This is a genomic window from Pandoraea cepalis (genome assembly GCF_902459665.1).
Lineage (GTDB): Bacteria > Pseudomonadota > Gammaproteobacteria > Burkholderiales > Burkholderiaceae > Pandoraea > Pandoraea cepalis.
The window spans coordinates 1-115,343 of sequence record NZ_CABPSL010000017.1; the positions used below are offsets into that span (position 1 = coordinate 1).

The window sequence follows — 115,343 nt, forward strand, 5'->3', positions numbered from 1 at the left end:
GCTGCGGGATCGTCTCCCGCAGCCGATCCGCATGAGGAGGCTGGCCTGCGACGGTGTGGCGTCTTCATGCGAATCGGTCGAACAAAAACATAAAAACATCCCAAGCATCTCGGCATTCGCCGTCATCCGCAGGCAATCGGAATTCGTTGGAGGAACGACATGAGTTATCAGGCCCCGATCAAGGACATGCAGTTCGTGATGAACGAACTGGCGGATCTGACGAGCATCTCGGCGCTGCCGGGCTATGAGGACGCCTCGCCCGAACTCGCGCAGGCGGTGCTCGAGGAGGCGGCGCGCTTCAATCAGGAAGTGCTCGCCCCGCTGAACGTCATTGGCGACCAGCAGCCGAGCACGTGGAAGGATGGCGTCGTCACGACCACGCCGGGCTTCAAGGAGGCGTTTCGTCAGTTCTCCGAGGCGGGCTGGCAGGGGGTCGTGCATCCGCAAGCGTTTGGCGGGCAGGGGCTGCCGAAGCTGGTGGCCACGCCGTGCACGGAAATGCTCAATGCCGCGAACCTGTCGTTCGCGCTGTGTCCGTTGCTGACCGACGGCGCTGTCGAGGCGTTGCTCACCGCGGGCACTGAGGCACAACGCGCGCTCTACGTCCCGAAACTGCTCTCGGGCGAGTGGACCGGCACGATGAACCTGACCGAGCCGCAAGCGGGTTCCGATCTCGCGATGGTGCGCACGCGCGCCGAACGCGAGGCCGACGGGACGTATCGCATCTTCGGCACGAAGATTTTCATTACGTTCGGCGAACACGACATGGCCGAGAACATCGTGCATCTCGTGCTCGCACGCACCCCCGATGCGCCCGCCGGCGTGAAGGGCATTTCGCTGTTCATCGTGCCGAAGTTTAACGTCGACGCCGAGGGCAATCTCGGGGCGCGCAACGATGTGCATTGTGTGTCGATCGAGCACAAGCTCGGCATCAAGGCGAGCCCGACGGCGGTGCTGCAGTTCGGCGACAACGGCGGGGCAACGGGCTACCTCGTCGGCGAGGAGAATCGCGGCCTCGAATACATGTTCATCATGATGAACGCCGCGCGCTTCGCGGTCGGCATGCAAGGTGTGGCTATCGCCGAGCGTGCGTATCAGCATGCCGTGGCGTACGCCCGCGATCGTTTGCAAAGCCGTCCGGTCGATGGCTCGTCGCGTGACGCCGTAGCCATCATTCATCACCCGGACGTCAAGCGCATGCTAATGACGATGCGTGCGCTGACCGAAGGCGCGCGTGCGCTCGCTTACGTGGCGGCAGCGCACGCCGATATCGGTCACCACGCAGCAGACGCGGCCGAACGCAAACGTGCACAGGCCGTCTATGAATTTCTCGTGCCGATCGTCAAGGGCTGGAGCACCGAGATGTCGCTGGAGGTGACGAGCCTCGGCGTGCAGGTGCACGGCGGCATGGGCTTTATCGAGGAAACGGGCGCGGCGCAGTACTACCGCGACGCGCGCATCCTGCCGATCTACGAAGGCACGACGGCGATTCAGGCGAACGATCTGATCGGCCGCAAGACGCTGCGCGACGGCGGTGCCGTGGCCCGCGCCCTGTGCGAGCAGATCAGGGTGACGGAAAACGAACTGCGTGCGCTGGGCGGCGTGGGGCCGGGCGTGGCAGACCGTCTGGCGAAGGGGCGCGAAGCGCTCTCGATCGCCGTCGACTATGTGCTCGCGAACACGCAGGACAATGCGAATGCAGTGTTTGCAGGCAGCGTGCCGTACCTGACGCTTGCCGGTATCGTGCTGGGGGGATGGCAGATGGGCCGCGCGTTGCTGGCCGCACAGTCGTTGCGCGATCAGGACCCGTCGTTCTACGATGCCAAGATCGGTACCGCGCGCTTCTTCGCGGATCACTTTCTCACGCGAGCGCCGGGTCTTGCCCTGGCGATTACCGAGGGCGCGGCGTCGACCCTGTCGTTGGCCGAAGCACAGTTCTGATCGGCCTGTCACGCTGGCGTGACGCGATCGATGGGAAGGCGGCCGACGGGCCGCTTTCTTTTTGTGCGAGTGCGTCGGATGGACGCGACACAACGGACACAACGGACGAAAAAAAAACGGCACTGCATGCGCAGTGCCGTGTATTGGGTCCCCGCCTCAGCCGCTAAGCCGGCATCCTGAACCGTGAGGTTCAAGGTGGTCGCGGTTAGTAACGCTTCGGGTTCATCAGACAGAGTGACGATCACACCAGCACTACAAACTTCCGCAACCTGCAACAGATCATTGGTTCAAGGAATCTATGACTTTCGCGAACCAGGCAGGGAAAACTAACTTTTTGAATCAAACGGCAGCCAGTGAATTTTCAGCTTTGATACTGTTCGATCACAGCACTCAGTCGTTCGTTCATGCGATTCATTCTACTCTGAATTTCTTCCGCGGGGAATGCTTGTCCAGCAGCAATACTTTTTTCCAGCGCAAGCAATTCGGATGCCAGACTCAAGGCTGCCATGACGGCAATCCGGTCGGTGCCGCGCACGTTGCTTTGAGCACGCACCTTGCTCATCTCGGCATCGACGCGCGACACTGCAGACAGCAAGTCGGCCTCGTGTTCCGGCGGACAGGCGAGCCGGTACGACTGTTCCAGAATATTGACTTCGAGCTGCTTGATCGTCATGCGTTTTCTCCACCGGGGGTGCCGAGCAGATCCATTTGACCTTCAGCGGGGTTCTGCGTCGGGAGCTTTTCCAGAATGGCATTCAGGCGAACCTGCGCTTCGTCGATCTTGGCAGCAAGCTGATCGCGCTGCAGACGCAGGGCGTCGCGCTCGACGCGCAACTGCTCGATGGCGGTGCGTGTGTCGTCGCATTCAGCACGCGCGCGATCGAGTTCGGCGAGCAGCGCTTGGTTGTGTTGATGAAAACGTTGGCTGATCACAACCAACTGTTCAATTTTGTCGGTGAGATTGTCGAGATCGGTGAGCATCGGGCTGCGTCCTCTTAATTGCCCTACATTCTAACGGAATCGGCGGCCAATGCCCGACAAACGAGCATTGACGCTCATTCGAATGGCCCCTACACTTGCGGCACTTCGGTGCTCGCGCACGCCCTCCCGGCATGCGCAGTTAAACGGGAAACAGGGAGCCGCGCCCCCACACGGGCTGGTCAACCTGTGCTGCCCCCGCAACGGTAAGTCATTCTTTCGGCCCGAAAGGTTTCCGAAAACGCGCTTCACCTTCATCGCCACTGTGAGCTGTCCGCTCGCGGGAAGGCCGGTCAGGCGCCACAATGACCAGCCCGGATACCGGCCTGAGTGAGTGGGGAAACGCCATGCCATCCGGCGCAGCCGGTGGCGGGCAGTCGTCGTTTTCATGTGTCGGTGCTTCGCATCCGTGACGTGTCACCGGCGCTCCCCTTGCGCCAGCGGCCTGCGGGGGAACGGGCCTAGGCAATAAAAAAACTACGGAAGTCACACCCGATCATGCGCACCCACGTTCGCGCGATGGCGCTGCACGCGCCTGTCTTGCCACGTCCTACCTGCACTACCCGCATTACGTCTTCACCGGCCACGTTGGTTGCCGCCCCGCACCGTCTTGCCATCGCGGCGGCCCTGTTGGCCGCCAGCATCGGCGCCCATGCCCAGTCGGCCCAGTCCGCCGATGCCGCATCGACGGCGTCGTCCATGCCGGCGGTGCTCGCTGCCAATCCGCCCGACAATCCCGCGACCGACAGCGCCACCGCCGTGCAACTCAAGGCGACCGTGGTGACAGCCTCGCGCACCGAGCAGACGCTCACAGACACGCTGGCGGCCACCTCGGTCATCACGCGCGAAGACATTGAACGCAGCCAGACGCAGGATTTGCCGACGCTGCTGCGCGGGCAGGCCGGCGTGGAAATCGTGCAGAACGGCGGTTTCGGCACGTCGGCCAGCGTCTTCATGCGCGGCGCGGCATCGAACGCTGCGCTCGTGCTCATCGACGGGGTGCCCGTCAACGCAGCCACGACCGGTACGACCAACATCGCCCAGATCCCGGTGTCGCAGATCGACCACATCGAGATCGTGCGCGGCAACGTCTCGGCCCTGTATGGTTCGCAGGCCGTCGGTGGCGTGATCCAGATCTTCACGCGCAAGGGCAACGGCGGCCCGCCCCGCGCCTATGCCGAAGTGGGCTACGGCACGAACAACACCACGCAGGCCAACGCCGGCATTGCCGGCGCGTTCGACGACGGCAAGACCCGCTTTTCCCTGGACGTCTCGCGGTTTCACACCAACGGCATCTCGGCGCAGGACCCGCGCTTCGCGCCGAAGGTCAACCCCAACCGCAACGGCGACGACAACACGAGCGTGAGCGCATCGCTGTCGCGCAAGGTCGGCGACACGTGGGAGGTCGGTGCGCGTCTGTTCCAGAGCGACGGCAGCAGCAGCTACGACAATGCCTACGGCAAGCCCAGCGACCTGAACGACAGCGACGCCCGCGTTCGCCAGATCTCTGGTTATGCGAAGGGCAACCTCACGGACAAGTGGAAGACCCGGATCACCGTCACGCAGGGCGACGACTACAGCTATAACTATCTGAACGGCAGCGGTAACGGCAACTTCCATACGTCGAGCAACCAGATCGACTGGGCCAACGAATATGCGTTCATGCCGGATCAGAAGCTGATCGCCGGCTACACGCGTCTGGAGCAAACGGTCGAGAGCAGTACGAACTACGACCGCAACAACCGCCATCTCGATTCGGGCTACGTCGGATATGAGGGACGATTCGGCAAGCATCAGATTCAGGCCAACGTGCGACGCGACGTGTATTCCGATTTCGGCGGCGCGAACAGCTACTGGGCCGGCTACGGCTACTCGCTCACGTCGCAGTGGAAGGTCATGGCCAATGCGTCGGACGGCTTTCGCGCACCGACCTTCAACGAGCTGTTCTATCCGGGCTTCGGCAATCCGAACCTGCAACCGGAACGTTCGATTTCGAAGGAACTCGCCGTGCAGTTCAACGGCGGCGAGCGCCTCGGCCTGGTCAAGTTGACGGGGTTCCGGACCCACTACACCAACCTGATCCAGTCGCTCACGGTGTTTCCGTACACGGCTGCGAACGTCGCAAACGCGCGCGTCGAGGGCCTGGAGTTGACCTACGCGGGCCGTCCGTTCCTCGGCATGGACGTGCGCGCGTCGTTCACGCGGCAGAACCCAACCGATCTGGATGCCGACAGGCAACTGGCGCGTCGCGCCCGGCAGTTCGGGTCGGTCGGTCTGTCGAAGACGTTCGGCAAATTCACCGTCGGCGGCGATGTCTTCTACAGCGGCGAGCGTTACGATACGGGCGGTCAGCATCTCGGTGCCTACACGCTCGTGAACCTTCAGACACGCTACGATATCGACAAATCCTGGTACGTCTCGGCGCACCTCGACAACGTCTTCAACAAGAACTACCAGACGGTCTATGGCTACAACACCCTCGGACGCGCGATTTACGTCTCGCTCGGCTGGAAGCAGTTCTAACGACGTCCCGGCAGGGCGAGACGTCGCATGACGCTGCGTCGCGCCCTCGCCATCTGGACGGGACTGGCCGGTGTGGCACTGGCCGTTCTCGTGGCGTCGCTCATGCTAGGGAGCGTGCCGGTCTCGCTGCGCGAAATCGGCACGTTGCTGCTCGGCCATGACGCCGGTCTTGCCGGCGACGTGGTCTGGCGTCTGCGTCTGCCGCGTGCACTCGCCGCGTTCGCCTGTGGCGGCCTGCTCGCGGTCGCGGGCACGTTGATGCAAACGCTGTTGCGCAACCCGCTCGCTGACCCTTACGTGCTGGGCATTTCCGGCGGTGCGGGGGTTGCCGCGCTGGCGTCGCTGGCACTCATGCTGCCCTTTTTCTGGGTGCAGACGAGCGCCTTCGCCGGCGCGCTTGCGGCCATTGCCCTCGTGATGGCGCTGTCTCGCCGAAGCTTTCTACGCCATGACGATCACGACAGCAGTACCCAATTGTTGCTGACCGGCGTGATGATGGCCGCCGGCTTTGGCGCGCTCGCCACGCTCATTCTCACCCTCGCACCCGACGCCAGCCTGCGCGGCATGCTGTTCTGGCTCACGGGCGATCTGAACGGCGTCGATCGCGCCTGGTTGCCGCTGATCGCGCTCGCGGCGACGCTGCTCATCGTGTGTCCGGTCGCACATCGCCTGAATGTGCTCCTGCGCGGCGAAGCGGTGGCGCATGGCGTGGGCGTGGCCGTCGGCCCCCTGCGCGTCCGCATCTATCTGGCGGCGTCGCTGGCAACCGCCGTGGCCGTGACCACCGCGGGCAGCATCGGCTTCGTCGGTCTCGTCGTGCCGCACATCCTGCGTCTGCGCTTCGGCAACGATCAGCGCATGCTGCTCCCGGCCGCCGCGCTCGGGGGCGGGGCGTTGCTGATGTTCGCCGATCTTGTGGCGCGCACAGTCATTGCGCCGACGCAATTGCCCGTTGGCGTCATCACGGCGATGATCGGCGTGCCCGTTTTCCTGTGGTTGCTTTCCCGACGGGCCATCCAATGAGCGCGCCGCTGCTGCAAACACACGCGCTGACGCTGCGCGCTGCCGAGCGGGTGCTCGTGGACCAGCTCGATCTCGTGATCGCGCCGGGCGAGTGCTGGTGTCTGGCCGGGCCCAACGGCGCGGGCAAGACGACATTGCTTGGCACGCTCGCCGGACTGCGTCAGGTGGACGAGACACCGGCGCGCGGCGCCCCGCTCAGCGCCAGTGGCCGCGTGACGCTTGGCGGCAAGGCGTTGGCGCAGTGGCGTCCGGCGTCGCTCGCCAAGGTGCGCGCGCTGATGCCGCAACAGACGCGCGACGCGTTCGGCGCCACCGCGCTCGAAGTGGTGCTGACGGGCCGTCATCCCTATCTGGCGCGAGGCCGCTGGGGGGCATGGGAGTCGGACGACGACATCGCCGCCGCCATGGCCGCCCTTGCGCAGGTTGGCCTGGAGCGCCTCGCCGCGCGCGACGTCACCACGCTCTCGGGGGGCGAGCGCCAGCGCGTATCGCTGGCCGCCGTGCTGGCGCAGGCCACGCCGCTGCTGTTGCTTGACGAACCGGTCTCGCATCTCGATCTTCATCACCAGATCGACGCGCTTGAGCGACTCGCCCGCCACGCCGGAGGCATTGATGCCGCCGTCATCTTCTCTTGCCACGATTTGAATCTGGCGCGACGTTTCGCCACGCACGCGCTGCTGCTCGACGGCCGTGGCGGATGGCGCGCCGGCCCGGTGCACGACGTGCTCTGCGCCGAGCATTGCAGCCACGCCTTCGGGTATCCGCTGCGTCTCATTCGCAATGGCGACGACGAGGCCCTCGTGCCCGTGCGTCGCGTGTGAATGGCGCACATGGTGCCTCGACGTGCGGGCGTACACTCTCATCCGCGTGCGGCCGTCTCGCGCCGTACGCCTGCTTTTGACAGGTGCTGTTCATGACACAAGAAACCCCGCAATCCCCATCCCAATCGGAAGCCGACGACGGGCGCAACGCGCGCCATCGCACGCGCATGGCACGCAAGAAGGAGGTGATCGACGACAAGATCGCGCAGGCCCAGCGCGACTGCGGCGTGATCGTCGTCACGACCGGCAATGGCAAGGGCAAATCGAGCTCCGGCTTCGGCATGGTCGTGCGCGCGATGGGGCACGGCATGAAGACGGGCGTCGTGCAGTTCATCAAGGGCGCGATCCCGACGGGTGAGGAGACCTTCCTGCGCCGCTTTCCTTCGGAGTGCGAGTTTTTTGTGATGGGCGAGGGCTACACCTGGGAGACGCAGGACCGCACGCGCGACATCGCGAAGGCCGAAGCGGCCTGGGAGCAAGCGCGCCGAATGTTGCGCGACCCGTCCTTCGGTCTGGTGTTGTTCGACGAGTTGAACATTGCCCTCAAGCTCGGCTATCTCGACGTCGACACGGTGATCGCCGATTTGCAGGCACGACCGGAGATGCAGCACGTGGTGATCACCGGACGCGGCGCCCCGCAAGCGCTGATCGATGTGGCGCACACCGTGACCGATATGACGCCGGTCAAGCATGCGTTTGCCCAGGGCATCCGTGCGCAGGCCGGCGTGGAAATGTAACCACCGCCTCATTGTTTCAGGACGTCACCGTATGAATGCTTTCAGCCCCTCGCTCGCCGAACTGTTCGATATCGCCGCGCCTGCCGCGGCGATGGACACCTCGCTCAGGCACGCCATTGACATCAAGACGAAGCCGCCCGGCAGCCTGGGCACGCTCGAGCGCGTGGCCCATCAGGTCGGCCGGATTCAGCAGAGCGCGACGCCCGATCTCGCGCGTCCGACCATGCTGGTGTTCGCGGGCGATCACGGCATCGTCGCTGCGGGCGTGAGTCCATATCCGCAAGCCGTCACCGCGCAGATGGTGCATAACTTCCTGCGCGGCGGTGCGGCCATCAATGTGTTCTGCCGCACTCACGGCATTGGGCTGGAGGTCGTCAACGCGGGCGTTGCCGCTGATTTTCCGTCGCATGCATCGCTCGTCGACATTCCCGTGGCGCGCGGCACGCAGAACTTCCTGGAAGCGCCCGCCATGACCCGCGAGCAACTCGAAACGGCGTTGGCCGGCGGGGCCGCGCGCGTTGTGGCGCACGCCTCGCTCGGCACGCGCATGATTGGCTTTGGCGAGATGGGCATCGGCAACACGTCGTCGGCGGCGTGTCTGATGCAGCGGCTGACCGGCCTGCCGCTCGCGGCATGTGTCGGGCGCGGCACCGGTGTCGACGACGCCGGTCTCGTGCGAAAGACCGCCATACTCGAGCGTGCGCTGGCGGCGCATCCGCACGTGGGGAATGGGATGCCGGATCCGCTGGAGACGCTCGCCACCTTTGGCGGCTTCGAGATCGCAATGATGACCGGTGCATATCTCGCGGCCGCGAAGTTGGGACTCGTCATCGTGGTGGACGGCTTCATCAGCACATCGGCGCTGTTGGTCGCCGCGCGCGTGTCGCCAGCGGTGCTCGACTATTGCGTCTTCGCGCACGCGTCGGACGAAACCGGCCATCGTGCCATGCTCGAGATCCTCACGGCGACGCCGTTACTGCAACTGGGCCTGCGTCTCGGCGAGGGCACGGGCGCTGCGCTCGCGATGCCGCTCATTCAGGCGGCCGCCGCGTTTCTGCGCGAGATGGCAACGTTCGAAGGGGCGGGCGTGAGTGAGCGCGAGGCGTCGGACCAATGACCCCCTCGTCCCCCGATCCCTCGCGCCCCGCGGGCGATGCCGATGCGCCGTCGAGCGCGTTGGCAACGCAGGATCGCCCGGCGCGCGAAGGAGCTTGCGCAGGGGCGTTCGGGGGCATCAGAGGACAGGTGCGGCTTTTCCTGACCGCGCTCGGGTTCTTCACCCGGGTGCCGATTCCGCCATGGGTCGGTCATTCGCCCGAGCAACTGAATGCCGCGACGCGTTATTTCCCGCTCGTCGGCGTGTTCGTCGGCGCCCTCGTCGCGTTGTTGACGGTGGCGATGGGCCGGTTGTGGTCGCCGCACCTCGCGATCGCATTGGGGTTGGGCATCAGTGTGCTGCTCACCGGGGCTTTTCATGAGGACGGGTTGGCCGATTCGGTCGACGCATTTGGCGGCGCGTTCACGCGCGAGCGCGTGCTGGAGATCATGCACGACTCGCGTATCGGCACCTACGGCGCGGTGGCGTTGTGGCTGGCGCTTGCCGTCAAATGGCAGGCCCTCGTCGACATACAGGCGGCGGCGGGGTGGGGCGGCTTTGCCGTCGTGCTGATCGGCGCGCACGCCGCCAGCCGCAGTATGGCGATCAGTCTGTTGCGCTCGCTCGATTACGTGCGCCCGGAAGGCAAGGCCAAGCCGGTCGCGCAACGTTTGCACCTGCGCGAGCTGCTGTTTGGCGTGGCGTGCAGCGTGCCGTGGTGGGGGTGGCCTGACTGGCGCGCCGGCGTGACGGGCGCGGTGGTGCTGATCGCATTGCGCGCGGGCTTCATCCGGTATCTGCGCCGCCGTCTCGGCGGCTACACCGGCGACACGCTCGGCTTTGCCCAACAACTCGGCGAACTCGCGCTGTATCTCACGGTGTGCGCATGGATCTGATTCTGATGCGGCATCCGCCGCCCGATGTCGCGTCTTCCGTCTGTTACGGCCAGACCGACCTGCCGGTCGATGCGGCGCGCTTCGACGCGTGTGTCGCCGCGATGCGGGCCGGACTCGCGGCGCAACTCGATGGCCGCACGCCGACGGCGATTCACAGCAGTCCCTTGCTGCGCGCACGTCGCGCCGCCGACGCCTTGGCGACGTCGTTCGGCGTGCCCGTGACAGAAGATGCGCGTCTTGCGGAGATGGACTTCGGCGCGTGGGAAATGCGGCCGTGGGACACCCTCGACCGGCGCGATCTCGATGCATGGGCACGCGACATCCATGGATTCTCGCCTCCCGGCGGTGAATCCGCGCGCCACGTCGTGTTGCGCATGCACGCGTGGGCGAGGGCGTTGCGTGCCGGCGCGAACGACGTGCATGTGGCCGTCGCCCACGCTGGACCGATTCGTCTGCACACCGCAACGGCGTTGCGCATGCCGACCACGGCATGCCTGTCATGGGCGCTCGACTTCGGCGCGCTCTGTCACCTTCACGTTGCCGACGACGGCCATGCGCGATTGATTCGCTGGAACGCGTGAGCGGCCGGGCGCCGCCCCGCGACGGCATTACTGCACGGCAGGTTGGCGACGTGCGCGAGCGATATCGAGGTCTTCACACATCGCGCGTGCGCCGTCGAGAATGCGCGGGCCGGGCCGGCTGATGAGGTCGCCGTCGATGCCGAACAGGTTGTTGTGGGCCACGGCAGGCAACTGCGGCCACTTGCGCCAGGCGTCGAGCGTGGCGAGCGGCTTGACGGACGCCGTTGCGCCAGACGTCGCCGTGAACATCGCTTCCGGTCGTTTGGCCAGTACCGCTTCGACGGACACGCGCGGCACGAGCGGCGCTTCGTCGGCGAAGGCGTTCACACCGCCGCACAGCCGGATCACGTCGCTCACCATGGCGTTGCCGTTGAGTGTCATGAGAGGTTGCGTCCACACCTGATAGAAGACCTCGACAGGCGAGCGCGATGCGTACTGCTTGCGCAGCGCTTCGTAGCGCGCGCGAAACGCTTGCGCCGACGCTTGCGCTTTGGCAGGTGTTCCCGTCAACGTGCCCAGCGTCTCGATTGCCGCGGGCAGATCCGTCAGATGCTTCGGCTCGGAATAGAAGATCGGTATTTTCAACTGTCTCAATGCTTCGACCTGACGCTGCGAGTTGCCATGCATCCACACGACGAGCAGGTCGGGTTTGAGCGAGAGAATGCGTTCGAGATCAAGCGCGCTGTTGTCGCCAACGCGCGGCAGGCGACGCGCGGCCTCGGGGTAGTCTGAGTAAGCGACCACGCCCACCACCTTGTCGCCCGCGCCGGCCGCAAACAGCAGCTCGGTCGCGTGCGGCGAGAGGCTCACCACGCGTTGGGCCGGCGCCGGGAGGGTGACCGTGGCACCGGAGTCATCTTTGACGGAGATGGCGGCGTGGGCACTGAGCGTGGCGAGCCAGGCAGCGGCCAGGGCAATTCCATAGCGGCGAATTCCGCGGAGACGGCAAAGCAGGGGCATGGCCGGAAGATTGAGCGGCATCTGGGCGGGCTTGGGGTTGAAGGACGTGGGTTGGCACGGTGGAGCGTCGCGAAAACGCACCGGCCCGCCGGCCGACTCGCCATTCTCTGCGGGTTGTGGCGTCGCGACAAGGGGCTGGCGTGCTGATCCCCGCGAACCGATGTCATGCATGAGAGGTCGAACGATGCGTGACGCGATAGGCTGGAGCGCGTCGGGACATTGGCAGACAATACGTACGGCCCGTGCGCGGGATTCTGGGAGTGGAAGTCGTGAAGCGAAATATCGGAATGAGGCGCGCGTTGACGCTCGCTCTGTTGATGATGCTCGGTGCGTGTGCGGCGCCGGACGGACATGGCGGTGCGAGCACCGCGAACGGCACGAGCAAGGTGCAAGCCTACGGCGTGATCGACGGTGGCGTAACGGTGGTCAAATAGTGGAACGTGTCGATAGACGCAGGGTGCGAAGCCTCGTGGGACAACACGCTGGCGATCGCGTTGCAAGTGAAAACGACCGCGCCCCCAGACTCCGGAGAGTTCTGGGGGCGCGATCGCTAACGCGTTGTCAGGGCGTGACTAAAGCATGACTACATCCTGACTACAGCGTTACTGAAGCGAGACTTCGGCGACCGGTGGATGGCGCACCGTGTAACAGAACCGCTTGCGCGGCAGTGTCCGGCCAACCGGTTGGCGACCTTAGTTGGACGCCGGGGCCGGGGCGGCAGCACCTGCGTCCGACGCCGGCGCGCTCATGGCAGCGCCTGCATCGCTGGCCGGCGCGGCCGTGTCTGCCGCCGGTGCCGATGCCGACGTGTCGGCGGCCGGCGCGGCCGTTTGGTCTTCCTTCTTGGTGCAACCGACCGTCACGACAGCGGCGGTCAGGAGGGTCGCGAGCAACAGAGGCAGTTTTTTCATTTGGTCGTCCTTTTATCGGGGAAAGCCCTTGCGAAAGAACCTTCAGTCTAACGGCGCCCTTCGGCGATGACTGTATGCATTTGTTGCAGAAATGCTTCAATTTGTAACGAAAAAGGGCTCGCGTCTCACGTCGTTTGATACGAGGTAAGCGCAAATGAGGCGACCCTTTGGGCGCGTTACGAGGAAATTGGACGGCCCCTCACTTCCGCAGTTCCCTAAAATGTCATTCGGGGCGCGAGCCGTCGAGTGCCAACTGCAATCGCTGCCATTCGCCCTCGGTCGGCGGCAGGCCGAGCCGCAGACTCGGCAAGGTCCGCGTTTCCCCGTTCGCCACGGTGATCGGACGTGCCTCGAAAAGCCGTGTCCAGATGCCCTGCGCCGCCAACTGGGCGTGCCATCGCGGCGCCATCGCATGCGGTGTCCACGCGAAAAGGGGCGTGCCTTGCGCGGGCCAGCCCCGCCCTCGCAACAGCGCGAGCAGGCGCTCGCCGTCCTTCTCCAAACGCACGCGCGTCGCCGCTTGCCAGGCCGTATCGCGCAGGGCGGTTCGCACCGCGAACCTTGCCGGGCCGCTGACCGTCCACGCGCCAAGTCGCTCGGCCAAGCGCGTCGCCACCCCTTGCGGACAAAGCGCAAAGCCCGCGCGAATGCCCGCCAACCCGAAGAACTTGCCGACCGAGCGCAGCAGGACGAGGCCATCCTCGCCCGCGTGGGACGTCATCGACGCGTGGGGCGACACGTCGGCAAAAGCCTCGTCGACAATTAACATGCCACCGCGCTCGACCAGCAAACCTTGCCATCGGGAGAGCGTCTGGCGTGAAACGCACCGTGTCGTCGGATTGTCCGGATTGACCCACACGAGGTAGTCGACGTCGGGCAAGCCGGCCTCGGGCCCCAGCCATGGCACAAGGGTGTGTCCGGCTTGGGCGAAGGCCGGCGCGTACTCGCTGTAGGTGAGCGAGGCGACGGCGACGCGTCCCGGCGGCAGCAGCGCGGGTAACGCGCGAATGACGGCCTGCGATCCGGCGCACGGCACCACGGCCTGGACAGGCGCGCCGTAGTACTGCGCCGCCACGTCGCGCAGATCGTCGAAGGCATCGGGCAAGTCGCGCCAGACGCTCGCGGGCGGCAGCGGCACGGGATAGCCGTTCGGATTGATGCCGGTGGACAGGTCGAGCCAGTCTTCGCGCGGCCGTTGATACCGCACAATGGCTTCGCCGAGATTGCCGCCATGGCGAGGCGCTGGTGACGCGTACAACGCGGGGAATGCCGTCTCGTTCACAACATTCCCGTCGGCACGCTATCGGCCTGTGAGGCCGCGAAAAGCGCCAGCGCGCCGCCGACGATCAGCCACATCCACATCGAGCGAGAGATGAGCCGCCACGCGGCCTCGATGTGCTGCGGCGACGGCGTCATGCCACAACCGAGCGCCGGACGTGCTTCCCACTCGCCGTGATAGCGGGCGGGGCCGCCCAATTGGACACCGAGACTGCCGGCACCAGCGGCCATCACCGGCCCGGCGTTCGGGCTGGACCAGGCGCTCGCCTGCGTGCGCCAGCAGTCGATGGCCCGGGCGACGTCGCCGAAGATGGCGTAGCTCGCAGCGGTCAGCCGCGCGGGAATCCAGTTGAGGGCGTCGTCGATGCGAGCGGCCGGCCGGCCGAAGTACAGAAACTTGTCGGTGCGATAGCCCCACATGGCGTCGAGCGTGTTCGCGAGTCGGAACAGCACGACGCCGGGCGCACCTGCGATGGCGAACCAGAACAGCGCGCCGAAGATGGCATCGTTGCCGTTCTCCAGCGTTGACTCCACCGCTGCGCGCGCGAGATCGGAGGCACTCGCGTCTTCAGTGTCGCGCGAGACGATGCGAGCGGTGAGCGCGCGCGCTTGCGCCAAGTCGCCGTCGCGCAGTGCCTGGGCGATGGGCATCACATGCTCGCGCAGGCTGCGCGCCCCCAGGGCGGCGTACAACGCGAGCGCCTGCCAGACAATGCCGCCCCAACCGGGCAGGAACGTCAGCGCCCAGGCGATCGCGACGGGCAGTACCAGCATGATCGCCCACGCCCAGGCGCCGCGCACCATGGCGCTGAACGGCTTGTCCTGGATGCCGGGCGCGTTGAGCCAGGCTTCGACGCCGTTGGCGATGTAGCCGAACCCGGCCAGCGGATGCCACCGGCGCGGCTCGCCGAGCCAGGCGTCGAGCAGTACGCCGATCAGGGCGGCGAGCCAGAGCGATTCGGGGGCGATGGCAGTGAGCATTGGCGATTATCCTTTGACGGTCATCGGCAATCCGGCGACGACAAAACGCACTTGCGGGGCGCGTGCCGCGACACGCTGGTTCAGACGGCCCAGCTCATCGACGTAGCGGCGCGTCAGCGAGCCCATCGGAATCACGCCGAGTCCGATTTCGTTGCTGACGACAACGATCTTGCCGGGCAGCGATTCCAGCGTCCGGTCGAGCGATTCGACGACACCGTGCCACTGCGTATCGCTGGCGGGCCCGTCGGGATGATCGTCGGGCGGGCAGAGCCAACCGGCCAGCCACAGCGGCAGACAGTCGACCAGTACGCAATGACCGTCACGGGCGACGTCGCGCAGCGTTCCCGTGAGATCGCGTCCGACTTCCACGGTGCGCCAGTGCGCCGGACGGCTGGCGCGATGGTGGGCGATGCGCGCGCGCATCTCGGGCTCGTCGCTTACCGCGGCGGTAGCGACGTAGGTGACCGGCAGGCCGCTTTGTCCGGCGAGACGTTCGGCGAACGCACTCTTGCCGGAGCGCGCGCCACCCAGCACGAAAGTCAGGTCGAGGGCACTCATGGGCAATATTGTACGAGCGGCCGATGCGATAATTCGCGTCATGAGTGAATTCCCTGTCAATTTCGCGGCGCCCGCACGCGCCTATCGGGGCACCCTGATGATTCAGGGCACGTCGTCCGATGCCGGCAAGAGCACTTTGGTCGCCGGTCTGTGCCGTTTGCTCCATCGTGAAGGCGTGCGCGTGGCACCCTTCAAGCCGCAGAACATGGCGCTCAACAGTGCCGTGACGGCCGACGGCGGCGAGATCGGTCGGGCGCAGGCCTTGCAGGCGCAGGCGGCCGGCATCGCGCCGCACACCGACTTCAATCCCGTGCTGCTCAAACCGAGCAGCGACCGCGGCGCGCAGGTCATCATCGGCGGCAAGGTCATGGCCGATCTCGATGCGCGTGCGTATCACGAGTACAAGCCCCGTGCGATGGCCGCCGTGCTGGCCGCTTACCAGCGCTTGCGCACCGGCTACGATGCGGTGCTCGTCGAAGGGGCCGGCAGTCCGGCCGAGGTGAACCTGCGCGCGCGCGACATCGCGAACATGGGCTTCGCCGAGGCGGTCGACGCGCCAGTGTTGCTCGTCGCCGATATCGACCGGGGCGGTGTGTTCGCGCAATTGCTCGGCACGCTCGCGTGTCTGTCCGAGAGCGAGCGTGCACGCATCAAGGGTTTCGTCATCAACCGGTTTCGAGGCGATCCGTCGCTGTTGACCAGTGGCCTCGATTGGTTGGAGGCGTGCACCGGCATCCCGGTGCTGGGCGTGTTGCCCTATCTTCACGGCCTGCACCTGGATGGCGAAGACATGCTGCCCGACGAGCGCCACTCGGCCGCGCGCAGCGAGACGCGCCTGCGCGTCGCGGTACCCGCTTTGCCACGCATCAGCAATCACACCGACTTCGACGCCTTGCGGGCGCACCCGCAGGTCGATTTCCGCTATGTCAGTGCGGGCGATTCGTGGCCCGACAGCGATCTCGTGATTCTGCCCGGCAGCAAGCATGTGCGTGCCGATCTGGCATGGCTGCGGGGGCAGGGTTGGGCGCCGGCCATCGCACGGCATCTGCGCTACGGCGGCAAGGTGCTAGGTATCTGCGGGGGCTTGCAGATGCTCGGGACGTCGATTCACGATCCGCTCGGGCTGGAAGGCGAGGCGGGGACGACCGCCGGCCTCGGATGGCTCGACCTCGAGACCACGATGCAGCCGCAAAAGCAGCTCCGTGTCGTGACGGGACACCTCGCCGTCGGCGATGCCCCCGTGAGCGGCTATGAGATCCACATGGGCGTGACGCACGGGGCGGCGCTCGAGCGGCCGGCTGTCTGGTTGGCGGGCGACGCGAGCCACGCGGCGCAATCGAGTGAAGCGGCCGCCCGCGCCGACGGCGCCCGCTCGGCCGACGATCAGGTGATGGGCACCTACCTGCATGGCCTGTTCGATACGCCACAGTCCCTGCAAGCGCTGCTCACGTGGGCCGGCGCCGGTGATGTCGAAGCGCAGGACTACAACGCGCTACGCGAGGCGTCGCTCGACCGGTTGGCGGATTCGCTGGCGGCGCATCTGGATCTATCGCGGGTCTGGGCATGTCTGTATGAGTGCACAGCGAAGGTGGACTGACGCGAGGCCGCCATCCCGCCGTTGTAAGATGAACGGCAAATCGACCTAGGGGAGTCTGCAATGCCGGTGATTGTGGTGGCGAATCCGAAGGGGGGAGTGGGCAAGAGTACGCTGGCGACGAATCTGGCCGGCTATCTGGCCGCGCAGGGGCATGCGGTGATGCTCGGTGACACGGATCGGCAGCAGTCGTCGCGGGCCTGGTTGGGCTTGCGCCCGCCTGGACTGCGTCCGATCGCCACCTGGGATGTCGATCACAACGATGTCGCCCGTCCACCCAAGGGCACGACCCATGCGGTGCTCGATACCCCCGCGGGTTTGCACGGCAAGCGACTCGAGTCGATCCTCAAACTCGCCGACTACGTGCTGGTGCCGCTGCAGCCGTCGATCTTCGATATTCTCGCCACACGCGATTTCCTGCAAAAGCTGGGCGAGGAGCGGGCGGTGCGTCAGGGCGATGTCCGTATCGGCGTGGTCGGCATGCGGGTCGATGCCCGCACTCGCGCGGCCGATCAGCTCTCGCGCTACTGCGAGGAGGCCGGCTTGCCGGTGCTCGGCATGCTGCGCAACACGCAGAACTATGTGCAGCTCGCCGCGCACGGCCTCACGCTGTGGGACGTGGCGCCGGGACGCGTTGAGCGCGATCTGCCGCAGTGGGAGGGCATTACGGCCTTCGTCGCGAAGTGATCGTCTGCGCGGCGGTCAATGCGCCGGCGCGACGACAATGACCAAGGGGCCCGCAGGCCCCTTGGTCATTCGATACTTGTCGTTGGCGTTGACGCGCGGCCTTACTTGGCCGCTTGCGCCGCCTCGAAGGCGCGTGTCTCTTCCCACGCTTGCAGCGGCACGTGATCGCGTTCGCCCTTCTGCACGTTCTTCTCGTCGACGAACACCAGCTTGGGCTTGAACCCGGCCAGTACTTCCTTTTCCTCGACCTGTGCGTACGACACGATGATGACGACGTCGCCCAGTTGCGCGCGGCGGGCCGCGGCGCCATTGAGCGAGATCATGCCGCTACCGCGCTCGCCGCGAATGGCATAGGTCGTGAAGCGTTCGCCGTTGTTGACGTTGAAGATGTCGATTTGCTCATTTTCGACAAGGCCCGAGGCTTCGAGCAGGTTCTCGTCGATCGCACACGAGCCTTCGTAATGCAATTCGCAATGCGTCACGGTGGCGCGGTGGATCTTCGACTTGAGCATGGTGCGGTACATGGCTTGCCTCTAGTATTGCGGTGTCGCGCGAGCGGCGCGACGAAAGATGCGCGTGCAACCGGCACGCGCGGCTTGCGTCGGGAGCACACGGCAACGGTCGTTCGACCGTATGCGGCGTGCCCGGCGCTCAGATTTCGAGATTGTCGATCAGTCGTGTCGCGCCGAGCTTGGCGGCCGCAAGCACCACCAGGCTCTCGGCCGGTGCGGCGCCAGGGGCCGGCACGCGCAGGTTGGCGCGTTGGCGAATCGCCACGTAATCCGGCTTCCAGCCGCGCTCGGTCAGCGTTTGCATGGCTGCGGCTTCGAGCGCCGCATAGTCGGTTTTGCCCCCGTTGACGTCGTCGCGGACCTGGCCCAGCAGACGATAGAGCTGCGGCGCTTCCGCGCGCTCGGCGTCCGACAGGTAGCGGTTGCGCGAGGACAGCGCCAGGCCGTCGTCGGCACGCACGGTCTCGGCGGCGATGATTTCGATGGGCAGCGCGAACTGACGACACATGCTGCGCACGATCATCAGTTGCTGGTAATCCTTCTTGCCGAACACCGCCACGCGCGGCTGCACGCACGAGAAGAGCTTGGTGACGACCGTACACACGCCCTTGAAGAAGCCCGGGCGGAACTCGCCTTCGAGAATGTCGCCCAGATCGTGCGGCGGCTCGACGCGGTATTCCTGCGGCTCCGGATACATCTCCCTTTCGTCCGGCGAGAACAGCACGTAGACGTTCTCGCGCGTGAGCTTCTCGACGTCGTCCGCCATGGTGCGGGGATACTTGTCGAAGTCTTCGTTCGGTCCGAATTGCAGGCGGTTCACGAAGATGCTGGCAACGACCGGGTCGCCGTGCTGGCGCGCCAGCCGCATGAGCGACAGATGCCCGTCATGCAGATTGCCCATCGTGGGCACGAAGGCGACGCGATTCTGTCCGCGCAGTTGGTCGCGCAGTTCATGAATCGAAGGGATGACTTTCATTGAGGTTCCGTGCGTGGCGTACGTGTGTGTTACGTCCAGGCGTGGCGCGTGCCTTGTCCGGCAAGGGCGTGGCCGCCAAAACGTCCGGGCGATTGTAGAGGAAATCTCAATGGGCGTGCGCAAAACCGCGCTGGCATGGCGGACTCGCGCCGCCCCGAGTTTTCCTGGGCGCTTCGTTGGGCGCTCAGTTGGGCGAGTAGGTCAGGCGGACATAGATCGGCGCAAACGGCTCGGCCTGGGTGATCTCCAGCAACGACTCGCGCGAGAGTTCGAGCATGGCGATGAAGTTGACCACCACGACCGGCACGCCGCGCGTGACGTCGAACAGTTCGGTGAACTCCATGAAGCGTGCGCCTTGCAAGCGTCGCAGAATCTGGCTCATGTGCTCGCGCACGGACAACTCTTCACGCGAGATCTTGTGATGCTGCACGAGCTTGGCCCGGCGCAGCACTTCGGCCCACGCGGCGCGCAGGTCCTCGGCGTCGACATCGGGGAAGCGCGGCTGCAGGCTTTGCTCGATATAGACCTGCGAGCGCAGAAAGTCGCGGCCGAGCACCGGCAGCGTGTCAAGCTTCTGCGCGGCGAGCTTCATCTGTTCATACTCGAGCAGCCTGCGCACGAGTTCCGCGCGCGGGTCCTCGGCGTCTTCACCGGTGTCGGCCTTCTTGACCGGCAGCAGCATGCGCGACTTGATCTCGATGAGCATCGCGGCCATGAGCAGATACTCGGACGCGAGCTCGAGATTGGTCCGGCGGATCTGTTCGACGTAGAGCAGGTACTGCTTCGTGACCTGCGCCATCGGGATGTCGAGCACGTTGAAGTTCTGCTTGCGGATCAGATACAGCAGCAAGTCGAGCGGGCCTTCGAAAGCTTCGAGGAAGATTTCGAGCGCGTCCGGCGGAATGTACAGATCGTTTGGCAGGGCGAAGAGCGGCTCGCCATACAGGCGCGCACGCGCCACGCCGTCGACCGTGTCGGGCGTGGAGTCCTGTCCGCTGTGCGGCGCGGGCAGCTCCGTCGTCGCGCTGTCGGCCGGGCGCGGCTGGGGCGATGCTGGCCCCGGCGCGTCCGGGGCTTCCGGTCGGTCCGAGATCTCCGGTGCGTACGATGCCTCTGACGCCGTCGCATCGACGTGCGCCGACGCCGGCGCGACGTCGGGGATCGGCTCGGGCGTGTACGACGGATCGTCGGGCGGACTCGGATTCAAGACGGGACTCGGCCGGGCAGCGGCGACTTACTCGCCCTGATAGACGTAGGGCTGCTGGGCCACGCGCGACTGCTGGGCCTGGCGGCGCTCATCCAAATCGATCGGCTGCTTGTCCCACAGCAGGGCGCGACCTTGACGTTGTTCGGCTTCCAGCGTCGGCTTCTCGGTCTTCAGTTGCTTGATGAATTGGGTGATGTCGGATTCGTACATGGTCGATTGCTCGAAAAATAGGCAGCAGCGGCGCCATCGGGGCGGCGCCAATCGACGCAGATTCTACCGCAAACCCGTCCCTGGCCCACCGTTTTGGCTGTTTTGGGCCAAGCGGGTGAACGGGCGGAAGGGTTATGGTCAAATACGTCCCATATACGCCTTACACGCGCATCGCCCGCGCCAATGCTGTGCCATGCTTGCACCCAAGGTGCGATTAAGCGCCATTGACCGCATGCCGCACGACCGGCGGCAATATTCAACACGCCAAGGAAGGTTTTGACCGTCTCGCAGATCCCACCCGGTGACGACGTTTGCCGTTGCCCAGTCGTGCCCCCTTTGCGCACGCTACCGGCCATGCTGATCACGCTGGCCGGCTTGATATTGGGCCTGGGAATGCCCGGTGCGGCGCAAGCCGACTATCGCGTTCGTGTCGACGCCCCCAACGGTCTGGCCAAGCTCCTGACGGACAACCTCGATCTCGTGCGCTACGCCGCGCGCGACGACATTGGCGAGGCCCAGTTCGAACATCTGATCGCGACCGTGGGCGAGCAGGTGCAGGAACTCACGTCGACGGAAGGTTATTTCTCGCCCGTCACGCATGTGGACGTGGCCACCATCAACGGCAAGCGCGACGTTCATGTCGCAGTGGCTTCCGGCCCGCGCACGCATATCAAGAACGTCGATCTCACGTTCACCGGCCCGGTGATCGAGCAAGATCCACAGCGTGTCGCGCAGTTGCGCAATGCCTGGGCGTTGCCGGTGGATGCGCCGTTCCGTCAGGCTGACTGGGACAAGGCCAAGGACGACACCCTGTTCCAACTGGGGCAGAAGCGCTATCACGCGGCGAAAATGGCCTTCGCGCGCGCCGTGGTCGACGCCGATAACGACGCCGCCTCGCTCGTCGCGACGTACGAGAGCGGTCCGCCCTTCACCCTCGGTCCGCTCATCATCTCCGGTACGCGGCGCTATCCGGCGCAGATTATCCGCAACGTCAATCCGCTGTCCGAGGGCGAGCCGTTCGACGCCGAGCGCTTGCGGGAACTGCAGCGTCAGATTCAGGCCACGCCATACTTCTCGAACGTCATCATCTCGGTGACGGAGGACCCGGCGCGTGCCGAAAACGCACCGGTCGAAGTCAAGGTGCGCGAATTCCCCACGCAGCGCGTGCGAAGCGGGGTCGGCTATACGACCGATACCGGCGCGAGCGTCAACGGGCGTTATTCGTACTACAACCTGTTTGGCCGCGCGTGGACGTTCGACACGCAGGCGCGTCTGGAACAGTACCGGCAGGGTGGGTATGCTGAAATCGCCATGCCGCCCGACACCAGCGCGTACACCAACAGCCTTCGCGGATCGTTCGAGCGCACTTATCTGAATGGTCTCGATCAACGCTCGACCCAGATCGGCATCAAGCGCGCCCGCTCGCGCGATCGCTACGACTGGGCCTATACGCTCGACTTTTACCGCGCGGACGAACGTCCCGACGGCGGCCAGCCTTTCCTCAACAAGGCGCTCGTGGCGGCGTTTTCGTGGAACCGTCGCGATGTCGACGACTTGATCTTTCCGCGCAAGGGCAACATTGTGAATACGCAGATCGGCGTCGCGGCGAAGCCGGTCCTCACCGATCAGAGTTTTGGGCGTCTCTATGGCCGTATCCGTCAGTATTTTCCGGTGGGCCAACGTGACATCGTGATCGCGCGCCTGGAGCTTGGCGCCGTGCTCACCAATGGCAACAGCAACCGGATTCCGTCGTCGCTGCTGTTCTTCGCGGGCGGCACGTCGTCGATTCGCGGGTACACGTATCAGAGCATTGGCCGTCAGCAGAACGGCACCACGTTCCCCACGAAGTACCTTGGCACGGCAAGTCTCGAATATCAGCGCTGGGTCACGCGTGACTGGGGCGGGGCCGTGTTCTGGGACGTGGGCACGGCTACCGACGACTATCGTCATCCCACGCCGCTGTATCACGGCGTGGGGGTCGGTGTGCGCTGGCGCAGCCCGGTCGGGCCGGTGAACCTCGATCTGGGCTACGGCGTGCGCAACAAGCAGTTCCGTCCGGCCATCTCGTTGGGGGTGGCTTTCTGATGACGATGCCGCTCGATACCTCACTGCCGCCGCGTCCATCCGAGCCGCCTCCAACGCCTCCAACGCCACCATCACCGCCTGCGCATCGCCGGCGATGGGGGCGAGCGCTGGCGGGCGTCGTACTTGCCGTCCTGCTCATTGTCGTGTTGGTCATTGGCGCGCTGCTCTGGGCGATGTCGAGCGAACGCGGCAGCCGCTGGCTGTGGCAGACAGCCGTGTCGACGCTCGGCGGCAAACTCTCGGGGGAATGGCGTAGCGGAAGCCTCGCGCACGGCTTCACCGTGAACGACCTGCGCTATCTCGACGGTGCGACGCGCATCACCGTGAGCCGACTCGAAAGCCGTTGGGACTTGCGCTTGCGCCCGCTGCATTTCACCGTCGGCAAGTTGCAGGCGGGGGATGTGGAGATGGCGTTTGCGCCGTCGCCACCGTCGAGCACGCCCGCGACGATGCCGTCGAGCCTGCGTCTGCCGCTCGGCCTCACGCTGAACGACGTGCGTGTGGCGAAGCTCACACTGCATTCGCCCGCGCTGGTGCTGGAAGATGTTCGCGTCGCCGCGCGCAGCGACGGCACGCAACACACGATTCAGGTCGAACATCTCGGCACGCCCTACGGTGACGTGCGGGCGAATGTGCAGTTGAACGGCCGGCGTCCGTTCGCGCTGGGCGGCAACGTCGGCTTGCAAGCGAAGGCGGGCGATATTCCGGTCGCCCTGCAGGCCGATCTGTCCGGCTCGCTCGACGCGCTCGTCGTCGACTTGACGGCGACCGGAAAGACGCTGAACGGTACGGCGCATATTGCCGCGTCGCCGTTCAGCGCCGTGCCGCTCTCGCGCGCGCAGGTGTCGCTCGATCACCTCAATCCGCGCGACTTCGATCCCACGGCGCCGCAGGCGGATCTCGCGGTGCAGGCCGATTTGCGACCGGCGCCGGGGGCCAAAACATTCCGCGTGCTGGGGCCCGTGTCCGTGACGAACGCCAAGCCAGGGGCCATCGATGCCGGCGGGCTGCCGGTCGAAAGCCTGCGCACGCAGGTGCTGCTCGATGCGACGCATCAGGCGCTGACCGATATCGAGCTGAAGCTTGCGGGCGGTGGCCGGGTCACCGGCCGTGGCGAGCTGCGTCGGGAGAGGGGGGGCGTGTCGGTGGCGGCGACAACGGCGCCTGTCGCGTCGGCGGCAAAGGGGGCAAAGGGGGCAAAGGGGGCGAATGCGGCCAGCGCCGCAAAGGCGGCACCGCCGACGTCGCCGGATGCCGAGGCGACCGTTGGCGGCTTCGCTTTGACGATGCGCGATCTCGATCTGCGCGCGTTGTACCGCAAGCTGCCTGCGACGACGCTCGGCGGGCCGCTCGACATCAAGCTCGACGCCACCGGGCAACGCATCGTCCTCGATTGGCGCGACGCGGCCCGGCGGGTGCTGGCCGACGTCGGTCTCGACGCCAGGGGCACCACCGTCAACGCGCTCTCGCTGGAGGCCGGCAATCGCAAGGTCGCGGCCACCGGCGTTCTCGAAAACGACGACGCGGGCGCCTATCGGGCGCAGATCAAGCTCACGCGCTTCGATCCCGCTGACTGGTACGACCTTTACGGCCCGCAAAAACGGGGTGCCAAGCCACCGGCGGCGAGCGTCACGGGGCAGGTCGATGCGCAGGGGGCGCTGCGTCCGGCGTTCGGACTCGCGCTCAAGTTTGCATTGCAGGACAGCGTCTACGCCGACTTGCCGATGAGCGGGTCGGGCACGGTGAGGCTGGCGGGCACGCGCCTGCTGCCCAGTGACGCCAACCTGCTCGTGGCAGGCAATCAGGTGCAACTGCGCGGCAGCTTCGGCACCGCGGGCGACAAGATGGCGGTGAAGGTCGACGCGCCGTCGCTCGACAAGCTGGGCTTCGGTCTTGCCGGTCGCCTGCAAGTGGACGGGCAGGTGTCGGGCACGATCGAGCGTCCGGTCGTGGTCGCGACGCTCGCGGCCGACAAGCTTGTCTTCGGGGCGCAAAAGCTCCAGCATCTGAGCGGTAAGGTGGACGTCAGCGGCGGCCTGCCGGGCGCGGCGGGCGACCGGCTGAACGTGACGCTCGAGGGCCAGGGCCTGACCAGCGACATCGCGCGGCTCGACCGGCTCTCGCTCGCGCTGGCGGGCACACGCGGCGCACACACATTGCATTTGAAGGCGGCGGGCAAGCTGCGCGAAGCGCCGCTCGACATGAATCTCGATGCCGCCGGCGCCGTGACCGATACGCGCGGCAAGCCAGGCTGGCGCGGCACGATCCAGACGCTAGAGAACCGGGGCGTGCCGAAGCTCACCCTTGCGTCCCCGTGGCAGGTCCAGGTGAGTGCCGATCGCGTACATCTTGGCGCGGCCAAACTCGTGACGGATGCAGGGACGGCGTCGCTGGCAAACCTCGACTACGGCGATGGGCAACTGAAGACGGCGGGCACCCTCGACACGCTCGACGTCGCGCAGGTGCTGCGCGTCATGCACGCGTTCACGGGCGAGTCGCCGTCGGTCGCCAGCGACCTCGTGCTCGACGGCAAATGGGACGTGCACACCGGTCAGCGTGCCGACGGCTTCGTCGAAGTCGTGCGGCGCAGTGGTGACGTCACGTTGCGCCGCGGCGGGTTGAACGAGAGCGTGAACGTGACGGTGACAGGCGTTCCCGGCCTGACGGCGGAGAAGGGCGGCGTGGGGGCGCGCGTGCCGCTCGGGATCTCGGCGCTGCGCGCGCGCGTCGACCTGGCGGGGCAGACAGCGCACGTCACGCTAAAGGCCGTCTCGTCGCTGGTCGGCACGTTGGACGCCGACATGCAGGCGGGCCTGCATGTGCAGGGCGGCATTCCCGAGGTGCAGGACACCGCGCCGCTCGCCGGACGCCTCTCCATTGCCATTCCCGATCTCTCGAATTTCGAGCGTCTGGCCGGGGCGCAATTTGCCTTCAAGGGGCGTGCGAACCTGCAAGTGACGCTCGCGGGCACGGTAGGCAAGCCGCGTCCCACCGGCGAGCTGACCGCCGACGATCTGTCGATGCAGATGTTCGACACGGGCGTGCGCGTCAAGAATGGACGGGTGCGTGTGGTGCTTACGCCGACCGAGATCGTGCTGCGCGACGTGGTCGTGACGGGCGGTGGCGGCGGCACGGCGCGGGCGACGGGCAACATCCGACTCGACACGCCCGAGCCGACGCTTGGCGTTACGCTCGCGGCCGACAAGCTGCAATTGTTCGCCGCGCCGGACCGGCAGCTATCCCTTACCGGCGAGGCGAAGGCGATGGGCAGTGGCGACGCGATGGCCGTGACCGGCAAGTTCACCATCGACCGGGCCCGTTTTGCGCTGCCGCCGACCAGCGCGCCGAAGCTTGGCGACGATGTCGTGGTGGTGCGCGGCGGCACGCAGGCCCGCACCCGGCCGCTCGATGCGAAGGAGGAGGCCGCCCGCATCGGCGCGAAGCCGGCCAGCCGCTTCTCGCCGCACATCAACGTGGACGTGGATCTGGGGCGGGACTTCCGTTTCGTCGGTGCCGGGGCCGACCTGCTGTTGCGCGGCAGCGTGCGCTTGCAGAGTGACCCGCTCACGACGATGCGCGCAACCGGCACGATCACGGTGGCGGAGGGCACGTACGAGGCGTTCGACCGGAAGCTCGCGATCGAGCGCGGTCAGATCAACTTCGTCGGCCCGCTCGACAATCCGGACATCTACATTCAGGCGATGCGCCGCAATCAGGAAGTCGCCGCCGGGGTGCTGGTGACGGGTACGGTGCGCCAGCCGCGAGTGTCGCTCGTCTCCGAGCCGAACGTGTCGGACGAGGAGAAGCTCTCATGGCTGATGTTCGGCCACGGCCCCGATGGCGCGGGGCTCGGCCAGCGTCAGGCGATGGCAGGGGCGGCTACGGCGCTGCTCGGGGCCACGGGCGGCAGACGCATCATCAAGGATCTCGGGATCGACGAGTTCAGCATCGGCACCAGCGATTCGGGCCTGTCAGACGACGAGCAGGTGGTGAAGGTGGGCAAGGCAATCTCGGACAACTTCGCCCTGGGATACGAGCAAAGTCTGACCAGCGCCGCGAGTATCGTGAAGATTACGTGGCAGGTGTCGCGTCGCTGGCAATTGGTGCTGCGCACCGGTTCGCTGTCCGGCTTCGACGTGCTGTTCAACCGTCGCTTCGACTGATCGATGCGGGGACGCCACGGCGCGCCAAATGCGTGGAAAAAATACGGGAAGAGGAGGTGTTGTCGATGACAACGTTGCGCAGTTTCGTTCACCCGGCGCAGGGGCTGCGCCGGGGTCTTCGCTGGGGAGTCGCCATGGGATTGTTCGCGAGTCTGTTGGGCTTGTTCGGCTGCGATCAGCAGCAGATCGACAAGGTGCGTCAAAAAGCGCGCGATACGGTCAATGCGATCAAGCCGGATGACATGCTGTTGCGCAACCTCACCCCGGGCGTCACGACCGAGGCCCAGGTGCGCGAGCAGATGGGCAAGCCGGAAATCGTCTGGGAGAACGACGACGGCTCGCGGCGGCTGGAGTATCCGCGTGCGCCGGGCGGCTTGCGGACCTACATGGTTGACATCGCGCCCGACGGGAAGCTGCGTGGCGTCAGCCAGGCGCTCTCGCCGGAGAACTTCGAACAGGTACGTCCGGGCATGTCACAGGACGACGTGCGGCGTCTGCTCGGCAAGCCGACGAGCGTGGCGGAGTACCGACTGAAGAAGGAAACGGTGTGGAGCTGGCGCTGGCTTGAGGACGGCGTCAACACGGCGGGCATGTTCAACGCGCACTTCGGCCCCGATGGCCGGGTAACGGTCACGTCGCGCTCGGCGGATCCGGCGTCGGAGCGTCCCTGATCGGGGGCGACGCGACGCGACGGCCGGTCGCTAGGCCGCGGCGAATTGGTTTTATGGCGTCGCCCGCGATGGTTGGCCCTCGGCCTGCTCGGGCGGCGTCGCGGGCTTGGCGTGCCGGTCGCGATGCATCACCATGCGGTCGTGCAGGCGAACGATGATCCTGCTGCCCGTCTTCTCGAACAGGAACGGCAGCAGTGCGTGCACGAGACACGCCAGACAGGCGCCGAGCAAGGGCAGCGCGAAGGACAGTGCCGACCCCATGTGTTGGAGGTAATTTTCACCGACAGAGGCCGGATGCTGAGTGAAGATTTTCATGATGCCACCTGTTTCCGGAATGTTTATGAAGTTTACGCGCCAACGAGAGGTAAAGGGTTTCAAATTTCCTGCCGACTAGCGTAGGATTTGGAAAAATTTTCCTCTCAGGTGGCTGTCGTGGACAAAACCGATCTCGCAATTCTCGAAAATCTGCAAGCCGATGCCTCGCGCTCGCTGGGCGAACTGGCCGAAGCCGTGCATCTGTCGCCGACGCCCTGCTGGCGGCGCGTGCAGCGCCTGCGCGAAAACGGCGTCATCACGGGGCAGGTCACGCTGTGCGATCCTCAGCAGCTCGATCTGCGCGTCACCGCGTTCGTGTTCATCAAGGCGGCAGCGCACAGCGAGGACTGGATGGTTCGCTTCGTGGCGGGGGCACGGGAATTGCCTGAAATTGTGGAGATGCACCGGATGGCGGGCGAGATCGACTATCTGCTCAAGGTGTATCTGCCGGACATCGCTGCCTACGACCGTTTCTACAAGAAGCTCATTCGCGTGGCCGATCTGCAAGACATCAGCGCGAGTTTCTCGATGGAAACGGTGAAATTCACCACCGCGTTGCCGGTGGATCATTTGCGTTAGCCTGCGGGCGTGACGTCACCGGACGCTTCGTAGAAGGATTCGACGCCAGGCGCCGCCGGTCCCTGACGCATCGAACGATTCATTCGGAGGCGCCTCATGGCCCAGAACATCTACGATAATCCCGATTTTTTTGCCGGTTACAGCCAATTGCCTCGACAGGTGCGGGGTTTGGACGGCGCGCCCGAATGGCCGGCCGTCAAGTCGATGCTGCCCGACGTGCAAGGCAAACGTGTGGTCGATCTTGGCTGCGGCTTCGGTTGGGCTTCGCGCTGGATGCGCGAGCAGGGTGCCGCCTCGGTGCTTGGATTCGACTTGTCGCGAAACATGATCGATCGTGCGAGAGCCGACACGTCCGACGCTGCGATCGAATTTCGCATCGCCGATCTCGATACGCTCGACCTGCCGGCCGCCGCCTTCGATCTGGCCTATAGCGCGCTGACGTTTCACTACGTGTGCGACTTCGGGCGTCTCGTGCGCGCAATCTACGAGGCACTGTCGCCCGGCGGACATTTCGTTTTCACCATTGAGCATCCGGTGTTCATGGCTGCAGCCCATCCGCAGTGGATCGCAGACGAGGATGGGCGCAAGACGTGGCCAGTCAATGGTTATGCGCTCGAGGGGGCGCGTCGGACCGATTGGTTTGCCAAGGGGGTGCTGAAGTACCACCGCACGCTTGCCACGACGGTGAATACGCTTATCGACGCCGGCTTTCAGATTTTGAAGGTCGACGAGTTCGCACCGACCGCCGCGCAGATTCGCGAGGTGCCGTCGTTGGCCGAAGAACTCGAGCGGCCGATGATGCTCGTGGTGTCGGCGTCGCGATAGATGGATGGGCGGCTACGCCGCCGACGATGGCGTCGCTACACGACAAAACACCCCGCGCCAGACGAGCGGTCTGGCATTCGGGGTGTTTTCGGCGGGAAGCGCGGGCGCTGTCATGCGACGCCGCCGGCGTTTCCGAGCGGGACGTCGGCGCCTTACTTCACCCGCATGCCCGGCTTCGCGCCGTCGTGCGGCTCGAGGATGTAGAGGCCCGGTTCAGCTTTCTCGTCGGCGGCCGAGGCGGCGAGCACCATGCCTTCGGACAGACCAAACTTCATCTTGCGCGGCGCGAGGTTGGCGACCATCACTGTGAGCTTGCCCACCAGCGCTTCGGGCTGCGGATAGGCGGACTTGATCCCGGAGAAGACGTTACGCGTTTGCGCTTCGCCCACGTCGAGCGTGAGTTGCAGCAGCTTGTCCGACCCGTCGACTGCCTTGCAATCGACGATGCGCGCGATGCGCAGATCGATCTTGGCGAAGTCGTCGATGTTGATGATGCCGTCTTCCGCGCCGTTCTCGGCCTTCTCCGACGCCCCGGCGGCTTTGTGCTTGCCCTTCGCCGCTGCCGCCTCGGCCACCGGTGCGGCCGCTTGCAGCGAGTCGCGGTTGGCCGCGAGCAACGCTTCAACCTGCTTGCCTTCGACGCGCGTCATCAAATGCTTGTAGGCGGAGATCGCCGTGTCGGCGGTGAGCGGGCGGCTCACGTCCTGCCACGCTTGCGGCGCTATGTTCAGGAAGCGCTCCACGGCCTCGGCCGTCACGGGCAGCACGGGCTTGAGGTACAGCGTGAGCAAACGGAACGCCTCGAGGCAGACCGAGCAAGCCTCGTGCAGCGCGCCGGCCTGCGCCGGATCCTTCGCCAGATCCCACGGCTTGACCGTGTCGACGTAACCGTTCACGGCGTCGGCCTGTTCCATCACCAGTCGCAGCGCCTTGCCGAACTCGCGCGCTTCGTAGTGCGCAGCGATCTGCGGGGCAACGGCGCGCAACTGGCCCAGCAGCGGCGCCTGCATGGCGTCCGGCGACACGCGACCGTCAAAGCGCTTGAGAAGGAAGCCCGCCGCGCGGCTGGCGATGTTCACGTACTTGCCCACCAGGTCGCTGTTCACGCGGGCGATGAAATCGTCGAGGTTCAGGTCGAGGTCTTCCATCGTGTTGCCCAGCTTGGCGCCGATGTAGTAACGCAGCCATTCCGGATTGAGGCCGGTGTCGATGAAGCTTTGTGCCGTGATGAACGTGCCGCGCGACTTCGACATCTTCTGGCCGTCCACCGTCAGGAAGCCGTGGGCGAACACGTTGGTCGGCGTGCGATGGCCCGAGAACTCGAGCATCGCCGGCCAGAACAACGTGTGGAAGTACAGGATGTCCTTGCCGATAAAGTGGTACTGCTCGGTTGTCGACCCTGGCTTGACCCATTCGTCGAAGTTCAGGCCGCGCTGCGCGCACAGGTTCTTGAAACTGGCGTAGTAGCCGACCGGCGCGTCGAGCCACACGTAGAAATACTTGCCCGGGGCGCCCGGGATCTCAAAGCCGAAGTAGGGCGCGTCGCGCGAGATGTCCCAATCGGCCAGCGTGGACTCGCCGTCTTCGCCGAGCCATTCCTTCATCTTGTTGGCGGCTTCGGGTTGCGCGAGGCCGGCCACCCATTTGCGCAGGAACTGCTCGCAGCGCTTGTCCGAGAGCTTGAAGAAGTAATGCGTGGATGTCTTGCGCACCGGCGTGGCGCCCGAGACCACCGAGTACGGGTTGAGCAGATCGGTCGGTGCATAGGTCGAACCACAGACTTCGCACGAATCGCCGTACTGGTCCTTGGCGCCGCATTTCGGACACTCGCCCTTGATGAAGCGATCCGGCAGGAACATTTCCTTGACCGGGTCATACGCCTGTTCGATATCGCGGGCTTCGATCAGACCCTGTTCCTTGAGGGCGAGATAGACGCCTTCGGACAATTCGCGATTTTCCTCGGAATCCGTCGAATAGTAGTTATCGAACGAGACGCCGAAGCTGTCGAAGTCGCGCTTGTGTTCCTTCCAGACGCGTTCGATCAATTGCTTGGGGGTAAGGCCTTCCTTCTCGGCGCGCAGCATGACGGGCGTGCCGTGCGTGTCGTCCGCGCCGACGTAGTAGACCTCATGGCCCTGCATCCGCATGAACCGTACCCAGATGTCGGTCTGGATGTATTCGACCAAATGGCCGATGTGAATCTGGCCATTGGCGTACGGCAGGGCGGAGGTGACAAGAATGCGGCGGGACATGAGGATCGACTGTGCGTTGAGGGAACCGGGAAAGGTCGATTCTAGCAGGCGAGGCCAGTTGACGCCCAACCGCCCGACTCGGTCAATGAATCCGGCACGGCGAGGGAGGAGCGAGAGCGGGGCCATGGCAGGCCGTTGCCGATGGCGCCGGCGACGTCTGTGGGCGGCAATCCACGATGAACCAAAAAAAAGCCGGAACCAGGTTCCGGCTTAACTAGGCACACGTAACGTCAATAACAAAGAGGAGATGGAAGCGCCCACAGTAAGCACTTCCGAAGGGTCTGAGCGATGTGACGCGGGTTTAGTTCAACCGAGGTGCCGACTTTCGATGGTGCATCGCAGCATGTTGCTCGGGCGCGTCGGCAGAACGCAGGTCCGGCGGACCGGACCCGCGATTGTGCGGCGAAATCCCAATGCCCCGTCAGGCAGAAAGCGGGGGCAGAAAGCGAAGCGTGAGGCGATCAGCCGCGCGGTGCGTGCAGCAGGATTTCGACGCGACGGTTCTGCGCACGGCCGGCGGCGGTGGCATCCGAGGCGACCGGCTGGCTCGACCCGACGCCCGTGCCGCTCATGCGGTTCATCGCGATACCGCGGCTGTTCAGATACTGGATCACGTTGGACGCGCGGTTTTGCGACAGCGGGATGTTGATGCGATCGCCGCCCGTGCTGTCGGTATGGCCCACGATGTTGGCGGTAATCCCCGGATTCTGGTTGAGCGACGCGGCGACGTCGTCGAGCACGGCGCGGAAGTTCGGTTTGATATCGGCGCGGCCGGTGTCGAACGTCACGTCGCTCGGGACGGCGACCTTGAGCGAGCCGTCCGGCTGCTCGGAGATGGTGGTGCCCGTGCCGGCCGTGTGACCGCCCAGGGTGTTCTTGATCGCGCTCCAGTTATACCCCGTCGCGCCGCCAGCGGCGGCACCCACGGCGGCGCCGATCAGCGTGCCTGTCGTGTTGCCCCCGATGAGGTTGCCCAGTCCTGCGCCCACTGCCGCACCCACACCGGTACCGACCGCCGTGTTCGTGCCCTGCGGCGTCTGGCAACCGGCCAGCATGGCGGCGGCGGTCAGGACGAGCGCGCAAGCGCGCAGAGAGTTCTTATTCATGTGAGGCTCCTTATCGATTAGCTAGCAGTCGTGAAACAACGCGTGAGCACTTCGCCGAAGCACGCGTGCGTCGCAGGGGTTTTGAACCTGCCGGCGCGCGGTCTTTTACAATAGCGCTGAGTGTCAACCGCAGGCAAGGACAGATTGCCATGCCGGCGGGTTCCCCATAACACGCGCGCCTCGCATGCTAATCGAGAGCGTGCGCCACGGATGTTACAAGTTGTTAGCGCTTGCCGGGGCTTTTCCGGCGCGCCTCGACAGAGCGAGAGACCCAAATGGAAGTCGCCCAAATCAATGAAGTGCTGCGTGGCATCGTCGATCCCGACACGGGGCTCGACCTGATCGCCGGAAAGTATGTGAAGCAGGTCGTGGCCGAGCACGGTCACGTCGGTATCCAGATCGAATTCGGCTATCCGGCGAAGAGCCAGTTCGAGGCGATGCGCACGCGCATCACCGATGCCGTGGGCAAGCTGCCCGGTGTCGAACGCGTGGCGGTCGACATCAGCCAGAAAATCGTGGCGCATGCGGTGCAGCGCGGGGTGAAGCTCCTGCCGAACGTGAAGAACATCGTGGCGGTGGCGTCGGGCAAGGGCGGCGTGGGCAAGAGCACCACGGCCGTGAACCTGGCGCTGGCGCTGGTGGCCGAGGGGGCCACCGTCGGCATTCTCGACGCCGACATCTACGGCCCGTCCCTACCCACGCTGCTGGGCATTCACGGCAAACCCGAGTCGAAAGACGGCAAGACGCTCGAACCGATGACGGCGCACGGCCTGCAAGCCAGCTCGATCGGCTTCCTGATCGAGCCGGACAATCCGATGGTCTGGCGCGGCCCGATGGTCACGCAGGCGCTCGAACAGCTACTCAACCAGACGAATTGGCACGACCTTGACTACCTGATCGTCGACATGCCGCCGGGCACGGGCGACATCCAGCTCACGCTCGCGCAGAAGGTGCCCGTCACGGGCGCGGTCATCGTCACCACGCCGCAGGACCTGGCGCTGCTCGACGCCCGCAAGGGTCTCAAGATGTTCGAGAAGGTCGGCGTGCCGATCCTCGGTCTCATCGAGAACATGAGTCTGCACATCTGCTCGAACTGTGGACATGAGGAGCCGATTTTCGGCGTGGGCGGCGGCGAACGCATGAGCCACGATTTCGACGTCGAGCTGCTGGGCAAGCTGCCGTTGGAGATGAGTATCCGCGTGCACGCCGACGCCGGCATGCCGAGCGTGGTGGGCGACCCGGACGGCCGGGTCGCGGCGCTCTACAAGGCCATTGCCCGCAAGATGGCGGTGAAGATCGCGGCGCGTCAGAAGGACATGACGAGCAAGTTCCCGTCGATCGTCGTTCAGAACACGTAAGGACGGCGCACAGGGGCCCGGGGAGCCCCGTGCGGCGCGGTGCGCGTGAAAACCTCACCGCACCGCAACAATCGCGTAAAATACGCCCAATTTTTCACGTACCACGCCCATTCAGGCCCACACATGAGCATCAAGTCCGACAAATGGATCCGGCGTATGGCCGAGGCGCACGGCATGATCGAGCCCTTCGAGCCGTCGCAGGTCCGGCAATCCCAGGACGGGCAGAAGATCGTCAGCTATGGCACGTCGAGTTACGGCTACGATATTCGCTGTGCGGCTGAATTCAAGATCTTCACAAACATCAACTCGACGATTGTCGACCCGAAGAACTTCGACGAAAAGTCGTTCGTCGACTTCTCCGGCGATGTCTGCATCATTCCGCCGAACTCGTTCGCGCTCGCGCGCACCGTCGAGTACTTCCGTATTCCGCGCAACGTGCTCACCGTATGTCTCGGCAAATCGACGTATGCCCGTTGCGGCATCATCGTGAACGTGACGCCGTTCGAGCCCGAATGGGAGGGCTATGTGACGCTGGAATTCTCGAACACCACGCCGCTGCCGGCCAAGATCTACGCCAATGAGGGCGTGGCTCAGGTGCTGTTCTTCGAATCCGACGAAGTCTGCGAGACGTCGTACAAGGATCGCGGCGGGAAGTACCAGGGACAGCGTGGCGTCACGCTGCCGAAAACCTAGCCTGCGCAGGCTTGACTCGCCACCGGTGAGCACCCGCAACGTCGCACTGCCCAAGAGCCACGGCCATGTCGGACCGTGGCTCGTTCTTTTGTCGAAGGAACGCCAATGAAATTCCGTTTTCCGATCGTCATCATCGACGAAGACTTCCGCTCCGAAAACATCTCCGGATCCGGGATTCGCTCCTTGGCGGAGGCCATCGAAGCCGAGGGCATGGAGGTCAACGGTCTCACGAGCTACGGTGACCTGACTTCGTTTGCGCAACAGGCGAGCCGCGCATCGAGTTTCATCCTGTCCATCGACGACGACGAGTTCGGCACGTTTTCGAGCGAAGCGGGCGGGGAAGGCGAGGGCGAGCTGGCGCTGGCCATCATCAACCTGCGCGCGTTCGTGCAGGAAGTGCGCCGTCGCAACCCGGACATTCCGATTTTCCTGTACGGCGAGACGCGCACGTCGCGCCACATCCCGAACGACATCCTGCGCGAGCTGCACGGCTTCATTCACATGTTCGAAGACACGCCGGAGTTCGTGGCGCGTCACATCATCCGTGAAGCCAGGTCGTACCTCGACTCGCTGCCGCCGCCGTTCTTCCGCTCGCTCACGCACTATGCGGCCGACGGTTCATATTCGTGGCACTGCCCGGGCCACTCGGGCGGCGTGGCGTTCCTCAAGAGCCCGGTGGGCCAGATGTTCCACCAGTTCTTCGGTGAGAACATGCTGCGCGCGGACGTGTGCAACGCCGTCGAAGAATTGGGTCAGTTGCTTGACCACAACGGCCCGGTGGGTGCGTCGGAGCGCAATGCGGCGCGTATCTTCAACGCCGATCATCTGTTCTTCGTGACGAACGGCACGTCGACCTCGAACAAGATCGTGTGGCATGCCACCGTGGCGCCAGGCGACATCGTCGTAGTCGACCGCAACTGCCACAAGTCGATCCTGCACGCGATCACGATGACGGGCGCCGTGCCGGTGTTTCTTACGCCGACGCGCAACCACCTCGGCATCATCGGCCCGATTCCGAAGTCGGAGTTCGAGCCGGAAGTCATTCGCGCCAAGATCGAAGCGAACCCGTTCGCGCGCGAAGTGCTGGAACGCGATCCGAACGCCAAGCCGCGTATTCTCACGATCACGCAGAGCACCTATGACGGCGTCATCTACAACGTCGAGATGATCAAGGAATTGCTGGGCAACAACATCGACACGCTGCACTTCGATGAAGCCTGGCTGCCGCACGCGGCGTTCCACGAGTTCTATCGCGACATGCACGCGATCGGCGAAGGGCGCCCGCGCTCGGCGGAGGCCACGGTCTACGCCACGCACTCCACGCACAAGTTGCTCGCCGGTATTTCGCAAGCGTCGCAGATCGTGGTGCAGGAATCGGAAGCGCGAACCTTCGACACGTATCGCTTCAACGAGGCGTACCTGATGCACACGTCGACCTCGCCGCAGTACGCGATCATCGCGTCGTGCGACGTGGCGGCCGCGATGATGGAGCCGCCGGGCGGCACGGCGCTGGTCGAAGAGTCGATCGTCGAGGCGCTCGACTTCCGCCGCGCCATGCGCAAGGTGGCGGCCGAGTATGGCGATTCGTGGTGGTTCTCGGTCTGGGGCCCGGAGCATCTGGGCGACGAGGGCACGATTCAGCGCGACGACTGGGTGCTGCGTGCCAACGAGCGTTGGCACGGCTTCGGCGATCTGGCCGACGGCTTCAACATGCTCGATCCGATCAAGGCGACGATCATCACGCCGGGGTTGGACGTGGACGGCGAGTTCGGCGAGAGCGGCATTCCCGCGGCCATCGTTACCAAGTACCTTGCCGAACACGGCATCATCGTCGAGAAGACCGGGCTTTATTCGTTCTTCATCATGTTTACCATCGGCATCACCAAGGGCCGTTGGAATTCGATGGTGACCGAGCTGCAGCAGTTCAAGGACGATTACGATCACAACCGCCCGCTCTGGCGCGTGCTGCCGGAGTTCGTGGCGCAGTTCCCGCGCTACGAGCGCATCGGACTGCGCGATCTGTGCGATCAGATCCACAGCGTGTACAAGGCGAACGACGTGGCGCGCGTGACGACCGAGATGTACCTCTCGGACATGCAGCCCGCGATGAAGCCGACCGACGCGTTCTCGAAACTGGCGCACCGCCAGATCGACCGCGTGCCCATCGACGAACTCGAAGGGCGCGTGACGAGCGTGTTGCTCACGCCGTATCCGCCGGGTATTCCGTTGTTGATTCCCGGCGAACGCTTCAACGCCGCGATCATCGAGTATCTGCGTTTCGCGCGCGACTTCAACGAACGCTTCCCGGGCTTCCATACCGATATCCACGGTCTGGTCGTCGAGGAAGTGGACGGACGCCCCGAGTATTTTGTGGATTGTGTGCGCCAGTAAGCTACGCGAGCGCGCCTGTGGCGACATCCGGCCCCGTGTGAAAGCACGGGGCTTTTTTTGTTTCAACGAAGTCGGCATGCGGATGCCCAGCGCGTGGCGGCGCGCCTTATACGCCCGTTTTTGCTGGACGCATTTCACGTATCGCGCGTTGCGAAGCGTTGTCAGACGAAAATGAGTAGCCGAATTCGAGAAATTGGCCATTAAATGGCGGAAGATGCCTGACGATCGTCGAGATGAGGCGGGGCGTACCCGATTTGTGGTTTGGCTCGAACTGCGCAAATTTGGGTGATTTCCCGTTAATTTGGGCCGATTCGGTTGCTACACTCGACGCACTTTTTTCGAGCGGGAGGATTCATGGAAACCGGACAACTGGAGTTCAGCACCTACGGCACGCTCGTCTGTGCCACGTTGGTGTTGTTGCTTGGGCGCAAGCTGGTCGAATGGATTGGGCCGCTGCGCACCTACAGCATTCCTGAACCCGTGGCGGCTGGCCTGCTGGTGGCCGTGGGCGCGTTGGCGCTGCGCCAGTTCGGGCAGGTTGAGCTGAAGTTCGACACGTCGTTGCAAACGCCGCTCATGCTTGCCTTTTTCGCGACCATCGGGCTGTCGGCCAATCTAGCGAGCCTGAAGGCCGGCGGGCGTCGCCTGGTGTTGTTCCTTGGCGTGGTGGCGGGCATGTTGATCGTACAGAACGCGATCGGCGTGGGACTTGCGTCCATGATGGGGCTGGCGCCGGGCGTCGGCTTGTTGGGCGGGTCGATTACGCTGGCGGGCGGACACGGCACGGGCGCGGCATGGGGTGACACGCTGACCGCGCGCTATGGTGTGCAGTCGGCACTGGAAATCGCGATGGCTTGCGCCACCTTCGGGCTGGTGTTTGGCGGGTTGCTGGGCGGGCCGGTCGCGCGTTACCTGGTGGGGCGTCTGGGCGCCAACGTGCCGGGCGCCGCCGCGGCGCAACAGACCACGCCGGAGGGCTTCGAGCAGCCGCACACGGTGCGGTTGATCACCGCGCAGGCGCTGATCGAAACGGTGGCGATGATTGCCATCTGTTTGCTGGGCGGCGAGGTCATTGCGCGCTGGCTGGCGGGCACGGCCTTCGAATTGCCGACGTTCGTGTGTGTGCTGTTTACCGGTGTCGTTGTGCGCAATTTGCTGTCGCTCGTGGGCTACGAGGTGTTTGAGCGCTCGCTGTCGGTGCTTGGCAATGTGAGTCTCTCGCTCTTTCTGGCGATGGCGCTCATGACCCTGCGTCTGTGGGATCTCTCGACGCTGGCGCTGCCGATGATCGTGATTCTCGTTGTGCAGGCGGTCGCGATGGCGGCTTATGCGATCTTCGTCACGTTCCGCGTCATGGGACGCAACTACGATGCGGCCGTGCTCGCGGCGGGCCACTGCGGATTCGGGCTGGGTGCGACGCCGACGGCGATCGCCAACATGCAGGCGGTGACCGAGCGTTTCGGCCCGTCGCACATCGCATTCCTGATCGTGCCGATGGTGGGGGCGTTCTTCATCGACATCCTCAACGCGATCATCATCAAGGGGTTCCTGTCGCTGCCGCTGTTCTGATGCGAGGGGCGTGACCCCGCGCGTATGTCCGTCTCGCGCGCATGAAAAATGCCACCCATCCGGGTGGCATTTTCGTTGGCGCGCGCCAGGTCGAATGACCTGGCCAGGCCGACTTACTTGGCGAGCTTCGCGCGTGCGGCGGCGATGGCGCGTTGCACTTGGGCGGGCGCGGTGCCGCCGATGTGGTTGCGGCTGGCGACCGAGCCTTCGAGCGTGAGGCAATCGAAGACATCCTCACCGACGAGCGGCGAGAACTTCTGCAACTCGGCGAGCGACAGGTCGGCCAGATCGATATCGCGATCCGAGCAGATCTTCACGGCATGCGCCACGATTTCGTGGGCGTCGCGGAACGGCAGACCCTTCTTGACGAGGTAGTCGGCCAGATCGGTGGCGGTCGAGAAGCCTTGCAGCGCGGCGTTGCGCATATTGGCTTCGCGTACCTTGATGCCCGGCACCATGTCCGCGAAGATGCGCAGCGTGTCGATCACGGTGTCGACCGTGTCGAACAGCGGTTCCTTGTCTTCCTGATTGTCCTTGTTGTAGGCGAGCGGCTGGCCCTTCATCAGCGTGAGCAGCGCGATCAGGTGGCCGTTGACGCGACCGGTCTTGCCGCGCGCGAGCTCGGGCACGTCCGGGTTCTTCTTCTGCGGCATGATCGAGCTGCCGGTACAGAAGCGGTCGGCCAGATCGATGAAGCCCACGCGCGGGCTCATCCACAGCACCAACTCTTCCGAGAAGCGCGAGACGTGCGTCATCACGAGCGCGGCGGCGGCCGTGAATTCGATCGCGAAGTCGCGATCCGACACGGCGTCGAGTGAGTTCGCGCAGACTTCTTCGAAGCCAAGCGTCGCCGCGACCCGTTCCCGATCGATCGGATAGCTCGTGCCGGCGAGCGCCGCAGCGCCCAGCGGCAGCCGGTTCACGCGGCGGCGCACGTCGAGCATGCGTTCCGCGTCGCGGCTGAACATCTCGAAGTAAGCCAGCAGGTGATGACCAAACGTCACCGGTTGTGCGACTTGCAGGTGAGTGAAGCCCGGCAGAATCGTGGCGCTGTGCTGATCGGCCAAATCCAGCAATGCCCGGCGCAGGTCGCCGAGGTGATGGCCGATGCGATCGATTTCGCTGCGCAGCCACAGTCGGATGTCGGTCGCCACCTGATCGTTACGCGAGCGGCCGGTGTGCAGGCGCTTGCCCGCATCGCCGATGAGGGCGGTCAGGCGCGCTTCGATGTTCAGGTGAACGTCTTCGAGATCCAGTTGCCACTCGAGCTCGCCACGTTCGATCTCGCCGCGAATCTGCGTCATGCCGCGCTGGATGTCGGCCAGATCCTGGGCGCTGATGATGCCTTGCGCCGACAGCATATCGGCATGGGCGAGCGACCCTTCGATGTCGAACAGCGCCAGGCGCTTGTCGAAGAAGACCGACGCCGTATAGCGCTTGACGAGTTCGGAAACGGGTTCGGAAAAGCGGGCCGACCAGGCTTCGCCTTTCTTGTGGAGTTGGGAGGTCATTGTCGTAGCTTGGCTAATCGAGGCCCATCGGGGGCAGATGGAAGCGGACCGTGGCGGAGCACGGCAAACCGGGATTATACAACCCCGGCGTTGGCCCATCGACTCGGCCGACGGCGGGTCCAGCGCGCCCCAGCCGGCGCAACATCGCCAGCGCTCAGGGCAGGGGGCCTCGGTCGGCGCAGCGTCGAGCGCGGCCGGGCCAGGACGTGCCGGTCAGTGCGTCATCGACAGCGTCCAGACGCGCGGCGGCGCCGACAGGCACAGACCCGACGTTGCCTCGTCGAACGCCGCCCGTTGCAGCGCTTCGAGCTTCGCCGTCTTGGCGATCCGCTCGCGGGCCTGATGGATGCGCGCCATGCGCGATGGATCGTCGGGCAACGCGCACAGGCGGCCGAGATCGCGCATGAGCGAAGTGCCGAGCCGGTCGAGCGCCGGACGCAAACGCGTGGCCAGATCGACAGGCTCCCCGGGCGCGCTGCCTTCGCGCTTCCAGCGGGCCAGCAAGGCCGTTTGCACCAGCTTGCCCGCCTCGATCTGCAGACGGAAGAACGTGCGTGCCTGCGCGGGCGTCAGGCCGTACTGGTTGGCCCGGTCTCCCATGCTGTCAAGCAACGCCTGCTCGCGCGGGGTGTCCTGCACCGGCTTGCCCGACGTGTATTTCGTCCGCGCAACCGCTTCGCTGATCGCCAGTCGCTCCAGAATGCCGTGCATCAGCGGGTCGAGCACGGGATCGACGATCGGCCGCGGCTTGGGTGGACTCGCGGGCGACGACGCGAGCGTTCGCGAGACAAGGCGTACGGCCAAACCGCGCACGCCGTGCGGCGCCGCAGCGAGTGCATGCGAGACGGGCGGGGGCGGGGGCGAGGACGCAGATGAGGAAAGGCCGGTGCTGGGGGTGTGAGGTGACATCTGGACGGCCGAACCCGCCTGCGCACCTGCGCAAATCAGGCCAAGCGCGGTGGCCGTGAAGCGTCTGGAGACCCGTCGTAAGCGGGTACCTCGCGCGGAGACTGTGTTGGAATCGGATTGCATGATGGATGGGCCCCCCGGCAGCCATCGAATCGAATTCCCGAAATATACCGTTCTATCGGCCCACTGTCGTTGGGGAGAATCTCAAGCGGAGTACCGCGCGGCCAACATGGCGTTTTCGGCCCATCGACGTTGTGCGCCGGCCCCGCGGACTGCGGAGCCGGCGCCGGGTCACGCCGCGAGGACGTCAGCCCGTGTTGCGCAGCCCGGCGGCAATGCCGTTGATGGACAGGTGGATGCCGCGACGCGCGCGCTCGTCCGATTCCCCCGCACGATGCCGGCGCAACAACTCGACTTGCAAGTGGTTGAGCGGATCGAGGTAGGGGAAGCGGTTCTTGATCGAGCGGGCGAGCAGCGGGTTGTCCGCCAGTCGCTCCTCGTGACCGGTGATGAGCGCGAGCGCCTGCGAGGTGCTCTGCCATTCGGCAACGATGCGATTGAACACGCGCTTGCGCAGCTTTTCGTCCGGCACCAGTTCGGCATAACGCGACGCCACGGCCAGATCGGTCTTGGCGAGCACCATGTCCATGTTCGAGAGCAGCGTCGCGAAGAACGGCCAGCGCTTGACCATCTGACGCAAGGTATCGAGACGCTTTTCGCGACCTTCGGCGTCGGCCTTCGCGGCTTTACCTTGCCCGCCGTCGAGAAATGCCTGCACGGCGCTGCCGAAGCCGTACCAGCCGGTGATGAGCAGACGGCACTGGCCCCACGAGAAGCCCCACGGAATCGCGCGCAGGTCTTCGATACGACGGTTCTTCGGATCCGAGAACTTGCGCGAGGCGGGACGCGAGCCGATGTTGAGCTCGGCGATTTCCGCGATCGGGGTGGCCGAGAAGAAGTAGTCGGTGAAGCCCGGCGTCTCGTAGACGAGGTCGCGATACGCGGCGAAGGCCGTGTCCGAGAGCGTCTGCATGACCTGCTCGTAGGCGGCCAGACGCGGCGGCTGGTTGCGGCTCGGCAGCAGCGTGGCTTCGAGCGTGGCCGCCACGATGGTCTCCAGGTTGCGCCGCCCGATCTCCGGGTTGGCGAACTTGCTCGCAATGATCTCGCCTTGCTCGGTCAGACGAATCTGCCCCTTCACCGTGCCCGGCGGTTGCGACAGGATGGCCTGATAGGTCGGGCCGCCGCCACGCCCCACGGTGCCGCCGCGGCCGTGGAACAGGCGCAGGCGAATGCCTTTCTCTTCGAACAGATGGACCAGTGCGAGTTCGGCCTTGTACAACTCCCAGTTCGACGTGAGGAAGCCGCCGTCCTTGTTGCTGTCGGAGTAGCCGAGCATGACTTCCTGCTCGCCGCCTTGCTGCGTGACCACCTCGGACATGCCGGGGATGTCGAAGAACGCGCGCATGATGACCGGCGCATTGCGCAAGTCGGCAATCGTTTCGAACAGCGGGATGACCATCGCACCGACCTTGGGCTCGATAGCTTTCGCGCCGTTGCCGCCAAGCGCGCCCTGGAAGAGGCCGGTCTCCTTTTGCAGCAGCATGACTTCCACCAGATCGCTCACGGTTTCCGTATGCGAAATGATGTAGTTGCGCACTGCGCGGGGTCCGAAGCGGGCGCGGATGTCGCGCGCCGCGGCAAACACGGCCAGCTCGTCGCGCGTGCGCTGCGAGTAGTCGAGATAGGGCGAGAACAACGGGCGCGGCTCGCGCAGTTCGCGCAGCAGCAGGGCGAGCTTCTGGTCTTCGTCGAGCTTCGCGTAATTCGCTTCGATGCCCGCCTTGGCGAACAACTCGGCGATGACGGCTTCGTGAATGTCCGAACTCTGGCGCAGGTCGATGCTGGCCAGATGGAAGCCGAACACCTCGGCGGCACGCACGAGCGGCCCGAGACGTTGTGCGACCAGGGCACCGCCATGATGCGCCATGAGCGATGCGACCACCGTATTCAGATCCGAGATGAATTCGCTCGCGTCGAGATACGGGCTGGCGCGACCGACCGCGACGCGATGGGGCACATGGCCGACCCATTCGCGCGCCGTGGCGGCCAGACGCGCGTACACGCCGATGAGCGCGCGTCGATAGGGCTCGTCGGTACGGTGTGGCGAATCGTCGGGCGAGCGGCGCGCAAGCGTGAGCAGCGCGTCGCTGGCGCCGGCGAGCAGTTGCGAGACGGACAACTCCGCGCCCAGCAAGTGCACCTGTTCGAGGTAGTGCGCGAAGATTTCGGTGGCCTGGCTTGTGATCGCCAGTTGCAGCGTTTGCGCCGTGACGTTCGGGTTGCCGTCGCGATCGCCGCCGATCCAGCTACCCATCTGCAGGAAGCGGCCGAGGCCTTCGGCGCGCACGGCGGGCACGGCGTCGTGCAGTTCGGCGCTCACGTCGTCGTACAGGGCGGGAATCTCGGAGAGGAACGTGCTGCGGTAGTACGACAGCGCGTTCTCGATTTCATCGGCCACCGTCAGGCGCGAACTGCGCAGCATGCGCGTCTGCCAGAGCGTGGTGACGTAGGCACGCATGGATTCGGTGTTGCGCGAGGCCTCACGCTCGGTGAGGGCGTCGTCGCGATGCGCGAGTAGACGGGCAATTTCGCGCTCGGCGTCGAGAATGCTCTTGCGCTGGACTTCGGTCGGGTGGGCGGTGAGCACCGGCACGATGAGCGCGCTCGCGAAGAACGCCTGCAGCGTGGCGGGATCGGCAAGGCCGGCGTCTTTCAGGCTTTGCAGCGCGGCGCGCAGGCTGCCCGGCTGGGCCCGGCTGCCGGCGAGCGCGTGCACGCGACGGCGGCGGTTGTGATGGCGGTCCTCGGCGATGTTCGCCAGATGCGAGAAGTAGCTGAACGCGCGCACCACCTCGATGGCTTGCTCATTGGTCAGACCGTTGAGCAATGCGCCCAGCGCGCGGGCGGCGCTGCGGTCGCCCTCGCGGTGAAAGCGCACCGCATTCTGGCGAATGGTCTCGACCAGATCGAACGCGTCGCTGCCTTGTTGCTCGCGCAGCACGTCGCCCAACAGGCGGCCCAGGAAGCGGATGTCCTCGCGCAGCGGGGCGTCCTTGTCTTCACGCGAGCGGCGGGCCTTGCCCTTGGCCGGCCCATCTGCCGCCAGGCGGGAAGTGGATGGGGCCGCGGCTGCTGCCTTCGCGGGGGAAGTCTTGCCGACCGACTTGGCGAGGCCCTCTTGCGGGGCTTTTACCTTTGCGCTGCTCTTCATGTCGCTCCTCTCACGACCCGCCGTTCGGGCCGGTCAAGCGTGTTACCATTTTTTCTTTTGGTCTTCACGCGGTTGCTGAATGAACTTCGCTGCTCCTGAAACCCTGGTGATCGCTTCGCGCGAGAGCCGGCTCGCCATGTGGCAAGCCGAACACGTGCGTGACGCGCTGCACAAATTATATCCGCAGTGTCGCGTGAGTATCCTCGGAATGACCACTCGCGGTGACCAAATTCTCGATCGCTCGCTCGCGAAGGTCGGCGGCAAGGGGCTATTCGTCAAGGAACTCGAACTTGCCCTGGCCGATGGACGGGCCGATCTCGCCGTCCATTCGCTCAAGGACGTGCCGATGCAACTGCCCGAAGGCTTCACGCTGGCCGCGGTGCTAGAGCGCGAGGATCCCTGCGACGCCTTCGTGAGCAACGACTACGACAGTCTCGATGCACTGCCCGCCGGGGCGGTGGTCGGCACGTCGAGCCTGCGCCGTGAAGTGAGTCTGCGTGCCCGGTATCCGCACCTGTTGGTGGCGCCGTTGCGGGGCAACCTCGATACGCGTCTGGGCAAGCTCGACCGGGGCGATTTCGCCGCAATCATTCTTGCGGCGGCCGGTCTCAAACGCCTGGGATTGGGCGAGCGCATTCGCGCCACGCTCGCGCCGGAGGTGAGCCTGCCGGCCGCCGGGCAGGGCGCGCTGGGCATCGAAGTGCGCGCAGGACGTCCCGAAATGCTGCAATGGCTCGCCGCACTTCACCACGGCCACACCACGCTGGCCGTGAGCGCCGAGCGCGCCGTTTCGCGTGCGCTGGGGGGCTCGTGCCAGGTGCCGCTGGGCGCGTTTGCCGAATTTACGCCGAAGGGCGACCTGACACTGCGCGCTTTCATTGCGTCGACGGACGGCGCGACGGTGCTGCGCGCTCAGGGCGCGGCCAATGTCGCCGAAGGCGACGTGGCCGGCGCCGAGGCGCTCGGGAAGCGGGTCGCGCAGGAACTGATCGATGCGGGAGGCTTGGCGCTGGTGCCGCCGCCCGAGCCCAAGGATCCTCCCGCTTGAGCCCGCGCGCGCCGGCCTTGCCGCCCGCCGCTGGCGTTGCGCCAGCGTCCGTCTGCGGGCGCCTTGCCGGTGGGGCAATGCCGCCTCGCTCGCCGTGCGCCATCCTGACGCGCCCCGACGGACAAGCCCATGCGCTTGCCCGCGCGTTGCGCGCAGAAGGCATCGACACGCTGGCATTCCCGCTGCTGCACATTGCCGCGCAGGCCGACCCGGACACGTTGGCGGCGCTTGATCGCGCATTGCGCTCGCTGGCGTCCTACGCGCTGGCGGTGTTCGTCTCGCCCAACGCCGTGACGCATGGCCTGGCTCGGCTGGCGCTTCTGGCATCCCTCGATCATCGAACGAGCGACGACCGCACCGATGTCGGCATCCACGTGGGCGACTTGTGGCCCGCGGCATTGCCGGTGGCCGTGGTCGGCCCAGGGAGTGCGCAGGCGCTGGCCGACGCCGGCATCGCCGCGCCACGACATCGGGTGATCGTGCCGCCGGGCGGTCCGGCGGCACGGTTCGACTCGGAAGCGCTCCTCGCGCAACTCGACCTCGCTTCGCTGGCAGGGCGCCGCGTATTGATCGTGCGGGGCGACGGCGGTCGCGAACTGCTGGCCGACACCTTGCGCGCCCGTGGCGCGCAGGTGGACCTCGTCAGCGCCTACACGCGTCGTGCGCCCGCGCCGGACGCCGCCGCGTGGGCCGCGCTGGAAGCCCGGCTGGCTTCGCCGGAGCGTTGCGCCTGGGTGCTGACCAGCTCCGAGGCAGTGCGTCATCTGGCCACGCAGCTCGCTGCGCGCTACGGCACGCGCGATGGCATCCACACGCCGGGCACCCCGCAGGTGCTGGCCCAAATCCTGGCGGCGCGGTGCTTTACGTCGCATGTACGCATCGCAGATGCCGCGCGGGCTGCGGGGTTTGATAGGATTACGCAATGCGCGCCCGGCGACGAGAACTTGTTGGCGGCACTCAAAACATGGGCGGATCCCATTCAAGTCAAAGCATGACGACAGATAATCGCGTTCCCGAGTCTTCCCAGAACCCGTCGGCGTCGACCGGCCCGGCGGCGTCGAATGCAACCACGGCCGGCGGTGCCCCCTATGGCACGACGGGGAGTCCGCCCGCATGGCAGCCGCCCGAGCCGCCGCCTCGGCGTCGAGGGTCGGGGGCCGCGCTGCCCTGGCTGCTCTTCGTGCTCGTGTCGGCCGGGGCCGGCATCGGCGGCTGGTCGCTGAACCAGAAGCTCGACCGCGTGCAGCAGGAAATGGCGCGCCGTCAGCAGACGGGCGACGCACAGGTCATGCAGGCGCAGGTGCGAACGGCGCAGGCACTCGACAATCAGCGCGATCTGCAAAACCGGCTCACGGCGCTCGAAGGGCGGGTGTCCGATTCGCGCAGCCAGCAGGCCGCACTCGAACAGCTCTATCAGGATCTGGCGCACAACCGAGACGAATGGGTGCTCGCCGAGACCGAACAGATCGTCACGAGTGCGAATCAACAATTGCAGCTCACCGGCAACGTTCGCGGCGCGCTGATTGCGCTGGAGGGTGCCGATGCTCGCCTGGCGCGCTCCGGCGCACCGCAGCTCGCGGGCGTGCGCGACGCGTTGAAGAAAGACATCGACCGGCTCAAGGCCGTGCCGGCGGCCGATTTGCCGCAACTGACCGGCAAGCTCGATCAGGCGATTGCCATGGTCGACACGTTGCCGTTGCAGGCCGAGGAGCGGCGCGTCGACCCGACGTCGACGGCGGGGGGCGCGGCCGGTGCGGGCAGCGTGAGCGAAGCGGGCTGGATCGCGACGTGGCATCGCCTGTCCGCGGAGATGCTGGGCAGCCTCAAGCAACTGGTGCAGGTCCGCCGGTTGGACGACCCGGACGTCATGCTCGTGGCGCCGGAGCAGGGCGCGTTCCTGCGGGCGAATCTCAAGCTGCGCCTGCTCAATGCGCGACTGGCGCTGCTTGCGCGCAACGCGTCTGCTGTGCATAGCGACGTGGTGGTCGCGGAGGCCGCGCTCGATAAGTATTTCGACGCCAAGTCGCGTCGCATCGCCGCCGTGAAAACGTTGCTCGACCAGGTCGACGCGGGTTCGCGCACGATCGAACTGCCGACCCTTGACGCCAGCCTGACCGCCATCGGTCAGGTCAAGGACGTCAAGGACAAGCCGTAAGGAGCCGGGCATGCGAGGACTGATCTGGTTGACGCTCCTGTTCGCCGTCGCCGCCGGCTTTGCCGTGCTGGCGACATTCAATCACGGACAGGTGGTGATGCTCGTGCCACCGTACCGTGTGGACGTATCGCTGAACCTTTTTGTGCTGGCGTTGCTGGCCTTGTTCGTTGCGCTGTACGTCGTCATTCGTATTCTGCGCAACATCTACAAGATGCCGGAGCGCGTGGCCGCTTACCGCAATCGCCAACGCAGCCGTCGCGCGAACATCGCGTTGCGCGATGCCGTGGCGAATCTCTTCGCGGGTCGCTACACGCGGGCGGAGAAAGCGGCGCGCGAAGCTGCCGAGCAGGACGACAATCGCGGCGTGGCGGCGATCATCGGGGCGCGCGCGGCGCATCGTATGCGCGAGTTTGCGCGTCGCGACAGCTGGCTGGCCGAAGCGCAGGGGGCGAACCTCGAAGAGGCGCGTCTGTTGCAGACGGCGGAGTTGCGCGTCGATACCCGTGATGCGGAAGGGGCGCTCGAAGCCCTGACCGAGATGCGGGCGCAGGGCGCGCGCCGCATGCAGGCGCAGTTGGTCGCCCTGCGGGCACATCAACACCTGAAGCATTGGCCCGAGGTCCTGGCGCTGCTCAAGGTGCTGGAAAAGCGCGAAGCGCTGCATCCGGCGCTGGCGGCCAAGCTCAAGCAGACGGCCAGCGAGGGCATTCTGCGCGATCACCGCCACGATGCCGACGCGCTGCTCAAGTGCTGGAATGAATTGCCGGCCGATGCGCGTACGTCGGCGCGCATCGCCGATGTCGCGGCGGAGTTGCTGATTTCGCTCGACCGCCTGCGCGAGGCGCGCGATATCGTCGAGGCCGCGCTGGCCGAGCACTGGGACCCGCGCCTGCTGCGCCGCTATGCCGATTGTGCCGGCGGCGATGCCCTGCCGCTCATCCAGAAGGCCGAGGCGTGGCAGCAGCGACATCCGAACGATCCCGATCTGCTCTTCGCACTGGGCAAGCTATGCCAGCACCAGCGGCTGTGGGGCAAGGCGCAGACGTTCCTCGAAGGGGCACTGCGTCATACCGACGACCGGCATCTGCAACAGCGCGTGCATCTGGCGCTGGCGCAACTCTTCGAGGGGCTCGAACAGATGGAACTGGCCAACCGCCACTATCGGGCCTGCGCGAGCGCGTAAATGGCTGGCGGGCGAGCCGTCAGGCTCGCATCGTCATTCGATGGCCGTTGCTTCGTTCCCCGAACTCTGACGTAACGGCAGTTCCGGCAAGCGGCCGAGCGCGACGATGGCCAGCGCGGCAATGAGGGCGCTACCGCCGAAGAAGGCGCCGAAGGCGAGCCGGACATGATCTTCCATCCCGGGCGGTGCGCCGCCTGGGCGAAGGAAGTCGGTCAGTTCGCGCGGTGCGCCGCCGTCTGCCGAGACCAACAGCCCGACGATGAGCGCGCCGAACATCGCGACGCCGATCATCCCGCCGAGCGCCCGGAAGAACGCGTGTGCGGCCGTCGCAATGCCGATGTCGCGCGGTGCGACGGCATTTTGCGTCGCCACGGTCATCACCGGCATGGCCGAGCCGAAGCCGATCCCCACCAGTCCGAGACACAGCCCCACGACCCAGAGCGGCAGTGACTGCACGCCGAGCGCAATCGTCGTCAGTCCCAGCAACGCCACGGGCAGGCCGATCTGTGGCGGACGCTTGTAATGCCCCGTCGCGCGCATGTAATGTCCCGCGCTGAGCGCCCCCACCACGATGCCCAGCAACGGCAGGATCAGCATCAGCCCCGAACGGCTGGCCGATTCGCCGCGCTGCAACTGAAGATAAAGCGGCACGTAGATCCCGATACTGATGTTGACCATCATCACAAGCACGGCCATCGTCGATGTCATCCGGAACACCGGATTGGCAAGCAACGCCACCGGTAGCAATGGCTCGCGCACCGCCCGCTGGTGACGCAGGAAGATCGCCGCCACGATCACGCTCGCGGCGAGCAGGCCTGCGATGGGCATCGACACCCAGGCGTAGCGATGTCCGCCCCACGTGAGCGCCAGCAGCAGGCAGACGGTCGCGGCGATGAGCAGCGCCGACCCGAGATAGTCGATGCTGGGTTTGCCCTCGCGACGGGGCAGGTGGCGCAGTGCGCGGTCGCTCAGGTAGATGGCGAGCAGGCCGAGCGGGAGATTGATCCAGAAGATGAGCGTCCAGTTCAGGTACTGAGCGAATACCCCGCCGGTGATGGGACCCGCCACGCCGGAGACGGCGAACATGCCGGAGATATATCCCTGATATCGGCCGCGCTCGCGCGGCGAGACAATATCCGCGATCACGGTATTGGACAGCGCGATGAGGCCGCCCCCGCCCAGCCCCTGCACGCCGCGCGCCACGATCAGCGCAAGCATGCTCGGCGCCAGCGCGCACAGCACCGACCCCACGAGGAAAACGGCCACGCTCACGGCGATGACGACGCGTCGTCCGAACAGATCGGACAGCTTGCCGACGATCGGGGTGATGGCCGTGGATGAGAGCAGATAAGCGGTGACGACCCACGACACGGCGTCGAAGCTACCGAGGTCTCGGGCGATGGTCGGCAGGGCGGGCGCGACGATGGTCTGGTCGAGCGAGCCCAAAAACATGATGAGCAGCAGGCCGGAGAGGATCGACTTGACCTCGGTGGGGGTGAGCGAGACGCCGGCCGGCGTCGTCTGAGAGTCGTTGGCGGGCATGCGGATCTTTGGGAGCAAAAAACAGGCCGTCCCGGCAAGGACGGCCTTTTCGATGCGAAATATATTACTCCCAACGGATGGCCACGGTGGCGACCCGGCCAGCGGCCCCATGGCGGGGCGGTCTTGCCCGGCGAGATGCGGTTTCGTCAGCCGATCCCGCCGTACCCGTCATTGGTTGACGAGCCGCGCGGGCACGGCCAGCGTAAGCAGTCCGCCCAAAATCATGAAGATCGTGAGCAGGAACATGCCGCTGTTGGTGCTGTGCGTGGCGTCCTTGAGAAAGCCGATCAGGTACGGGCCCACGAAACCGGCCAGATTGCCCAGCGAGTTGATCATCGCGATACCGGCCGCGGCGGCGGTGCCGCCCAGAAAGGCCGTGGGCAGGCTCCAGAACAGCGGTAGCACGATCATGATGCCCATCGTGGCCAGCGTCAGGGCGACCATGGCGAGCTGGGTGTTGTGGCTCCAGGTCGTCGACAGGAACAGGCCGATAGCGCCAACGAACGCCGGAATTGCAATGTGCCAGCGACGCTCGCCGCGCAGATCGGAGCGACGCCCGACCACGACCATCGCGATCACCGAGAAGAAATACGGAATCGCCGTAAGCAGGCCGATTTGCAGCGGATCGGTCACGCCCGTGCCCTTGATGATCGTCGGCAGCCAGAAACCAACACCGTACAGGCCGATCACGAACGAGAAGTAGATCAGGCTCATCATCCACACGCGGGGGCTGGAGAACACCCGGCGCAGCGGCAGGTCTTCCTTGCTGAGCACATCGCTGGCGATGTTGCGCTCGAGCATCGACTTCTCGGCATCGTTGAGCCATTTGGCGTCGCGAATGCGGTCGTCGAGCACGACCAGCACGATCAGCCCGATCACCACCGACGGGATCGCTTCGATCAGGAACATCCATTGCCAACCGGCAAGGCCATTCACGCCGCTCATATCCTTGAGGATCCAGCCCGAAAGCGGTCCGCCGATCAGGCCGGACAACGCCACGGCCGTCATGAACCAGGCGGTCATGCGTCCGCGCCGCGAGGCCGGATACCAGTAGGTGATGTACAGGATGATGCCGGGGAAGAAACCCGCCTCGGCCACGCCGAGCAGGAATCGCATGATGTAGAACATCTGTGGCGAGGTGACGTACATCGTCGCGCCCGAGATGATGCCCCACGAGATCATGATGCGCGCGATCCACACGCGGGCGCCTACGCGATGCAGGATCACGTTGCTTGGCACTTCGAAGAGGAAGTAGCCGAAGAAGAAGATGCCCGCGCCGAGACCGAACACGGTCTCGGAGAATTGCAGGTCGCCGACCATCTGCAGCTTGGCGAAGCCGACGTTGACCCGGTCGAGATACGCGACCACATAGCACAGCAGTAGAAACGGAATCAGCCGCCAGCCGACCTTGCGGTAGGTGGCCGCTTCAAAGTCGGCCGACGACGCATCGGTCATGGGCGAGGGGGGCGTGGGAACGCTGTTCATACGGAAGCTCCTCCGGTTTGACGTGGTGTTGTCTGTCGTTATGGTGTGAGTGCGACAACTACGGGATTACCGACTGCAAAAACGATGGGTCGATCAAATGCAGCGTCCGCCGTCGACCTCCAGGCACACGCCGGTGATGAATGCGGCGTCGTCGCTGGCGAGGTAGAGACAGGCGTTGGCAATGTCCTGCGGCGTGGAGAAGCGCCCGAGCGGAATCCCGGCGAGGAATTTGGCGCGGTTCTCGGGGGTGTTCGGCACGCCCATGAATTCGGCAGTCAATCCGGTATCGCCGATGACGGGGTTGACGCAGTTCACGCGGATGTTCTTCGGGCCGAACTCGGCGGCCATGGCCTTGCTCGCGGTAATCACGGCCCCTTTGCTGCCGTTGTACCAGACGAGTCCCGGACGTGGTCGCACACCCGCCGTCGACGCGATGTTGATCATCACACCGGCGCCGCGCTGCAGGAAGTACGGCATGACCGCGCGCGCACTCCAGAAAATGCTCTTGACGTTCACGGCATAGACGCGATCGAACTCGGCTTCGGTGACTTCGAGCAGTGGCTTGTTGCGATGCGTGGTGCCCGCATTATTGACCACGATGTCGAGATGGCCGAAGCGCGTGACGGCTTCGCCCAGCAGGGTGACGTGATCGTCCTCTCGGGACACATCGCCGCATACGAACGCCGCGCGCCCACCGGCCTTGGCGATGTCCGCGGCCACGCGCTCTCCGGCCTCGCGGTTCAGATCGTTCACGATGACGGCGGCGCCTTCGCGCGCAAACGTCTTGGCAATGCCCTCGCCGAAGCCGGAACCGGCGCCCGTGACGATGGCCACTTTCTCTTGCAAACGCATGCCTTGTCTCCTGAAGTGCCTGGGGATGGCGAAGCGTCGGACACAGGGCGTGCGCTCGATGCTTCGCCGCGATCTAGATCAGGGGGTGTGCAGCCGGTCCTGCGAATCAACCGTGCCGGATGGCCACGGTCTTGAGTGTCGTGAAGCCATAGAGAGCTTCGAAGCCCTTTTCGCGTCCGTGGCCGGAGTGCTTCCTCCCGCCGAACGGCAGCTCCACGCCGCCGCCCGCGCCGTAGTTGTTGATGAAGACCTGTCCCGCGCGAATGTCGCGTGCCAGGCGCATCTGGCGTGCGCCATCGCGCGTCCAGACTCCGGCGGCCAGACCGTAGGGCGTGCCGTTGGCCAGCCGCACGGCGTCGGCCTCGTCAACAAACGGCATGGCGGCGAGCACCGGACCGAACACTTCCTCGCGGGCGAGGCGATGGGCGGCGGGAACGTCGCGCAGGAGCGTGGGGGCCTGATAGAACCCGGTTTCCGGTGCACTGCCGACGACTTCGCCCTGCGACATCACCGCAATGCCATCGTGCTGCGCTTCGGACAGGAAGTCCCACACGCGTTGCTGCTGGCGCGCACTGATCAGCGGGCCGAGATCGAGATCGTCCTGCGACGGTCCCACGCGCAGATGTGCGAACGCCTCGGCCAGACGCGCGAGCAGGCGCTCGTAGGCGTCGCGCTCGATGAGCAGACGGCTGCCGGCGGAGCACGTTTGTCCGGCGTTCTGCACGATGGCATTGACCACGACGGGCAGCACGGCGTCCATGTCGGCGTCGGCGAAAACGATCTGCGGCGATTTGCCGCCGAGTTCGAGCGTGACGGGCGTATGGTTTTCCGCGGCCATCTGCGAGATCAGCGTGCCGGTCGCTGGCGAGCCGGTAAACGAGATGTGATCGATGCCCGGATGCCGCGCGAGCGACGCACCCGCCTCGGCGCCGTATCCGGTCACGATATTGAGCGCGCCCGGCGGCAGCCCGGCGTCGATCGACAGCTCGGCGACGCGCAGCAATGACAGGCAGGCGTCTTCGGCCGGCTTGACAACGCAGGCGTTGCCTGTCGCGAGGGCCGCCGCCACGCTGCGTCCGAAGATCTGCAGCGGGTAGTTCCACGGAATGATGTGACCGGTCACGCCGTGCGGCTCGCGCACAGTCAACACGGTGAAGCCGGGCTGGTAGGGGATTGTCTCGCCGTGCAGCTTGTCGGCGGCCCCGGCGTAGAACTCGAAATAGCGCACGATGGCGGCGGCATCGGCGCGCGCCTGCTTGAGCGGCTTGCCGGTGTCGCGCGCTTCGAGCTGTGCCAATGCCTCGTGATGTTGGGCCAGCACGTTCGCCATTGCGTAGAGTACGCGGCCCCGCTCGGCGGCGCTGGTGCGGCCCCAGTCGCCGTCGAAGGCCGAGCGCGCCGCTCTCACGGCGCGGTCGATGTCCTCGGCGTCGCCGCGGGCGATCTGGCTAAAGACTTGTCCGTCGGAAGGATCAACAACGGGAATCGTCGGGCTCTTCGCGGGAGCGACCCATTGGTTGCCGATGAAGTGTGTAGCTTCGGGCATGACAACGTCACCTCGTGTGGGGGTGGCCCTCATTATCACTTAACTCGCGAGGGCGTTGACCGTCGCATGCGTCACATCCGCACAAACACCTAAATTGATCGCATAGTAATTAAAGAGATTTTATTGCAATTTTTTATCACCTATCCTTGATCGTAATGAATCGCCAGACGGACATCTGGCGTACCCCCATCGCTCGCCGCCTGCGCTTCTGCGCGCCGTGGCGACAACGTCGAACGGAAGTATTCAGGAGTCCGCAGGCAATGAACGACGCAGTGACGCGTGAAACACTGATCCCTCGGTTGCGAGACGCGCTGGGCGCCCAGGCCGTGCTCAGCGATGCGCCCGATACCGCCGGTTACACGGAGGACTGGCGGGGCCGTTACCGGGGCGAGGCGCTGTGTGTCGTGCTGCCCTCGACCACCGCGCAGGTGAGCGATGTCGTCAGGCTGTGCGCCGCCGCGGGCGTGCCGATCCTGCCGCAGGGCGGCAACACGAGCCTGTGCGGCGGGGCGGTGCCGCCAACCGACGGCCCGGCGCCTGTCATTCTGAACCTGGCGCGCATGCGTCGCGTTCGGCAGGTCGATGCGGCCAACGGGTCGATGGTCGTCGAAGCCGGGTGCATCCTGAAAACTGTGCAGGAGACGGCGGCTGGCGTCGGACGCCTGTATCCGGTGAGCCTCGGCGCCGAAGGGTCGTGTCAGATTGGCGGCACGCTCTCGACCAATGCGGGCGGCACGAGCGTGCTGCGCTATGGCAACACGCGCGAGAACGTGCTGGGGTTGGAAGTCGTGCTGGCGGACGGGTCGGTATGGGAGGGACTGCGCGCGCTTCGCAAGGACAACACCGGTATCGATCTCAAGCATCTGTTCATCGGCGCGGAGGGCACGCTGGGCATCATCACGGCCGCCGCGCTCAAGCTGCATCCGTTGCCCACGCAGCATGCACTCGCGTGGTTTGCGCCGCGCGATCCCGCCGCCGCGCAACAGATTCTCGGTAGGTTCCAGAGCGCTTGCGGCTCACGCCTGTCGGCCTTTGAAATCATGAATCGTCACCAGCTCGATCTGGTGCTGGCCAACGTGCCGAATCGCCGCAATCCGCTCGCGCACGCGCATGCCTGGCATGTGCTGGTCGAGCTGAGCGACACGCGCGACGCCGAAGGGCTCGAAGCCGTGCTGACGCAGACGCTGGGCGAGGCCATCGAGCAAGGGCTGGTCGAAGACGCCGTCATCGCGGCGAACGACACGCAGCGCGCCGATCTCTGGGAAGTACGCCACAGCGTGAGCGAAGCCAACAAAAAGACCACCGTCGGGCTCACGACGGATTGCGCCGTGCCAGTGTCGAGCGTGTCCGAATTCATCGATGCCGCCACGCGCGCCGTGCACGCCGTCGTGCCGGGGCTCGACATCGCCATCGTCGGCCATATGGGCGACGGCAACGTGCACTTCATCCCGATGTTCTCGTTTGCCGCGTGGGCGGCGCTTGCCGACAGTGCGTCGATGGCCGACACCCTGCGCGCCTGTGTGAACGACGTGGCCGCACGGCTGGCCGGTACGTTCAGTGCCGAACATGGCGTCGGGCAGACGGGCTTGCCGCTCATGCAGCGCTACAAGGCGCCGGCCGAACTCGCCCTCATGCGCACCGTGAAGGCGGCGCTCGACCCCCGGCAGTTGTTCAATCCGGGACGTCTCGTTCCCTGAGTCATTTCACGCATTGCTGTTTGTTGTGCCATAACCGCGCGCGCGGCGGCTGTGCCCAAGTCGCACACCGTCGCCGCGCCCACCCTCCCAGTCAAGACCGGAGACCAAGATGAAACGCAAGCCCTTCGCAAGCCCGCTCGATACCGTTGACCTCGCTGACACCCACGCCGACAACGACGCTGCGTCGCTCGCACAGCCGGGCCGCCGCACGGCCATGAAGACGGCGCTCGTAGGTGCCGCCGCCGTGGCGTTCCCGTTCGTGTGGACGTCCTCGCGCGCCGCCACCAAGCGCATCGTCGTGCGCGACGATGGCGGCATCTACAACAAGGCGTACGACGCCGTGTTCTACAAGCCGTTCGCCAAGGCGACGGGCATCGAGGTCGTGGGCGTGCAGGCCAACGCGGAGCCGACCGCGCAGATCAAGAGCATGGTCGAGGCGGGCAGCTACACGTGGGACATGGCCAAGATCAGCCAGCCCGCGATTCTGCTGCTGACCGGGGGCGGCAAGGAGTACCTGGAGCGACACGGTCTCGAGTCGGACCCCGTCATCGCGAAGATTCCCTCGCAGTACATGTCGCCGTTCGGCGTGGGGACCAACATTTACTCGACGGTGCTCGCTTATCGCACCGATGCGTTCAAGGGCCGCAAGGCACCGGCGTCGTGGGCCGATCTGTGGAACGTGAAGGATTTTCCGGGCCGTCGCGCCATCCGCAAGTACCCGTTCGACACGATCGAAGAAGCGCTGCTGGCCGATGGCGTGGCGCCTGCGTCGGTCTATCCGTGCGACTTCGACCGCGCATTCAAGAGCCTGGACAAGATTGCGAAGCATGTGGACGTGTGGTGGACCACTGGCGCACAACTCGAACAGATGCTGGGCTCTGGCGAAGTCGACATGGTGGCCACGTGGGCCTCGCGCGCGCAGTCGGCGCAGGCCAACGGCGCGCCCGTGGAGATCGTGTGGAACCAGAACATCTGGGGGTGTGACAACTGGTCGATCCTCAAGGGCACGCCGAATGCCGGTGCTTGCCGCGAGTTCATCAAGTTCGTGAGCGATCCGAAGCGTCAGGCCGAACTGACCAAGTTCTTCCCGGCCGGGATGACGCAGCCCGAGGCGTTCAACTACGTCAAGCCCGAGATTGCAAAGCACTGCCCGACGTTCCCCGAGAACATGAAGAGTGGCGTGCAGATCAACGCGAAGTTCTGGCAGCAGAACCAGAGCGTGGCGCTCGAGCGTTTCAACCGTTGGATCCTGACCTGATCCTCACCTGCTGTTCCGTTTCATGCATTCTAGGGTGCTGATCTCATGACCGTTGCCAATCTCCAAGTGTCGGGTCTGTCCAAGCGCTACGGCGATTTCGTCGCGCTTGCCCCGACCGACCTCGATGTCGCCCAGGGCGAATTCCTGACCTTGCTCGGCCCAAGCGGCTCGGGCAAGACCACCTTGCTCTCGCTCATCGCGGGTCTGTCGCAGCCCGATGCGGGCGCCATCCGCATCAATGGGGCCGATGTCACGTACGGCGCGCCGTACGAGCGCGACATCGGTATGGTGTTTCAGAACTACGCGCTGTTCCCGCACATGACCGTGGCGGAGAACATCGCATTCCCGTTGCAAATGCGTCGCACCGACGCACAGGCCGCTCGCAAGATGGTCATGAACGCGCTGGAGATGGTGCATCTGCCGCATGTGGCAGAGCGCTATCCGCGCGAACTCTCGGGGGGGCAGCAGCAGCGCATCGCCCTCGCGCGTTGCATGGTCTACCGGCCGTCGATCATTTTGATGGACGAGCCGCTGGGCGCGCTCGACAAGAAATTGCGCGATCACATGCAGCTCGAGATCAAGCGTATTCACCGCGAACTCGGCACCACCATCGTGTACGTGACGCACGATCAGGAAGAAGCGATGACGATGTCCGATCGCATCTGCCTGATGAACGCCGGGGAAATTGCGCAACTGGGCACGCCGGACGACCTGTATTTCCGTCCGTCGAGCGTGTTCGTGGCCGATTTCCTCGGGGAGTCCAACCTGCTCGACGCCACCGTGCTTGAGCGCGCGGGCGATCAGGTGCGCGTGGCGATGCCGGGCGTGGAAGGTGCGCAGGGCGCCAGCGCGATGGTCTATGACCCCATGGTCGAGCCGGGCCGTGCGGTCAAGCTGCTGCTGCGTCCGCAGAACCTGCACATCCACGATGGCGCCGTCGGCGGCGATGGCGCGCACCGCGATGGCGTGGCGACGATCTCGGCGAAGCTCACCGACATCATGGTCACGGGCGGCATGACGAAGCTGTACCTGCAGTCGTCGGTGATGGGCGGGGCGGTGGGCGAGGGGGGCGGCGTAGGCAAGTCGCTTGTGGCGTCGTTCCCGACACATCGTCGTGGCAACCGTTTCGAGATCGGGCAGACGCTCGGCCTCGCATGGCGTGCCGACGACGCCGTGGCGATCGCGGGGTAAGCGATGAGTGCATCCGCCGTGGTTCGTCCTTCGTCGTCCCGTCCCGCTCAGCCGGCGCCGCGCCGGGCCCGCTGGCGTGCGCGCCTGCGCCCGCTGCTCATGGCCGCGCCCATCGTCATTCTGCTGGCGGTCATGCTGATTTATCCGGTCGGTCAACTGTTGCTGCTGAGCATTCGCGGCGAGAGCGGCTTCACGCTCGCCGAATATCAACGCTTGTTCGCCTCGTCGGTGTACGTCGAGGTGTTGCTCATCACACTCAAGGTCTCGCTATACACGACCTTCTTCGCGGTGCTCACGGGCTATCCGATTGCATATCGGCTCTCGACACTGAGCGGCGCGCGCAAGCAGCGGTTGTTGTTCTGGCTCCTGCTGTCGTTCTGGACGAGTTTTCTCGTGCGTACGTTTGCCTGGGTGGTGCTGCTCGGCCGCAACGGCGTGATCAATCGAACGTTGCTCGATCTGGGTCTGATCGATGCGCCGCTCTCGCTGCTCTACAGTTTTCCGGCCGTGTTGCTGGGCATGGTGCATGCACTCATGCCGCTGGCGGTGCTCACCATGCTCTCCGTCATGGAGAACATCGACCGTCGTCTGCCGAGCGCGGCATCGACGCTGGGCGCGCGCCCCGGCACCGTGTTCTGGCGGGTGTATTTCCCTTTGTCGCTGCCGGGCGTGGCCGCCGGCGCGCTGATGGTGTTCGTCACGTCGATCGGCTTCTTCATTACGCCGACGCTGCTCGGCGGTCGTCACGACACGATGATTACGCAGCTCATCATCGATCAGGTGATGCAGGCATTGAACTGGGGCTTCGCGGGCGCGATCTCGGTGCTGCTGCTCGCCGTGGTGCTGGTGGTGTTCTTCGTCTACGACCGCCTGGTCGGGCTGTCGACGATGGCCGGCGGCGCAGGCGACGTCAAGACCGGCAAGCGGCGCGGCGGATGGAGCCGGGCGCTGGGCGAGACGGTGCTCTCGGCGCTGGGCCGTGCCACCGATCTGCTGTTGCGTGCGATGCCGCGTCACAAGGGCGAGCAGGGCGACGGGCGCGTGCTGCGTGCGATTGTGGTCCTGCTGGTGGTGTTTCTTGCCGCACCGGCGCTGCTGATGATTCCGATGTCGTTCGACTCGGCGTCCGGCCTGGCCTGGCCGCCGAAGGGTTTCTCGCTGCAGTGGTATCAGCAGATCTGGGATTCCCCGTTGTGGATGCAGGCGGTCACGCGCTCGATGCTCGTCGGGATCGGTTCGGGGCTGTTGTCGATGCTGATCGGCACGCCGGCCGCGTTCTTGCTGGTGCGAGGCGGCATGCGCGGCAAGTCGGCGATGCTCGCGTTCGTGCTCGCTCCCATCGTGGTGCCGCGCATGATTCTGGCCGTGGGCGTGTTCTATTTCTTCGCCAAGATCGGTCTCGTGGGCTCCAGCGTCGGGCTGACCCTCGCGCATACCGTCGTGGCTGTGCCGTATGTCGTCATCACGATGATGGCGGTGCTGCGCAACTACGACACGCGCCTCGACCTGGCGGCCTACAGCCTGGGGGCGCGTCCGTGGGCGACGCTGCGCCGCGTGACGTTCCCGATTCTCGGCGCGGGCCTGCTTTCGTCGTTCCTGTTCGCGTTCGCCACGTCGTTCGACGAACTCACGATTGCGCTGTTCACGTCGGGCGGCCTGTCGACCACCCTGCCCAAGCAGTTCTGGGACGAGATCACGATGCAGATCTCGCCGGTGATCGCCGCGGTCTCCACGTGCCTGTTCCTTTTTATCGCCGCACTCATCTGGGTGGCCGAGCGCTTGCGCCGGCGCAGCCTCGCGACCTGATGCGGTATCCGATTTCACCGAACTCACGATTCACGGACGTTTAACACATGCTTCGCTCTGCACAACTGAAGGGCATTCTGCCGGCGATTCCCACGCCGGTGAACGCCGACGACACGATTCACACCGATGCGGCGCGCGCGCTGATGCGGTATCTGCTGGGGCAGGGCATCGACGGCGTGGTGCCGCTCGGCGGCACCGGCGAGTATGGGGCGCTCTCGCGCGCCGAGCGCGTGCGCATGGCCGAACTCACGGCACAGGAAGTGAAGGCGCACGGCCGCGACGTGCCGGTGATCGCGGGCGTGCTCGACCCGGGCTATCACGACGCCATCGAAGCCGGTCGCGACTTCGCGGCAGCGGGTGCCGACGGCCTGCTCGTGCTCACGCCGTACTACACCAACCCGACGCAAGCCGGTATCCGCGACTACTTCCTGCGCTATGCCGACGAGTCGCCGGTGCCCATCCTGATCTACGAGATTCCGTATCGCACGCGCATCGCGATTGCCCCGGAAGTGCTGCACGAGCTGTCGCGCCACGAGAACATCATCGGCATGAAGGCCTGCAACACCGACATGTGGCATTTCCTGCGCACGATCGCGGGCGTCGATGCGTCGTTCGCCGTGCTGAGTGGCGAAGACACGTTGTTCCCGTTGCATGTGGCGGCGGGCGCTCGCGGCGGCATCGTGGTGACCGCATCGCTATTGCCGAGCGCATGGCAGCGCATCTTCATGCTCGCGTCGGAAGGCCGGACGGCCGACGCGCTTGAATTGCACCGCTCGCTGATTCCGCTGATGAACCTGGCGTTTGCCGAGACCAACCCGGGGCCGATGAAGTCGGTGATGGACCTGATCGGCGTCGACGCGCCGGCGATGCTCGCCCCGCTGGTGCCGCCCGCACCGGCGCTGTCGGCCCAATTGCGCGAGGAACTGGCCAAGCAACTGGCGATCTTCGAGGGCCGCTGAGGCCGGACGCGGTCTTGACCTTCCGCTGCTGGCGAGATTCAGCGGCGGAAGGTCGAGATTCGCGACTTCGAGATCGAGGTGGCGGCGACCTGCACGTGCGGCGCGAGTTCGGCCTCAACGCGCTCGCGTGTCCAGCGCGAGGTCGGCACCGAGATGTTGATGGCCGCGACGGCGTATCCATCGTGATCGGTGATGGGGGCGGCGACCGAGATGTCCCCCATCACGGTTTCGCTTTCGACGATGGCATAGCCGCGTCGCGCAGCGGTCTGGATGCGTTCGAGGAGCTTCTTCTCGTCCGTCGTGGTGTACGGCGTCATCGGTTCGAGCGACGTGTTCGCGAGGATTTCCCGCACGCGTGCGTCGGGCAGGCGCGACAGCATGGCGATGCCGGAGGCGGTGAACATCGCCGGCAGACGGGCGCCGACGACGATGCCGATATTCACGAGATGCTGACCGGGAAAGCGCGCGATGTACACGATCTCATGGCCGTCCAGCTCCTGCAGGTTGGTCGTCTCGCCAACGCGGCGGAAGATGTCCAGGAGATACGGCGCGGCTTTCTCGACGAGATCGTTCGCGCGAATGTAGTTGTATGAGAACTGAAGCACCTTGGTGGTCAGACCGTAGGTGCGGGTCTCGGGCACGCGAAACAAGTAGCCGAGCACTTCGAGGGTGTGCACGAGCCGCTGTGTGGCGCTGCGATCGAGCCCTGCCGCCTTGGCGATGTCGCCAAGCGTCATATAGCGCGCCGGGCCGTCGAACGCGTGCAGCACCTGAAACGTCTTTTCGGTGGATCCGACGAAGAGCGACGAGCGGGGCGTCGACGGCGCAGCGTCCGACACGCTGGCGGCTTTGGCTGGCATGGCGACCGGCGCGTCTTCAGTACGGCCGGATGACCGGGCGGGCAAGCGCGGCATGGAATGTACCAATATGTTCGGATTGTAACGATTGTGATTGTAATGCAATTGTTTGTGTGCAAGTGACGAATTGCCGGCCCGTCGTGTTGTGGGACACGGATTGAGACCGCGTGGCGGCTGCCACGGGGGCATATGAGGATAGGGGGAGCAATGCACGCGTTTTCCTGCGTGGAGGATTACCGCCGGGCCGCTCGGCGGCGTCTGGCGAAGCTGGCGTTCGATTACCTGGAGGGTGGGGCGGAAGACGGCGACGCGCTGCGCCGCAACCGTGATGCGTTCGCGCAGTGGGGCTTTGCGCCGCGCGTGATGACCGATACGTCGCAATGTTCGAGCGCGACGACGTTCTGGGGACGTGACGCCGCCGCCCCGATGGCCGTGGGGCCGACCGGCTTGAACGGCCTGTTCTGGCCGAAGGCGGATGAGCGGCTCGCCCGCGCGGCCGCCGATGCCGGCCTGCCGTTCGTGCTGTCGACGGCATCGACGTCGCTGCTGGAAGACGTTCGCGCGGCGGTGCCCGACGGCGAGATGTGGCTCCAGCTTTATGTGCAGCAGGACCGGCGCATTGCCGAAAGCATGATGGGCCGCGCGCGTGAGGCGGGTTTCCGCACACTGCTGTTGACGGTCGACACGCCAGTGCATGGCAAGCGTGATCACGACACGCGCAACGGCTTCAAACTGCCGTTGCGCATGACGCCGCGGCTCATTGCCGACTGCATGCGGCATCCGCACTGGAGCTGGCAGATGCTGGCCCATGGCGCGCCGCAGCTGTGCAATATTGCCAGGAGCGTGGGCGAGCGTGCCGATCTGGCACGTCACGCGGCGGTGCTGAGCCGTCAGATGGATCTGTCGCTCGGTTGGGACGACCTGGCCTGGGTGCGACGCCACTGGCCGGGCGAAGTGCTCGTCAAGGGCATCCAGACTGTGGAGGACGCCCGACTGGCGCAGGCGCACGGCGCGGATGGCATCGTCGTGTCCAATCACGGCGGGCGGCAATTGGGCAGCACGCTCGCGCCGCTCGAAGCGCTGCCGCCGATCGTCGAGGCGGTGAGCGCTCGCGGGTCCGCGATGGCAGTGTTTGTCGATGGCGGCGTGCGGCGCGGCGCCGACGTGGCCAAGGCCGTTGCGCTGGGCGCCAAGGGGGTGTTGCTCGGCCGCGCGCCGCTGTATGGCGTGGCGGCGCACGGCGGCGAGGGCGTGGCCGGGGTGCTCGCGCTGCTGCTGGGCGAGTTGCACACGACGATGCAACTGTTGGGCTGTGCAAGCGTGCGCGACCTCACGTCGCAGCGGCTGGTCCGGCTGCCGTCAATCCAGGCGAATCAGGCAAACCCGCTATAATGTTTCGCGCCCGATTGCCGTCGGGCGGCGTGGCATCCGGCAGGCTGGCGGGCGCGAACGCCGTGCGGCGGCGTGCCCTTTTTCATACACAGGAATGCCATCATGAGCTTCAACCACGTGCCTGCCGGCAAGGACATCCCCAACGATTTCAACGTCATCATCGAGATCCCGGCGCAAAGCGACCCGGTGAAGTACGAGGCGGACAAGGAACTGGGCCTGCTGGTCGTCGACCGCTTCATCGGTACGGGCATGCGTTACCCGGCCAACTACGGTTTCATTCCGCAAACGCTGTCCGGTGACGGTGACCCTGTCGACGCGCTGGTCGTCACGCCGTTCCCACTGCTGGCTGGCTCGATCGTGCGCTGCCGCGCCCTGGGCCTGCTCAACATGACCGATGAGTCGGGCGTGGACGCCAAGCTGGTGGTCGTGCCGGTCGACAAGATCTGCCCGATGACGGCGCACATGAAGTCGATCGACGACGTGCCGGGTTACCTGAAGGACCAGATCAAGCACTTCTTCGAGAACTACAAGGCGCTCGAGAAGGGCAAGTGGGTCAAGATCGAGGGATGGGAAGGCGTTGAAGCTGCCCACAAGGAAATCGTCGACGGCGTGGCCAACGCCAAGAAGTAAGCGATTTTCGCCTGCGGCGTCGCTCGTCAACGCTATAGAAGCCCGGCCGTGTGCCGGGCTTTTTTTGTTTCATGGTGCTGATCAGCACCGACTTTGGCTTATCCAAGTTGAGGCCCGCCACGGCGAGTTTTCGCAGGAGCCGCCGCTCTCGACGCACAAAGTGTCGTATTGGAGATGCGCTCATTGAGCTGCGCCAACTTTCATCAGAAGCGGTTGTTTCAGCAAATGCTGAAATTAATGATCTTGGCGAAAAATCTTGACAATTTCACTGAAAATGTTAATTTCAACAAATGCTGAAACTATGATATTTGATGAAAGACATAGAGAATCAAGCTGCGCAGGCGCTTCGTTTGCTGTTGACGCAAGTCCCTGCGATCAAGCTTTTGGCGATTGAGCACGAAGCGTCTGGCCCTGACCAGGGAGTGGACATCGTGGCACATATCGACTTGTCAGGCAGACGCCATACACTGGTCTGCGAAGTGAAGTCCACGGGGCAGCCGCGCCATGTCCGGATGGCATTGCTTCAACTGCGCGACTACATGGCGCATCATGCGCAAGATGCCATGCCCGTCTTCATCGCCCCTTATCTGTCCCCGGACGCTCAAGCGCTATGTCGAGAGCAGGGTGTGGGCTTTGTCGACCTCGAAGGCAATGCTCGCCTGATCTTTGACAGTGTCTTTATCGAACGCCAAGTTGCGAGCAAACCCGTCGCCGATCGACGTGAACTCAGGTCGTTGTTCAAGCCGAAATCCGCGCAGGTGTTGCGTGTGATGCTTCGCAATCCCCGTCAGGCGTGGCGCGTCACGGATCTTGCGCTGGCCGCAGCCGTCAGTCTTGGCCATGTCAGCAACGTTCGTGTTGCCTTGCTTGATCGGGAGTGGGCGCAAGTGTCCGAAGCCGGTCTGTTTTTGTCCGAACCCGACGCATTGCTGGATGCATGGCGCGACGCCTACAAGCCGCCAGTTGGGACGCGTCTGACTTTCTATACAACCCTGCACGGCAGCGCGTTTGAGGAAGCTGCGCGGCGCACACTGCGCTCGGAAGGCGAGGCCGGCCAGATAGCATTTTCATCCTTCTCCGCGTCGCATTGGCTTGCACCGTACGGTCGGACAGGAACACAGACTTTTTATGCTGACGCGGCAGGTCTTGAGCGACTGCAATCAGGCTTGAATCTGTCGACAGTTTCCAAAGGCGAAAACGTTGTGGTAACCGTCCTCAAGGATTCTGGCTTGTTGCGCGACACGGAGGAGCCGGCACCTGGGGCAATCTGCACAAGCCCAGTCCAAACCTATCTCGATCTTGCCAACTCGGGCGAACGCGGGCGAGAAGCTGCAGATCATCTACGAAGAGAAAGGCTGACATGGCCGACATGATTTCAAGCGAGCCACAGTCGGCCGCCGATTACGACGACCGTACGACAACTGCCGTTAAAACGGTGCTGGTCGAAATCGGCCAGATTCTCGGGAGCTTCAAAGGCAAATTCGCTATCGTTGGCGGCGCCGTACCGTGGCTGCTGCTGGGCAACGAGGATATGCCACACGTCGGCACGCTCGACGTGGACCTTGGCCTCGATGCAGAGGCTTTGGGTGATGGCGAATATGCGACGCTGATCGAAGCACTTCAGGGACATGGGTATCACCAGCGCCGGGCGCTTCGCCGCTTTCAGCTCGTTCGCCAAGTCGCCACCGACGATGGCGGCGCGCCGATCGACATCATCGTGGATTTCCTGATGTCCCGCGACGCCGAGATCGTCAAGAACGTGCCGCCGTTGATCAGTGACTTTGCCGTGCAACGAGCGGACGGTGCCGATCTGGCCCTTCGCTTCTACCAACGGGTTGCGATCAGCGGTCCGATGCCCGCTGGCGGCATGAATCGCGTCGAAATCGCAGTTTGTTCGATCCCGGCCCTTTTGGCGATGAAGGGGCATGCGATTGAGGGGCGCTATAAGCAGAAGGATGCGTACGATATCTACTACTGCATCCGGAACTATCCCGGAGGTCCAGAGGTGCTCGCCGAGGAATGCCGGCCACTGCTCGATCACGCTAGCGGTGCTGTGGGCTACAGTTTCATTGCTGGCAAGTTCGATACCGTTGACGGTTTTGGGCCGACATGTGTGCGACGTTTCGTCGAGGAAACGGACGTGCTTGGGGACCGTAGTCCTGAGCAATGGCAACAGGACGCCTTCGGGCAGGTCGACGCTTGGCTGCGGGCGCTTGGATTAAGGGGCTGAGTGCTTAGACTTTCAGCACGATGCCTGCCGCCCAGGAATGCTTGATAGCAGCCATTTTTTTATTGCTAGGTCTGAAAGCCTCGCCAAGTTCGGCGACAATGGCGGCCAGTTGGGGGAGTTCAATGCCGACGGCCGAAACGTCGGCTGGCAGGTTCGCAGACGAGGTGAGCGGTGAGCAGCGACGTAGTCATCCGTGTAGTGGAGTCGATTGAAGACGTGCCGGCCGACGCGTGGAATTCGCTCGCGCGCGGCAACCCGTTCGTGCAGCACGCGTTCCTGCATGCGATGCATACGAGCGGATGCGCGTCGAAGCGCACCGGCTGGCAGCCGGCCTATCTGCTCATGCAAGCCGGCGATAGCCTCGTGGGTGCCATGCCGCTCTACGTCAAATCGCATTCGCGCGGCGAGTACGTGTTCGATCACGCGTGGGCCGAGGCGTTTGCGCGTCATGGGCTGAACTACTACCCGAAGCTGCTTTGCGCGGTGCCGTTCTCGCCCGTGACGGGGCCGCGTCTGTTGGCGCGCACCCACGCCGACCGGGTCGCACTCGCACGCGGCGCGATCGCGTTCGCGAAGCAGCTCGAGTTGTCGTCGATTCATGTGCTGTTCGCGCATGACGACGATCTGGCGGCACTCACCGAGGCGGGCTATGCGCTGCGCGAAGGCGTGCAGTTTCATTGGGAGAACCCGGGCGTCGCCTCGTTCGACGAGTTTCTCGCGCAGATGAATCAGGAAAAGCGCAAGAAGCTCAAACAGGATCGCCGGCGCGTGCGCGATGCCGGGGTAACGTACCGGTGGCTGCGCGGTGCCGACATCGACGAAGCCGCGCTCGATTTCTTTTATCAGTGCTACGACAACACGTATCGCGAACACTGGAATGCGCCGTATCTGACCCGCGCCTTTTTTGATCAGTGGCATTCGGCGATGCCCGACACGCTGTTGCTCGTCATGGCGGAGCGCGACGGCGAGCCTTTGGCATGCGCGCTCAATGTAGTGAGTGGCGACACGATGTATGGACGCTACTGGGGCACGACCGAATTCGTGTCCGGCATGCACTTCGAGACGTGCTATGCGCAGGGCATCGAGTATTGCATCGCGCATGAGCTGCGCAGCTTCGAGGGCGGCGCGCAGGGCGTCCACAAGATGTCGCGCGGTCTGCTGCCCACGCCTACCTGGTCGGCCCACTGGATTGCCGATGCGCGCTTCGCCGACGCCATTGCCGAGTTTCTCGATGCGGAGACCTCGGCGATGGACGAGCATATCGGCGAGCTGGAGGCCCACACGCCGTTCAAACGCCCGGCGTCCTGACGCCGCGGCGCCCTGCGCCGTCGCCCGGCATGGCGGCGTCGCGCGTAATATACTGGCGATTCTCACGTCCGCCGCTCGCGCCGGGCGGGCGACGGCCCATGGTGCCTTCGTCTGCCATCGTATCGGCACAGGGACGATGCCTCGTAGCCGCCGACATGACCAACCGATTTCTCAATCTCTACAATCACGATTTCGCGCGTGTGGCCGTCGGAGTGCCGCAATGCCGTGTCGCCGATCCTGCCTACAACGCCGCGCAGACCATTGCCCTCGCGAAGCAGGCCGATGTCGCGGGCGCCGTGCTCGTCGCCTTCCCTGAACTCGGCATTCCCGCCTATAGCTGCGAAGACCTGTTCCAGCAACGTGCATTGCTCGACGCCTGCAACGTGGCGCTGGCCGACATCGTGGCGGCGAGCCGCGAACTGAGCGCCGCACTGATCGTTGGTATGCCGGTGCGCGTGCAGCAACGCCTGTTCAACTGCGCAGTGGTCGTCGCGCGCGGACGCGTGCATGGCGTGGTTCCCAAGACCTACCTGCCGAACTACAGCGAGTTCTACGAAGCGCGTCAGTTCAACGCGGCCGATGACGCGGGCGTCGACACGGTGACGCTGCTTGGCGACGAGGTGCCGTTCGGTGCGCTCGTCTTCGAGGCGGCCGACCAGCCGTTGCTGCGCTTTCACTGCGAGATTTGCGAGGACGTCTGGGTGCCCGTGCCGCCGTCGTCGTTCGCGGCGCTGGCGGGCGCGACGGTACTCGTGAACCTGTCGGCATCTAACGTGGTCGTCGGCAAGTCGGCCTATCGCCACCAACTGGTCGGGCAACAGTCGGCGCGATGCCTCGCCGCTTATCTGTATACGTCGGCCGGGCAGGGCGAATCGACGACCGATCTCGCGTGGGATGGACAGGCGCTCATCTATGAGAACGGCGACCTGCTGGCCGAGTCGGCGCGCTTCGCCAGCGACTCGCATCTGATTTATGCGGACGTCGATCTGGAGCGGCTCGCGCGCGAGCGCATGCATCAGACAACGTTCGGCGTGTCGGTGCGCCGCCATGCCGACGAGGTAGCGCGCTTTCGCACCATCAAGGTCGATGTCGCGATGCCGCGCAACGCCGAGCTGCCGCTCGCGCGCGCCATCGAACGTTTCCCGTACGTGCCGTCCGACCCGCGTCGTCGCGACGAGCGCTGCCACGAGGTCTACAACATTCAGGTGCAGGCGCTGATGCAGCGTCTGGCCTCGTCGAAGATTCAGAAGGTCGTGATCGGGGTGTCCGGTGGCCTGGATTCGACGCATGCGCTGCTCGTGTGCGCGAAGGTCATGGATCGGCTCGGGCTGCCACGCACGAACATCCTTGCCTACACCATGCCCGGTTTCGCCACGAGCGAGCGAACGCTGCGACAGGCGCGCGAGCTGATGGCGGCGGTAGGCTGCACGGCGCGTGAGATCGACATCCGCCCGAGTTGCATGCAGATGCTGGCAGACCTCGACCATCCGTTTTCGCGGGGGGACGAAGTCTACGACATCACGTTCGAGAACGTGCAGGCCGGTGAACGTACCAATCATCTGTTCCGGCTCGCGAATCACCTGGGTGCGATCGTGATCGGCACCGGCGATCTGAGCGAACTGGCGCTGGGGTGGTGCACGTACGGCGTCGGCGACCATATGTCGCACTACAACGTGAACGCCAGCGTGCCCAAGACGCTCATCATGCACCTCGTGCGATGGGTGGCGGAAACCGGGCAGTTGGGCGGCGCGGCGTCGGCCAAGCCCGCGAGCAAGACAGGCAAGGACGCCGAATTGCGTCGCAACGTGCTCATCGATATCCTGGAGACGGAAATCAGCCCGGAACTCGTACCGGGCAAGGCCAGCGGCGCGCCGGAGCAGCGCACCGAGCATTTCATCGGGCCTTACGCGTTGCAGGACTTCAACCTCTACTACACGCTGCGTTTCGGCTACGCACCGCGCAAGGTGGCGTTTCTCTCGTGGAGCGCGTGGCACGACGCGTCGACGGGACGCTGGCCGGACGAAGGACACGTTGCGCATCACGCGTACGATCTGGTGGCGATCAAGCGTAACCTGCGCATTTTTCTGGACCGGTTCTTCCGCACCAGTCAGTTCAAGCGGTCGTGCATTCCGAACGCGCCAAAGGTCGGCACGGGCGGGTCGCTCTCACCGCGCGGCGACTGGCGGGCACCGAGCGATTCGGAGTCGGTGGTGTGGCTCGCCGACCTGGACACCGTGCCCGATGACCCGCATGCCTGAGCGTATTGTGATCGGCGCACCTTGCGCGGACCGGTACAATAGCCCGGCGAATTCTCAGAACAATCCAACCAAGATATCGAGGCGACAATGAAACGCGTAACTGCCATCATCAAACCCTTCAAGCTCGACGAAGTCCGCGAAGCGCTGGCCGAAGTCGGCGTGACCGGCCTGACCGTCACGGAAGTGAAGGGCTTCGGCCGTCAAAAGGGTCACACGGAACTGTATCGCGGCGCCGAATACGTGGTCGACTTCCTGCCGAAGATCAAGATCGAAGTGGTGGTCGGCTCGGCACAGGCCGATCAGGTCATCGACGCGGTATTGAGCGCGGCGCGCACCGGTAAGATCGGTGACGGCAAGATCTTTGTGACCGACGTCGAGCGCGTGATCCGCATTCGTACGGGCGAAGAGGGCGAGCAAGCGGTCTGACGCCGGCTCGGGCGTCGTCGCGAGGTTGCGGCGGCGAGCGGGGCGAGACGCAAAGGGCTGGACGGAGGAGGGCGACGACTGCGCAGGCGGCGTCGCCCTTTGGCGTTGATGACGCGTAAGTTGAGACGATGGCGTTTGCGGCATTTGCCGCGTCTGCGACGGTGATGGCGCGTGCGACGTGGTGTGTTCGGCGCGCACCGCGGCGCGAGGACTAGCCGCGCGGTGCTCGCGTCTGCGCGCCCTGCAGAAGAACGACCAACGCGCCACTGCCGCCGTCGCGTCCTTGGGCTTGCGCCCAGGCCAGCACTTGGTCCTTTTGCGCCAGCCAGCCTCGCACCTTGTCCTTGAGCACGGGTTCGCGGTTCACGGAGCCGAGTCCCTTGCCGTGGATTACGCGCACGCAGCGCAGGCCGCGCTTCACGGCGTCGTTCAGGAAGGCGGACAGCGCCTCGCGGGCTTCGTCGCGACGCATGCCATGCAGGTCGATCTGCGCCTGCACCACCCATTCGCCGCGCTGCAGCTTTAGCAGGGCGTCGTGACTGATGCCGGGGCGGCGATAGGACAGGCGATCGTCGGTGTCGAGCAGGGCTTCGGGGTCGAACTCGTCCGACAGCGATTCGTGCAGGACGGCCGCTTCGTCTTCCTGTGTCTGACGGGCCACCGGCTCGGGCGGCTGGCGCGGATGCTCCACGCGATCGGTCGCGCCCTTGCGAGCGATCGGGGCGATGTCGCCCACGCTGTCGCGGAACACGTTGGCATCGCGCTTGGCTTGCGCAGCGCGTTTGGCTGCGGCCAGGCGTTCAGCTTCGCGCGCGGCCGAATCCTTGGCGATCGCATCGCGCAGGCCGGCGAGATCGCCGAGGCCGAGTCTGGGAGGCTTCTTGCTCATGGTCGTGCGAACAAGGTCGGTGGGAGATCAAACGACAACGGCGCCCCCAGCGTATGAAATTTCACGTGGCGAGGGCGCCGTCGCAGGTCATTCAGCAGTTACTGGTCGAGGTTTTCGAGGTAACGTTGGGCGTCGAGCGCGGCCATACAGCCCGTGCCGGCGCTGGTAATGGCTTGACGGTAGACGTGATCCTGCACGTCGCCTGCCGCGAACACGCCCGGCACGCTGGTGGCCGTGGCGTTGCCGTTCAGGCCGCTGTGCGTGACGATGTAGCCGTTCTTCATCTCGAGCTGCCCTTCGAAGATGTCGGTGTTCGGCTTGTGGCCGATGGCGATGAACACGCCATGCAGCGCGATGGCTTCGCTGGCGCCGGTCTTCACGTTCTTGATGCGAATGCCGGTCACGCCCGAGTCGTCGCCGGTGACTTCGTCGAGCACAGTGTCGTACTTGAGTTCGACTGCGCCTTGCTTGGCCTTTTCCAGCAGGCGGTCGATCAGGATCGGCTCGGCGCGGAACTTGTCGCGACGATGGATCACGGTGACCTTGCTGGCGATGTTGGACAGGTACAGCGCTTCTTCGACCGCCGTGTTGCCGCCGCCGACCACGCAGACTTCCTTGCCCTTGTAGAAAAAGCCGTCGCACGTGGCGCAGGCGGACACGCCGCGGCCCGAGAAAGCGTCTTCCGACGGCAGGCCGAGATATTGTGCCGAGGCACCCGTGGCGATGATCAGGGCATCGGCGGTGTATTCGCCGGAATCGCCGATCAGACGCAGCGGACGCTCATTCAGATGCACCGTGTGAATGTGATCGAAGATCATCTCGGTGTTGAAGTGCTCGGCGTGGGCCTGCATGCGGGCCATCAGCTCGGGGCCTTGCACGCCGGTCGGGTCGCCGGGCCAGTTCTCGACGTCCGTCGTGGTCATCAACTGGCCGCCCTGGGCGATGCCTGTGATCAGCACGGGCTTGAGGTTGGCGCGCGCGGCATAGACGGCGGCGCTGTAACCGGCGGGGCCGGAACCGAGAATCAGGACTTTGGCGTGCTTGGCAACGGACATGAACGAGAACTCACCGGAAAGGGATGGGGGCTGGCGCCCGATCCGATCCTGCACCGCGATGGCGCGGCGCGGGGATTGGCGCAAACCGCCATTATAAGGGGCCGACGTCGTTTCGTTGATCGACTCTTGCAATCGACGCGATAGCCCGCGCGCCACCAGGGCGGGCAAGTGCTCGGTCGCGGCCGTCTGCCGAAGGCCGCCGGGAGGCCCGGCGTTACGGCTTGTCACGTATTCGTGCGTTAAGTGGGGGAATAGTTGTTTACAATGGAGCCTTGCCGCGCGGCAGGCCGCCCGTCTGCCCACCCAACCGCATGGCTTGATGACGACGAAATCTTCCTACTCTGCTGGTGCCGGATCGTCGTTACCCAACCGGGTGACGCACCTCTTCCATGAAATTCGCTGGATGGCGCAGGTCGCGCTGATGGTGTTCCTGTTGATGGCGTTGCTGTCCTACAGCCGTCTGGATCCCAGCTGGACGCATGCGGCGCACGTGGAGCGCATCGCCAATTGGGCGGGGCGCGTGGGGGCCTGGGTGGCCGACATGCTGCTGCTCATGCTGGGCCTTTCCGCGTATTGGCTGGTGGTGTTCATCGCCCGGCGCGTGATTTCCGGCTATCGCCGGATCTCGGCCAAGCGCGAAGCGCCCCCGCTGCGCGAACGGCTGGCCAGTGGCGGATGGGTCGAGATCCTCTCGTCCCTGATGCTGTTGCTCTCCAGTGCCGGCATCGAATCGCTGCGCCTATATCGCCTCAAAGCCCAATTGCCGCGCGCCTCGGGGGGCGTGATCGGCGAGACCGTCGGGGGCTTCTTCCAGCACGCGCTCGGCTTCACCGGCGGCACGCTGGCATTGCTGCTCATCTTCGTTTTCGGCCTGTCGCTGCTGTTCCATTTCTCGTGGCTGAGCGTTGCCGAGCAGTTCGGCGCATTGATTCTCGATACCGGCACCGTGATCCGCCGGCGCCGCGAGGCGCGTCAGGACCGTCGGCTGGGCGAGGAGGCCGCGATCGCACGCGAAGGGGCCATCGTGCAGAACCGCGTGCGTGCGGAAGTGCATGAGCCGGTGCAGATCGTGCCGCCGGTCAAGGTCGTCGCGAAGAGCGAGCGTGTCGAGAAGGAAAAGCAGGCGCCGCTCTTTGCCGATCTGCCCGACTCCATCCTGCCGCCGCTGGCGTTGCTCGATGCGGCCCCGGCCGCGCAGGAGACCGTCTCCGCGGAGACGCTTGAATTCACGTCGCGCCTCATCGAAAAGAAGCTCAAGGATTTCGGTGTCGATGTGAGCGTTGTGGCCGCGTATCCGGGGCCGGTCATCACACGCTACGAAATCGAACCGGCCACCGGCGTGAAGGGCAGCCAGATCGTCAACCTGGCGAAGGATTTGGCGCGTTCGCTTTCGCTTGTATCCATTCGCGTGGTCGAAACCATTCCCGGCAAGAACTTCATGGGGCTGGAACTGCCGAATCCGCGTCGTCAGACGGTGCGCTTGACGGAGATTCTCGGCTCCGAGATCTACAACGACTCGGCATCGCTGCTCACGCTCGCACTGGGCAAGGACATCAGCGGCAAGCCGGTGGTGGCCGATCTGGCGAAGATGCCGCACTTGCTGGTGGCCGGTACTACGGGCTCGGGCAAGTCGGTGGGGATCAACGCGATGATCCTGTCGCTGCTCTACAAGGCGACCGCCGAGCAGGTGCGGCTCATCCTGATCGATCCGAAGATGCTCGAAATGAGCATGTACGAAGGCATCCAGCATCTGCTGTGTCCGGTGGTCACCGACATGCGTCAGGCGGGCCATGCGCTGAATTGGGTCGTGGCCGAAATGGAGCGTCGCTACAAGCTCATGAGCAAGCTCGGGGTGCGCAACCTCGCCGGTTACAACAACAAGATCGACGACGCCGCCAAGCGCGAAGAGCACATCCCGAACCCGTTCTCGCTCACGCCCGACGCGCCGGAGCCGCTGCAGCGCCTGCCGTATATCGTCGTGGTGATCGACGAGTTGGCCGACCTGATGATGGTCGTCGGCAAGAAGGTCGAAGAGCTGATCGCGCGCATCGCGCAGAAGGCGCGTGCGGCGGGTATCCACCTGATTCTGGCGACGCAGCGTCCGTCGGTCGATGTCATTACGGGGCTGATCAAGGCGAACGTGCCGACGCGCGTGGCGTTCCAGGTGTCGTCGAAGATCGATTCGCGCACCATTCTCGACCAGCAGGGGGCCGAGACGTTGCTGGGGATGGGCGACATGCTTTACATGCCGCCGGGCACGGGATTGCCGTTGCGGGTGCACGGGGCGTTCGTGGCCGATGACGAAGTGCATCGCGTGGTCGAGCGCCTGCGGGAGCAGGGCGAGGCGAACTACGTCGAGGGCATTCTGGACGGCGTTGTCGACGGTGAAGACGGCGGCATCGACGGTGCCGGTGGCGCGGGCGGCGGAACCGGCGAGGGCGGTGGCGAGTCCGACCCGCTGTACGATCAGGCCGTGGCCGTGGTGCTCAAGCAGCGCCGTGCGTCGATTTCGTTGGTACAGCGGCATCTGCGCATCGGCTACAACCGGGCGGCGCGACTGCTTGAACAGATGGAACAGTCCGGCGTTGTGTCGGCGATGGCGAGCAACGGTAACCGGGATATTCTGGTGCCGAATCGCGAAGGAGAGTAAGGAATATGTTGGGATTCAAGCGCGGCTTGCCGCTTATCGCGGGTGCTGTGGGTGTGACGCTGGCGGCGCTGGTCGCCCCCGCCTATGCCAGCGGCACGGCGCAGCTCAAGGCGTTTGTCGCGCAAGTGAAGTCGGCGCGTGGCGAGTTTGAGCAGAAGCAGGTCAAGGGCCAGCAGGACGGAGCCTTGAAGGTGTCGAACGCAGCCTCGGGAACCTTCGAGTTTGCGCGCCCGGGCCGCTTCATCTGGCGCTACGTCAAGCCTTACGACCAACTGCTGCAGGCCGACGGCGAGACGCTCTACATCTACGACAAGGATCTGAACCAGGTGACCGAGCGCAAGCTGGGCGCTTCGTTGGGCGCGAGCCCGGCCGCGATCCTGTTCGGCAGCAACGACATCGAGAAGAATTTCACCCTCAAGGACGCCGGCGTGAAGAACGGCATCGACTGGGTGGAACTGAAGCCGAAGGCGAAAGACACGCAGTTCCAGCGCGTGGGTATCGGGTTTCGCGACGGCAACCTGGCGGCAATGGAGCTCTATGACGCCTTCGGCAACGTCACGTTGTTGACGTTCGACAAGATCCAGAAGAATCCGCCGATGTCGGCGGACAACTTCAAGTTCACGATGCCCAAGGGGGCCGATCTGATCAAGGGTTGAACGCGCTTCGTCCGCATCAGTCCATGTTGTGCCTGTCCTCGGTGGCGTGACTTGCCGGCGGGGCGGTGTCCGGGCTGGCATAATGGGGACATCTGACGATCCGAAAGCGGCCGGGGACTCCCCGGCCGCGCTGCTTGAGAACATGTCCAACGACGCCCCTCTGTCGGCTTCGGTGCCTTTGGCCGAGCGCCTGCGCCCCCGTACCATCGACGACGTGATTGGCCAGCGCCATTTGCTGGGCAAGGGGAAACCTTTGCGCGTGGCGTTCGAAGCGGGGCGTCCGCACTCGATGATTCTGTGGGGCCCGCCGGGCGTGGGCAAGACCACGCTGGCGCGCCTGATGGCGGATGCGTTCAAGGCGTACTTCATCGCGCTGTCAGCGGTGCTCTCGGGCGTCAAGGATATTCGCGACGCCGTCGAGGCCGCGCAGATCCAGCGCGGACAGGGCAAGCAAACCGTCGTGTTCGTCGACGAGGTGCATCGCTTCAACAAGGCGCAGCAGGACGCGTTCCTGCCGCACGTCGAATCGGGGCTCTTCATTTTCGTGGGGGCGACGACAGAGAATCCGTCGTTCGAAGTGAATGGCGCGTTGCTCTCGCGCGCGGCGGTGTACGTGCTCAAGAGCCTGAATGACGACGAACTCGGCGAGATGATTGTGCGCGCGGCGCATGAACTGGGCGACATCGGGTTCACCGACGAAGCGCGCCAGGGCCTGATCGATTCGGCGGACGGCGACGGGCGCAAGCTGCTCAACAACGTTGAGATCGTCGCGCAGGCGGCGGCGATGCAGAACCTCAAGACGATTGACGAAGCGTTGCTCGCCAGCGTGCTCGCCGAGAATCTGCGGCGCTTCGACAAAGGCGGCGATGCGTTCTACGACCAGATCAGCGCGTTGCACAAGTCGGTGCGAGGCAGCTCGCCGGACGGTGCGCTTTACTGGTTTTGCCGCATGCTCGATGGCGGCGCCGATCCGCGCTATCTCGCGCGCCGGATTGTGCGCATGGCGTGGGAGGACATCGGTCTGGCCGATCCGCGCGCGGCGCGCATCGCGCTCGATGCGGCGGAGACTTACGAGCGCCTCGGCACGCCCGAAGGCGAACTCGCCCTCGCGCAGGCCATCTTGTATCTTGCGGCGGCGCCGAAGTCGAACGCGGGCTATAACGCATACAACCAGGCGCGGGCATTCGTCGGCAAGGACAAGTCGCGGGCGGTGCCGATCCATCTGCGCAATGCGCCCACGAAGTTGATGAAGGAACTCGGCTACGGCCACGAGTATCGCTATGCGCATGACGAGCCCGATGCCTACGCGGCGGGCGAGACGTATTTCCCCGACGATTTGCGCGCCCAACATTGGTACCGTCCGGTGCCGCGGGGGTTGGAGGGCAAGATTGGGGAGAAGCTCAACTGGCTGAAGTCGCTCGATGCCGAGTGGCGGCGCGCGAACACCAAGGGGCGTCAAGCCGACGCCGCGGCCAAGCCATCGGGCGCGGGGGCGACGGCTTCCGGCAAGCCCGCGCCGGTCGAGCCTTCCGACGATGAATCGGCCTGACGCGGCTGCAGTTGCCGTCGCAAACGCGCCAAATGGCGAAATCGCCGTGAGCGTTTGGTAAAATCCCTGGCTTGATGCTGCCTCCGGTGCCTTGATGGGCAAGCGGGCAGCCAGAACGAATTTTTTGGCCCACGACGATGGGCCGCTAACGACAGACACCCCACCATGCTCGACATTCAACTACTTCGCAAGGATCTCGACGGCGTTGCGGCGCGACTCAAGGCGCGCGGCTATACGCTGGACGTGGCGACGTTTGCTGCGCTCGAGGCGGAGCGCAAGCAGATTCAGACGCAAACCGAGGAGCTGCAGGCCCGCCGCAATGCGCTCTCGAAGCAGGTCGGCATGAAGAAGGGCAAGGGCGAGGACGCCTCGGCCGAAATCGCTGAAGTCGGCGGCATTGCGGACACGCTCAAGGCGTCGTCGGTGCGTCTGGAGGAGATTCAGACGCGTCTGTCGGACGTGTTGCTGGGGGTGCCGAACTTGCCGCACGAGAGCGTGCCGCTGGGCTCCGACGAGACGCAGAACGTGGAAGTGCGCCGTTGGGGCACGCCGCGCGCGTTCGACTTCACGCCGCGCGACCACGTCGATCTGGGCGCTGCGCTGGGTCTGGACTTCGATGCGGCGGCGAAGCTCGCAGGTGCGCGCTTTTCGGTGATGAAGGGCGGCATTGCCCGTCTGCATCGTGCGTTGGCGCAGTTCATGCTCGACACGCACACGAGCGAGCATGGCTATACGGAAACGTACGTGCCTTACATCGTGAATGCGGCGTCGATGCGTGGCACGGGGCAGCTTCCGAAGTTCGAGGACGACCTGTTCAAGGTGCCGCGCAAGGTGGGCGGTGAGGATGGCGAGCGGATCGAGAACTTCTATTTGATTCCGACGGCGGAAGTGTCGCTGACGAACCTTGTGCGCGACGAATTGCTGGCGGGCGATGCGTTGCCGCTGCGCATGGTGGCGCATACGCCGTGTTTCCGCTCGGAAGCGGGCAGCTATGGCAAGGACACGCGCGGCATGATTCGTCAGCACCAGTTCGACAAGGTCGAGTTGGTGCATGTGGTGCGTCCGGAGGAGTCGTATGACGCGCTGGAGAGCCTGGTGGGGCATGCGGAAGCGATTCTGAAGAAGCTCGAACTGCCGTTCCGCACGATTGTGCTGTGTACGGGCGACATGGGCTTCGGCAGCGCGAAGACGTACGACATGGAAGTCTGGATTCCGGCGCAGAACACGTACCGTGAGATCTCGTCGTGTTCGAACATGGAGAGCTTCCAGGCACGCCGGATGCAGGCACGTTTTCGCAATGCGCAGGGCAAGCCGGAGCTGGTGCATACGCTCAACGGTTCGGGGTTGGCCGTGGGACGCGCACTGGTCGCGGTGCTGGAGAACTATCAGAACGCCGACGGTTCGGTAACCGTGCCCGATGTGCTGCGTCCGTATATGGGCGGCATCGAGCGCCTTGCGCCGGCCGCGTAAAAAATTTTGGAAAGGGGGTTGGCGGCTGACGAAATTCGGCTATAATCTCTTTCTCGCTGCTTGAGGCCACTTAGGCAGCGAACCAAAGCAGAAAGAACGCTTGGAGAGGTGGCAGAGTGGTCGAATGCGCCGGACTCGAAATCCGGTGTACGGTTATACCGTACCGTGGGTTCGAATCCCACCCTCTCCGCCAAGCACACAATGAAGCCCTTGAATTTTCAAGGGCTTTTTTGTTTTGTGCGTCAGCGACTTACAAAATGACTATCAAGGCGCCGACGGCGTTATTGACCTGACGGATATTTTCGTACCACGGGTGTCTAGAGAATCGCGGCCCCGTGATCTGCTCGGCTATTTCGGGGACAGAACATTAGAGAATGCGCTCCGCATTGAGAACTTGCGCGGGGTCAAGCGTCGCCTTCAGTTTCGCCATCAACTCTCGTTCGATGCCGCTTCGACTAATGTGGAGAAAAGGTTTCTTTATGCGACCGATTCCGTGCTCCGCAGAAATGCTGCCGCTCACCTCCTCGACAAGCCGGTACACGATCTCATCCGCCTGCAACTGATCAGATTCGCTCACATGCGGGCCAGTCACGATATGCAGGTTGCCGTCGCCCAGATGACCGAAGAATAGATGGGAAGCTGCGGGAAAGGCCGTCTCTAATAGATTGCGTACACGCTCCACGTACTCACCCGTCACCCGTAGAGGAATACCGACATCGAAGGACACGAATGGAGAGAGCGACTTGAGCAACTCTGCGATTCCGTCACGGATCTCCCACAATGCGTTGGACTGTGCCTGACTCTGTGCCACGATGACATCGGAAACAACGCTTTCCTCGATCATTGCACCAAAGAACCCCTCGAAGAGTTCCTGCATCTGAGGTGCCGTGCTACCTTCCGCCTCGACGAGCACGTAGACGTTGTGATCATCCGCGAACGGCATCGAGCGCCCAAGCGCCCGCGTTGAAGCGCGGAGAAAGTCGTCCCACATGACCTCGAAGGACGACAGCCCCGGCAAGCGTCCTCGCGCAGCCTTCAAAAGCGCCGTGACCTGCGCAAATGACGATAGCGCACATAAGGCGCTGCGCCGTACCTCCGGCTTAGGGAAGAGGCGCAGAACCGCTCTAGTGACAATGCCAAATGTGCCTTCGGTGCCAATGAACAAGTGCTTCAGATCCGGCCCCGTATTGTTCTTGAGCACACGAGTCATCATCGACACAACCCTGCCGTCAGCCAACACAGCCTCGACGCCGAGAACGAGGTCGCGCATCGGGCCGTAGCGGAGCACACGATTGCCCCCCGCATTGGTCGCGATGTTGCCGCCGATCTGGCAGCTTCCCCTCGCGCCAATATCGAGCGGGAAGTACCAGTTCTGCGCCTCCACTGTCTCCGCGAGACGCGAGAGGACAACGCCAGCCTGAACCGTAACCGTACCGCCGATGGCGTCGAACTCCTCGATCTGATCCAAGCGCTCCATGGAGATGACGATATCCCCCTCGTCGGGCACGGCGCCCCCGGCTAGACCAGTAAGCCCGCCCTGAATTGTGATGCGCTGCAAGTCGCCACTGTAGTGTTGCACGATACGCGCGACATCCTGACTGCTGCGCGGCCGGTACACGATTGCAGGGCGGCCGCCGCGCAGACCACTCCAGTCGGTGCAGTACCTTTCAATCTCGGCGACATCGCTCAGCGTTCCCGGCAAATCGACCGGCGCAACACTTCCTGACTGATTTTCCAATTTGTTCAAAATTTCCTCCTAAGTCTTGGCAGGGCTAGCCACGCCCCCAAGTCCAAACCGCCGCCCATGTCGGCTGCGTTGGGTCGCGTTCAAACGGGCTTATGGGCTCAAAGCAGGATAGAAGCCGCGGTTCCCGTGGGTGGAGCGACGGCGAAAAGCAAGACGGGGCCGGGAACTGAAAAGCGCCTGGGCGCCACGTCGACCCGCGCCTCACGAGACCCGGGCCGGCCAAGGCTTCCACTCAGGCGAACTTGAGCGCCCTCCACCAGGCTCGCACGATCACACGAGCCCTGTCGTGTAGAAGATCAGAATCGCCGCGCAAGCTGCCATCGTCTTAATCAGCGTAATTGCAAAGATGTCCCGATACGACTGGCGATGCGAGAGTCCGCACACGGTGAGTAGCGTGATAACGGCACCGTTGTGCGGTAACGTATCCATTCCCCCACTCGCCATGGAAGCGATCCGATGGAACACTTCCAATGGAATCCCCGATGACTGTGCCAACTGCACGAACGTGTCCGCCATCGCGCCAAGCGCGATGCTTAAGCCCGCGATAGCCGACCCGGTTAGCGCTGAGAGTACGGTCACCGAGATGCCCAGGTTAAAAAGCGGGCTAGGAATCGTCTGAAGTGCCTTCGCGGCAACAACGAAACCCGGTAACGCCGCCATGATGGCGCCGAACCCGAACTCCGATGCACTGTTCATCGCGGCGAGCAGCGCCCCGTTGACGGCCTGCTGCGAGCGCACCATGAACTGAGGAACAATCTTGCGCCAGCCAGTCGCTAGGACGGTGAGAATACCCACGACCAGAGCGCCTTCGACGGCCCACAGTGCGGACTCCGCACGCACGTCAATCGGAAGTGCCTGAGGTAGCCCGGCGAGGCTGAGTGAATAGTGTCCATCCGAGTACGCCAACGGAATCAGCTTCGAGAATGCGAAATTGAGGGAGCACACCAGCACAAGCGGCAATAACGCCAACCAGACGTTCGGCAGCTTTTCCCCGGTCTGGGTCGGTTCAGGCTCATTGATATGTCCAACGCCATACCCTTCCCCGGCTTTGGCCGCCGCGCGTCGACGGTACTCGAGATAGAGCATGCCGGTGATGAAGATCAACACGCCGCCAAGCGTTCCCAGGCGCGGAGCAGCCCAAGTGGTGGTATGGAAAAACGAAATGGGAATGATGTTCTGCACCTGCGGACTGCCCGGCAAGGAGTCCATCGTGAACGTAAATGCCCCCAACGCGATCGTGCCCGGAATCAGGCGCTTCGGGATTCCACCTTGGCGGAAAAGCTCGGCGGCGAATGGGTAAACAGCGAACACCACTACGTTCAGGGATACGCCGCCGTAAGTGAGGAGCGCGCAAACAAGAACGATCACGAGCATCGCCCGATGCCCACCCACGAGATGCACAATCGAGGCACTGATGGCACGGGCGTTGCCCGAAAGCTCAATGACTTTGCCAAACAGGGCGCCTAGCAGGAAGACGGGGAAAAACAGCTTGAAGAATGTGGACACTTTCGCCAGAAATATGCCAGAGAAAGCCGGCCCAACGGCCTGGGGTTCTGTCAGCAAAACAGCGATGAGCGCCGCGATCGGTGCAAAAATAATGACGCTATGTCCACGGTAGGCCATGAAAACAAGAAAGGCCAGAACGGCGACAATAACAAGTACTGCCATTTGAATTGACTCCTGATTTTTTTCGTATGAGCGCGCACAGAGCCTCTGAGCCGGGGTCGCCAGAATGCGTGGGCCACATAAGGGGAGACGGCGCGATCAATTAATTCGGATTCCGTAGCGATCGATGCAACCACCGCTACCTCCGATTTCTTTCTATTGTGTACACCCTTGATCGTACGAGTCCGTACCGATGCTCTTGAACTCGACTGCCTAGGCACTGAACAACCTTGTTCCGGAGCGTCTACGCAGTGGGGGATGAGAATCTGCATGTCTGCGCTTGCGGTCACAATTTTTCAGTGGACGCATAATAAAATCGGCAAGGCGAATATGTCAATATATGACTATATATCCCATATAGTGAGATTTATATCGACGGGGGCGCGCAGCGTGAAGCCGCTGAACGATGATCCGGGTCTTTTTCTGAGTTCCTTTGGCTAGCACCCGAATACATAAGGGGGTCATCGCACCACGCCACGCCGCCGCCGGCTCCAGGTATCTCCAGCACTCGTTCCCGTCGTAACCCGCACGCCCAGTCGGCGCTCAGGCAGATATCGGGTAATCCCGAGAATTGCCAATAGCTCGCGTGGCACGCCTATGTCTCATGTGCTACGCTCAATTCGAGCAAATCTGGTACAAGAACACGCAACAATCAGGCCTGCACTGCATAGCGGGCACCGATACCGGTGGAGAAGACGCAGAATGGAAGCGATGTACGACACAGGCCTTGAGCGCCGAGAAGCAAACTACGTCCCCTTGAGTCCTATCGATTTCATCGTCAGAGCCGCTGACGTGTATGGTGACAGGCTCGCCGTGGTGTATGGCGACACTCGTCGCACGTGGGCCGAAACGTATACGCGGACCCGACGCCTCGCCAGCGCGCTGCAGGGCGCCGGGATCGGAACCGGCGATACTGTGGCGGTTCTCCTTCCCAATATTCCCGAGATGGTCGAGGTCCATTTCGGAGTGCCGATGGCAGGAGCGGTGCTCAATACGCTGAACACCCGGCTGGATGTGCCAACGATCCTGTTCATGTTGCGACACGGCGAAGCGAAGGTTCTGATCATCGACACCGAATACTCGCAAGTCGCTCGGGCTGCCGCAGCGGAGTTTCCGGCGCTGCGCATCGTCAGCGTTGCGGATGCAATGCCGGCAGATCCCGCGGCGTTCGCCTCTGCCGTCGACTACCCGACTTTCCTGGACGGCGGCGCCTCGGATTTTGCCTGGTCGCCGCCGGCGGACGAGTGGGACGCGATTGCGCTCAACTACACGTCCGGAACCACCGGAGATCCCAAGGGCGTCGTGTACCACCATCGTGGCGCCTATCTGAATGCCGTTTCGAACATCCTCGAGTGGGATCTCCCGAAACACGCCGTCTATTTGTGGACGCTGCCGATGTTCCACTGCAACGGTTGGTGCTTTCCCTGGACCATCGCCGCACGTGCAGGCGTCAACGTTTGCTTGAGACGGTTCGATGTGAATCAGGTTTTCGAGTTGATACGCCGCGAGAAGGTGACCCACTATTGCGGTGCGCCGATCGTTCAGAGTTCGCTCGCAAACGCTCCGGCGGAACTTAGGCACGGTATCGGCCATCGCGTAGCGACGATGGTTGCCGGTGCGCCGCCGTCACCGGCAGTGATTGGGAAGCTTAATGACATCGGGGTCGATGTGACGCATGTCTACGGACTGACCGAGGTCTATGGTCCGGCGTCGGTATGCGCAAAGCAGGAGTCGTGGTCAGCACTGGATGGCGATGCCCGCGCTGCGCTCAATGCCCGGCAAGGCGTGCGATATCACCTGCAGGCCGCGGTAACGGTACGTGACCCCGCTACGTTGGAGGCAGTCCCTCCAGACGGGGAGACCATTGGCGAAATCATGTTTCGTGGCAACATCTGCATGAAAGGGTATCTGAAGAACCCGAAAGCCACCGACGAAGCATTTTTCGGCGGATGGTTTCATACAGGGGACCTCGGCGTCATGTCTTCGGACGGCTATATACGCATCAAGGACCGAAGCAAAGACATCATCATTTCCGGCGGGGAGAACATCTCCAGCATTGAGGTTGAGGACGTGCTTTACCGCCACCCTGCCGTTTCCGTTGCCGCAGTCGTTGCAATGCCCGATGCCAAGTGGGGCGAAGTTCCTTGCGCATTCGTCGAACTCAAAGCAGGCGCGACGGCGACAGCCGAGGACATCATCAAGCACTGCAGAGAACACCTGGCAGCCTTCAAGGTGCCGAAACGGGTGGAGTTTGGCGAACTGCCAAAAACGTCGACAGGGAAGATCCAGAAGTACGATTTGCGTGCACGGGTTCAATCTGCATCCGCGATCGATCTTGCCGGAGACAGTGCAACCGGAATGCCGCGCACCTCGTCCGACAGCAAGGTTTGACACAGCGGATCTTCACCGCATAAGAACCGGCCTGAGTCCCTGACGACTCAGGCCGGTTTCCTTTGTGCCCGATTCAGGCGAGCGTCGCGCGCACGCTGCCAGGCCCGCCAATGTCGGCAGCGAATGCGGACCCGCCATGGTTTCATGGGCCCTTTCGGGGACTCAGTCCGTTGTTCCGCCACGCCACACCGCGCCGGGGCGTACTTGCGTTGATAATATCCGCCGAGGGACAAGCGGGCTTCCTTTCGTCCGTGCACGCGACATCAACCAGATCACGGCAATGCATTCACTAAGCGCTACCGTACCCATCTCACTCGTTCGGGGCTTCCTCGACGGCGTAGGCGCGCCGCCTGATGTCGTCAGGCAATACCTCGAAGCGGCAGGTATTTCCGACGCCCTGCTGACCGAGCCTGGGGCGCGTGTCACGGAATCGCAATTCTCAACGCTTTACCGCGCACTTGCGATCGAGTTCGACGATGAAATGCCGGGTATCTTCGAGCGTCCTTTGCGTAATGGCACCCTGAAGTATCTGTGCCTCAGCCTGCTCGACGCTCCCAACCTCGAAACGGCAATGCACCGCTTCGGCCAGTTCATGCATCTGATTCTCGACGACTTTCGATTTGAGTCTTCTCGAGTCGGGCCTGTGGCCGAAATTGTGTTGCGGGCGGGGCCCGCCGGCGTCAGCGCCCTGGGCCAGCAGTTGATGCTGAAGCTCGCGCATGGCGTGGGGTCGTGGCTCATCGGTCAAAAGATCCCGCTTCTGCAGGTGGAATTCGCGTTTGAGCGGCCTCCTCACGCCGTCGATTACCTCTATCTCTTCCCGGGACCGGCGCAGTTCGACTGCAAGCTGACACGCATGCGCTTCAGCGCTTCCTATTTCGATATGCGCGTGCGTCAGCGCAAGGCCGACCTGCGCAAGTTTCTCGCGCGAGCGCCAGAGGATTGGATATTCGTGGCCTTCAACGAGCAACTCACGAGCCATCGGGTCAGGGATTGTCTTGCATCGCGACTTCCCGATATGCCGTCCATCGATGACGTTGCTCAAGTCCTCAACTGCTCGGTGCGCACGCTTTGCCGGCGGCTGTCCGCCGAAGGCTCGGCGTTCCAGACGCTCAAGAACGAGTTGCGACGGGATATTGCGATCCGGCGCCTCACCGAAACCCAGGAAGCGATTGCGGCGATCGCCGCCGATGTCGGATTTGATGACCCCACTGCGTTCCATCGCGCGTTCCGTCAATGGACCGGCAGCACGCCGGGCGAGTATCGGCACGCTGCACTTCGGCCCGTTGCGGCCCGCCCGCCCAGGGCCTGATCGACGACGAAAGCCGGCGGGACGGCTGACTACGCCCTGCATTCCGGCCCTGCCGGGGAACCCTCCCTGGTCGACTCGTGGCCGATATTGTCAATAGATGGTCCGGTTTGGTTATCGGGATTCTCGCCTATCGCCGCTACGATCTGGTCGATAGTTGCCGTGCAGGACCTCAGCGTTCCGGTGTCATGGCAGGCCTCTTCACTACCGTCCACTGGAAAAGCACCAGAATGAGCTATATCGCACCCGTCAAGGAAATGCTCTTTGTCATGCAGGAGCTGGCCGATCTCGAGCGCGTGGCGGCGCTTCCCGGCTTCGAGGACGCCGGGCCGGACTGCGCCCAGGCCGTGCTCGACGAGGCGGCCCGCTTCAACGCCAATGTCGTCGCGCCGCTGAATGTCGAGGGTGACGTCAACCCCAGTAGTTTCAAGGACGGCGTTGTCACCGCTACGCCGGGCTTCAAGGAAGCCTTTTCTCAGTTCGCGAACGGTGGCTGGCAGGGCGTTGTCCACCCGGCCGAGTATGGCGGTCAGGGACTGCCCAAACTGATCGCGACCGCCTGCATTGAAATGCTCAATGCCGCGAACCTGTCGCTGGCGTTGTGCCCGGTGCTGACCGACGGGGCCATCGAGGCGTTGCTCATTGCCGGCAGCCAGGCGCAGAAGGAACGCTACGTGCCGAAGCTCATTTCGGGTGAGTGGACCGGCACGATGAACCTGACGGAGCCGCAGGCAGGTTCGGACCTCGCGTTGGTTCGCACGCGTGCCGAACCGGTCGGCGACGGTAGCTACCATCTCTTCGGCACGAAGATCTTCATCTCGTGGGGCGAGCACGATATGGCCAGCAACATCGTGCATCTCGTACTCGCTCGCCTGCCCGGCGCCCCCGAGGGCGTAAAAGGCCTGTCGCTTTTCATCGTGCCGAAATTCGTAGTCAACGAAGATGGCTCTCTGGGTGCCCGTAACGACGTGCATTGCGTGTCCATCGAGCACAAGCTGGGCATTAAGGCGAGTCCGACGGCGGTGCTCCAGTTCGGCGATCACGGCGGGGCCATCGGCTATTTGGTCGGGGAAGCCAACCGCGGCCTCGAATACATGTTCATCATGATGAATGCGGCACGTTTCGGTGTCGGTGTGCAGGGTATTGCCGTGGCCGACCGCGCTTATCAGCGGGCCGTGGCCTATGCGAAAGACCGTGTGCAAGGGCGCGCCGTAGACGGCTCGTCGAAGGCGCCGCTGAGCATCATCAAACACCCCGACGTGCGTCGGATGCTCGCTACCATGCGTGCGCTCACGGAGGGTGCCCGGGGGCTCGCCTACGTCGCGGCAGCGCACAGCGATATCGGTCACCGTCATACCGATGCGTCGGTGCGTGCCGACCATCAGGCCATCTACGAATACCTCGTGCCAGTGGTGAAGGGGTGGAGCACCGAGTTGGCAAACGACGTCGCCAGCCTTGGCGTGCAGGTGCATGGCGGCATGGGCTATATCGAGGAGACGGGGGCAGCGCAGCATCTTCGCGACGCGCGAATCCTTGCCATCTATGAAGGCACAACAGCGATCCAGGCCAACGATCTCGTCGGCCGGAAGACGTTGCGTGACGGCGGTGCTGTCGTCAAGGTGCTGATCGCAAAAATCGACGAAACCCTCGCGGCATTGTGGGAGCACAAGTCGTACGAATCGAACGCCGCGTTCCAGGCGCTCCACAAGCGACTTGGGGCGGGGCGCGAATCGCTGGCGAACGTGGTCGACTACGTGCTCGCGCACGCCAAGGACGATCCCAACGCCGTATTTGCCGGCAGCGTGGCGTATCTGAAGCTGGCTGGCATCGTGCTATCCGGATGGCAGTTTGCCCGTGCGTTGCTCGTCGCCACGGACAAGCGCAACGACGATCCCTCGTTCCATGATGCCAAGATGGCAACCGCCCATTGCTTCGCGACCCAGGTCCTGCCGCTCGCGACTGCGCTGGAAGCCGCCATCGTTGGCGCCCACGACGGCAACGAAGGTGCGTTGGCGTTGACCGACGACCAGTTCTGACGCAGGGGTTGGACATGCTCAGCACAGCAAGCCCGATCGAACAGGCCGGCGCACGCGAGTCGATGGATTATGACGTCGTGATTGTCGGCGGCGGGCCGGCCGGATTGTCCGCGGCGATTCGCCTCAAGCAGTTGTCTGTCGAGAGCGGCGTCGAGTTGTCCGTGTGCGTTCTGGAGAAGGGCTCGGAGATCGGGGCTCACATCCTCTCCGGCGCCGTCATGGACCCACGCGCCATGACCGAACTCATCCCCGACTGGAAAGGGAAAGGGGCTCCGCTATCGGTGGAGGTCACCGAGGACAAGTTCCTGTTTCTCATGCAAGCCGGTTCGAAGCGGGTGCCCGCCTGGGCACTTCCGGACAACTTCAGGAATCACGGCAACTATGTCGTTTCGCTGGCCAACGTGACGCGGTGGCTGGGGCAACAGGCAGAAGGACTCGGCGTCGAGATTTTCGCCGGCTTTGCGGCCGCCGAAGTGCTTTTCGACGACGACGGGGCAGTCAAAGGCGTTGCGACCGGCAACCTGGGCATCGGCAAGGACGGCAAGCCGACGGAGAACTTCCAGCTCGGCATGGAGTTACACGCGAAATACACGCTCTTCTGTGAGGGCGCACGTGGGCACCTGGGCCGTCAACTGAACGAGAAGTTCAAGCTGAGCGACAACGCGGATCCCCAGGTCTATGGCATCGGCATCAAGGAAGTGTGGGAGATCGAACCGTCGAAGCATACGCCGGGCCTGGTCATGCACACGGCCGGCTGGCCACTCGAGAACGACACGTACGGCGGCTCGTTTCTCTACCACATGGACGATCGCCAGCTGGTAGTCGGCTTCGTCGTGGGCCTGGGATATTCGAATCCGTATCTGTCGCCATTCGAGGAGTTCCAGCGATACAAGACGCATCCGGAAATCCGCAAGGTGCTCGAAGGCGGGAGACGCCTGTCCTACGGCGCGCGCGCGATGACGGCGGGCGGCCTGATGTCCTTGCCGAAGCTGGTGTTCTCCGGGGGCGCGCTCGTCGGTGACGACGCGGGCTTCCTGAACGCATCGCGTATCAAGGGATCGCATGCGGCGATCAAGTCGGGCATGTTGGCTGCCGAAGCGGCATTTGAGGCATTGCAGGCAGGGCGTGAAGGCGATGAGCTTACGGCCTATCCCGAGGCGTTCAAGCATTCCTGGCTGTACGCCGAGCTGCACCGCGCCCGAAATTTCAAGCAATGGATGAGCAAAGGTCTGTATCTGGGCACGCTGATGGTCGGCATCGAGCAAAAGGTGCTGCGCGGCAACGTCCCGTGGACGCTGCACCACCAGCATTCGGATCACGAGACGCTGAAACCGGCCTCGCAGAGCACGCCCATCGAATATCCGAAACCCGACGGCAAACTCACGTTCGACAGATTGTCCTCGGTGTTCATCTCCAACACCCATCACGAAGAGAATCAGCCGGCGCATCTGACGCTGAAGGCCCCGGCGGTTGCGCTGAACGTGAATTGGCGGACTTATGCGGGGCCCGAATCACGCTACTGCCCTGCAGGCGTCTACGAGTATGTGAAGCAGGACAGTGGTGGCGAGCAGCTTGTCATCAACGCGCAGAACTGCCTCCATTGCAAAACATGCGACATCAAGGATCCAAGCCAGAACATCGTTTGGGTCGCACCTGAGGGGGGCGGCGGCCCCAACTATTCCAACATGTAATTGAACCCCGGGCGTGCTTCATGGCATGAGGCGCGTCCGGCGTCCATTTGGAGATACGAGAAATGCAAAGAGAAGTCGTTGTCGTCGGTGGCGTTCGTACGGCTATCGGCAAGTTCGGCGGTAGTCTGAAAGACCTCCCGCCGACCGAACTGGGTGCGATCGTGGTGCGAGAGGTACTCGCGCGGTCGAAAGTGGCGGGCGCCGACGTCGGCCACGTGGTGTTTGGCAACGTGATCGCCACAGAGCCGAGAGACCTGTATCTGGCGCGAGTCGCGGCGCTCGACGGTGGCATCTCGGAAGCGACGCCGGCCTTCAATGTCAACCGCCTCTGCGGGTCCGGGCTGCAGGCGGTCGTCTGCGCCGCGCAGTCTATTCTGCTGGGTGACGCCGACATCGCCATCGGTGGCGGCGCCGAGAACATGAGCCGGGCGCCATACATTACGCCCGACACACGCTTCGGCGCTCGCATGGGCAACGCGCAACTGATCGACATGATGTTGGGCGCGTTGCACGATCCGTTCCAACGGGTGCACATGGGAGTAACCGCGGAGAACGTCGCGCGAAAGTACAGCATCACGCGCGAGCAGCAGGATGCCCTTGCGGTCGAATCGCACCGCCGCGCCTCGCGTGCCATCGCCGAGGGCCGCTTCAAGGAGCAGATTGTTCCGGTGACTCGACGCGTGAGAGGCAAGGAGGTCGTATTCGATACCGATGAGCACGTGCGCCAGGACGTCGAACAGCCCGAGCTTGCGGAGCTGCGCCCGATATTCCAGAAGGAAAACGGGACGGTGACGGCTGGCAACGCGTCCGGCATCAATGACGCCGCTGCGGCCGTCCTGTTGATGGAGCGCAAGACGGCGCAGGCGCGAGGTTTGAAGCCGCTGGCGCGCCTGGTGTCCTACGCGCATGCCGGCGTCGACCCGCTCTATATGGGCATCGGCCCCGTACCCGCGACGCGCATCGCGCTCGAGCGTGCGGGACTCACCGTAGGCGATCTCGACGTGATCGAATCCAACGAGGCCTTTGCTGCACAGGCCTGCGCAGTCGCACAGGAGCTTGGATTCGACCCGGTAAAAGTGAATCCGAACGGCTCGGGCATCTCTCTGGGCCATCCCATCGGCGCGACAGGTGCTCTGATTACCGTCAAGGCGCTGCATGAACTCAGGCGCGTGAGCGGACGCTATGCACTCGTCACGATGTGTATTGGCGGCGGCCAGGGTATCGCCGCAATCTTTGAGAATCTTCAATGAGTTGCGCACGATGCAGCAACGCTAGCCACTGAGAGCCATAATGGAAATTGGGACGATAGGAATTATCGGCGCGGGGACGATGGGCAATGGCATCGCGCAGACCGCCGCTACCGCCGGATTGAATGTCATCGTGATCGATGTTGCCGAGTCGGCCCTGACGAACGGGCTCGCACGGCTGGAAAGCAATCTCGATCGGCTTGTTGCGAAAGACAAACTCGACTCGGAAGCACGAGGCGCTGCGCTTGCGCGAGTCAGGTTCTCGACGGATTATCAGCCACTGTCGGATGCCGATCTCGTCATCGAAGCCGCAACGGAAAGTGTCGCCCTCAAGCACCGAATTCTGGGGCAGATCGAATCGGTGGCGCGTCCCGGCGCCATCATTGCGACGAACACCTCGTCTATCTCGGTCACGGCGTTGGCGGCGGGTCTGGGCGACGCTTCGCGTTTCATCGGAATGCATTTCTTCAACCCGGCTCCGCTGATGCCGCTCGTCGAGATCATTCGCGGGTTGCAGACGAGCGACGCCACCGCCGATGCGATTAGCGAGTTGACAAAGCGTCTGGGAAAGACGCCAATTGTCGTCAGGAACTCCCCCGGGTTCGTGGTGAACCGTATCCTTGTGCCGATGATCAACGAGGCCTTCTTCGTCCTTGCCGAAGGCATTGCGAGCGCCGATGAGATCGACGCGGGAATGAAGCTTGGCGCGAATCAGCCGATCGGCCCGCTCGCGCTCGCGGATCTGGTCGGACTCGACGTCTGCCTGTCCGTCATGGAAGTGTTTCTGAACGATTTCGGAGACCCGAAGTATCGGCCGGCCCCGCTGCTGCGCGAGTTCGTGGCGGCGGGACGGCTCGGGCGCAAAACAGGCCAGGGTGTCTATCGTTACGACTGAGTATCGAACGGGCACCGGGAGGATGCCCGTTCGATGGCAGGTCTGACGCCCTTGCCCGATGGGCAGCCAGGCGCGAATCGATCATCGCTGACTGGCCCGGCTGGGACGAGATGGGATAAAACCAACATCAGATTCAGGAGACAATGATGCAGGACGAGTTGACGAACACGACCCCCTCGGCATACGCCTATCCCTTGCTTATCAAGCAGCTTTTGCATACCCCGCTGGCTCACGCCCCGGAGCAGGAGATTGTTTACCGGGGGCAACATCGAATGACGTACCGGACGATGAACGAGCGAATCTCCAGACTCGCCAACGCCCTTGCCAAGCTTGGCGTGCGGCATGGCAGTACCGTCGGCGTCATGGACTGGGACAGCCATCGCTATCTGGAATGTTATTTCGCTATCCCGATGATGGGAGCGGTGTTGCAGACGGTCAATGTACGATTGTCCAACGCGGAAATCGCGTTCACGATCAATCACGCCGGCGCCGAAGTGCTTCTGGTCCATACCGATTTCCTGCCGGTGATCGATGCGATCAAAGATCAATTGAAATCCGTCCACACCTTCGTTCTCATCGACGAAGACGACGACGCCCTCACGACACACACGATTCCGTTCACGACGGAGTACGAGCGCATGCTCGCGGTGAGCGATACGCATTATTCGTTCCCGGATTTCGACGAAAACACGCGCGCCACCACGTTCTACACGACCGGAACCACGGGGCAACCCAAGGGTGTTTTTTTTTCTCATCGGCAACTGGTACTTCACACGATCAGCGTGATGGCCGGGTTGGCGAGTCCGGTCTCGGGGCAACGGCTGCATCGAGGCGATGTGTACATGCCGATCACCCCCATGTTCCATGTTCACGCGTGGGGCATGCCCTACGTCGCAACGGTCATGGGGCTGAAGCAGGTCTACCCGGGGCGCTATGCCCCCGACCGGCTGGTGGGGCTCATCCGTGACGAGGGCGTGACTTTTTCGCACTGTGTCGGCACGATTCTGCACATGCTGTTGAACTGCCCCGAAGCGAAGACGGCCGACTTCAGCCGCTGGAAAGTCATCGTTGGCGGGAGTGCGCTGACACAAGGCCTGGCGAGCGCCGCTTTCGCACGTGGCATCGATGTCTTTACGGGCTACGGCATGTCTGAGACCGGTCCGATCCTCACGCTGGCGCAGATCAAGCCCGACCTTGGCCCACTCGATGCGACCGAGGAGATACGCCTGCGCTGCAAAACCGGTCTTCCCGTTCCTCTGGTCGATCTGCGGATTGTCGATGACGCGATGGCAGACGTTCCACACGATGGCAAAGCCTTCGGCGAAGTGGTTGTGCGCGCGCCATGGCTGACGCAAAGTTACCTTCGCAATCCGGAAGCCTCGGAGCAGCTATGGGAGGGCGGGTATCTGCATACCCAGGATATCGCCAGCATCGACCCGGCGGGCTACCTGCAGATTACCGATCGACTGAAGGACGTGATCAAGTCAGGCGGTGAATGGGTGTCGTCGCTCGAAATCGAGAACCTGATCTCTCGTCACCCTGCGGTCTCCGAAGTGGCGGTGTTCGGCGTCAAGGACGAGAAGTGGGGCGAGCGGCCGGTCGCGCTGGTCGTACTGAAGGCGGACGCGGGCTCCGTCGACGACGAAGAGATCAGGCGCCATCTGCTTGCGATTGCCGCGACTGGGGAAATTTCAAAATACGCGGTGCCACAAATCGTCAGGTTCGTCGACTCGCTGCAAAGGACCAGTGTCGGCAAGTTGAACAAGAAGGCGATGCGCGAACAGTTTGTCTGACCGATTTCCGTGGGGCGAACGCCGGCCGCTCTCTGTACAGCGCTTTTTTATCTCGGATTCAACCAGTGTTTCGGACAAAAATGCGACAACGGTAAAGAACTATCTCCCTGATCTGCCCGACTATTTCGGGCTGGTCTGAATGTTAGTTTTCCTGCGCCTTGATTGAGCCCGGCTTTACCGACACACCGATGCCCCGTACCGTGCCGACCGACCAATACGCTGCCGCCGCGGTGCTGGAACCTTCGGGTGCGGCGGCATCCCTGGCGGATATCGCGCGGGCAATCGTCTTCTTCTGCGACCCCGGAACGCGTTTCATTATGGGGCAGACGTACTTTGCCGATGGCGGCAAATCGCTCGGCTCGGGTCTCCGGCAATCCGTCGCGGCGCTCGGATCCGCTTACCTCGGCATCTCACCCAAGCACGCACGGCGCTGAAGACTGATTCTCACCGATCCGCGAAGCTTCCCTGTCATGCGATGACCCTATGACAGGGAAGCCGATGGGCGATATTCTTCTAGTGCGCCAGAAAGTCGATGACCATGCGATTGAATGCGTCCGCGTGCTCCCACTGCACCCAGTGTCCGCAGCGGTTGAACACGTGCAATTGGGCATTCGGCAAGCCGGCCAGCAGTCGCAGGCCGACGTCCATTGGCACAAACCGGTCGTCACGCCCCCAGACGATCAGCGTCGGCGCCGCGACCTCGCCCAATCGTGCGCCATAGTCCGTGAACTGTTTCGGATTCGCGGCAAGACTCTTCACGAAATTCTCGAGGTGGTCGCGATTCGCGAGCATGTTGTCGAGCCGGGCCTGCATCAGATCCTCGGTGATCGAACTCGCGTCGAAGACGAACACGTTCATCATGCGCTTCAGGTTCTCGATGGTCGGATCCTTGTACAGACCATTGAGCAGTTTGATGCCTTCCGTCGGCATGGCCACGAATTGGCTCGGCCCGCCGGTGCCGCCGCCCATCAGGATCAGCTTGCCGACACGCGCGGGATTCGACAGGGCGAACGCCACGGTACTGTGTCCCCCCATCGAATTGCCGATGATGTGCACGCGCTCGATGTCGAGCGCATCGAGCACGGCCTTGAGCACGCGTGCGTTCAATTCGGAACGCGATCCGGTGTTGACGACCGGATCGCTTTTTCCCCAACCGGGGCAATCGACCAGCAGCACGCGGTAGCCGGCGTCGACCATCGGCTCGACGTTGCGGTTGAAATTGGCCCAGCCGGTCGCGCCCGGTCCGGACCCATGCAGCATCACCACCGTTTCGGCGCCACTGCCGGTATCGTTGTAGTGAATGCGATATTCTGTGTCCGCGTCGCGGATCGTCACGAAACGGCTCGTGGACGCTTCCGTGAGCGCCATGTCGGCCGATTGCATTGTCGTCATAATGACTCCCTCTACGAATAGTGAATCGTTGAGGACGGCGCGCCTCGTCATGAAACACGCCACCCTCCCAAAGACTTTCTCAAGCACTCGACGACGCTCGGCGCCGGCCGGTCATCGCCCCGGCTGAGTGACGCTGGCGACCATGCGCGGTGCGAACGTGCTCACCACGCTCAGCGCGGCAACGGCTGCAATCACGATCAACGGAATGCTCGAGGACACCAGCATCGACGCACTCTGCCCCAGCGCGAACAACTGACCGGCGATCAGCGGCCCCAGGATCGAACCGAGACGCCCGACGGCCACCGCCGCCCCCACGCCCGTGCCCCGCACTTCTGTGGCATACGCCTGCCCGGCCATCGAATACAGCACCGACTGCCCCCCGACCAGGAACAGTCCGCAGAAGAAGGCGCCGCAGGCCATCGTCACCGCACCGTTGGCCCCCGACAACCCGGCCAGTGACAACGCAATGCCGACGTACATGCCGATCACGGTCAGGCGCGGCGAGTAACGATCCATCACGTTCGCAATGCCGATCGCCCCGATGCCGCCACCGATGTTGAACATCATGATGGCCATGCCTGCCTGCGCGCGCGACAGCCCGTTGGCCACGACCATCGACGGCAGCCAGTTCATCAGGAAGTACAGGACGATGAGCGTGCCGAGGTAGCTCGTCCACAGTGCGATCGTCGTGCGCGTGCGGCCCTCCTTCCACAGCGCGTGCGTGATGCTCGGTGTCGCGCCGGGCGCGTCGTGCTGCGCCGTGGTGCCGCCGACGCCGGAGTCACGCGTCACACGCGTGGCGACAAACTGTGCCGACTCACGCAGATAAAGCCCCAGCAGTGGCACCATCAACATCGGACCGAAGCCGCCGACGTAAAACACGTGTCGCCAGCCCTCGTCGCCAGGACTCATGATGCCGATCACGGCAGCGAATGCTGCGCCGAACGGCATGCCGCAATACATGGCGCCAACAGCCGTGCTTCGCTGGCCTTCCGGTGCAGCTTCGGCGCACAGCGCGATCAGATTTGGCATGGCGGCACCGAGACCGAGACCGGTCAGAAAGCGCGCCGTCAGCAGCGATTCGAAATTCCAGGTGTGTGCCGTGGCGAGCGAGAAAATGCCGAACAGCGCGACGGACAACATCAGCACCCGTTTGCGCCCCCAACGGTCGGCCAAACGCCCGCCAAGTGCCGCGCCCGGCAACAAGCCGATGGCACCGGCGCTGAACGCCCATCCCATCTGCGCCACGGAAAGCGCGAACTCCTTTGCGATGCGTGGGGCCGCCACGCCGGCCGACTGCAGATCGAGCCCTTCGAGCAGGGCGATGGCCAAACACAGTGCGATCGTTGCGAGGCTACCCTTTGCGGGCGCCGCGCCTTGCGGTGATGATGCTTGCATTGCTTTGTCTCCAGTTCCAGGAAAATCCGCTCTTCTTGGCGGTCGTGTTGAGTCTTGGGAGTTGCGCGCTTTACCTCTCGATGTTCGACGGCGAAAAGTCTGGTTCACAAGCGACCTAAGTCGCATTAGTTCGTCGCATCGGTTCACCCCATGGCGTTGCCGCATTGCATCGTCTTGACTCGCATAGCACCGCCACCAGTCGTCTTGCGCTGCTGCCCGATGCGTCCCGATGCGTCCCGATGCGCCCGCGTGTCCTTGAGTGCGATGGCGCGTGCGTGGGCTGCCTTACGCAAACGTCGCGCGTACGCTGCCCAGACCTTCGATTTCCGTGACGAACGTACCTGCCTCGGTAACGGGGACCATCGGGCCGAGCGCGCCGGTGAGCACCACATCCCCAGCGCGCAGCGGCGTGCCGAGTTGCGCCATACGGTCGGCGAGCCAGACTGCGGCATTCAGCGGGTTGCCCAGACAGGCCGCGCCGTTGCCGCGCGAGCGCACTTCGCCGTTGTGCGAAAGCGTCATTGCGCAGGCTGTCAGGTCAATGTCGGCGAGCGCGACCGGTCGGCTGCCCAGCACGAACAGCGCGCTCGACGCGTTGTCGGCCACGGTGTCGACGAAGCGGATATTCCACTGCTCGATGCGGCTGTCGACGACTTCCACGGCCGCGACCGCATAGGCGGTGGCGCGCAGAATGTCGGCGAACGTGTGTTTCTCGCACGTGAGGTCACGCTCGATCACAAGCGCGATCTCGGCTTCAACCTTGGGCTGGATGAGGCTCGCAAGCGGCATCGGCTGCGCGTCGCCGTAAGCCATGCCGGCAAACAGCGCGCCGAAGTCGGGCTGATCCACACCGAGTTGCCGCTGTACCGCGAGCGATGTCAGGCCGATCTTCCGGCCGACGATGCGCTCGCCCGTGGCGGCGCGCGCGGCGACGTTGCACTGCTGCACGGCATAGGCGCTCGCCATGTCGTCGGGTGCGATCTCGCCGCGAATCGGTGCAATGGGCTGGCGCGTGGCCTCGGCCCGGCGAAGACGCTCGGCGAGGGTCTGAATCAACGGGGAATTCGACATTGGGGACTCCTTCTATCAGGCGGCCGCGGCCAGCGCCGTTTGCGGCGTGGCGTGCATCGCGGCAAAGCCGGCGATCCATTCGGGAATCGCACGGTAGTAATCGATGGACGCGCTGTACTCGCCATAAGCGGCGAGCGCCGCGAACGCTGCGACCCACGTACGGATTTCGTGGGCCGATTTGCCGCCGTCGCGCGTGATCGCGTCGTTGCTGATGTCATCGACGGCGCGCAGATGCCCGTCGCAGAGCAACGAGAGAAACGCGTGGTCCCACTGCGGATTGAGCGGATGCAGATGACTCGTTCCCGCCGTGAACGCTTCGGCGGCGGCCACCGTGCGTGCCTGACGCGCCGCGCGCGACTCTGCGGACGGGTTACGGCCGGCGATCAGACGCTCGGCGACCTCCTCGGTCGCACCGATCAACTCGGGCACGGGCGGCTCGTGCGAGATGCCGCCCGATCCCACCACCAGCACGCGCTTGTCCGTGCGCGCCAGGTGCCGGCCGATGGCATCTCCCAGCAGGCGAGACCGGCGCAGCGTCGCCATCGGCGGCGCGACCGAGTTGATGAACACCGGCACGACCGGGTGGGCATCGAGCCCGCCTGTGAGCACCTCCAACGCATAGGCGCAGCCGTGATCGACCTGCATGCGGTACGACAGCGCGACATCGACCTCTGACGCCAGCACATGCTCGGCGAGCGCATGCGCGATATCTGACGGGACCGGCAGCTTGCCGGCCAGGCTGTTGAAGTCGCCGATCGCCGTGGCCGCCGCGCCGATGCAGAACGGCGGCATGACGTCATAGAAGAAGCCGTTGAAGTGATCCGGCGCGAATACGACGACCAGTTCGGGATCGAACGCGCGCACGCGCTCGCGTGCCTGCGCCTGCACCCGCTTCACTTCGGACACGATGTCGTCGGGCGGATCGAAATAGCCGTGCAACGGCGTGTGCGAAATGCATTCGAGATGAATCGGCATCACTTAGGCTCCGGCAACTTGCTGCATGACAAGGGCGGGGGCGTGATGCTTTGGCGCGTGCAGCGGCGTCGCCTGCCGCACCGGATCATCGGAGAGCGCTACCTTGCCGGCTAGCGCGATCAGCGCGTCCGACACTTCCTGCGGGGCGCAGACACCCGCGACGAATCGATCGGGGCGCAACAAGACCACGGATTGCGAACGCGCACCGAACCAGTCCTTCAGTCGATTGAGTGGATCGCCGATCGCGATCACGCTCTCCGGTACGTCGTCGGTGTGCGCCATCTGCACGTCGGGCTTGGCCAGCACGAAGCGCACGCCCAGTGTCTCGGCAACGGCGCGCGCACGCGCTGTCAGGCCGAACGTCGGGTCGGCCCCCCATCCGAGCACGGCAAAGTGATTGCCGATGACGTCGTCGAGACGTTGAAGCTCGCCGGTCCCGGTGCGGACACTCGGCTGAATGAACAGACGCCCGACCGGCGAGCTGGCAAACGGGTCACGGCCATACACCCGGCGGCCGAGCCACGAATCGCGCTTCTCGCTCATCAGGCCCAGCAGGCGGCCCGGCGCCGAATTGCCCGAGCGCTTCAACAGGCGCGCCAGCCAGCCGCCGGTGGACGTCGAGGGGGGAAGCAACACCACTCCCGCTTCGTAGCGTGGCATCGGCTTGAAACGCATTTCCACGAAGTAGCGCCTGACCGACGGAAACAGGTTGAAGCTGCGCACGAAGGCGTCACGGAAGCGCACGCCGAAGCGCGTGGTCGGTGCAAAGATGTCGCCCGCGACTTCGGAGAGGTGGATCATCGAGCGCGCATGTGGCCGACGCTCGGCGGTGTACGTGTCGAGCAGGCTCGGGAGACTCTGCCCCTTGATCACCATCGCAAGCTTCCAGCCCAGGTTGTTGGCGTCGCGAATGCCGCTGTTGTAGCCCTGCCCCTGCCATACGGGCATGATGTGCGCCGCGTCGCCCGCCAGCAGCACGCGATCCACGCGGAACGTTTCCGCAAGTCGCGCGTTGTGCGTGTAGACCCGCTTGCGGATGTAGTCGACCCGGTCCGGATGCGCGACCACCTTGCGAATCAGCGCCGCCATGTTCTCGGGCCTGGAGAGTTCTTCTTCCGTCTCGCCCGGCATGACCATGAATTCGAAGCGGCGAATGCCGTGGGGCAGGGCGGCGGTAACGTATGGGCGCTCGTGATCGCAGTGCAGATAAACGTGAGGCGAGCCCACCGGGTCGTTACGCACGTCGACCACGATCCACTGGTTGGGCTTCGTGCGGCCTTCGAACGGCACCTGAAGCAGGCGACGAATCATGCTGTTGCCGCCGTCGGCGCCGACAACGTAACGTGCGCGAATCGTACGGACTTCGCCATCGCTCGTTCGCGTGCTCAGCGTCACCCCCCGAGCGTCCTGCGCGAGCGCCTCGACGCCGTGCCCGAAACGCACGTCCACATGCGCGAAGCGCTCGAGCCCCTCGAACAGCACCCGATCGGCGAGCGGTTGAATGAACGCGTTGCGGCGCGACCAGCCGAATTCGTCGGTACGCGGCTCGATCGACGCGAAGCAGTGACCATCGCTCGTGACAAACCGCATCCAGTGATCGGGGGTCGTATGCGGAAGCAGAGCGTCGGCAAGGCCGACGGCCTGGAATACACGCAAGGCCTCGTCGTCCAGACCGATGGCGCGCGGGTAATCGATGAGTTGATCCAGCTTTTCCAGGATCGTGACGCGCACGCCTTGCAAGCCGAGAATATTCGCGATCATCAGCCCAACCGGGCCGGCTCCGACGATGGCCACGTCCGTCGTGATGTCGGCACTGGTGTCAGCCACGGCACTGGCGGCTTTGTCGAATGTACTCATGTGTCTCGCTCCTTTTTTGAGCGCGAGCGCGCCCCGCACGCCGGTCTGGCGCGTTCGAATGGCGTGCTGCGTTCGTTGATTCCGTCGCGGCTCGTGTCGTCCGCTAATCGTTGGGCCGGGGTCGGTCGTCGAGCGAGGCGTCTTCGACGACACTCGCTCACACCGAAAAGAAGGTGTCTCCGCTAGCGCTCTGATTTTTCGATGAGTCTAGGCAGGTCGCGAAAAGCGCTCAACAATTTCGTCGAAATGTGCATAGAATGCACATCATTGATTTTAAATACGATTTCATGAGCAAATATCCGAACGTGCGCGGGCTATCGCGCGGCCTGCTGGTACTGCGGGCGCTCAACGCGATGGCGCGGGGACGCGCGACGCCGCAGCAGTTGAGCGAAGCGACGGGACTTCACCGCACCACCGTGCGCAGACTGCTGGAGACATTGCTGGAAGACGGATTCGTGCGACGCAGCACCTCCGACGACACCTTCCGACTGGCGCTCGCGGTGCGCTCGCTCAGCGAGGGCTTCACGGACGACGAACGCATCGCGACCGTCGCACCGCCGATCATGGGGAAGTTGATGCAACGTGTGGTGTGGCCCTCCGATCTGACCACTCCCGACGGCGACGCCATGATCATCCGCGAGACGACACATCGTTTCAGCCCGTTGTCGTTTCACCGCGCCATGGTCGGGCGGCGCCTGCCGATGCTGTTCACAGCTGCCGGGCGGGCATACTTCGGCATGTGCCCGGAGGCGGAGCGCGAGGACATTCTCGATTTGCTGCGAACGGGCGCGGGCGGGGAGTTGCAGCAGCGGTTTGCCGGCGACGACGCGTTCATCCGCAATCTCGTGCGACAGACGCGCGAGAACGGCTTCGGCTCGAATCATGGCGACTGGCTCGACCAGCGCAAGATCGGCGCGGTAGCGGTCGCCATTGTGTCGGAGGGACGTGTGCTGGCGAGTCTTAACGTGATCTATCTCGATCAGGCTGTGAGCCCGGCCGAGGCCGTGCGGCGGTTCGTGCCGCCGCTGCAGGAGGCGGCGGCGGAGATGGCGGAAGCCGTGGCGCCGGCCGCCCTCGCGCATGCGGCGTCCGTTGACGATTAAGCGTCGCAGCTCGCCGTGACGGTGAACCGCTGATTTTTTCCCGCTTGCATTCGATATTCCACGGGACTCAGTCCACCAAGTTTTGATTCGATGCGGTACCGGTTGTCGTCGTCCATGTAGCCCTTCAGGCCTGGTCTTGATACGCCGCGCGTCAGCTGAGGTCGAATTGCACCATCACGACCGTCGCACTGTTTTCCCGCAGTAGGGAGAGCGAGCCCCCCAGTCGTTGGGCGCGCCGTTGCATGCTGTTGAGCCCCGTGCCGTGAAAGTGCCGGTCCTGCGGGGCATCGGTATTGATTCGCATGCCCTGCATATCGAAACCGACACCGTTGTCCTCAACGCGCAAGGTGACCCGATTGCCGTCGTGCCGCAGTTCGACAATGATACGGGTCGCCTGCGCGTGCTTGAGCACGTTGGTCAGCGTTTCCTGGAGAATGCGCAGCAACTCCAGCGATTGCGCGGCGCTGAGCACGCACGTCGAGATGCCGTCGAGCCGCCAGATGCACTCGATGTTCTGCGTCTCGAAGAGTACTGAAATCCGATGCCGCAATGGGGCAATCTGCTCGGCGAGCGCCAACTCACCTTGCTGATGCGTGGCCGCCGTGTCGATGACGAAACGCAGTTCGTCGCGCATTTCCTTGAGCAACGCGAGAAAGCGCGCCGGCGGCAACGTGTGGGGCGCATGTTCGATGGCCGCGATGCTCGACACCAATGCGCCGCCCAGTCCATCGTGCAAATCGTGTGCGAGATTCAGCCGCTCGGCGAGGCGCGCGTTGACGACTTCGAGTTCGTGCTGACGATTGAGCGTATGCGCCAGTTCCTCGCGCGCATTATCGATGCCGACGCGCAGTTCGTCGTTGAACTGAGCGATTCTCCGTGCGTTTTCGGCAAAGCGCCTCGCAAGCACGATGGCCATGCCGATCATGAGCACCTGAGACGTTTGCGTCGTGTAATAGACGTTCGACGTGAGCACGCCAAAATACACCAGAAAATCATGGGTGCCGGCGACGACGAAGGTCAACGCGCACATTGAGACGATACGTTGTTCCAGCCTGCGCTCAAGCCATGTGAGGACGAAAAGCAGCACGCAACTCGCCAGATAGGTCACGCCGGGCACTATGGCCCAGATCGCGCGCGATGTCTCGATGCGATCGTGTGGCATGACGATCAGCCAGAGTGCTCCGGCGCCGAACGTTGTCCATAACAACGCTTCGAGGCGCGGCATGCGTCGGCCGCAAAAACGCAACACGTACATCGTGAAGCTGCCGCAGTAAGCGAGAAATGCGATGGAGACGAAGATCTCCCACGCGTCGTTCGTGGCAAATGGCCACGGCCGGGTGACCACCTGATTGACCGCATAGAGCCACCAGGTGAGCGACATCATGCTGAACCAGCCGTAGGCCGATTCGTCGCGTCGATACAACCAAAGCATCGACACGAGTATGCCGAGGGTCAGGGTGATGGCGAGACTGAAGAGTTGCAAGTCGCGCCGTATCCATTGCTCCCGCTCGTAGCGCTCGTGCACGACGTCGGGGCTGCCCAGCACGACTGGGCCAAGCCCAGGGCTGTACGCCGCCAGGCCCGAGACGCGTACGAGTATCGTGTTGACGCCGGGACGTAACGCCGGCGTGTCCAGAATTTGGTACCTCGGCGTGTTCCACGCTCGCGTCAGTGGCTCGACAAGCGAGTTGTCGCGCGAGATCAGGACATCGTTCAAGTACACCGCGCCGGCCATATTCAGGTATTCCAGCAGCACGCCACGTGGCTGTGGGTGCTCCAGTTCCCGCCACGTAAGCCGATACCAGACCACGCCGTTGTAGTCCGGCCAGCGGCGTGTCCAGACGTCGGGCAGCGTGACGTCGGTCCAGCCGACGTCTGGGGCGTGCCCCGTAGTCCAGTTGGCGGCATCGGGGTTCATGCTCGCGACGTCATCGCTCGTGGCGCGCAGGGCTTCGATACGATCGAACGTCGGCGCGGTGTTCTCGGGCGGGCGTGTCTGTCCCTGGGCGTCCACGATGCCGGGGACCGGGCCGATAAGGCAGACAAAGACGATAAGACTGCGCAGAGACAGAGACCTGCCCCGTGCCGAGTGCGTCGTGCCGATGCGGCGGGTCAGGGCAACAAGCCGAAGGTACGCGCTTCGAACACGGCCTGCGTGCGCGAGTTGACGGCGAGCTTCTTGTAGATGTTCTTGATGTGGCATGCGACCGTGAGACTGGAGATATTGAGCAGGGCTGCAATCTCGCGGTTCGTCATGCCTTTGGCGACGAGCCCGAGAATCTCGATTTCTCGCGGGCTCAATGCCGGCACGGCCTCGGCCGTCGGCGACTGACCGGTGACTGGCGTCGCCGCCGGTGCGTGTGGCGTCGCTCGGCTGACGCCGACTAGGCTAAGAATATGCCTGGCAACAAAAGGATCGATCGGCGCACCCCCGCGCAGTGCGCTGCGTATCGAGAGCGCAATTTCCTCGTCGTCGCGCTCCTTGAGCAGATACCCGGTCGCGCCTGCCCTTAGCGCACGCACAATGATCTGCTCCGTACTCCACGCGGAGATTACCAGAATCGGAAGGGCGGGATCGCTTTCGTGCAACTCGCCGATCAGATCGACGCCGCTGCCGTCCGGCAGGCCCACATCGACCAGTATCAGCGCGCACGGCGTGCTTGCCAGGTGCGCACGCGCCTGCGCGAGGCTTCCGGCCAGACAGACCATCTCATTGCGGTAGCCCAGCGATTTCAGAATGCCGCACATGCGCGTTTGTGTCGCCGGGTCGTCTTCCACGAGCAATAGCGGTCCGGGGAGCACCGGTTCGGCATCGACTGACGGGCTGGCAGGCATAGCTTGGGATTCCAGACAATTAGGCGGGGAGACAATGTCATGCAAATTAGCGCACCGCTATCGTAGCGCCCATCCCCCAAACAGGGTAGGCATCCCCCGAATTTACTCAATTCGGGGGATGCCAGACGTCACACATCGAATGCTACGTTTCGCACAAACGGGTTCGCGCTGCGCAAGGATCGCCAAAATGCGCACGACATTGACGTGACACGGCGTGCAAATCCGGGAGTCGGGCATACGCTTTCGGATTGGGGGGCAGCGTGGGAGAACGGTTTTCCGCAAGGGCGACGCCACGTCGCCTCAAGGCCATATGCGGCGTGGCAGGACTCATGCTCGCCGGGCCGGCCGTTGCGCAGACGTCCGGTCCGCTGTTTCTCGACTATCGCGGCGCCACAGGCGGCTGCTGTCACAACGCCAACGGTTTCGACGGCGCACCCGGTCAGATCGACGTCGAGCGCACGCTCTCGGGCCTGAACATTCTCTCGACGCATGGGGCGACCGGCGTCGCCGTCGACGTGAGCGGCGGCAACGGCGGTAACGGCGACGATGTCAGTGGCCGCGATCACTGGGGCGGCAGCGGCGGCTTTGGACGCATCGTCGATTTCGTGCTCGCGCAAAGCACCGTCATTAGCAACGGTTTTGGCGCCTCCGTCCTCTCCAAGGGGGGAGACGGCGGTCTGTGGGGCAATCGCGGCGAAGGCAACGGCAACGGCGGGAACGGCAATTTCGCACGCCTGACGCTCGATGGCGGCTCGGTAAGCGCTGTGGGCTTCGGGCTGTCGGCGCAATCGATCGGCGGGAACGGACAGACCAGCGCGATTCCCTGGGGGCCCGGCGTGAACGGCGGGGTCGGGGGAAACGCCGGGGATGCCAGCGTGGTCGTGCGTGGCGGGGCCACCATCACTGCCAGTGCGAGCGGCGGAAGTGGGGGCGCGGCCATTCGGGCCGAATCGCTGGGCGGTCAGGGGGGATTGGGAATCGACGACTGGGAGGGCGGCTATGTGCTCTCCGGATGGGGCGGGAATGCGGGCAATGTCACCGTGTCGACGGCGGACGGCACCGTGACCGCCCATGGCGATGGCGAAGTCGGCGTGCTGGCGCGTTCCGTCGGCGGCAACGGCCCGAAACGCATGAGCGATAGCACGGACGTCAAAGGCTCGAACGGCGGTAACGCCGGCAACATCACCATCACGAACGGCGCGGCGATTTCCACCGATGGGGCTAACGCACCGGGCATTGCCGCCTACAGCCTTGGGGGTGACGGCGGCGATGGCGGCGGCGGTGTCACCGGTAACGGATTTCAGGGCGGCGATGGCGGAACGCCGGGGTCCGTCACGCTCACCAACACCGGCAGCATCGCGACGCGCGGCGTCGGTGCGATGGGGATGCGGGTTTCGGTCGTTGGGGGCGCCGGCGGGAACGGTGGCGAATCCAGTCCCTGGTCGGGACATGGCGGGAATGGCGGTGCGGGTGGCAACACCGGAAATCTGGCCGTCGATATCAAAAACGACGGCACGATCATGACGTCGGGTAACGACGCCGTCGGTATTCTGGCGCACGCGGTGGGGGGCGGCGCGGGGGCGGCCGACCTGAGTCAGGGGATCATGAACATCGGCGGTGGGTCCGGCGGCAACGGCGGACTCGGTGGCAACACGACGCTCAGCAGCAACGGCTCGATTTTCACCACGGGCGATCAGAGCGCCGGTGTGCAGGTGCAGAGCATCGGTGGCGGCGGGGGGCACGGCGGCGACGCCGATACGACCGGCATCATCGTTGGCATTGCCACCGGCGGGCACGGCGGTGCCGGCGGAAACGGCGGCGATGCCCTCATGGATCTGGGCGGAGCGATCTCGACCGCTGGCGCGGGCTCGAGCGGCGTTCTGCTGCAAAGCGTGGGGGGCGGTGGCGGCGCTGGCGGGTCGTCCAGCGCCATGACCGTCGGTGTTGGACTGGGTGTGGCCGTCAGTCATGGCGGCAGCGCCGGGGGCGGTGGCGCGGGTGGCGTGGCGCATGCCACGCTGGACGATGGGAGCAGCGTCACGACGCAGGCCGTGGCAAGCGATGGCGTCGTCGTGCAAAGCATCGGCGGTGGCGGCGGCTATGGCGGACTCGCCAGTTCGGCCACGCTCACTATCGCGCCGGATCTTGGCCCGGAGGTGCCTTCCGCCACGCTCAGTCCGCACGTCTCCATCGGGGGTAGCGGCGGCGACGGCGGCGGCGGCGGGTTGGCCCAGGTCGACAACAGCGGCGGTATCTGGACGCTGGGTGACAAGAGCATCGGCATATTGGCCCAGAGCATCGGCGGGGGCGGCGGTGCCGGGGGAAGTGCTGCCGCCGCGTTACGGGCGCAATCGATCGCCACGCCGAACCGTCGCTTCAACATCAGCGTGGGCGCGACGATCGGCGGTGCCGGTGGCAGCGGGGGCGATGGTGCAGTCGCGCTGGTCAACAATAACGTCGACGGCAGCGTGCTCACGGCTGGCGATCACTCGTATGGCATCGTCGCGCAAAGCATCGGTGGCGGCGGTGGCGTGGGCGGTATGGTGCAACAGGAAACCGCGAAGTCGTTCGGCGCAACGCTCGGCGCACCCGGATCGGTTCAGGGGCTGTTGCAGTCGATCGGCAATTGGCTGACGACCTCCGGCAATTCGATGAACGTGGCGTTCGGTTCACTCACTGTTGGTGTGGATGTTCGCGTCGGTGGCACGGGCGGCGAGGGCGGGGCCGGCAACGTGGCCGCCATCAACAATCACGGCCCGGTGACGACATCGGGCGCCGGCGCGGCGGCGATCGTCGCGCAGAGTATCGGGGGTGGCGGCGGTCAGGGCGGCACGGCGGCATCGACCAGCGTGTCGAGCCTGCTTTCGAGCGTCGATAGCTTGCTTGGCGTGATGGCTGGCAGGATTGGCACCTACTTCAACGTCTCACCCAATGTCGGGACGCATGTGGCCGTTGGCGGATCGGGTGGCTCCGGCGGCGACGCGTGGCAAGCGAATGTACTCAACACCGGAACGCTGTCCACGACGGGCTTCGGTGCGCCGGGTATCGTCGCGCAGAGCGTGGGCGGCGGTGGCGGAGCGGGGGCGGCGACTTCGCAGAACCTCGAGCTTTTCCTCTCGAATTGGGCACCGAAGGACGCGCCAGGCATCATCGATGAGATCACCCGCCTCATCGACCTGCTCGGCTCGAATCTCGCCAGCGCGCAACACAGCGTCAATGTCAGCGTTGGGGGGCAGGGCGGCAGCGGGGGAAGCAGCGGGACGGTCAATGTCGACGCCAGCGATGCTGCCAGTCGCATTCAAACCACCGGCGACAGTTCGCCGGGCATCCTTGCGCAAAGCATCTCCGGCGGCGGAGGGCAGGCGGCCGCGACGGATTACACCTTCGGCGCGAGCAGCCTCGGGGCCGCTGCCGGATCGACATCGCCGGCAGTGTCGCTCGCGCTTGGGGGAACATACACCGGCAATCTGGCGGGCAATGCGGGACAGTTTTCTCGCGTGAACGTCAAGAGTGGTGGCGTCATCGCGACGCGGGGGAACGACGCGAGCGGTGTCGCCGCGCAAAGCATCACGGGCGGTGGCGGCGCCGCAGCGGTGGGCCTGACGGGGAATGCGAGCACACATCTCGCTGCAGGGCAGCAGGTCGCCGCCCCGGCCATCACGTTGGGCAGCACACTGAGCGGCGAACTGTCGCCGTCGAGCATGAACGGTGCGCCCGTCTCGGTCGTGGGTTCAGGCAGCATCAATACGAGCGGCGTGCTCTCGCACGGCATTTTCGCGCAGTCCGTTGCCGGGGGCGGCGGCGCCGCCGGCATGACCGTCGACGCGTCGGTTGCGTCCTTGCTCGGGGGCGCGGTCATCAAGCTCGGTGCGTCGCCTGAGGGCGGCAGCAGTCTGCAAGCCAACGCCGGTAGCGTCAGTGTCGATCTGACGAACCCTGCAGCCGACCAGGCGGTCGTGTCGACACGAGGGGCGTTGTCGTTCGGCGTGCTGGCGCAAAGTATCGGCGGTGGCGGCGGGTATGTCGCTCTGGTTGAGGGCGGCAATCCGTCGGCGCTGCCGGTCACCAGCCTGACGCTCGGGGCGCAAGGCGACACGTTCGGCAACGGCGCGGACGTCGACGTGAGCGTCGCGCGTAACGTCGCGGTGCAAACGCTGGGTCAGGATGCGCACGGCATCGTTGCGCAAAGCGTCGGCGGGGGAGGCGGCATTGCAGGCGTGACCACCGCGCCGGGACTCGTCACGCTAGCGTCGGTCAACAATGTCGTCACACGCGCTGGCGCCAACGATGGCGGCAAGGTGGACGTGGTCGTCGATGGTAGCGTCCAAACGCATGGCGACGGGGCGGCAGGCGTGCTGGCGCAGTCCGTGGGCGGTGGAGGCGGTATCACAGGCGATGCCACCGCAGTGACCTACGGTCTCGACATGGTGCGGCAGGCCAACGTCTCCGGCGCCGTGGGGGCGGGGGGCGCGGTGCAGGTGAATACGAGCGGCCGTGTGGTCACTGACGGCGGGCATGCCCCGGCCATTCTTGCGATGAGTCTTGGCGGCGGGGCCGTGTTCAGCGATGGCGGCGTATGGCTGAAACAGCCTGGGAGCGCGAGCGGCAACACGGGCGGCGCAATCGACGTGACGCTTCAACCGGGCAGCGTGGTTGCCGCCATGGGCGCGGACTCCCCCGCGATTGCGGCGATCAGCATGGGCAACGCGGGCGGCGGTTCGATGCAGGGCAAGCCGATCGGCGTGACGATCGGCAGCGGCGCGAGCGTGATGGCCAATGCAACTTCGGGAATCGGCATTCTCGCCATCAATACCGATGGCGTGACCGTCGAGAATGCCGGTACGGTATCGGCGGCAACGGCTGTCGCGTCGCTGAGTCGCGCGAGTGTCGTCAACAGCGGCCTGATGCAGGGCAATGTGGAACTGACAACCGACAGCACGGTTGAGAACCGCGCGGGCGGCGAGCTACGTACGGCGCAGTCGCTCTCGGCCGGGCTGACGCAAAACTACGGCACGATCAGCCCCGGGGGGCCGGGCGTGTTCCAGGCGTCGAAAATCATTGGCAGCTTCTCGCAGACGGGTACCGGCGTCTACGCACCCGACCTCGATTTCACGAATCACAACAGCGACTTCCTGACGGTGACGGGGGCATTGACGTTCGGCGGCAGCGTCGTGCCGATCCTTCGCAATCCGGTCAAGAACATCTGGCTTGGCATCGGGCACTTCGATAACGCACCGACCGGTGAGACGGCCGTCGCGAAGAGTACGGCGCTCGTTTTCAACTATCAGATGAAGGATCACTATGGCGGCTCGCGGGATCCGCTGATTTCGGTGGACGCAAACTTCCGGCCGCCGGGCGTGTCGCTCAATGCGAATCAGGCGTCGTTTGCGGACCTACTTCAGACCCATTGGGACGCGGGCATGGTCGCGGCGGGCCCCTTGTTCCAGCCGTTCGTGAGTGCAGGCGATGCGGCGTCTTACCGCAAGACGCTGGACGTGCTTTCCGGGGCGGCGTCACTCATGCGCGCGGGTTCGCGAGGGCATGAGAACTATGACTTCCTGAACCGCTTGATGAGCTGCCCGCAGTTCGTCACCGACGGCACGCGCATGGGCGAGGGCAGTTGCGTCTGGGCGCGCGTGATCGGCACCCGCGCCGATCGCTTCCAAACTGCGGACGATGTGGGCTTCCGCAGTCAGCAGGTGACCTATCAGTTCGGGGCTCAGAAGGAGTTTGCGCCTGACTGGTTTGTCGGCGGTTCGGCGAGTTACGTGGTGACGCATGCCCGCTCGTCGGATCGCTCGCTGGACATATCGAGCGATGGCTTCCGGGGCGGACTGACGTTGAAGCGTCAGATGGGGCCGTGGCAAATCGCGCTCGCCGTGCTGGGCGGTTACGAGAGCGGCACGCAGAATCGAACGATCGAATATCCGGGGGCGTCCGCGCGAGCCACGAGTCAGCCGGACGCCTTTTTTGTTGGCGCACGATCCCGACTGTCCTATCAATTGAACTACGCCGCAGGGTATGTGAAGCCCTACACCGATCTGGACGTCGTCTACGACAGGAATTCGGCTTACCGTGAAAGTGGCGCCGGCGTGTTCGATCTTGCGATGCAAAGCGAGGGGCGCACAACGGCGGTGTTGAGTCCCGCCGTCGAGGTGGGCGCACGTCTCGACTATCGTGGCACGACCGTGCGCCCCTATCTGTCGGCAGGGATGAGCTTTGCGTCGAAGGGGGATGTGAGCGCCGAGGCGTCGTTCGTCCAGTTCCCGAGTGCGGCGTTTCGCATCACGTCATCGCAGCCGCGTGTCTACGGCAACTTTGCGCTTGGGGTTGAACTGCTGTCGTCGAAAGGGCTCGAGGTTCGGGCGGAATACAACCTGCGCACCGCATCGTCACAGACGGTACAAAGCGCCGCGTTGCGGCTGGCGAAGCACTTCTGAGTCTGAAGGAGGGATACGTCGCGGTCCCGGACGACGGTTCGGGACCGATGTCACGGATGACTCAAACGGCGTTGGCGGCGGCCTTGAGGACGTCGCTGACTGCCGAGATGAATGCTTCGGTGCGCTCGCCGCTGGTCTTGCCGTCCAGCCAGTTCGACGTAAAGCTGAACGTCACCGGCGTTTTGCCCACGAGCATCTGCCCGGCGAAGCACAGGGCGTGGAACGTCCCCCAGTCGAGACTGCCGCCCTTGCCATAGGCGAGCAGCCCTTGGGGCACCGTCATCCACACTGCGTCGGCCATCGCGGAGATTCGCTTGAATTCGATGAGTGACGTCGGCTTCGTGAAGACTTTTCCTGCCAGCACCTGCTGATACCAATTCACGAGATCGTTGGCCGAACTGGTCATCGATTGCTTGTCGTTGATGACATCGGTGCGGGGTGAGAGAAGATGATTGTCGTAATAGACCTTCTCGTTGTGCTCCAGCTTTTGCATGCCGTCCCAGCCGAGATCGACACCCGACGGCGCGCCCGCCAGATAGGAAAAGAGGACGCGCGTGGAATCGGGGATGCGAACCGTGTTCAGTCCCATTCGCCCGACCAGTTCGCGCACGCGCGCCGGCCCGACAGCGGCTAGCGTGATGTCGGTGCTGATGTTGTCGCTATGTGAAATCATCGACTCGAGTGCGGTTCGGAACAGCGTCTGTCCATTCAGGCCGATGAGCACTGGGCTGCCCGGCGTGCGCACGGCGTCACTAACGGTGCAGAGTTGGGTGCCGGAGAGTTGATTGCGGCCGGACTCAACGTCAAGCAGGAACTGGCCGAGGATATACGTTTTGACGGCACTGCCGACGAACAGGCGTTGCTCCGGCGCGTAACCGGCACGCCAGCCCGGCCCTTGGGGTGGGGTTACGGCAACGACGCAACTGGTCGTTTTCGGCGCGAGGGCGACAAAGCGGTTGATGGCGGTGTCGAGATCGGCGCGCCCGGCAGCGATGGCGCTGGTTGCGGGCGACAGCAACGCCGGTGCAGCAAGTGACGCCGCCGTGAGTTTCAGCGCTTTTCGGCGGGTGGGACGAAAATCGGTCATCGCAAAAGGCTCCTGGAAAAGGGACGGTGAGCAGCGTGCCGAGCGCTGCTTGCCGCTGCGGCGAGGCCGGGGCAACGTTAACACGCGGGCGGCGCCGTCGCGATCCCTTGTTTTGGGTAGGTAGAGGGCCGACTGAACTCAATTCCGCAACCATCGACGGCGCCACCAGGCGCTAAAGTTGAAAACGCCGGCTGAGGCGTTCGCGTTAGCCGCTTGACCCGTGCTGGCTCCGCTGGGTCATTACACCTCAGCGAAACAACCAGCCGGCGACCGCCTTCGTGTAGCGTGGCATCACGACGTAGACCATCAGCAACACGATCACCGCGGAACCGGCCATCCGGGCGACGATCGACTCGCCGGGGAAGGGCCACAGGGCGAATACCGGCCCGAGCAGCCAAGGCACCAGGACCGACAAGGGAAAGATTGCAGACCACGTCACCAACCACTGCTTCCATGGCGTGGCGGGCTTGTGCGCAGGAGGCTCGAACCAGAATTCCAGTCCCGTGCGGATCTGGTAGCGATCGCCCTTCGGCAAAAAAGGCTGCATACGCTTCAGGAATTCGCGGCGTTCGGCAGACTCCATCCAGCGCGTGAGGTTTTCAAAGCCGTCGAAACGAATGATCACCACATAGGTGTGCTGTTTGCCGAGCGGCCGGATCACATCGGTGGAAAGATAGCCCTCGAAGCGCTCGCAAGTCTTTCGGATGTCGGCGAGCCATTGCTCGTAGCGATGCGTCGCTTCGGGAATGATCTCGTGGGTAATGATGCTCGTGACGATGTCGCTGGGCTCGCGGGTCATGATGGGCAATGCGCAGGGCGTGATGGGGAGAACGCCATCATCAAACCACAGTCCAGCGGGCTCACCAATAGCACAAAGGTGTGCCGCGCCCGGCGCGCGTGAGATAGACGTGCACATCGCGGGCCGTGAATGGCTGATTGACGCCCAATCGGGGGGAAGCGCATTCTAGCGAATCGTCCGAGGCGGGCAGCCCGGGCGGTTAATACCAAGTGACGATGGCGGCGCCGGCACAGAGCCATTAGTCTTCCTTGTGATCGGCCGTCAGGCGTTACAGCACAACACCAGACGCCCTCCAGCACCGTCGGCACCTCGCGTCGCAGATGGCCGGCGAGCAGTGCCGACACACTTGGTGCGGCCGCCACGGTGGCGGCCCGCGGTGCAAATGTAGCCCACGCCGGTTTCAACCCGAAGTTGCCCTCGCTATTCCGCCATTCCTTCCTCGGAGCGCAGACGATGAATACGATCACCACCCAAGACGGCACGCAAATTTTCTATAAAGACTGGGGTAGCGGAAAACCCGTGGTCTTCTCGCACGGCTGGCCGCTCAATGCCGACGCCTGGGACGCGCAGATGCTCTTCCTGGTACAGCACGGCTGTCGTGTCATCGCGCACGACCGTCGGGGACATGGGCGTTCCAGCCAGTCGGCGCATGGCAACGATATGGATACCTACGCAGACGACCTGGCGTCGCTGCTGGACTCGCTCGACATTCAGGGCGCTACGCTGGTGGGTCACTCGACCGGCGGTGGCGAAGTCGCGCACTACATCGGCCGCCACGGCACCCGGCGCGTCGCGCGCGCGGTATTGATCGGCGCGGTGCCGCCGATCATGGCCAAGTCGGCCGCCTATCCGAACGGCTTGCCGCTTGAGGTGTTCGACAACATCCGCAAGAGCGTGGCCGACAATCGCTCGCAGTTCTACAAGGACCTTGCGGTGCCGTTCTTCGGTTTCAACCGTCCGGATGCCAAGGTGTCGCAAGGCACCGTCGACGCGTTCTGGGCACAGGGCATGACCGGCAGCATTCTGGGCCAGTATCTGTGCGTCAAGGAATTCTCGGAAGTCGACTACACGGAAGATCTGAAGAGAATGACGATCCCGACGCTGATCCTGCACGGCGACGACGACCAGATCGTCCCGATCGGCCATGCCGCCGAGCTGTCGGTCAAGATCGCCCCCAACGCCAAGCTCAAGGTGTACAAGGGGGCGTCCCACGGCATGTGCGTGATCAACGCCGATCAGGTCAACGCCGACCTGCTGGCCTTCATCAACCCGTGAGCTTGCTGGGCGTTCCGATCAGCGTGTGTTAACCGAGGTGCTCTATGGCTCCCCTCCCGCCGTCGCCGGATGTTTCATCTGCGGTTGCTCGCAAGACGTGTTCGCTACCGAGCTGGATCTACTGGCTCGCGCTGTTGCTATTGTGTAGCGCTTATCTGCAAGGTGGCATCGACAAGGCGATGGATTTCCCGGGCGCCATCGCCGAGATGCGGCACTTCGGTTTGTCGCCGGCCGCGCCGATGGCAGTGGCCGTTATCGTGCTTGAAATCGGCGCGTCACTGTTGATCCTGACGGGCCGGTGGCGGTGGTTGGGGGCGTTGGCGTTGGCCGGATTTACGCTGGCGGCGTCGTGTCTCGCCAATCGGTTCTGGGCCGCGCCTCCCGACGCGCGGCTGATGCTTGCCAACGGCTTTTTCGAGCATCTCGGACTGGTGGGCGGATTCGTCGCCGTCGCTTGGTATGACCTGAGCACAAACGTTTGCCGAGGATCGTGATGACACGCTTTCGCTCGTCTCATTTGACGTGAGGCGTCTCGTCGGGGGAGCGGGTAAGGTGATCCCGGTGCCCGAGCAAGGCGAACGCCGTATCCTGATGCCGCTCATGCGGTCGTTACGAGGTCGCCGCCCCGACGAGATGTGTCCTATGAGCGCAGGCGCGCCAGCTTATCGGCCACCACCGCCCGCACCACCGGCACCGCCACCCACCCCACCGCCCATGCCACCGCCCATGCCACCGCCCATGCCGCCGCCCATGCCACCTCGGCCGCCGGTACCGCTGCCGCGCGCCGGAGGCATATCCGGCAGCGTCACGCCGCGCTCGCGCGCGCGCTCCTGCATCTGGCGGTGATGTTCCAGTCTCAGGGCCTCACGCTCGCGCACCGTCTTGGCGGCGCGCATCTTGGCGCGATACTCGTTACGCTCGCTCGGCGTCATCAACTGGCTGCCGTAGATGGTGTCTCGCGACTGCGTTTGTGTCCGGTCCCGGGTTCTGTCTTGAAGCAGGTCTTTGTCTTTTAGACGGTCTCTGTCCTGAAGCTGATCCTTGTCCCGCAACTGGTCTTTTGTCTGGTCCTGAGCTACGGCGACTCCCACGGTTCCGCCCAGTAGCAAGACGAGGGTTGAGGACAAGGCCAACGAGGCAATCAATTTGCGCGATTTCATGGTGTTCTCCAATCGTTGTATGCAGGGCAATTCCTGCCGGGTTACGAAACTACCAATGCGATTGCGACGAGCGACGGCTTTCGAACCACGTCTGATGCTCCTGAACGTGATAGCCGCTCACCCCTCTGCGCTCGCGCGACGGCCACAATGGCATGCGTGCAAATCGATACGACGGCCATTATTTCGTCGGCCAGACGTGGCATGTTTACTTCCTCGGCGCGGGCGTCGCGGCGAGCGCCATTCGTTGTTGCTCTGCAATCTGGGCAATCTGGTCCGCCTGTGTGTCGTTCATCCTGGCGCACAGAAGGAATCCGATTTTCATGACGGCTCCGGCGGTGACCGGTGCCTTGGCCACCAGGCCCAGCAACGTGCCGGCCAGTTCCGGATTCGGTGCGGGCTTGATCAGTTCGTTTTGCAGGTTGCCCATCAAATATGGCGCGGCGATCTTGCCGCTGGCGGCCAGCGCCGGATCGACCTCGCCGCGCGCCGTGTTCAAGCGCAACAGATTGCTGCCACTGAATTGCTGCGCGGCTGTCATACCCAGCGATACGCCTTGGCAGCGCGGTGAACTGTCGAGCGAATTGCGCACGTTGACCGCCGGACCACCCCCCGGGCCCGGTATGAAGTCGGCCGTGTCACCGGTCGTCGGGGTGGTTGTCTCGGTTCCCGGGTCGGGCGGCGTCAATGGATCATCCGGGTTGGACCATCCGCCCCAGTAACGCAGGCGCGTGCGGCCCACGTCCTCCAGGCGGGCCGCTCCACTGCCGTAGCGGCCGACCCCCTCGGGCACCTGCCCATTGCCACGTATGCCGCTGCCGCCGCCGAAGCGCTCAGCACCTGGCGAGGGATGAGAGGTGGCGCCCTGGTGTTGGCCGCTTTCGTGACCCTCGTGTCCGTAGCGCGTGCCATGGCCT

At 64.3% G+C, this 115,343-nt stretch carries 89 protein-coding genes, 1 tRNA gene, 1 other RNA gene and 1 riboswitch (1 of these 92 running past the window's edge); of the genes, 53 read left to right on the forward strand and 38 right to left on the reverse strand.

Going from position 1 to position 115,343, the window contains the following annotated elements; all coding sequences use genetic code 11:
- Positions 1–159: 159 nt before the first annotated feature.
- Positions 160–1,941, forward strand: a complete 1,782-nt coding sequence (locus tag PCE31106_RS18485; protein ID WP_150564291.1) for an acyl-CoA dehydrogenase — start codon at positions 160–162, stop codon at positions 1,939–1,941.
- 144 nt (positions 1,942–2,085) lie between these two features.
- Here the strand turns inward: PCE31106_RS18485 and ssrS are convergent.
- The 3 genes from ssrS to PCE31106_RS18500 form a co-directional block, all read right to left on the reverse strand.
- A non-coding RNA gene (gene ssrS / locus PCE31106_RS18490) (6S RNA) lies at positions 2,086–2,267 on the reverse strand.
- A 35-nt stretch (positions 2,268–2,302) separates the two neighbouring features.
- Complete coding sequence (locus PCE31106_RS18495; protein ID WP_150564292.1) at positions 2,303–2,614, reverse strand: cell division protein ZapA; 312 nt, start codon at positions 2,612–2,614, stop codon at positions 2,303–2,305.
- The gene (locus PCE31106_RS18500; protein WP_017235031.1) at positions 2,611–2,922 is read right to left on the reverse strand and encodes a hypothetical protein; all 312 of its coding nucleotides are present in this window, start codon (positions 2,920–2,922) and stop codon (positions 2,611–2,613) included. Before PCE31106_RS18500 ends, PCE31106_RS18495 begins: the two co-directional genes overlap by 4 nt.
- A gap of 89 nt (positions 2,923–3,011) precedes the next feature.
- Positions 3,012–3,263: riboswitch (cobalamin riboswitch) on the forward strand.
- A 154-nt stretch (positions 3,264–3,417) separates the two neighbouring features.
- Between PCE31106_RS18500 and PCE31106_RS18505 the strand changes: the two genes are divergently transcribed.
- From PCE31106_RS18505 to PCE31106_RS18535, 7 genes are all read left to right on the forward strand, one after another.
- Positions 3,418–5,442: a TonB-dependent receptor plug domain-containing protein gene (locus tag PCE31106_RS18505; RefSeq protein WP_150564293.1), complete on the forward strand. Its 2,025-nt coding sequence runs from the start codon at positions 3,418–3,420 to the stop codon at positions 5,440–5,442.
- A gap of 27 nt (positions 5,443–5,469) precedes the next feature.
- The gene (locus tag PCE31106_RS18510; RefSeq protein ID WP_150564294.1) at positions 5,470–6,465 is read left to right on the forward strand and encodes a FecCD family ABC transporter permease; all 996 of its coding nucleotides are present in this window, start codon (positions 5,470–5,472) and stop codon (positions 6,463–6,465) included.
- Positions 6,462–7,286: an ABC transporter ATP-binding protein gene (locus PCE31106_RS18515; protein ID WP_150564295.1), complete on the forward strand. Its 825-nt coding sequence runs from the start codon at positions 6,462–6,464 to the stop codon at positions 7,284–7,286. Before PCE31106_RS18510 ends, PCE31106_RS18515 begins: the two co-directional genes overlap by 4 nt.
- 92 nt (positions 7,287–7,378) lie before the next feature.
- Positions 7,379–8,023, forward strand: coding sequence for a cob(I)yrinic acid a,c-diamide adenosyltransferase (cobO, locus tag PCE31106_RS18520; protein ID WP_026132160.1), 645 nt, complete (start codon positions 7,379–7,381; stop codon positions 8,021–8,023).
- Between the two features lie 31 nt (positions 8,024–8,054).
- Positions 8,055–9,140 (forward strand): nicotinate-nucleotide--dimethylbenzimidazole phosphoribosyltransferase, encoded by a 1,086-nt coding sequence (cobT, locus tag PCE31106_RS18525; protein ID WP_150564296.1) that lies wholly within the window; start codon positions 8,055–8,057, stop codon positions 9,138–9,140.
- The gene (locus PCE31106_RS18530) at positions 9,137–10,015 is read left to right on the forward strand and encodes an adenosylcobinamide-GDP ribazoletransferase (protein WP_254441176.1); all 879 of its coding nucleotides are present in this window, start codon (positions 9,137–9,139) and stop codon (positions 10,013–10,015) included. Before cobT ends, PCE31106_RS18530 begins: the two co-directional genes overlap by 4 nt.
- Positions 10,006–10,596 carry a histidine phosphatase family protein gene (locus PCE31106_RS18535; protein WP_150564297.1) on the forward strand — a complete coding sequence of 197 codons (591 nt, stop codon included), beginning with the start codon at positions 10,006–10,008 and terminating at the stop codon, positions 10,594–10,596. The genes PCE31106_RS18530 and PCE31106_RS18535 overlap by 10 nt, the downstream gene beginning before the upstream one ends.
- 27 nt (positions 10,597–10,623) lie before the next feature.
- Here the strand turns inward: PCE31106_RS18535 and PCE31106_RS18540 are convergent, their stop codons facing one another.
- The gene (locus tag PCE31106_RS18540) at positions 10,624–11,577 is read right to left on the reverse strand and encodes a cobalamin-binding protein (protein ID WP_017235040.1); all 954 of its coding nucleotides are present in this window, start codon (positions 11,575–11,577) and stop codon (positions 10,624–10,626) included.
- A gap of 278 nt (positions 11,578–11,855) precedes the next feature.
- Between PCE31106_RS18540 and PCE31106_RS24495 the strand changes: the two genes are divergently transcribed.
- Positions 11,856–11,990, forward strand: coding sequence for a hypothetical protein (locus PCE31106_RS24495; protein WP_302476060.1), 135 nt, complete (start codon positions 11,856–11,858; stop codon positions 11,988–11,990).
- A 258-nt stretch (positions 11,991–12,248) separates the two neighbouring features.
- Here the strand turns inward: PCE31106_RS24495 and PCE31106_RS18545 are convergent, their stop codons facing one another.
- From PCE31106_RS18545 to cobU, 4 genes are all read right to left on the reverse strand, one after another.
- Positions 12,249–12,467: a hypothetical protein gene (locus PCE31106_RS18545; RefSeq protein ID WP_017235042.1), complete on the reverse strand. Its 219-nt coding sequence runs from the start codon at positions 12,465–12,467 to the stop codon at positions 12,249–12,251.
- A 223-nt stretch (positions 12,468–12,690) separates the two neighbouring features.
- Positions 12,691–13,749: a threonine-phosphate decarboxylase CobD gene (gene cobD, locus PCE31106_RS18550; RefSeq protein ID WP_254441178.1), complete on the reverse strand. Its 1,059-nt coding sequence runs from the start codon at positions 13,747–13,749 to the stop codon at positions 12,691–12,693.
- Positions 13,746–14,726, reverse strand: coding sequence for an adenosylcobinamide-phosphate synthase CbiB (gene cbiB / locus PCE31106_RS18555; protein WP_017235044.1), 981 nt, complete (start codon positions 14,724–14,726; stop codon positions 13,746–13,748). Before cbiB ends, cobD begins: the two co-directional genes overlap by 4 nt.
- A gap of 6 nt (positions 14,727–14,732) precedes the next feature.
- Positions 14,733–15,284, reverse strand: a complete 552-nt coding sequence (gene cobU, locus PCE31106_RS18560) for a bifunctional adenosylcobinamide kinase/adenosylcobinamide-phosphate guanylyltransferase (protein ID WP_017235045.1) — start codon at positions 15,282–15,284, stop codon at positions 14,733–14,735.
- Positions 15,285–15,324: 40 nt separating this feature from the next.
- Here cobU and PCE31106_RS18565 point away from each other — a divergent pair, with 40 nt between their 5' ends.
- A complete protein-coding gene (locus tag PCE31106_RS18565) occupies positions 15,325–16,881 on the forward strand; it encodes a cobyric acid synthase (RefSeq protein WP_150564298.1) in 1,557 nt (518 codons plus the stop codon).
- 60 nt (positions 16,882–16,941) lie between these two features.
- The gene (locus PCE31106_RS18570; RefSeq protein WP_017235047.1) at positions 16,942–17,565 is read left to right on the forward strand and encodes a nucleotide-binding protein; all 624 of its coding nucleotides are present in this window, start codon (positions 16,942–16,944) and stop codon (positions 17,563–17,565) included.
- Between the two features lie 101 nt (positions 17,566–17,666).
- On the opposite strand, the gene panD is transcribed toward PCE31106_RS18570, so the two are convergent.
- The 4 genes from panD to PCE31106_RS18590 form a co-directional block, all read right to left on the reverse strand.
- Positions 17,667–18,089, reverse strand: a complete 423-nt coding sequence (gene panD, locus PCE31106_RS18575; protein WP_017235048.1) for an aspartate 1-decarboxylase — start codon at positions 18,087–18,089, stop codon at positions 17,667–17,669.
- A 127-nt stretch (positions 18,090–18,216) separates the two neighbouring features.
- Positions 18,217–19,053: a pantoate--beta-alanine ligase gene (panC, locus tag PCE31106_RS18580; protein WP_017235049.1), complete on the reverse strand. Its 837-nt coding sequence runs from the start codon at positions 19,051–19,053 to the stop codon at positions 18,217–18,219.
- 184 nt (positions 19,054–19,237) lie between these two features.
- Positions 19,238–20,146, reverse strand: coding sequence for a segregation and condensation protein A (locus tag PCE31106_RS18585; RefSeq protein ID WP_150564360.1), 909 nt, complete (start codon positions 20,144–20,146; stop codon positions 19,238–19,240).
- 141 nt (positions 20,147–20,287) lie between these two features.
- Positions 20,288–20,470, reverse strand: coding sequence for a DUF3460 family protein (locus tag PCE31106_RS18590; protein ID WP_017235051.1), 183 nt, complete (start codon positions 20,468–20,470; stop codon positions 20,288–20,290).
- A gap of 354 nt (positions 20,471–20,824) precedes the next feature.
- Here PCE31106_RS18590 and PCE31106_RS18595 point away from each other — a divergent pair, with 354 nt between their 5' ends.
- From PCE31106_RS18595 to bamE, 3 genes are all read left to right on the forward strand, one after another.
- Positions 20,825–22,555 carry an autotransporter assembly complex protein TamA gene (locus PCE31106_RS18595; RefSeq protein WP_150564299.1) on the forward strand — a complete coding sequence of 577 codons (1,731 nt, stop codon included), beginning with the start codon at positions 20,825–20,827 and terminating at the stop codon, positions 22,553–22,555.
- Positions 22,555–26,718 (forward strand): translocation/assembly module TamB domain-containing protein, encoded by a 4,164-nt coding sequence (locus tag PCE31106_RS18600; RefSeq protein WP_150564300.1) that lies wholly within the window; start codon positions 22,555–22,557, stop codon positions 26,716–26,718. Before PCE31106_RS18595 ends, PCE31106_RS18600 begins: the two co-directional genes overlap by 1 nt.
- Positions 26,719–26,852: 134 nt before the next feature.
- Complete coding sequence (bamE, locus tag PCE31106_RS18605) at positions 26,853–27,389, forward strand: outer membrane protein assembly factor BamE domain-containing protein (RefSeq protein ID WP_017235055.1); 537 nt, start codon at positions 26,853–26,855, stop codon at positions 27,387–27,389.
- Between the two features lie 51 nt (positions 27,390–27,440).
- Here bamE and PCE31106_RS18610 read toward each other — a convergent pair whose 3' ends face one another.
- The gene (locus PCE31106_RS18610) at positions 27,441–27,704 is read right to left on the reverse strand and encodes a DUF6356 family protein (RefSeq protein ID WP_150564301.1); all 264 of its coding nucleotides are present in this window, start codon (positions 27,702–27,704) and stop codon (positions 27,441–27,443) included.
- 117 nt (positions 27,705–27,821) lie between these two features.
- On the opposite strand from PCE31106_RS18610, the gene PCE31106_RS18615 reads away from it, so the two are divergent.
- Positions 27,822–28,283, forward strand: coding sequence for an Lrp/AsnC family transcriptional regulator (locus tag PCE31106_RS18615; RefSeq protein ID WP_026132166.1), 462 nt, complete (start codon positions 27,822–27,824; stop codon positions 28,281–28,283).
- A gap of 96 nt (positions 28,284–28,379) precedes the next feature.
- A complete protein-coding gene (locus tag PCE31106_RS18620) occupies positions 28,380–29,108 on the forward strand; it encodes a class I SAM-dependent methyltransferase (RefSeq protein ID WP_150564303.1) in 729 nt (242 codons plus the stop codon).
- A gap of 152 nt (positions 29,109–29,260) precedes the next feature.
- Here the strand turns inward: PCE31106_RS18620 and metG are convergent, their stop codons facing one another.
- Positions 29,261–31,360 carry a methionine--tRNA ligase gene (gene metG / locus PCE31106_RS18625; protein ID WP_150564304.1) on the reverse strand — a complete coding sequence of 700 codons (2,100 nt, stop codon included), beginning with the start codon at positions 31,358–31,360 and terminating at the stop codon, positions 29,261–29,263.
- Between the two features lie 461 nt (positions 31,361–31,821).
- Positions 31,822–32,466 (reverse strand): YiaD family glycine zipper/OmpA-like lipoprotein, encoded by a 645-nt coding sequence (locus PCE31106_RS18630; protein ID WP_017235059.1) that lies wholly within the window; start codon positions 32,464–32,466, stop codon positions 31,822–31,824.
- Positions 32,467–32,696: 230 nt separating this feature from the next.
- Here PCE31106_RS18630 and apbC point away from each other — a divergent pair, with 230 nt between their 5' ends.
- From apbC to gltS, 4 genes are all read left to right on the forward strand, one after another.
- Positions 32,697–33,824 carry an iron-sulfur cluster carrier protein ApbC gene (gene apbC, locus PCE31106_RS18635; RefSeq protein ID WP_302476061.1) on the forward strand — a complete coding sequence of 376 codons (1,128 nt, stop codon included), beginning with the start codon at positions 32,697–32,699 and terminating at the stop codon, positions 33,822–33,824.
- A gap of 123 nt (positions 33,825–33,947) precedes the next feature.
- Positions 33,948–34,517 carry a dCTP deaminase gene (dcd, locus tag PCE31106_RS18640; protein ID WP_026132167.1) on the forward strand — a complete coding sequence of 190 codons (570 nt, stop codon included), beginning with the start codon at positions 33,948–33,950 and terminating at the stop codon, positions 34,515–34,517.
- Between the two features lie 105 nt (positions 34,518–34,622).
- The gene (locus tag PCE31106_RS18645; RefSeq protein WP_017235062.1) at positions 34,623–36,908 is read left to right on the forward strand and encodes an arginine/lysine/ornithine decarboxylase; all 2,286 of its coding nucleotides are present in this window, start codon (positions 34,623–34,625) and stop codon (positions 36,906–36,908) included.
- Between the two features lie 354 nt (positions 36,909–37,262).
- On the forward strand, positions 37,263–38,477 hold the full coding sequence (gene gltS, locus PCE31106_RS18650; RefSeq protein WP_150564305.1) for a sodium/glutamate symporter: 1,215 nt from the start codon (positions 37,263–37,265) through the stop codon (positions 38,475–38,477).
- Positions 38,478–38,590: 113 nt separating this feature from the next.
- On the opposite strand, the gene argH is transcribed toward gltS, so the two are convergent.
- From argH to ppc, 3 genes are all read right to left on the reverse strand, one after another.
- Positions 38,591–39,988, reverse strand: coding sequence for an argininosuccinate lyase (argH, locus tag PCE31106_RS18655; RefSeq protein WP_150564306.1), 1,398 nt, complete (start codon positions 39,986–39,988; stop codon positions 38,591–38,593).
- Positions 39,989–40,201: 213 nt separating this feature from the next.
- Positions 40,202–40,792, reverse strand: a complete 591-nt coding sequence (aroQ, locus tag PCE31106_RS18660) for a gamma subclass chorismate mutase AroQ (RefSeq protein ID WP_174975288.1) — start codon at positions 40,790–40,792, stop codon at positions 40,202–40,204.
- A 412-nt stretch (positions 40,793–41,204) separates the two neighbouring features.
- On the reverse strand, positions 41,205–44,171 hold the full coding sequence (gene ppc / locus PCE31106_RS18665) for a phosphoenolpyruvate carboxylase (RefSeq protein WP_367649271.1): 2,967 nt from the start codon (positions 44,169–44,171) through the stop codon (positions 41,205–41,207).
- A gap of 79 nt (positions 44,172–44,250) precedes the next feature.
- Here ppc and hemC point away from each other — a divergent pair, with 79 nt between their 5' ends.
- The 4 genes from hemC (at position 44,251) to PCE31106_RS18685 (ending at position 48,557) form a co-directional block, all read left to right on the forward strand.
- Positions 44,251–45,219 (forward strand): hydroxymethylbilane synthase, encoded by a 969-nt coding sequence (gene hemC, locus PCE31106_RS18670; RefSeq protein WP_150564308.1) that lies wholly within the window; start codon positions 44,251–44,253, stop codon positions 45,217–45,219.
- A gap of 77 nt (positions 45,220–45,296) precedes the next feature.
- The gene (locus tag PCE31106_RS18675; protein ID WP_150564309.1) at positions 45,297–46,214 is read left to right on the forward strand and encodes a uroporphyrinogen-III synthase; all 918 of its coding nucleotides are present in this window, start codon (positions 45,297–45,299) and stop codon (positions 46,212–46,214) included.
- Positions 46,211–47,374: a uroporphyrinogen-III C-methyltransferase gene (locus PCE31106_RS18680; protein ID WP_174975290.1), complete on the forward strand. Its 1,164-nt coding sequence runs from the start codon at positions 46,211–46,213 to the stop codon at positions 47,372–47,374. Before PCE31106_RS18675 ends, PCE31106_RS18680 begins: the two co-directional genes overlap by 4 nt.
- A 10-nt stretch (positions 47,375–47,384) precedes the next feature.
- Positions 47,385–48,557: a heme biosynthesis HemY N-terminal domain-containing protein gene (locus PCE31106_RS18685; RefSeq protein ID WP_150564311.1), complete on the forward strand. Its 1,173-nt coding sequence runs from the start codon at positions 47,385–47,387 to the stop codon at positions 48,555–48,557.
- A 33-nt stretch (positions 48,558–48,590) separates the two neighbouring features.
- Here PCE31106_RS18685 and PCE31106_RS18690 read toward each other — a convergent pair whose 3' ends face one another.
- The 4 genes from PCE31106_RS18690 to PCE31106_RS18705 form a co-directional block, all read right to left on the reverse strand.
- Positions 48,591–50,099, reverse strand: coding sequence for an MDR family MFS transporter (locus PCE31106_RS18690; RefSeq protein ID WP_174975292.1), 1,509 nt, complete (start codon positions 50,097–50,099; stop codon positions 48,591–48,593).
- 168 nt (positions 50,100–50,267) lie between these two features.
- Positions 50,268–51,584, reverse strand: coding sequence for an MFS transporter (locus PCE31106_RS18695; protein ID WP_039830645.1), 1,317 nt, complete (start codon positions 51,582–51,584; stop codon positions 50,268–50,270).
- A gap of 93 nt (positions 51,585–51,677) precedes the next feature.
- Entirely contained in the window at positions 51,678–52,436 is a 759-nt protein-coding gene (locus PCE31106_RS18700; protein WP_150564313.1) for an SDR family oxidoreductase, read from the reverse strand.
- A 106-nt stretch (positions 52,437–52,542) separates the two neighbouring features.
- Complete coding sequence (locus tag PCE31106_RS18705; RefSeq protein ID WP_150564314.1) at positions 52,543–53,982, reverse strand: aldehyde dehydrogenase family protein; 1,440 nt, start codon at positions 53,980–53,982, stop codon at positions 52,543–52,545.
- A gap of 260 nt (positions 53,983–54,242) precedes the next feature.
- On the opposite strand from PCE31106_RS18705, the gene PCE31106_RS18710 reads away from it, so the two are divergent.
- The 5 genes from PCE31106_RS18710 (at position 54,243) to PCE31106_RS18730 (ending at position 60,893) form a co-directional block, all read left to right on the forward strand.
- Positions 54,243–55,679 carry an FAD-binding oxidoreductase gene (locus PCE31106_RS18710; protein ID WP_150564315.1) on the forward strand — a complete coding sequence of 479 codons (1,437 nt, stop codon included), beginning with the start codon at positions 54,243–54,245 and terminating at the stop codon, positions 55,677–55,679.
- A 214-nt stretch (positions 55,680–55,893) separates the two neighbouring features.
- Positions 55,894–56,937 (forward strand): ABC transporter substrate-binding protein, encoded by a 1,044-nt coding sequence (locus tag PCE31106_RS18715; protein WP_174975300.1) that lies wholly within the window; start codon positions 55,894–55,896, stop codon positions 56,935–56,937.
- Positions 56,938–56,982: 45 nt separating this feature from the next.
- Complete coding sequence (locus tag PCE31106_RS18720; RefSeq protein ID WP_150564317.1) at positions 56,983–58,128, forward strand: ABC transporter ATP-binding protein; 1,146 nt, start codon at positions 56,983–56,985, stop codon at positions 58,126–58,128.
- 99 nt (positions 58,129–58,227) lie between these two features.
- Positions 58,228–59,934: an ABC transporter permease subunit gene (locus tag PCE31106_RS18725; RefSeq protein WP_150564362.1), complete on the forward strand. Its 1,707-nt coding sequence runs from the start codon at positions 58,228–58,230 to the stop codon at positions 59,932–59,934.
- A 47-nt stretch (positions 59,935–59,981) separates the two neighbouring features.
- Complete coding sequence (locus tag PCE31106_RS18730; protein WP_150564318.1) at positions 59,982–60,893, forward strand: dihydrodipicolinate synthase family protein; 912 nt, start codon at positions 59,982–59,984, stop codon at positions 60,891–60,893.
- A gap of 38 nt (positions 60,894–60,931) precedes the next feature.
- Here PCE31106_RS18730 and PCE31106_RS18735 read toward each other — a convergent pair whose 3' ends face one another.
- Positions 60,932–61,753, reverse strand: coding sequence for an IclR family transcriptional regulator (locus PCE31106_RS18735; protein ID WP_150564319.1), 822 nt, complete (start codon positions 61,751–61,753; stop codon positions 60,932–60,934).
- Positions 61,754–61,957: 204 nt separating this feature from the next.
- Here PCE31106_RS18735 and PCE31106_RS18740 point away from each other — a divergent pair, with 204 nt between their 5' ends.
- The 7 genes from PCE31106_RS18740 (at position 61,958) to PCE31106_RS18770 (ending at position 69,994) form a co-directional block, all read left to right on the forward strand.
- Positions 61,958–63,142 carry an alpha-hydroxy acid oxidase gene (locus PCE31106_RS18740; RefSeq protein WP_150564320.1) on the forward strand — a complete coding sequence of 395 codons (1,185 nt, stop codon included), beginning with the start codon at positions 61,958–61,960 and terminating at the stop codon, positions 63,140–63,142.
- Positions 63,143–63,244: 102 nt separating this feature from the next.
- Complete coding sequence (gene ppa, locus PCE31106_RS18745; protein WP_150564321.1) at positions 63,245–63,772, forward strand: inorganic diphosphatase; 528 nt, start codon at positions 63,245–63,247, stop codon at positions 63,770–63,772.
- Positions 63,773–64,083: 311 nt separating this feature from the next.
- The gene (locus PCE31106_RS18750; protein ID WP_150564322.1) at positions 64,084–65,145 is read left to right on the forward strand and encodes a type IV toxin-antitoxin system AbiEi family antitoxin; all 1,062 of its coding nucleotides are present in this window, start codon (positions 64,084–64,086) and stop codon (positions 65,143–65,145) included.
- Positions 65,133–66,002 carry a hypothetical protein gene (locus PCE31106_RS18755; protein WP_150564323.1) on the forward strand — a complete coding sequence of 290 codons (870 nt, stop codon included), beginning with the start codon at positions 65,133–65,135 and terminating at the stop codon, positions 66,000–66,002. Before PCE31106_RS18750 ends, PCE31106_RS18755 begins: the two co-directional genes overlap by 13 nt.
- A 171-nt stretch (positions 66,003–66,173) precedes the next feature.
- Positions 66,174–67,310 (forward strand): GNAT family N-acetyltransferase, encoded by a 1,137-nt coding sequence (locus PCE31106_RS18760; RefSeq protein WP_150564324.1) that lies wholly within the window; start codon positions 66,174–66,176, stop codon positions 67,308–67,310.
- Between the two features lie 155 nt (positions 67,311–67,465).
- Positions 67,466–69,568, forward strand: a complete 2,103-nt coding sequence (locus PCE31106_RS18765; RefSeq protein ID WP_150564325.1) for an NAD(+) synthase — start codon at positions 67,466–67,468, stop codon at positions 69,566–69,568.
- 87 nt (positions 69,569–69,655) lie between these two features.
- Positions 69,656–69,994, forward strand: coding sequence for a P-II family nitrogen regulator (locus tag PCE31106_RS18770; RefSeq protein ID WP_150552012.1), 339 nt, complete (start codon positions 69,656–69,658; stop codon positions 69,992–69,994).
- Between the two features lie 211 nt (positions 69,995–70,205).
- Here PCE31106_RS18770 and PCE31106_RS18775 read toward each other — a convergent pair whose 3' ends face one another.
- Both PCE31106_RS18775 and trxB read right to left on the reverse strand, forming a co-directional pair.
- On the reverse strand, positions 70,206–70,883 hold the full coding sequence (locus PCE31106_RS18775) for a Smr/MutS family protein (protein ID WP_017235377.1): 678 nt from the start codon (positions 70,881–70,883) through the stop codon (positions 70,206–70,208).
- Between the two features lie 98 nt (positions 70,884–70,981).
- Entirely contained in the window at positions 70,982–71,938 is a 957-nt protein-coding gene (trxB, locus tag PCE31106_RS18780) for a thioredoxin-disulfide reductase (protein ID WP_026132246.1), read from the reverse strand.
- Between the two features lie 319 nt (positions 71,939–72,257).
- Here trxB and PCE31106_RS18785 point away from each other — a divergent pair, with 319 nt between their 5' ends.
- From PCE31106_RS18785 to PCE31106_RS18805, 5 genes are all read left to right on the forward strand, one after another.
- On the forward strand, positions 72,258–74,588 hold the full coding sequence (locus tag PCE31106_RS18785; protein WP_150564326.1) for a DNA translocase FtsK: 2,331 nt from the start codon (positions 72,258–72,260) through the stop codon (positions 74,586–74,588).
- A gap of 5 nt (positions 74,589–74,593) precedes the next feature.
- Entirely contained in the window at positions 74,594–75,244 is a 651-nt protein-coding gene (gene lolA, locus PCE31106_RS18790; RefSeq protein ID WP_150564327.1) for an outer membrane lipoprotein chaperone LolA, read from the forward strand.
- 142 nt (positions 75,245–75,386) lie between these two features.
- Entirely contained in the window at positions 75,387–76,793 is a 1,407-nt protein-coding gene (locus PCE31106_RS18795) for a replication-associated recombination protein A (protein WP_150564328.1), read from the forward strand.
- Positions 76,794–76,958: 165 nt separating this feature from the next.
- On the forward strand, positions 76,959–78,263 hold the full coding sequence (gene serS / locus PCE31106_RS18800) for a serine--tRNA ligase (RefSeq protein WP_150564329.1): 1,305 nt from the start codon (positions 76,959–76,961) through the stop codon (positions 78,261–78,263).
- A 102-nt stretch (positions 78,264–78,365) separates the two neighbouring features.
- Positions 78,366–78,456: transfer RNA gene (locus PCE31106_RS18805), tRNA-Ser, on the forward strand.
- 174 nt (positions 78,457–78,630) lie between these two features.
- Here the strand turns inward: PCE31106_RS18805 and PCE31106_RS18810 are convergent.
- Complete coding sequence (locus tag PCE31106_RS18810; RefSeq protein ID WP_254441179.1) at positions 78,631–80,010, reverse strand: FAD-binding oxidoreductase; 1,380 nt, start codon at positions 80,008–80,010, stop codon at positions 78,631–78,633.
- A gap of 270 nt (positions 80,011–80,280) precedes the next feature.
- The gene (locus PCE31106_RS18815) at positions 80,281–81,678 is read right to left on the reverse strand and encodes a GntP family permease (protein WP_150564330.1); all 1,398 of its coding nucleotides are present in this window, start codon (positions 81,676–81,678) and stop codon (positions 80,281–80,283) included.
- A gap of 708 nt (positions 81,679–82,386) precedes the next feature.
- Here PCE31106_RS18815 and PCE31106_RS18820 point away from each other — a divergent pair.
- The 8 genes from PCE31106_RS18820 to PCE31106_RS18855 all read left to right on the forward strand — a co-directional run bounded on the left by PCE31106_RS18820 (position 82,387) and on the right by PCE31106_RS18855 (position 93,471).
- Positions 82,387–84,066: an acyl-CoA synthetase gene (locus PCE31106_RS18820; protein ID WP_437343831.1), complete on the forward strand. Its 1,680-nt coding sequence runs from the start codon at positions 82,387–82,389 to the stop codon at positions 84,064–84,066.
- Between the two features lie 280 nt (positions 84,067–84,346).
- The gene (locus tag PCE31106_RS18825; RefSeq protein WP_150564364.1) at positions 84,347–85,378 is read left to right on the forward strand and encodes an AraC family transcriptional regulator; all 1,032 of its coding nucleotides are present in this window, start codon (positions 84,347–84,349) and stop codon (positions 85,376–85,378) included.
- A gap of 227 nt (positions 85,379–85,605) precedes the next feature.
- The gene (locus PCE31106_RS18830) at positions 85,606–87,411 is read left to right on the forward strand and encodes an acyl-CoA dehydrogenase (protein WP_150564332.1); all 1,806 of its coding nucleotides are present in this window, start codon (positions 85,606–85,608) and stop codon (positions 87,409–87,411) included.
- Positions 87,412–87,425: 14 nt separating this feature from the next.
- Positions 87,426–89,102, forward strand: a complete 1,677-nt coding sequence (locus PCE31106_RS18835) for an electron transfer flavoprotein-ubiquinone oxidoreductase (protein WP_150564333.1) — start codon at positions 87,426–87,428, stop codon at positions 89,100–89,102.
- Between the two features lie 62 nt (positions 89,103–89,164).
- Positions 89,165–90,352 carry a beta-ketothiolase BktB gene (gene bktB, locus PCE31106_RS18840; RefSeq protein WP_150564334.1) on the forward strand — a complete coding sequence of 396 codons (1,188 nt, stop codon included), beginning with the start codon at positions 89,165–89,167 and terminating at the stop codon, positions 90,350–90,352.
- A gap of 40 nt (positions 90,353–90,392) precedes the next feature.
- Positions 90,393–91,244 (forward strand): 3-hydroxybutyryl-CoA dehydrogenase, encoded by an 852-nt coding sequence (locus PCE31106_RS18845; protein ID WP_150564335.1) that lies wholly within the window; start codon positions 90,393–90,395, stop codon positions 91,242–91,244.
- A gap of 146 nt (positions 91,245–91,390) precedes the next feature.
- Complete coding sequence (locus tag PCE31106_RS18850) at positions 91,391–93,037, forward strand: fatty acid--CoA ligase (protein WP_150564365.1); 1,647 nt, start codon at positions 91,391–91,393, stop codon at positions 93,035–93,037.
- 158 nt (positions 93,038–93,195) lie between these two features.
- The gene (locus PCE31106_RS18855; protein WP_302476062.1) at positions 93,196–93,471 is read left to right on the forward strand and encodes an SDR family oxidoreductase; all 276 of its coding nucleotides are present in this window, start codon (positions 93,196–93,198) and stop codon (positions 93,469–93,471) included.
- A gap of 79 nt (positions 93,472–93,550) precedes the next feature.
- Here PCE31106_RS18855 and PCE31106_RS18860 read toward each other — a convergent pair whose 3' ends face one another.
- The 5 genes from PCE31106_RS18860 to PCE31106_RS18880 form a co-directional block, all read right to left on the reverse strand.
- Positions 93,551–94,420, reverse strand: a complete 870-nt coding sequence (locus PCE31106_RS18860; protein WP_150564366.1) for an alpha/beta fold hydrolase — start codon at positions 94,418–94,420, stop codon at positions 93,551–93,553.
- Positions 94,421–94,540: 120 nt separating this feature from the next.
- The gene (gene mhpT, locus PCE31106_RS18865; protein ID WP_150564337.1) at positions 94,541–95,827 is read right to left on the reverse strand and encodes a 3-(3-hydroxy-phenyl)propionate transporter MhpT; all 1,287 of its coding nucleotides are present in this window, start codon (positions 95,825–95,827) and stop codon (positions 94,541–94,543) included.
- Positions 95,828–96,112: 285 nt separating this feature from the next.
- Complete coding sequence (mhpD, locus tag PCE31106_RS18870) at positions 96,113–96,898, reverse strand: 2-keto-4-pentenoate hydratase (RefSeq protein ID WP_150564338.1); 786 nt, start codon at positions 96,896–96,898, stop codon at positions 96,113–96,115.
- A gap of 15 nt (positions 96,899–96,913) precedes the next feature.
- Positions 96,914–97,873: a 3-carboxyethylcatechol 2,3-dioxygenase gene (locus PCE31106_RS18875; RefSeq protein WP_150564339.1), complete on the reverse strand. Its 960-nt coding sequence runs from the start codon at positions 97,871–97,873 to the stop codon at positions 96,914–96,916.
- Between the two features lie 3 nt (positions 97,874–97,876).
- On the reverse strand, positions 97,877–99,730 hold the full coding sequence (locus PCE31106_RS18880; protein ID WP_150564340.1) for a bifunctional 3-(3-hydroxy-phenyl)propionate/3-hydroxycinnamic acid hydroxylase: 1,854 nt from the start codon (positions 99,728–99,730) through the stop codon (positions 97,877–97,879).
- A gap of 287 nt (positions 99,731–100,017) precedes the next feature.
- Here PCE31106_RS18880 and PCE31106_RS18885 point away from each other — a divergent pair, with 287 nt between their 5' ends.
- Positions 100,018–100,833, forward strand: coding sequence for a DNA-binding transcriptional regulator (locus PCE31106_RS18885; protein ID WP_150564341.1), 816 nt, complete (start codon positions 100,018–100,020; stop codon positions 100,831–100,833).
- A gap of 151 nt (positions 100,834–100,984) precedes the next feature.
- Here PCE31106_RS18885 and PCE31106_RS18890 read toward each other — a convergent pair whose 3' ends face one another.
- Together PCE31106_RS18890 and PCE31106_RS18895 are read right to left on the reverse strand one after the other, a co-directional pair.
- Positions 100,985–102,847: a sensor histidine kinase gene (locus PCE31106_RS18890; RefSeq protein ID WP_174975294.1), complete on the reverse strand. Its 1,863-nt coding sequence runs from the start codon at positions 102,845–102,847 to the stop codon at positions 100,985–100,987.
- 98 nt (positions 102,848–102,945) lie between these two features.
- The gene (locus PCE31106_RS18895; RefSeq protein WP_150564343.1) at positions 102,946–103,668 is read right to left on the reverse strand and encodes a response regulator transcription factor; all 723 of its coding nucleotides are present in this window, start codon (positions 103,666–103,668) and stop codon (positions 102,946–102,948) included.
- A gap of 317 nt (positions 103,669–103,985) precedes the next feature.
- On the opposite strand from PCE31106_RS18895, the gene PCE31106_RS18900 reads away from it, so the two are divergent.
- A complete protein-coding gene (locus PCE31106_RS18900) occupies positions 103,986–110,108 on the forward strand; it encodes an autotransporter outer membrane beta-barrel domain-containing protein (RefSeq protein ID WP_150564344.1) in 6,123 nt (2,040 codons plus the stop codon).
- Positions 110,109–110,169: 61 nt separating this feature from the next.
- Here the strand turns inward: PCE31106_RS18900 and PCE31106_RS18905 are convergent, their stop codons facing one another.
- Together PCE31106_RS18905 and PCE31106_RS18915 are read right to left on the reverse strand one after the other, a co-directional pair.
- On the reverse strand, positions 110,170–111,195 hold the full coding sequence (locus PCE31106_RS18905; protein WP_150564345.1) for a serine hydrolase: 1,026 nt from the start codon (positions 111,193–111,195) through the stop codon (positions 110,170–110,172).
- Between the two features lie 247 nt (positions 111,196–111,442).
- Positions 111,443–112,111, reverse strand: a complete 669-nt coding sequence (locus tag PCE31106_RS18915) for an antibiotic biosynthesis monooxygenase (RefSeq protein WP_254441180.1) — start codon at positions 112,109–112,111, stop codon at positions 111,443–111,445.
- 336 nt (positions 112,112–112,447) lie between these two features.
- Here PCE31106_RS18915 and PCE31106_RS18920 point away from each other — a divergent pair, with 336 nt between their 5' ends.
- Both PCE31106_RS18920 and PCE31106_RS18925 read left to right on the forward strand, forming a co-directional pair.
- Positions 112,448–113,269: an alpha/beta fold hydrolase gene (locus tag PCE31106_RS18920; protein WP_150564346.1), complete on the forward strand. Its 822-nt coding sequence runs from the start codon at positions 112,448–112,450 to the stop codon at positions 113,267–113,269.
- Between the two features lie 44 nt (positions 113,270–113,313).
- Positions 113,314–113,763, forward strand: coding sequence for a DoxX family protein (locus PCE31106_RS18925; RefSeq protein WP_150564347.1), 450 nt, complete (start codon positions 113,314–113,316; stop codon positions 113,761–113,763).
- Between the two features lie 168 nt (positions 113,764–113,931).
- On the opposite strand, the gene PCE31106_RS24050 is transcribed toward PCE31106_RS18925, so the two are convergent.
- Both PCE31106_RS24050 and PCE31106_RS18935 read right to left on the reverse strand, forming a co-directional pair.
- On the reverse strand, positions 113,932–114,429 hold the full coding sequence (locus PCE31106_RS24050; RefSeq protein ID WP_174975296.1) for a hypothetical protein: 498 nt from the start codon (positions 114,427–114,429) through the stop codon (positions 113,932–113,934).
- Between the two features lie 205 nt (positions 114,430–114,634).
- Positions 114,635–115,343, reverse strand: partial view of a hypothetical protein gene (locus tag PCE31106_RS18935; protein WP_150564348.1) — the 3' portion only. It continues 281 nt past the right edge of the window; 709 of the gene's 990 nt are visible here — the last part of the coding sequence; its start codon lies off the right edge, out of view — the gene reads right to left on this strand; the stop codon is at positions 114,635–114,637.

Bases quoted from the DNA above. Each gene is read 5' to 3' on its own strand.
- PCE31106_RS18595 (WP_150564299.1), top strand. From the start codon at position 20,825: ATGCTGATCACGCTGGCCGGCTTGATATTGGGCCTGGGAATGCCCGGT.
- trxB (WP_026132246.1), bottom strand. From the start codon at position 71,938: ATGTCCGTTGCCAAGCACGCCAAAGTCCTGATTCTCGGTTCCGGCCCC.
- PCE31106_RS18515 (WP_150564295.1), top strand. From the start codon at position 6,462: ATGAGCGCGCCGCTGCTGCAAACACACGCGCTGACGCTGCGCGCTGCC.
- PCE31106_RS18775 (WP_017235377.1), bottom strand. From the start codon at position 70,883: ATGAGCAAGAAGCCTCCCAGACTCGGCCTCGGCGATCTCGCCGGCCTG.
- PCE31106_RS18495 (WP_150564292.1), bottom strand. From the start codon at position 2,614: ATGACGATCAAGCAGCTCGAAGTCAATATTCTGGAACAGTCGTACCGG.
- bamE (WP_017235055.1), top strand. From the start codon at position 26,853: ATGGGATTGTTCGCGAGTCTGTTGGGCTTGTTCGGCTGCGATCAGCAG.
- PCE31106_RS18880 (WP_150564340.1), bottom strand. From the start codon at position 99,730: ATGAGTACATTCGACAAAGCCGCCAGTGCCGTGGCTGACACCAGTGCC.
- PCE31106_RS18510 (WP_150564294.1), top strand. From the start codon at position 5,470: ATGACGCTGCGTCGCGCCCTCGCCATCTGGACGGGACTGGCCGGTGTG.
- bktB (WP_150564334.1), top strand. From the start codon at position 89,165: ATGCAAAGAGAAGTCGTTGTCGTCGGTGGCGTTCGTACGGCTATCGGC.
- PCE31106_RS18720 (WP_150564317.1), top strand. From the start codon at position 56,983: ATGACCGTTGCCAATCTCCAAGTGTCGGGTCTGTCCAAGCGCTACGGC.
- cobU (WP_017235045.1), bottom strand. From the start codon at position 15,284: ATGAGTGCCCTCGACCTGACTTTCGTGCTGGGTGGCGCGCGCTCCGGC.
- PCE31106_RS18830 (WP_150564332.1), top strand. From the start codon at position 85,606: ATGAGCTATATCGCACCCGTCAAGGAAATGCTCTTTGTCATGCAGGAG.
- PCE31106_RS18535 (WP_150564297.1), top strand. From the start codon at position 10,006: ATGGATCTGATTCTGATGCGGCATCCGCCGCCCGATGTCGCGTCTTCC.
- PCE31106_RS18860 (WP_150564366.1), bottom strand. From the start codon at position 94,420: ATGCAATCGGCCGACATGGCGCTCACGGAAGCGTCCACGAGCCGTTTC.
- PCE31106_RS18705 (WP_150564314.1), bottom strand. From the start codon at position 53,982: ATGCCCGAAGCTACACACTTCATCGGCAACCAATGGGTCGCTCCCGCG.
- PCE31106_RS18505 (WP_150564293.1), top strand. From the start codon at position 3,418: ATGCGCACCCACGTTCGCGCGATGGCGCTGCACGCGCCTGTCTTGCCA.
- PCE31106_RS18735 (WP_150564319.1), bottom strand. From the start codon at position 61,753: ATGCCAGCCAAAGCCGCCAGCGTGTCGGACGCTGCGCCGTCGACGCCC.
- PCE31106_RS18500 (WP_017235031.1), bottom strand. From the start codon at position 2,922: ATGCTCACCGATCTCGACAATCTCACCGACAAAATTGAACAGTTGGTT.
- dcd (WP_026132167.1), top strand. From the start codon at position 33,948: ATGAGCATCAAGTCCGACAAATGGATCCGGCGTATGGCCGAGGCGCAC.
- PCE31106_RS18925 (WP_150564347.1), top strand. From the start codon at position 113,314: ATGGCTCCCCTCCCGCCGTCGCCGGATGTTTCATCTGCGGTTGCTCGC.
- hemC (WP_150564308.1), top strand. From the start codon at position 44,251: ATGAACTTCGCTGCTCCTGAAACCCTGGTGATCGCTTCGCGCGAGAGC.
- metG (WP_150564304.1), bottom strand. From the start codon at position 31,360: ATGTCCCGCCGCATTCTTGTCACCTCCGCCCTGCCGTACGCCAATGGC.
- PCE31106_RS18750 (WP_150564322.1), top strand. From the start codon at position 64,084: ATGAAAGACATAGAGAATCAAGCTGCGCAGGCGCTTCGTTTGCTGTTG.
- PCE31106_RS18685 (WP_150564311.1), top strand. From the start codon at position 47,385: ATGCGAGGACTGATCTGGTTGACGCTCCTGTTCGCCGTCGCCGCCGGC.
- PCE31106_RS18755 (WP_150564323.1), top strand. From the start codon at position 65,133: ATGGCCGACATGATTTCAAGCGAGCCACAGTCGGCCGCCGATTACGAC.
- PCE31106_RS18700 (WP_150564313.1), bottom strand. From the start codon at position 52,436: ATGCGTTTGCAAGAGAAAGTGGCCATCGTCACGGGCGCCGGTTCCGGC.
- ppa (WP_150564321.1), top strand. From the start codon at position 63,245: ATGAGCTTCAACCACGTGCCTGCCGGCAAGGACATCCCCAACGATTTC.
- PCE31106_RS18710 (WP_150564315.1), top strand. From the start codon at position 54,243: ATGAACGACGCAGTGACGCGTGAAACACTGATCCCTCGGTTGCGAGAC.
- PCE31106_RS18815 (WP_150564330.1), bottom strand. From the start codon at position 81,678: ATGGCAGTACTTGTTATTGTCGCCGTTCTGGCCTTTCTTGTTTTCATG.
- mhpT (WP_150564337.1), bottom strand. From the start codon at position 95,827: ATGCAAGCATCATCACCGCAAGGCGCGGCGCCCGCAAAGGGTAGCCTC.
- PCE31106_RS18905 (WP_150564345.1), bottom strand. From the start codon at position 111,195: ATGACCGATTTTCGTCCCACCCGCCGAAAAGCGCTGAAACTCACGGCG.
- PCE31106_RS18845 (WP_150564335.1), top strand. From the start codon at position 90,393: ATGGAAATTGGGACGATAGGAATTATCGGCGCGGGGACGATGGGCAAT.
- cobT (WP_150564296.1), top strand. From the start codon at position 8,055: ATGAATGCTTTCAGCCCCTCGCTCGCCGAACTGTTCGATATCGCCGCG.
- PCE31106_RS18915 (WP_254441180.1), bottom strand. From the start codon at position 112,111: ATGTGCACGTCTATCTCACGCGCGCCGGGCGCGGCACACCTTTGTGCT.
- PCE31106_RS18785 (WP_150564326.1), top strand. From the start codon at position 72,258: ATGACGACGAAATCTTCCTACTCTGCTGGTGCCGGATCGTCGTTACCC.
- PCE31106_RS18680 (WP_174975290.1), top strand. From the start codon at position 46,211: ATGACGACAGATAATCGCGTTCCCGAGTCTTCCCAGAACCCGTCGGCG.
- cbiB (WP_017235044.1), bottom strand. From the start codon at position 14,726: ATGCTCACTGCCATCGCCCCCGAATCGCTCTGGCTCGCCGCCCTGATC.
- PCE31106_RS18600 (WP_150564300.1), top strand. From the start codon at position 22,555: ATGACGATGCCGCTCGATACCTCACTGCCGCCGCGTCCATCCGAGCCG.
- lolA (WP_150564327.1), top strand. From the start codon at position 74,594: ATGTTGGGATTCAAGCGCGGCTTGCCGCTTATCGCGGGTGCTGTGGGT.
- PCE31106_RS18820 (WP_437343831.1), top strand. From the start codon at position 82,387: ATGTACGACACAGGCCTTGAGCGCCGAGAAGCAAACTACGTCCCCTTG.
- PCE31106_RS18630 (WP_017235059.1), bottom strand. From the start codon at position 32,466: ATGAATAAGAACTCTCTGCGCGCTTGCGCGCTCGTCCTGACCGCCGCC.
- PCE31106_RS18875 (WP_150564339.1), bottom strand. From the start codon at position 97,873: ATGCCGATTCATCTCGAATGCATTTCGCACACGCCGTTGCACGGCTAT.
- PCE31106_RS18895 (WP_150564343.1), bottom strand. From the start codon at position 103,668: ATGCCTGCCAGCCCGTCAGTCGATGCCGAACCGGTGCTCCCCGGACCG.
- PCE31106_RS18545 (WP_017235042.1), bottom strand. From the start codon at position 12,467: ATGAAAAAACTGCCTCTGTTGCTCGCGACCCTCCTGACCGCCGCTGTC.
- mhpD (WP_150564338.1), bottom strand. From the start codon at position 96,898: ATGTCGAATTCCCCGTTGATTCAGACCCTCGCCGAGCGTCTTCGCCGG.
- PCE31106_RS18715 (WP_174975300.1), top strand. From the start codon at position 55,894: ATGAAGACGGCGCTCGTAGGTGCCGCCGCCGTGGCGTTCCCGTTCGTG.
- PCE31106_RS18725 (WP_150564362.1), top strand. From the start codon at position 58,228: ATGGCCGCGCCCATCGTCATTCTGCTGGCGGTCATGCTGATTTATCCG.
- PCE31106_RS18850 (WP_150564365.1), top strand. From the start codon at position 91,391: ATGCAGGACGAGTTGACGAACACGACCCCCTCGGCATACGCCTATCCC.
- PCE31106_RS18835 (WP_150564333.1), top strand. From the start codon at position 87,426: ATGCTCAGCACAGCAAGCCCGATCGAACAGGCCGGCGCACGCGAGTCG.
- PCE31106_RS18565 (WP_150564298.1), top strand. From the start codon at position 15,325: ATGAGTGAATTCCCTGTCAATTTCGCGGCGCCCGCACGCGCCTATCGG.
- PCE31106_RS18620 (WP_150564303.1), top strand. From the start codon at position 28,380: ATGGCCCAGAACATCTACGATAATCCCGATTTTTTTGCCGGTTACAGC.
- PCE31106_RS18530 (WP_254441176.1), top strand. From the start codon at position 9,137: ATGACCCCCTCGTCCCCCGATCCCTCGCGCCCCGCGGGCGATGCCGAT.
- PCE31106_RS18770 (WP_150552012.1), top strand. From the start codon at position 69,656: ATGAAACGCGTAACTGCCATCATCAAACCCTTCAAGCTCGACGAAGTC.
- PCE31106_RS18590 (WP_017235051.1), bottom strand. From the start codon at position 20,470: ATGTACGAATCCGACATCACCCAATTCATCAAGCAACTGAAGACCGAG.
- panD (WP_017235048.1), bottom strand. From the start codon at position 18,089: ATGTACCGCACCATGCTCAAGTCGAAGATCCACCGCGCCACCGTGACG.
- PCE31106_RS24050 (WP_174975296.1), bottom strand. From the start codon at position 114,429: ATGAAATCGCGCAAATTGATTGCCTCGTTGGCCTTGTCCTCAACCCTC.
- PCE31106_RS18795 (WP_150564328.1), top strand. From the start codon at position 75,387: ATGTCCAACGACGCCCCTCTGTCGGCTTCGGTGCCTTTGGCCGAGCGC.
- PCE31106_RS18645 (WP_017235062.1), top strand. From the start codon at position 34,623: ATGAAATTCCGTTTTCCGATCGTCATCATCGACGAAGACTTCCGCTCC.
- PCE31106_RS18885 (WP_150564341.1), top strand. From the start codon at position 100,018: ATGAGCAAATATCCGAACGTGCGCGGGCTATCGCGCGGCCTGCTGGTA.
- PCE31106_RS18730 (WP_150564318.1), top strand. From the start codon at position 59,982: ATGCTTCGCTCTGCACAACTGAAGGGCATTCTGCCGGCGATTCCCACG.
- PCE31106_RS18610 (WP_150564301.1), bottom strand. From the start codon at position 27,704: ATGAAAATCTTCACTCAGCATCCGGCCTCTGTCGGTGAAAATTACCTC.
- PCE31106_RS18765 (WP_150564325.1), top strand. From the start codon at position 67,466: ATGACCAACCGATTTCTCAATCTCTACAATCACGATTTCGCGCGTGTG.
- PCE31106_RS18690 (WP_174975292.1), bottom strand. From the start codon at position 50,099: ATGCCCGCCAACGACTCTCAGACGACGCCGGCCGGCGTCTCGCTCACC.
- PCE31106_RS18570 (WP_017235047.1), top strand. From the start codon at position 16,942: ATGCCGGTGATTGTGGTGGCGAATCCGAAGGGGGGAGTGGGCAAGAGT.
- PCE31106_RS18825 (WP_150564364.1), top strand. From the start codon at position 84,347: ATGCATTCACTAAGCGCTACCGTACCCATCTCACTCGTTCGGGGCTTC.
- serS (WP_150564329.1), top strand. From the start codon at position 76,959: ATGCTCGACATTCAACTACTTCGCAAGGATCTCGACGGCGTTGCGGCG.
- gltS (WP_150564305.1), top strand. From the start codon at position 37,263: ATGGAAACCGGACAACTGGAGTTCAGCACCTACGGCACGCTCGTCTGT.
- panC (WP_017235049.1), bottom strand. From the start codon at position 19,053: ATGAAAGTCATCCCTTCGATTCATGAACTGCGCGACCAACTGCGCGGA.
- ppc (WP_367649271.1), bottom strand. From the start codon at position 44,171: ATGAAGAGCAGCGCAAAGGTAAAAGCCCCGCAAGAGGGCCTCGCCAAG.
- PCE31106_RS18920 (WP_150564346.1), top strand. From the start codon at position 112,448: ATGAATACGATCACCACCCAAGACGGCACGCAAATTTTCTATAAAGAC.
- PCE31106_RS18675 (WP_150564309.1), top strand. From the start codon at position 45,297: ATGCCGCCTCGCTCGCCGTGCGCCATCCTGACGCGCCCCGACGGACAA.
- argH (WP_150564306.1), bottom strand. From the start codon at position 39,988: ATGACCTCCCAACTCCACAAGAAAGGCGAAGCCTGGTCGGCCCGCTTT.
- PCE31106_RS18740 (WP_150564320.1), top strand. From the start codon at position 61,958: ATGCACGCGTTTTCCTGCGTGGAGGATTACCGCCGGGCCGCTCGGCGG.
- PCE31106_RS18540 (WP_017235040.1), bottom strand. From the start codon at position 11,577: ATGCCGCTCAATCTTCCGGCCATGCCCCTGCTTTGCCGTCTCCGCGGA.
- PCE31106_RS18485 (WP_150564291.1), top strand. From the start codon at position 160: ATGAGTTATCAGGCCCCGATCAAGGACATGCAGTTCGTGATGAACGAA.
- PCE31106_RS18695 (WP_039830645.1), bottom strand. From the start codon at position 51,584: ATGAACAGCGTTCCCACGCCCCCCTCGCCCATGACCGATGCGTCGTCG.
- cobO (WP_026132160.1), top strand. From the start codon at position 7,379: ATGACACAAGAAACCCCGCAATCCCCATCCCAATCGGAAGCCGACGAC.